This window comes from Sphingobium sp. TomTYG74 (genome assembly GCF_055393875.1).
In genome coordinates this window covers 329,439-441,479 of record NZ_AP027341.1, presented here as the reverse complement: position 1 = coordinate 441,479, position 112,041 = coordinate 329,439, and the positions used below count along the sequence as shown (strand labels likewise).

Sequence of the window (112,041 nt, the reverse complement as noted above, 5' to 3'; positions counted from 1 at the left end):
AGTGCCGCTGGGATGCGCGTTCAGCAACCAATGCGCCCGCACCGGCTCCAGCCCTTGCGCGCGCCAAATCGCCAGCCAATGTCCGAATAATTCGGCCAATCTCTCCAGAAGCGCGCCAGCTTCTGCATCGGCAGCCCCCTGCGCCGCCAGACTGGTAACAGGCCGGTCCAGCCCGACCGGATGACCCACTACATTGATGCCGATCCCGACCACGATGGCGTCACCCGCCCGCTCCAGCAGGATACCCGCGATCTTCGCGCCATCGGCCAGAACGTCATTGGGCCATTTGATCCGCGCTTGCCCCTCGCACAAAGGGGCCACCAACGCATGCACCGCATTCGCGGCGACCAGCGCGAGTAGATGGGCAGGCGGATCACCCGCCCGCAACTGGACCAGCGTGGAACAATAGAGATTACCTACAGGACTTTCCCAGGTCCGGCCCATGCGGCCTCGACCACCCACTTGCCGTCCTGCGCGCAGCCACGTGCCTTCCGCCACGCCCTGCTCCGCCAACGCCAGCATGTCGGCGTTGGTGGAGCCGGTCTCTTCGACGAAGCGAATATCGCTCAGAATAGCGACGCCGCAGCCGCCGCGCTTGCCTTGTCCAGCACGGGGTTCAACAGATATCCGACGACGATCACAGCCGCACAAGCGGTCAGGATGATATTCTCGACCGCCCCGCCCCGCGCTTCATAAGCTGCGGCAGGCTCATCGAAGTACATCGTCTTGATGATCTTCAGATAATAGAATGCGCCAATCACCGAAGCCGCGATACCGAACGCCGCCAGCGCGGTCAGCCCCGCAGCCACCGCCGCATCGAACACCAGGAACTTCGCCCAGAAACCGAACAGCGGCGGGATACCGGCCATGGAGAACATGAAGATCGCCAGCGCAGCAGCCAAGCCCTTCCGCGACTGCGACAGACCCGCAAGGCTCGCAATACTCTCCACCGGACGTCCCTCGGCGTCCCGCATCTGCAAGATACAGGCAAAGCCGCCGATCGTCATCACGACATAGATCGCCATATAGCTCATCGTCGCCGCCACGCCCGCAGGGGTAGCAGCAGCAAGACCGATCAGCGCGAAGCCGACATTGTTAATCGATGAATAGGCCATCAGACGCTTGATGTTCGTCTGGCCGATGGCCGCCACCGCGCCGAAGATGATCGAAGCCAGCGCCACGAAGATAACGATCTGCTGCCAGTCGAGCCCCGCGGGACCCAGCGCCTCAATCGCGACACGCACGGTCAAAGCCATCGCCGCAACCTTGGGCGCGCTGCCGAAGAAGGTCGTAACCGGCGTCGGCGCACCTTCATAAACGTCGGGCGTCCACATGTGGAACGGCACCGCGCTCATCTTGAAGGCAAGACCGGCCAGCAGGAACACCATGCCGAACAGTTCGCCCTTACCCACGCCATCACCCAGCGCGACGGCGATGCCATCAAAGCTCGTGCTGCCGGTAAAGCCGTAAAGCAGCGCCGTGCCATAAAGCAGGATGCCGCTCGCCAACGAACCGAGCACGAAATATTTAAGGCCCGCCTCGGAAGACCGCTCGTCCTGACGCATGAAGCTCGCCAGCACATAGGCGGCCAAGCTCTGCATCTCCAACCCGACATATAGCGTCAGCAAATCACCGGCCGACACCATCATGCCCATGCCGATGCTGCTGAACAGAATCAGGACGGGATATTCCGGCCGCAACGCGCCATCGACGAGGAAGTAGCGCGGCGCGAGCAGGATCGCAGCGCCCGCCGATGCGTAGATCAGCGCCTTGGCAAAAACCGAAAACGCATCGGCCCGCACCAGCCCGTCAAAGGCGAGTGGCCCATGCGCCAAGGAAACCGGCAGCATCAAACCCGCAACGAGCAGGGTCAGCACCGACAGCCAGTTGACGGCGCGCGCGGTCCCGTCACCGCCAAAAGCGGCGATCAGCAGGAGGACCAGCCCACCCGCCGTGAGGACAAGCTCCGGCAGAACGGCAAGAAGGGAAGCGGAATCAATCATCAGTGCGCCTCCCCCGACGCTTTTTCATGGGACATTGCGCTATGGTCTTCGCCCTGATGAGCCGCCGCCGGTGGGACAGCCGGACCCATCTTGATCCTGGAATCGCCCACGGGAGCCGCAGAGGCAATGCGGGCTTCCAGCGCACGAATGTCAGACCGCATCGGCGCCAGGAAGCTCTCCGGATAGATGCCCATCCACAGGACGGCAGCAGCGATCGGCGCCAGCAGCCACATCTCCCGCATCGACAGATCCGGCATCGCCGCAGCATCGGCATTCTTCTGCTCGCCATAGCAGATGCGGCGGTAGAGATAGAGCATATAGGCCGCGCCCAGAATGATGCCTGTCGTGCAAACCAACGCGACCCAGCTCGAAGCCTGATAGATGCCCATCAGCGCCAGGAATTCACCCACGAAGTTGCTCGTGCCCGGCAGGCCGACGGACGCCATGGTGAACAGCAGGAACAGCACCGCATATTTCGGCATATTGATGCTAAGGCCGCCATAGCGCGAAATCTCGCGGGTATGCAGTCGATCATAGATGACGCCGACGCACAAGAACAGCGCGCCAGACACCAGGCCATGGCCCAGCATCACCATCATCGCGCCTTCGATACCCGCCTGGTTGAAGGCGAACAGGCCGACCGTCACGATCGCCATATGCGCGACCGAGGAATAGGCGATCAGCTTCTTCATGTCGGTCTGCACCAGCGCGACGAGGCTGGTGTAAACCACCGCCACCATCGACAGCCCCCACACCAGCCACGCCAGCTGCGCCGAAGCTTCCGGGAACATGGGCAGCGAGAAGCGGATAAAGCCGTAGCCACCCATCTTCAGCAGCACGCCAGCCAGAATGACCGAACCGGCCGTCGGCGCTTGAACGTGCGCGTCCGGCAGCCAGGTGTGGACCGGCCACATCGGCATCTTGACGGCAAAGCTCGCGAAGAAGGCCAGGAACAGCCAGACCTGCACATGCGGATCGAAATTATAGGCCATCAGCGTCGGGATGTCGGTGGTGCCCGCGTCGTGCACCATCCACATCATCGCGATCAGCATCAGCACCGAGCCGAGCAGCGTGTAGAGGAAGAATTTATAGGACGCGTAGATGCGATCCGCGCCGCCCCAGATGCCGATGATCAGATACATCGGGATCAGGCCAGCTTCGAACATCACATAGAAGAGGTACAAATCCTGCGCCGTGAAGACGCCGATCATCAACACCTCCATGAACAGGAACGCCGCCATATATTCGCCGACGCGCTTCTCGATCGCCTGCCAGCTCGCGCCGATACAGATCGGCATCAGGAACACGGTCAGCATGATCAGGACGAGCGCGATGCCGTCGATCCCGAGCGCCCAGGCGAAACGACCGAAAATCGGCGCATATTCCTGGAACTGCCACTGCGCCGCGCCGCCCGACTGATCGAAATTCGCCCAGAGCAGGACGCCGAGCGCCAGATCGACCAAGGTCGCCAGCAACGCGATCCAGCGCGCCTGGTTCGCACCCGCATAGAGACAGGCGATGGCCCCCGCCATCGGCACTGCCATCATCAGGGAAAGGATGGGGAAGCCGTCCATTATCGTGTCATCGCCCAGGTTGCGGCCGCGGCGAGGCCGATCAGCATCACCAGCGCGTATGTGTAGAGGTAGCCGGACTGAAGCCGACGGGTGACTTTATTGCCCTGCACAACCAGCGCGGCGAGCCCATTCGGCCCGAAGCGGTCGATGAAGCCGACGTCACCGAACTTCCAGAAGAAGCGGCCGATGGCGAAGGCAGGCTTGACGAACAGGAAATGGTACAGCTCGTCAAAATACCATTTGTTGAGCAGGAACTGGTACAGAACTCCGAACTCCGCCACGAAACGGCGCGGCCAGTCGGTATTCTTGATGTAGCTGAGCCACGCAATGACGAAGCCGGTCAGCATCACCGTGAACGGCGCGAACTTGACCCAGACCGGCACTTCATGCGCGGCGTGCATCAGATGGCTGTCGAACGCCAGCGCGCCCTTCCAGAACTCGACGCCGCCTTCGGCCCCGATAAACTGGTCGTGGAAGATCAAGCCAGCGAACACCGCGCCGAGGCTGAGCACCACCAGCGGCAGCAGCATGACCCAGGGGCTTTCATGCGGATGATAGCCGCCGGTCCCGATCGCGACATGACCATGATCGTCATGCGCCTCATGCCCATCATGCTCAGCCTCTTCCTCCGGCGATTCATGATGGCCATGGATCGCATGCTGGATATGCTCCGAAGCAGCCCAGCGCGGCTTGCCGAAGAAGGTGAGGAACACGAGGCGCCAGCTGTAGAAGCTGGTGAGCAGCGCAGCGAAAACCCCGACCAGGAACGCGCCGGTGCCATAGCCGCCAGCAGCGAAAGCCGATTCAAGGATCGCGTCCTTCGAATAGAAGCCCGCAAAGCCATAGCCGATCAGCGGCAAGCCAACGCCGGTGATGGCGAGCGTGCCGAGAGTCATCGTCCAGAAGGTGATCGGAATCTCCTTCCGCAGTGCGCCATAGTAACGCATGTCCTGTTCATGGTGCATCGCATGGATCACCGATCCTGCGCCCAGGAACAGCAGCGCCTTGAAGAAGGCATGCGTGAACAGGTGGAACATCGCCGCGCCATAAGCGCCAACGCCCGCCGCGAAGAACATGTAGCCAAGCTGCGAACAGGTTGAATAGGCGATGACCCGCTTGATGTCATTCTGTACCGTGCCGACCGTCGCCGCGAACAGGCAGGTCGCCGCGCCGATGAAGGTGACGAAGCCCAACGCCGTCGGTGACACCTCAAACATCGGCGACAGGCGACAGACCATGAACACGCCTGCGGTCACCATCGTCGCCGCGTGGATCAGCGCCGACACCGGCGTCGGACCTTCCATCGCATCCGGCAGCCAGGTGTGGAGGCCAAGCTGCGCCGACTTCCCCATCGCGCCGATGAACAGCAGCAGGCAAAGCACGGTCATGGTATCAAAGCGATAACCAAGGAACCCGATGGTCGAACCGGCCATGGATGGTGCCGCTTCCAGGATTTCCGGGATCGATATGGTGTTGAACACCAGATAGGTGCCGAAAATGCCCAGCATGAAGCCAAGGTCGCCGACGCGGTTGACAACGAACGCCTTGATCGCTGCGGCATTGGCACTCGGCTTACGGAACCAGAAGCCGATCAGCAGGTAAGAGGCCAGACCGACGCCTTCCCAGCCAAAGAACATCTGCAACAGATTGTTTGCCGTCACGAGCATCAGCATCGCGAAGGTGAACAGCGACAAATAGGCAAAGAAGCGCGGCTGATCCGGCTCCTCCTCCATATAGCCCCAGCTATAGAGGTGGACGAGGCTCGACACGCTGGTGATGACCACCAGCATGACCGCCGTCATGGCATCGACGCGCAGCGCCCATTGAGCATCAAAACTGCCCGACTGAATCCAGGTGAAGGCGGGCGCCACATAGGGTTCCGCATGCCCGGTCAGGAAGGCGATGAAGATCGGCCAGCTGAGCGCACAGCTGACGAACAGCGCGCCCGTAGTGATGATCTTCGCAGGCAGCTTGCCCAGCGCCTTATTGCCAAGGCCCGCGATGACAGCCGCGATGAGCGGAAGAAGGACGATAAGCTGGATCATCGAGCTTTAGCCCTTCATCCGGTTGACATCATCGACGGCAATGGTGCCGCGACCACGGAAATAGATGACGAGGATGGCAAGGCCGATGGCCGCCTCACCCGCCGCGACAGTCAGCACGAACATGCTGAACACCTGCCCCACCAGATCGCCCAGAAAGGCGCTGAAGGCGACAAGGTTGATGTTCACGCTCAGCAGGATCAGTTCGATCGCCATCAGGATGATGATGACATTCTTGCGGTTGATGAAGATGCCCAGCACCCCCATCACGAACAGGATCGCGCTGACCACCATATAATGCTGAAGGCCGATCACAGCTCCACCCCCTGCCCCACGGGCTGATTGACGTTGCGCACGGCATCCTGCGGACGGCGGCGGTTCTGACGGGCAATATTCTGACCCTTTACGCCGCCGCGTGCACGATGGGTCAGCACGATCGCACCGATCATCGCCACCAGCAGCACGATGCCTGCCGCTTCAAACAGGAAGATATAGCGCGTGTAGAGCAGCGTCCCGATCGCCTGTATATTGGACAGCTCCGGGTTCACCGGTGCCGCGCGCTGCGCCAGCTCAATCGGCCCCGCGCTCCAGATGCCAATACCCAACACAATCTCAGCCAGCAGCACCAGCGCGACCAGCATGCCGAAGGGCAGATAATCGACGAACCCGGCCCGCAATTCCGCGAAGTCGATGTCGAGCATCATGACGACGAACAGGAACAGCACGGCGACCGCGCCCACATAGACGATGACGAGCAGCATCGCGATGAACTCGGCACCCAGCAGCACCATCAGGCCCGCCGCGTTGAAGAACGCGAGGATCAGCCACAGTACCGAATGAACCGGATTGCGCGACAGGATCGTCAGCGCGCCGCTGCACACCACCAAAGTGGCGAACAGGTAAAAGGCAAGCACGTGAATCACAGGATCATATATCCTCTTCGATCGGGTCGCGGCTTAACGATAGGGTGCGTCGGCGGCAAGGTTCGCGGCGAGCGCGCGTTCCCATTTGTCGCCATTTTCAAGAAGCTTCGCCTTGTCGTAGATGAGCTCCTCGCGAGTTTCCGTTGAAAACTCGAAGTTCGGGCCTTCTACGATGGCATCCACCGGGCAGGCTTCCTGACAGAAGCCGCAATAGATGCACTTCGTCATGTCAATGTCGTAGCGCGTCGTGCGGCGGCTGCCATCGTCACGTGGTTGCGCCTCGATCGTGATCGCCTGAGCCGGGCACACCGCCTCGCACAGCTTGCACGCGATGCAGCGTTCCTCCCCATTGGGATAGCGGCGCAACGCATGCTCGCCCCGGAACCGCGGCGAAATCGGGTTCTTCTCATAGGGGTAGTTGATCGTCGCCTTGGGCTTGAAGAAATATTTCAAGGTCAGGGCGTGCGCCTTCACAAATTCCCAGAGGGTGAAGGATTTGACATAATAGCCGATCATTTTTGCGTACCATTCGTGAAAGCGGAGAGCGTCACGTCGAGCATCACCTCGCAGAGACCCCGAAAGGTGCGGAGAGCCATGATCTTCCCGTCCTGCGAGCTTTCGGCCTTTGAATCGAAATGACTAATATCAGCGAGAACGAGTTTGCCATCGTTGGAGCGGCTAAAGATGCTCAAAAGCGCAGCTGGCGGGCCGCCCTTACTGCTTGGATCGAAGTAATTCACAGTGAATTTGTCCGGCCATTCATCTGACACCCAAAAAGTCATCCGGTTGCCTTCGGCCATACCGCCACGGACAAACAGCTTACCCGTATCTACGAATTGGGGCGTTTTGACATTGGTTCGACCCATCTGGCCATACCATAACGTAAGCTTCTCAAAGGTCGTCAATCCGGTTTGAAAGCTGCAACTGAAGCCCTGACCCGCTTTCTCCGGTATAGCCGCAGCAGCAGGCTGGGACATTAGAGCCAGCACCAAAATTGAAAGGGTGCGAAACTTCATCTTACGCCCCATACCTCGTCAGCATCAAGAAGCCCGATACCAGGAACACAAACAACAGCGACGTCGGCAGGAATACCTTCCAGCCCAACCGCATCAGCTGATCATAGCGGTAGCGGGGCACCGTCGCCTTCACCCAGGAGAAGACGAAGAAGAAGAACAGGATCTTGGCAAACAGCCAGATGATCCCGGGCACATAATAAAGCGGCGCCCAATCGATCGGGGGCAGATAACCACCCCAGAACAGGATCGCGTTCAGCGCGCACATCAGCAGCACGTTCGCATATTCGCCGAGCCAATAGAGCGCAAACGACATGGACGAATATTCGGTCTGATAGCCCGCGACCAGCTCGCTTTCGGCTTCGGTCAGGTCGAACGGGGCACGGCCCGTTTCCGCCATGGCCGATATCAGGAACATGATCGCCATCGGGAACAGCAGCGGATTGAACGCATGGCCGTTGATGAAGCCATAATAGCCGCGCTGGCTTTCCACGATCGTGGTCAGGTTGAAGCTACCCGCCCACAGCACCACGCAAACCAGGATGAAGCCGATCGACACCTCATAGCTGATCATCTGCGCGCTCGCGCGGATCGCGGAGTAGAAGGGATATTTGGAGTTGGACGCCCAACCCGCGAGCACGATGCCATAGACGCCCAGCGAACTGATCGCGAGAATATAGAGCAGGCCGACATTGATGTTGGCCAGCACCACGCCCGCCTGGAACGGGATCACCGCCCAGGCAATCAAGGCCACCGTGAAAGTAATGATCGGCGCGATCAGGAACAGCGCGCGATTGGCGGCCGAAGGAATGATGGTTTCCTGCAGGAACACCTTAGCCCCGTCCGCAAAGGACTGGAGCAGGCCGAAGGGACCCACGACGTTCGGCCCCCGGCGCAGCGCCATCGCCGCCCAAATCTTGCGATCCGCATAGATGATCATCGCCACCGCCAGCATCAGCGGCAGGGCAATCACTAATATGCCGATGACAGTGGACAGCAGCCACGCGCCGTTAAAGGGCATGCCCAGATTTTGGAAGAAAGCGGTCACTCTGCGGCCTCCGCGAAGCTCGTCCCATGGATCAGCTCGGCCGAGCATTGCTGCATCGTCGGGCTGGCGCGGCAGATGGCGTTGGTCAGGTAGAAATCCTTGATCGGCGAGCCAAACTCACCGCTGGCCCCGGTCGGCAGCGACGGTACGGACCAGCCATAATCGGCGAGGCCCTCGACGCCCAGCGCCGGAACCGCCTTGGCCATTTCCGCCCGCAGCGCATCGAAGCTGTCGAACGGCAAAGTCGCGCCCAGAACTTCCGAAAGAGCGCGCAGGATCGACCAGTCCTCACGTGCATCACCCGGCGCGAACACGGCCTTTTCACCGCGCTGCACCCGGCCTTCCAGATTGACGTAGGTCCCCGCCTTCTCGGCATAGCTCGCGCCCGGCAGGATCACGTCCGCCGCATGCGCGCCCTTGTCGCCATGGTGGCCGACATAAACCTTGAAGCTGTCGTCAAAGGCCGAATAATCGACCTCGTCCGCACCCAGCGAGAAGAGCAGCTTCGGTTTGGCCGCAGCCACAGCCTTGACCCCACCCTGCGTCGCATAGCCGAGCATCAACCCGCCCATCCGCGCCGCGGCGAAATGCAGGACATTATAGCCGTTCCAGCCGTCCTTGATCAGGCCCAGCGTCTCGACCAGCGCCAGCGTATCGCCATGCGCGCCGTCCTTCGCCAGCACGCCACCACCAACGATCATCGCCGGACGCGCAGCCTTGCCGAACGCCTCGACGACAGCTTGCGGCAGCTTGCTCAGCAGCGAGGCATCATTACCCAGCCACTCGACCTTATAGGTAAGATCGACTTGCGGGCCGAGCGCAAATACCTTCGCACCCCTCTTGATCGCCTTGCGAATGCGGGTGTTCACCAGCGGCGCTTCCCAGCGCAAATTGGTGCCGACCAGCAGAATCACGTCCGCCGTCTCGATGCCGTTCAGCGTCGTGTTAAAGTTCACCGCCGACAGGCTCGATACATCATAGGCCAGACCCGTCTGACGCCCTTCGAGCATCGAACCGCCCAGCTTCTCGACCAGCACCTTGCCCGCGAACATGGTTTCGCAATCGAGCAGGTCTCCGGCCAGCGCCGCGACGCTGCCGCCATGCTGGACAGCGGCGATCGCCTTGAACGCTTCTTCCCACGTGGCGGCAACCAGCTTGCCGTCCTTCCGCACGAAAGGCTTGTCCAGCCGCTTGCGCACCAGACCATCGACATTGTGCCGGGTCTTGTCGCTCGCCCACTCCTCGTTCACATCATCATTGATGCGCGGCACCGCGCGCAGCACCTGACGGCCACGGCTGTCCAGGCGGATATTGGTGCCGACCGCATCCATCACGTCGATCGCCGGAGTCTTGCGCAACTCCCACGGACGCGCCTCAAACGCATAGGGCTTCGACGTCAGAGCGCCCACCGGGCAGAGATCGACCACATTGCCCGACAGCTCGCTCTTCGCGGCATGCTCGAGATAGGTGGTGATCTGCATATTTTCGCCGCGATAAATGGCGCCGATTTCCGGCACCCCCGCAACTTCTTCTGCAAAGCGCACGCAGCGGGTGCACTGGATACAGCGGGTCATGACCGTCTTTACGATCGGCCCCATATATTTCTCAGTGACGGCGCGCTTATTCTCCTCAAAGCGGCTGCCGCCACGGCCATAGGCGATCGACTGATCCTGAAGGTCGCACTCACCGCCTTGGTCACAGATCGGGCAGTCGAGCGGATGGTTGATGAGGAGGAACTCCATCACCCCTTCGCGCGCCTTCTTCACCATCTCGGTCTGGGTGAAGATTTCCTGATTGTCCGCAGCAGGAAGCGCACACGACGCCTGCGGCTTGGGCGGCCCGGGCTTCACCTCGACTAGGCACATGCGACAATTGCCCGCGATGCTCAGCCGCTCATGATAGCAGAAGCGCGGGATTTCCTTCCCCGCCATCTCGCAAGCCTGCAGGACCGTCGCGCCCGCCGGGACTTCCAGTTCTACGCCGTCAACTCTGACTTTAGGCATCGATGAGGCTTCCATCGCTAGATATGATTTTGCAGTCGACGCTCAACTTGCCGTCATCTGCATCGGGAACCGAGCGGAGATCTTGCGGCAATTTTATGGCTTTACCTTCAAAAGAGACAAAATGCTGCTGAAACACTAGAAACCGCTCGCCAGCATCCTCCCGAACAACATCAATCCGAAAGAGCTCAGTTCCGCCATCTTTCGTTAAATAGTTCCGGCACATTTTGACAACCAGAGCATTCACGTCAGATGCGGAGGGCGTTGCAGTCTTCGCGCGCCTCAGAGCAGCCGCCATCTGCTTCCAATTAAAGTCCCTGTTAGGCCTTAACTCGTTTGCAGCTTCTGTTGCGCAAACCGCCACGAGACGGAGCGCTAACGCCGCGCTTGGCGCTTGCGTATCAGTGCTCCAGACAGGCGGCGGCATCGCTATCCAATTGTTTGCAGAAACAGGAGCCTTTTCCCAGGCACATGCGCTCCAGGATGGATCACCAACTTTCGCCTGAGCGGGGATCGCGAAGAAGCATGACGCACCCAATGCCAAAGCAAGAATAAATCGCGATCTCACTCCGCAGCCTCCATCACAGGTGCGCCGCGTTCGTTGATCCGCCGCTCGATCTCGGGACGGAAGTGCCGGATCAGGCCCTGGATCGGCCAAGCCGCCGCGTCGCCGAGCGCGCAGATGGTGTGGCCTTCGACCTGCTTGGTGACCTGCTGCAGCATGTCGATCTCGCCGATATCCGCCTCACCCGAGCGCAAACGCTCCATCACGCGCCACATCCAGCCAGTACCTTCACGGCAGGGCGTGCACTGGCCGCAGCTCTCATGCTTGTAGAAGTAAGAGAGACGCGAAATAGCGCGGACGATGTCGGTCGACTTGTCCATGACGATGACCGCAGCCGTGCCAAGACCGGAGCCAACTGCCTTCAACCCATCAAAATCCATCGGCGCGTCCATGATCTGCGCGGCCGGAACCAGCGGCACCGAAGAACCGCCAGGAATCACTGCCAGCAGATTGTCCCATCCGCCACGAATGCCGCCGCAATGCCGATCGATCAGCTCCTTGAAGCTGATGCCCATCGACTCTTCGACAACGCAGGGCTTGTTCACATGGCCGCTGATCTGGAACAGCTTGGTGCCCTTGTTCCCTTCGCGGCCGAAACTGGAAAACCATTCGGACCCACGGCGCAGGATCGTCGGCGAAACCGCGATCGATTCCACATTGTTCACCGTCGTCGGGCAGCCATAAAGGCCAGCTCCTGCCGGGAAAGGCGGCTTGAGGCGCGGCTGGCCTTTCTTGCCTTCCAGGCTTTCAATCTGCGCGGTTTCCTCACCGCAGATATAGGCTCCCGCGCCGCGATGGACGAAGACGTCGAAATCATAACCAGAGCCGCATGCGTTCTTGCCGAGGAAGCCCTTTTCATAGGCCTGTTCTACAGCGGCAAAGAGCACCTTCGCTTCATAGATGAACTCGCCGCGAATGTAGATATAGGCCGCGCGCGCCCGCATCGCGAAACCGGCGATCAGCGCACCTTCGATCAGCTTGTGCGGATCGTGGCGAATGATCTCGCGATCCTTGCACGAACCCGGCTCGGATTCATCCGCGTTGATGACGAGGAAGCTCGGACGGCCATCCTTGCTTTCCTTCGGCATGAAGCTCCACTTCATACCGGTCGGAAAGCCCGCGCCACCACGGCCGCGCAGGCCCGACGCCTTGATGCGCTCGATGATATCGTCCTGGCCGATTTCCATCAGCTTCTTGGTATTGTCCCAATCGCCGCGCTTCATCGCCGCCTCGATGCCCCAATCCTGGAAGCCATAGACGTTGGTGAAGATGCGGTCCTTGTCGGCAAGGGGTGCGATGACGTCGCTCATGCGCGGCCTCCAGCATTCGTCATGCCAGCGAAAACTGGCATCTCAGGCATGAGCGCGCTGAGGATGGAGACCCCAGCTTCCGCTGGGGTGACGGAATAGGGATAAGCCATTACGCCCACTTCCCCCGATAATCGTGATTTTCCGAAACCATTTCCTTGAGCGTGGTCGGCCCGCCCTCCGGACAGCTCGTCTGACGCTCAATCTGCGGCCCGATCTTGGGGCTTTTGCCAGCAGCGAGATCATCCAGGATCGCGCTCATGCTGTCATAGGTCAAATCTTCGAAATTATCGTCGTTGATCTGGACCATCGGCGCGTTGGCGCAGGCGCCGAGACACTCGACCTCGATCAGCGTGAACAGGCCGTCGGGCGTCGTCCCACCCTTGACCAGACCCTTATTCTTGCAGGCAGAAAACACATCATCCGACCCACGCAGCATGCACGGCGTCGTACCACAAACCTGCACATGATAGCGGCCGACAGGCCCCAGATTGTACATGGTGTAGAAGGTCGCGACCTCGTAAACCCGCATGTACGGCATTTCGAGCTGGTCAGCGATATATTCCATCACCGGCACCGGCAGCCAGCCATTGGTCTGCGTTTCTGCCCCAACCTGACGCTGGGCAAGGTCGAGCAGCGGCATCACCGCCGACTGCTGACGCCCGGCGGGATAGCGTGCGATGACCTTCTTCGCCTGCTCGGCATTGTCGGCCGTCCACGCGAAATTGCCCCAACGGGCGCGCGTTTCCGCTTCGTCAGGGGTATGAACTGCGTCAGCCATTAGCGGTCACATTCTCCGAACACGATGTCCATCGCGCCAAGGACGGCGGTGGTGTCGGCCAGCATGTGGCCCTTCATCATGAAATCCATCGCCTGCAGGTGCGAGAAGGCAGTCGGACGTATCTTGCAGCGATAGGGCGAGTTCGTCCCGTCGCTCACCAGATAGACGCCAAACTCACCCTTGGGGCTTTCGGTCGCCACATAGACTTCGCCCGCCGGAACGTGGAAGCCTTCGGTGTAAAGCTTGAAGTGGTGGATCAGCGCTTCCATTGATCGCTTCATCTCGCCACGACGCGGCGGCGCGACCTTGCGATCAAGCGAAAGCACAGGACCTTCCGGCATTTCGCTCAGGCACTGCTTCATGATGCGCGCGGACTGGCGCACTTCCTCGACCCGGACCATGAAGCGGTCATAGCAGTCGAAATTGGTGCCCACCGGAATGTCGAAGTCCATGCGGTCATAGACGTCATAGGGCTGCGATTTGCGGATGTCCCAGGCAATGCCCGAACCGCGCAGCATCGGGCCGGAAAAGCCCCATTTCAGCGCGTCTTCCTTGCTCACCACGGCAATATCGACGTTACGCTGCTTGAAGATGCGGTTGTCCGCGACCAGCGAAATCGCGTCCTCGAACAGGCGCGGCAGGCGCGTGTCGAGCCAGTCGGCAATATCAGTGAGCAGCTTCAGCGGCACATCCTGATGCACACCGCCCGGCCGGAAATAGGCCGCGTGCATGCGCGCGCCCGACGCCCGCTCATAGAAGTTCATGCAGTCTTCGCGCAGCTCGAACAGCCACAGATTCGGCGTCATCGCACCCACGTCCATGACGTGCGAACCGAGGTTCAGCATGTGGTTCTTGATGCGGGTCAGCTCCGCGAAGAACACGCGCAGATATTGCGCGCGCAGCGGCACTTCCAGATTCAGCAGCTTTTCGACCGCCAGCACATAGCTGTGCTCCATCCCCATTGGCGAGCAATAATCGAGCCGGTCGAAATAGGGCAGCGCCTGAAGATAGGTCTTGTACTCGATCAGCTTTTCGGTGCCGCGGTGGAGCAGCCCGACATGCGGATCGCACCGCTCCACGATTTCGCCGTCCAGTTCCATGACAAGGCGCAGCACACCGTGCGCAGCGGGGTGCTGGGGGCCGAAATTAATCGTGTAATTCTGGATCTCGGTATCGCCCAGCGTCGGATCTTCCGGGCTGGTCTTGTGCTCGAGTTCTTCGAGATAGGTGGACATCAGGCGTCATCCCCCTCATCCTTGGCGGGAGTTTTCGGCCTGCGCGTACGTTTCGGCTTCGCAGTGTCCACCTCGCCCGTTTCGGCCTTCGCGGCACGGGACCGGCGCACCGGCGTCGTCTGCGCGTCGTTGGCAAGCGGCTTCTCATCGGTCGCCTTGGCGGCTTCCGTGTTCGCAGCTTCGCCCGCGCCGGTATCTTCCTTCTTTTCCGTCACCTTGGGCGTCGCGCCAGCGGGCTCGCCCTTGGGCGCAGCAGGCGGCGGCGGTGGAGCAGCGACAGGCGACGGCGCACCCGGAGCCTGCGGCGCCTTCTCATCGCCCGGCAGCACATATTGCGCGCCTTCCCACGGGCTCATGAAGTCGAACTGACGGAAATCCTGGGCCAGCTGCACCGGCTTGTAGACGACGCGCTTGTCTTCCTCGGAATACCACATCTCGACATAGCCGGTCAGCGGGAAGTCCTTGCGCAGCGGATGCCCCTTGAACCCATAATCCGTCAGGATGCGACGCAAGTCAGCATTGCCCTCGAAGATCACGCCGTACATGTCGAACACCTCACGCTCCAGCCAGCCTGCAACAGGCCAGATGTGCGTGACGGTGGGAACCGGCTTATCCTCGTCGGTCGATACCTTGACGCGGACGCGATGGTTCCGCGTGACCGACAGCAGATGATAGCAGACCTCGAACCGCTCGGCTCGCTCCGGATAATCGACGCCCGCAATCTCCATCAACTGCTGATATTCGCCCTGAACGCGCAGCACATCCAGCGCCTCGGCCAGCCGATCGCGCACGACGGTGAAGCTCAGCTCATCAGCATGATCAACCGCTTCGATCAGCATCGGACCCAGCAGCCCGGCGATCTTCTCCGCGAGCCCTTCCGGGTTCACGATCTTCGGTGCAGAATGACCCATATCAGCGCTCAATCGTCCCGATCCGGCGGATCTTCCGTTGCAACTGCATCACGCCATAAAGCAGCGCTTCGGCAGTCGGCGGGCAGCCCGGCACATAGATATCGACCGGCACGATCCGGTCACAGCCTCGCACTACCGAATAGCTGTAGTGATAATATCCCCCGCCATTCGCGCAGCTGCCCATCGAAATCACATATTTCGGATTGGACATCTGGTCGTAAACCTTGCGCAACGCCGGAGCCATCTTGTTGCACAGCGTTCCCGCAACGATCATCACGTCCGACTGGCGCGGTGAGGCACGCGGCGCAGCCCCGAACCGCTCCATGTCATAACGCGGCATGTTGACGTGGATCATCTCCACCGCGCAGCAGGCAAGGCCAAAGGTCATCCACCACAGCGAACCCGTGCGAGCCCACTGGAACAGATCCTCCGTCGATGTGACGAGGAACCCCTTGTCACTGACTTCACTGTTCAGCGCGTTGAAGAAATTCTGGTCGGGCTGTGTCCCTGCGGGCGGCATCGTGCCGGGCGCGGGACTGGTCAGTTCTACTCCCAATCTAGGGCTCCCTTCTTCCACGCATAAACGAGGCCCAGCACCAGCTCCGCTATAAAGATCATCATCGTCGCCCATCCGGCCCATCCGATCTGGTCCAGGCTGACCGCCCAGGGATAGAGGAAGGCGGCTTCCAGATCGAAGATGATGAAGAGGATCGCGACCAGATAGAAGCGCACGTCGAACTGACTGCGCGGTTCTTCGAACGCTGGAAAACCACACTCATATTCCGACAGCTTCGCCGGGTCAGGCTGATGCGCGCCGGTCAGGCGGCCGACAAGCATCGGCAGGAACACGAATGCCCCGGAAAGCAGCAATGCGATCCCGAGAAAAATAAGGATCGGCAGATATTGGGCTAGATCGACCAACGGAATCCCCTGGGCGAAAATGACTATTGGCGCGCTTTAGGCCTGCCGCATAAGCGAAGCAAGGCCCCGAGGCGTGAGAATGATTCGCAACAGTCTGCTTCTCTTACGCAGAAACAAATGCCCGCCTCAGCGCAGCGCACCAGCCACAAGCTTGTGCAATTTGCTGTGGATGGCATCATTGCCCGCGATCACTTCGCGGCGCTCGATCGGCTGATCGCCGCCCCTGAAATCGGTGGCGAACCCACCCGCCTCACGCACCAGCAGCAATCCAGCCGCAACGTCCCAGGGCTGAAGACCGCTTTCCCAGAAGCCGTCATAACGGCCGGACGCCACATGCGCCAAATCAAGCGAAGCCGCACCGAAGCGACGGATTCCCGCGACGGAGGGCGCGACCGCGCCGAAGATGCGAGTCCACTGCGCCATGTCGCCATGGCCCATGAAGGGAATGCCGGTCGCGATCAGGCAATCGCCCAGATCGCGGCGGGCCGACACCCGCAAACGCTGGTCATGGCGCCACGCGCCCCTGCTCTTTTCCGCCCAATAGCTTTCGTCAGTCGCCGGCTGGTAGATAAGGCCGGTCGTCACTTCCCGCTTGTTGCCGCCATAAAGCGGCTCTTCTACAGCGATAGAGATCGCAAAGTGCGGGATACCGTGGAGAAAGTTGCTGGTGCCGTCGAGCGGATCGATGATCCATCGCGGCTTGTTGGGATCACCCTCGATCACCCCACCTTCTTCCAGCAGGAACCCCCAATCGGGCCGCGCCTTTTGCAGCTCTTCGACCAAAGTGCGCTCCGCCTGCTGATCGGCCTTGGACACAAAGTCCGCCGGTCCCTTGCGCGACACTTGCAGATGCTCGACTTCGCCAAAGTCACGACGCAGCTTCGCGCCAGCCTTGCGCGCGGCGCGTTCCATGACGGTGAGAAGGCCGGAATGGGATACCATAAACAATACTCCCCCTCTCCCCTTCAGGGGAGAGGGTCGGGGAGAGGGGAACAACATATGCTCAGCTGCGGCCCCTCTCCCGCCTTCGCTGCGCTCGGCACCCTCTCCCCTGAAGGAGAGAGGGAAGAATTAGCAGTTCAATCCGCCCGCTTCACATATTCCCGCTCATACACATCAACGATGATGCGCGTTCCGGTGACGATATGCGGCGGCACCATGACGCGCACGCCATTGTCCAGGATCGCGGGCTTGTAGCTTGCCGAAGCAGTCTGCCCCTTCACAACAGCGTCAGCCTCGACCACGGTCGCTTCGACCGTTTCGGGCAGCTGCACGGAAATCGGGCGTTCTTCATACATTTCCAGCATGACCATCATGCCATCCTGCAGGAAGGCCGAAGCCTCGCCGACCAGATCCTGCGGCAGGTTAATCTGCTCATAGGTCTCGGTATCCATGAAGACGAGCATGTCGCCCTCGGCATAGAGATACTGGAAATCCTTGGTGTCGAGCCGGATGCGCTCCACCGTCTCGGCCGAGCGGAAACGGACGTTATTCTTGCGTCCGTCGATCAGGTTTTTGAGTTCCACCTGCATATAGGCGCCGCCCTTGCCGGGCTGCGTGTGCTGGATCTTGACGGCACGCCACAGGCTTCCGTCATATTCGATATTGTTGCCGGGACGAATCTCGACGCCGCTGATCTTCATGGGAAGAGCCTGCCTATATGTCTGAAGGTGAAAAGAGCCGACCTGTTTAAAAGGCTGGGCGCGCCTCTACATCGTGCCGCCGCGAAGGGCAAGTAGGCTCATCGGATCGGCCGCGCCAGCAAAGGGTAAGGATTGATCGCTCGGCCCCTGTACCATGGCTCGCCCGGCGCAATCTCGTTAACGGCAAAATGCAGATGCGGCGCTGCCGGATCGGCATTGCCCGTACTCCCGACCGTGGCGATCTTCTGCCCCCGCCGCACGCTCTGACCCTCCGCCAGCCCACGCGCATAGCCATCCAGATGCGCGTAATAATAGATCCGCCGTCCGTCGCCCGACCGCTGATAAATGGTCAGCCCACCATCGACGCTCGTGAACAGCTTCTCGATGCGCCCATCCGCAGCCGCCAGCACAGCCCGCCCCCGCGCCGCCATGATGTCGATCGCATCATGCGGCCGCGCGCCACCTGCCCTCGCCTGCGTGAAAGTGTCGGTCAACGCAGTCGGCGGAACACCCTCAACCGGGATCAGCAGCGACCCAGCCTCCGCCGCAGCCGGACGTTCTGACGGGACCAGCTGTTGCGGCCCGTCCCCAGGAACGATCCGCACGCACATTTTCAGGAACAAGAGCAGCAGCAGGACGACAACTATGATGCCCAAAAATCCTCGCCGCCCCGGCCTCCTCATCCCTGGAACACCGCCTTCACCCCGCTCTTCACCATCTGCGCCAGCCTTGCTGCATCCCAGTTGGTCAGCCGGATGCAGCCATGGCTTTCGGTCCGGCCGATGGTCTGCGGTTCAGGCGTGCCATGAATACCATAATGCTGCTTGGATAGATCAATCCAAACGACGCCCACCGGACCATTAGGCCCCGGCTTCAACACCGCCTTCTCATCCTTCGCATCGGCATCCCAAAACAGGTCGGGATTATAATGAAAATCGGGATTCCGGCTGATGCCCTTGATCTCCCAGGTGCCAAGCGGCAGCGGATCATGTTCCGATCCCATGGTCGCCGGGAATTGCGCGATGAGCTTATTGGCCTTGTCAAAAACGCGCAGCACGCCGTCGGACTTGTCGACCACGATATGATCGGCCTGCGGCTGATCCTTCGCGACGGCCAGGCTAGCGAGCGTATTGCCCCAGCCGCGTTCATCGCCCTCGATCTGCGCCACCGGCTGATTGCCCACGGCTGGCACCCGCACCGTAGCCCCCGGCCCAAGCTTTGTATTGGGCGCATTCAACGCCACCAGCACTTCGGGCTTGGTATGAAATCGCTCGGCCAGCTTCTCGATCAAATTGCGATAACCCAGCGCAGGCAGCTTCGCCTGATCGGAATATTCCTTGGGAATCGCGGTGAACGGACCACGCGCAAAGCCCTCAGGGATCGTCACCAGCCAAGTAGCGGCCGACGGCTTGTCCCCCAGCAACGCCTTCGCAGTCGCCTCATCATATTTGCCGGTTTCCGGTAAGCCCTTCGCCTCCTGAAAACCCTTTAATGCGGCGGTGAAGGACATCCCCTCCTTCCCATCCAGCACGCCGGGAGAAAATCCCGCCCGGTCAAGCGCCACCTGCGCCTGCAAGATCGAATCCGCGCGAGCAGGCGCACCGCCCGGCTCGGGCACTATGGAAAAGGCATAAGGATCGCCGACCGGCTTAACCGCCGCACCCTGTACTGCCTCCTTCTGATCTCCGGGAGCCATTGCCCCGCTTTCATTGGCGTCGGTGACGGCAACCTTGCAAGCCGAGCAGAGCAGCGTGAGCGCGAGCAGATATGTCTTCAAGGCGATACTCTCCCGATGTTCGGGGAGAGAAACGCGCAAAGCTCAGGAAAGCTGCCTCCCTCGATCAATGCCCCTCGGGCGATCCCTTCAAGGCCCCGGCCAGCACAGCCGAAAATGCCGCAACACCCGCGCGCGGCCCATCCTGATGCGCCCACACCGCGCTGCTCACTGCCAGAAAGTCGGCGCCCGCCTCGACCAGCGGCGCGGCATTATCCGCCGTAATCCCACCGATCGCGACGCAAGGCAGCTCGAACAGGGTCGTCCACCAGCCAAGGATCGACGGCTCCGGCCGGTGATCCGTTTCCTTGGTCGTCGTGGGATAGAAGGCGCCGAACGCGACATAGTCCGCCCCAGCCTCGCCCGCTTCCATCGCAAGGTGACGGCTGTCATGGCAGGTGACGCCGATCTGTACCTTTGGCCCCAATATCTTGCGCGCCTCTCGCGGATCGCCGTCGCCCTGCCCCAAATGCACGCCGTCCGCGCCCAGCCGCTTGGCCAGCGCTATGCTGTCGTTGATAATGAAGGCAACCTCCCGCTCCGCGCACAGCTTCTGCAATGGCTCGGCCGCGCGGGCGATCGCGTCCTCATCCATACCCTTCAACCGCAACTGGAACGCCGCCACCTTGCCGCCGTCCAAAGCCTCGGCCAGCTGTGCCACGAAACCCTCGTCGATCGCGGGCGGTGATATGAGGTAAAGCTGGCAGGGCGGGCGGAAACCCTTGTCGAACTGGTCGGCAAAATGCGGATCGAGCGCCAGCTCTTCATCGGTAAAGTCGGTCATGCGCAGCCCTTAGCGCGTTTCGGCATCCAAGGAAAAGAATGGAACCTCGTTCGGCCGCAGCGGCTTGTCCTGTCATGATCAGAATCGGCTGCTCAGGATGGAACTACCGCCACTGGCGCGGCACCTTCTACCCGGAAAAACTGGCGATGAAGCGCTGGTTCGCCTTCTACGCCGACCATTTCGACTCGGTGGAAATCAACAACAGCTTCTACCGCCTCCCCAAGCCGGAGACCGTCGACGGCTGGCGGGACCAGGCCCCGCGCGGCTTCTGCTATGCGGTCAAGGCAAACCGCTATCTCACCCAGGCTCTGAAGCTCACCAACTGTGAAGAACCGATGGAGCGGATGATGGCGTCCTTCCGCCATTTCGGCGCAACGCTTGGTCCCATTCTCTATCAATTGCCGCCCAGCCTCACCTTCAACCTCGACCGGCTCGAAAGCTTCCTTAAGCTGCAACCCGCCGACATCGTCCCCGTCTTCGAGTTCCGCCACCGCAGCTGGTATGAAGACGCGACCTACGAATTGCTCGACCGACATGGCGCCAGCTTCTGCGTTCATGACATGGCCGGATCATCCAGCCCCCGGATGGTGACGGGCCGCGCCGCCTATGTCCGCTTCCATGGCGGCCAAGGCAAATATTGGGGCCGCTATGCCGAAGATGATCTGCGCGAATGGGCTGGATGGATGACCGATCAGGCTCGCCAGGGGCGCGTGGTCTGGGCCTATTTCAACAATGACATCAATGCCGACGCCATCCACGACGCCTTGGCGCTCAAGGACATGGTCGGATGAAGAAGAATTAGCCCGTCAGGCAAATGAGGGCCGCCGATGCATATCGCCAGCAGCCCTCATGTCACATCACGCCGCCTTCTTGGTCGAGGCGGTGTAGATTTCGTCGATCGCCTGGCCCAGCGACGCGTTGAACTCATCCTCGCTCATCTGGTGGCGCAGGTCGTTCAGCAGCGCGCGGCTGAAGCTGGCGATAATGCCCTTGTTCTTCGCCAGTTCGACGCAGGCTTCCGCGCGTGAGAAGCCGCCCGACAGCGCCACGACGCGCAGCACCTTGGGATGGTCGACCAACGCGTCGAACAGGCCAGCCTTTGCCGGGAGCGACAGCTTCAGCATCACCTTCTGGCCTTCCGGCAGCGCGTCCAGACCCTTGAGCAATTCCTCTAGCAGGATCTGGTCGGCGTCCGCGCGCTCGGGGCTTTTGATGTTGATCTCCGGCTCCAGCATCGGCATCAGCCCTGCGGCCAGCACCTGCGCGCCCACTTCGAACTGCTGCTTGACGATCGCGGCGATGCCCTCGCGGTTCGCGAGATTGATAACCGAACGCTCTTTGGTGCCGAACACGCCCAGCGACTTGGCGCGCTTAAGCAGCACGTCCAGTTCCGGCATCGGCTTCATCAGCTGAACGCCGTTCGCCTCATCTTCCAGACCCTTGTCGATCTTGATGAAGGGCACGACGCCACGCTCGATCAGCGCCTGCGGCACGGACTTGCCACCCGCCTGCCCGTCCATCGTCCGCTCGAACAGGATCGCGCCGATCACCTTTTCACCCGAAAAGGCGGGCGAGGTGATGATGCGGCTGCGCATGTCGTGGATGAGGCCGAACATCTCCTCATCGTTCGACCAAGCGCCTTCCTCGATGCCATAGCCTTTGAGCGCCTTGGGCGTCGATCCACCGCTCTGGTCGAGCGCGGCGATAAAGCCGTTGCCGCCCGCAATCTTGTTCATCATGTCCTGATCCAGCATCTGCACATACCTTCTCTGTTGGGTTTGCGCCGCCCCATCGGCGGCTTCGAAATTTGAAAAAGGTCGCCATTTTTGGGGATGGCGGCCCGAAGTTCACACCATCAATGCGCTGACGCCCGGCAGGTCCTTGCCTTCCATCCATTCGAGGAAGGCGCCCCCTGCCGTGGACACGAACGTAAAGTCGCCCGCCACGCCCGCATGGTTGAGCGCCGCCACGGTATCGCCGCCGCCCGCCACGGACGTCAGCTGCCCTTCCTTGGTCAGCGCCGCCGCCGTCTTGGCCAGTGCCACCGTCGCCTTGTCGAAAGGCGCGATCTCGAACGCGCCCAGCGGCCCGTTCCACACCAAAGTCCGGCAGTTCTTGAGTGCATCGCCCAGCGCCTCGACAGCAGCAGGCCCCACGTCCAGGATCATCTCGTCAGCCGCGACCTCATGCACATTGCACGTCCGCACCGAAGGCGGATTGGCGGCAAATTCCTTCGCCACCACCACATCATAGGGCAAGTGGATGGTGCAGCCCGCAGCCTCGGCCTTGTCGAAGATCGCCTCGGCCGTCTCCGCCAAATCCTTCTCGCACAGCGACTTGCCGACATCGACGCCGCGCGCGTGAAGGAAGGTGTTGGCCATGCCGCCGCCGATGATCAAATGATCGACCTTGGCGACAAGGTTGTTGAGCACGTTGAGCTTGGTCGAAACCTTCGCTCCGCCCACAACCGCCGCGACCGGCTTCACCGGCTCGCCGAGCGCCGCCTGCAACGCGTCCAGTTCCTTCTCCATCGAGCGGCCCGCGAAGGCAGGCAGCTTGTGCGCCAGCCCCTCGGTCGAGGCATGGGCACGGTGCGCGGCGGAGAAAGCGTCGTTCACATAGAGATCGCCGATCGCCGCCATCGCTTCGACGAGAGCCGGATCATTCTTCTCTTCGCCGGGATGGAAGCGGGTATTCTCCAGGATCGAAATGTCGCCCGGCCGCATCACCGCGATGCCGTCCACCGCCGCTTCGCCGCAGCAATCGGGAATGAACTGCACATCGCGGCCCAGCACCTGGGTCAGCGGACGCGTGATCTTCGACAGCGAATATTCCGGGTTCTTCTGCCCCTTGGGCCGTCCGAAATGCGCCAGGATCAGCACCTTCGCGCCGCGATCCGCCAGTTCCAGGATCGTCGGCATCGCCGCCCGCAAGCGCGTGTCGTCGCTCACCGATCCGTCCTGCATCGGCACGTTCAAATCTTCGCGCACCAGCACGGTCTTACCGCGGATGTCGCCCATATCGTCCAGCGTCTTGAAGGGCTTGGCCACCATGATGCTCCCAGCCGCCCTACCCGTCATCCCAGCGAAAGCTGGGATCTCATGCCTCCAGGCAGGGACTTGATAAACAAGATCCCAGCTTTCGCCGGAATCACGAAAAAGGGCGGGTTTTTAAGGCCCGCCCCGCTTCTCTTACAGCAGCCCGGCCACCACGCCGGTCGTATCGATCATGCGGTTCGAAAAACCCCATTCATTGTCGTACCAGCTAAGCACGCGAACCAGATTACCGTCGATAACGGCAGTTTCCAGGCTGTCGACGGTCGAACTACGCGCATCGCCATTATAGTCGATCGACACCAGCGGCTCGTCCGAATAGCCCAGCACACCCTTGAGCGGCCCCGCTTCCGAAGCCGCCTTCAGCAGCTGATTGACCTCATCCTTGGTGGTGCCGCGCTTGGCGATAAACTTGAGGTCAACGACCGAGACGTTCGGGGTCGGCACGCGCACCGACGAACCGTCCAGCTTGCCCTTCAGCTCAGGCAGAACCTCGCCCACGGCGCGCGCGGCGCCGGTGGTGGTCGGGATCATCGACAGCGCAGCGGCACGGGCGCGGCGCATGTCGCTGTGCAGCTGATCCAGCGTGTTCTGGTCGTTTGTGTAGCTGTGGATCGTCGTCATGAAGCCCTTTTCGATGCCGATGGCGTCGTGCAGGACCTTGGCGAGCGGGGCCAGGCAGTTGGTGGTGCAGCTGGCGTTCGAGATGACGATATCGTCAGCGCCCAGCGCGTCATGGTTCACGCCGAACACGATGGTCTTGTCGACGCCGGTCGCGGGGGCGGAAATGATGACACGCTTGGCGCCAGCGGTCAGATGAGCGCTCGCCTTTTCCTTGGACGCGAAGATGCCGGTGCATTCCAGGGCGATTTCCACACCCTGCGCCGCGTGCGGCAGCTTGGCGGGATCGCGCTCGGCGGTGACGGCAATGCGCTTGCCGTTGATGATCAGCGCATCGCCATCGACGCTGACGTCGCCAGCCCAATTGCCATGAACCGAGTCCCGCTTGAACAGCAGGGCGTTCGCCTTGGCATCGCCCAGATCGTTGATGCTGACCAGTTCCAGATCATGGTCGGTGCGCGACAGGATTGCGCGCGCCACCAGCCGACCGATACGTCCGAAACCGTTAATTGCTACCTTCGTTGCCACTGCACTAGCCTCCTGATTGGTAAATTATTCTCAATGATCGAGCGCGGCCGCAACCTGCGGCGCGATCTTGGCGGCGGTCAGGCCGAAATGGTCGTAAAGCGCTTCTGCTGGAGCCGAAGCACCGAATGTGTCGATGCCAAAACGCAAGCCTGCGATGCCGACATAGCGTTCCCAGCCAAATGTCGTGCCTGCCTCAATCGAGCAACGCAGCACATGGTGCGGAAGGAGATCATCCTTATACGCCTGCGGCTGCGCGTCGAAATGCGCCCAGCTCGGCATGGACACCACGTCCGCTCCGATGCCCTGCGCTTCGAGCAGGTCGGCGGTCGCAACGGCGATCTCAACCTCGGAACCGGTCGCGATCAGCACCACCTTGCGGCTGCCCGTCGCGGCGCGCAGGCGATAGGCGCCCTTCGCCGACAGATTTTCGCTCTTTTCCGTCCGCAGCTGCGGCAGATTCTGGCGGGTCAGCGCCAGTACCGAAGGACCATTTTGGTCCTTCAGCGCCAGTTCCCAGCATTCCGCCGTCTCGACAATGTCCGCCGGACGATAAACGTCCAGGTTCGGGATCATCCGCAACGACATGACATGTTCGATCGGCTGGTGGGTCGGACCATCCTCGCCAAGGCCGATGGAGTCATGCGTCAGCACATGGATGACACGCTGCTCCTGAAGCGCGGCCAGACGGATGCCGCCACGCATATAATCGGAAAAGACAAGGAAGGTGCCGCCATAGGGAATGACGCCGCCATGCAGCGCCATGCCGTTCATCGCGCAGGCCATGCCGAACTCGCGAATGCCGTAATAGACATAGCGCCCGGAATAATCGTCCTTGGTCAGCGGCCCGGTCGACTTGGTCTTGGTGTTGTTGGAGCCCGTAAGGTCCGCCGAACCGCCCAGCGTTTCGGGCAGCAGGTCGTTGATTGCGCCCAGAGCAAGCTCGCTCGCCCGGCGCGTCGCGACCTTCTGCGGATTGGCGATCAACGTGTCGATATAGCTATTGAGCGAGAAGTCAGCGGGCAACTCGCCAGCCATCCGGCGCTCAAATTCCGCTTTCTGACCATTGTCCGCCAGACGGCCTTCCCAGACAGAACGCGTCTCAGCGCCCTGTGAACCGATGCGGCGCCACTCGGCGGCAATATCCTCAGGAATAACGAAAGGCTCGGCCGTCCAGCCGAGGAACTCGCGCGCGGCGGCGACTTCCGCCTCGCCCAGCGCCGAACCGTGGACGCCCGACGTCCCCGCCTTGTTGGGCGCGCCGTAACCGATCTTGGTGGCGCAGGCGACCAGCGACGGGCGCGGATCGGCCAGAGCCTCATCAATGGCGCGGCGCACATCGGCGACGTCATGGCCATCGCACGAAACGACATGCCAGCCGGTCGCAGCATAGCGCGCCCGCACATCTTCGCTGCTCGACAGGTCAACCGCGCCGTCGATGGTGATTTTGTTATCGTCCCACAACACGATCAGGCGGCTCAGGTTCAGATGCCCCGCAAGGCCGATCGCCTCATGGTTGATGCCTTCCATCAGGCACCCGTCGCCCGCGATGACCCAGGTGCGGTGATCGACCAGATCGTCGCCGAACTGCGCATTAAGGTGCCGCTCGGCAATCGCCATGCCGACTGCGGTGGCAAGGCCCGAACCCAGCGGCCCGGTGGTCGCCTCGACGCCCGCCAACTCGAAATTCTCGGGATGACCGGCGCAGGGGCTGCCCAGCTGACGGAAATTACGGATATCCTCGATGGTCGGACGCGCATAGCCGGTCAGGTGCAGCAGCGAGTAGATCAGCATCGATCCATGACCGGCCGACAGCACGAAGCGGTCGCGGTCGGCCCATTTGGGCTGGGTCGGATCGAACTTGATATAGTCCTTGAACAATACCGTCGCGACGTCTGCCATGCCCATCGGCATTCCCGGATGGCCGCTGTTCGCCGCCTGCACTGCGTCCATGGAAAGCGCCCGGATGGCGCTGGCGAGCGACTTTTCGGATACGGTCATCTAGGCTGGCTTCTTTCCTGCTTGACTAAGCGGCCCCCTGCTGAGCCGACGAATCGAAATCCGGTCCCCTTTGTCGCGTTGCACCCAAAGCGTCAACCGTGGCAGGACCTTGGGAGACGCCAAGCCGTCCAATCACGGCTTTTGCAAGGCGAAAACTTTGTTTATGCGTGGGTCATGGCAAGCGATCGCATGATGCAGGCTATCGGCGCACTGGAGCGCGCGGTAAGTCGGTTGGAACAGGATGTGCAGGGTCTAGCGGTCGCGGGTCCGGCCTCTTCCGCCTCCTCCGGCATGGACCCCGTCGCCGCGCGCGCGGCGCTCCGGTCGCTCGATGAACTGATCGCCGATCTTAAAGGGGACTCGCGTGGCTGAAACGAACCTTCAGATCGCCGGGCGTCATTATGCAATCCGATGCCGCGATGGTGAGGAAGCCCATCTTGCCCATCTCGCCAGCCTGATCGAACGCAAGGCACGCCTTGCGCAGCAGAACACGCCGGGCCTTACTGAGGTACGCACCCTGCTGTTCGCCGCCCTCTTCCTGGCTGACGAACTTAACGACCTGAAGCGGGAAGCGATCGGCCGTCAGCAGAGCCTGGCCCTCAATGACGACGATGACGCGGCTGCCCGCGCGATCGAGGCGCTCGCTGCCCGGATAGAAAAGCTGAGCGACAGGCTTGCCGCACCGCCGCCGGACGCCTAGATAAGGGACGACGGGTACTGCCTCGTACGAGCTTTAGCGAACATCCCTGAGGCGATAATCACATCCAAGGGGGCTGTCCCTGGGCGGGTCCAGGCCCGATCTACATGGTCCCCACCTGACGTTGAGGCGTCAGAGGATATTCCAGCAAACGGCCAAGGCGGTCCCGTCACCCTCCTCGTTCTCTCCTCCGTTCGTTTCGAGCGCAGTCGAGAAACCGGTTTCCAGCCCCCTCCTCCAGGTCTAAACGCGGCCCCATGAGCGAAGACCTCGACAAGACCGCCCTGCGCACCCTCGCCCGGACACACCGCCGCGCGTTCGTCCAATCGCTCGATCCGCTGGCGCACAGGCTAGCCTTCAAGGCACTCCCCTCGCCGCTCGCCCGCAGGCTGGGTAATGCGCAGACGGTCGCGCTCTACATGGGCCTGGACGATGAAGCGCCCGCCCAGCGCCTCGCCCCGCAACTCGCAGGGCTGGGCAAGACCCTCGCCCTCCCCCGCGTCATCGACCGGCTCGGCAGCATGGAATTCCTCGCCTGGACGCCCGAGGATCAGCTTCACCCCGGCCTCTATGGCACGCACCATCCCGAACCCAGCGGCCCGCCCGTCGCGCCGGACGTCATCATCGCCCCGCTGCTCGGCTTCGACCGTGCGATGAACCGGCTGGGCCAGGGCGGCGGCTATTATGACCGCGCCTTCGCTCGCCACCCCGATGCGCTGCGGATCGGCCTCGCCTGGTCGGTGCAGGAACAGGACGCCTTGCCCGCCGACCCGTGGGACCTGCCGCTCCACATCATCCTCACCGAAGTCGAATTGATCGAAGGACCCGACGCGTGAACCGCCAGCCTGCACCCTACGAACCCAGCTGGCGCAAGCCGGTGGGCATACTCGCCATCGTCGGGTTGATCCTGCTCTGGGCAGTCCTGGTCGGCAGCCTGTCGGGGTTCATCGGCAGCCTGCCGATGATCGTGCAGGTGCCGGTTTATGTCTTCCTCGGAATCGTTTGGATCTGGGTGCTGCCCCTGAAGCGCTTGCTCGCCTGGATGGAAACGGGCCGCTGGCGGCGCGGCTGAGGCGCCACACGTTCGGCGCGGCCAAGACGTCCAACTTCGTTGCTAGTAGCGCCCACTTCGTCATCCCAGCGCAAGCTGGGATCTATTGAGGCCAGTCCGCACGTCAACGCCTCAGATACCAGCTTTCGCTGGCATGACGCTCATCAAATTTCTTAGAAAATCCGGCCCTTAAGGACCATCCACCCTTCAAAAAGAGTGGCGCGAGTGACGGGGCTCGAACCCGCGACCTCCGGCGTGACAGGCCGGCGCTCTAACCAACTGAGCTACACCCGCGTTCGGTGTGGGCGGGCATCTATGCGGGACCGCCGGACCTGTCAACCGGCTCTTTCGCCACTTTCTTCTTTCTCGTCATTTTCTTCGCGCAACGCCACCGTCAGCGTCCCCCGCTCGAACAGGAAACCCGCGATATCCGGGGTTCCAGCAGCCGCCACCACGGTCTGGATGATGATGAGCAAAGGCACGCCCAGCAGCGCGCCCGGCGTCCCCCACACCCATCCCCAGAAAGTCAGCGACACCAGAATCAGCAGCGGGTTCATCGTCAGCCGCCGCCCCAGCACCATCGGCGTGATCACATTCGCCTCCACCAGATGAAAGCCGATCTGCGTCACCGCAGGCGCCAGCGCGCGCCACACATCGTCGAACACCATGAGGCCGCCCAGCGCCAACAAAGCCGCAGCCAGCATCGGCCCGAAATAGGGCACGAAATTCAAGAGCGCGACGATCCCGCCCCACATCAGCGGCGAAGGCATGCCGATCAGCCACAGCGCAAACGCGACCGCCAGCCCCAGGCACAGGTTGATCGTCGCGATCGTCAGCACATAGGCGGATGTCGCATCCACCACATTCTGGATCACCCGCGCCACCGCCATCGCGCCGTCGAAGCTGCCCCGGCTGTTGATCGTCCGCCGCCGCAGCCGCGTCCAACCGGCAAGGAAAAAATAGATGATGAGCAGCGCGAACACCATCTGGATGATCGCCGAAGGCGCGGATGTCGCGGCGAACTGCAACAGCGATCGTGGCGCATCGACCGCCGCCGTCTGCGCCGCCGCCACCGGCCCGGTCGCGAGCATCTGCACCGTCTCGTCCACGAAATGCTGAAGCTGGGAATAAAAGTCGATCAGCGGCGCCAGATTGTCCTGAATCTTGGGCAAACGCTGTGGCAGCAGCCTGAACCAGTCCGTCGCCGGCACCACGATCAGCACCAGCGCCGTATTCGCCACCACCAAAAACGCGATCACCGCCGCCAGCGCCGCCACGGCGGAAGGCACCCGCCGCCGCTCCATCCATTCGAGAAACGGCACCAGCGCAATGGCGATCACCACCGCCGCCGTCAGTGGCAAGAAAAACTCCGCCCCCTCGCGCAAGGCGAACGGCAAGGCAAGAAGCAGCCCAACGCCCGTCGTCAGCGCGATGGACGCCAGCAGCCGATCCCGCCGCCGGTTGATTTCCAGCTGTTCATGAGGTGTCACTGAATGATCGATCCTGCCCGCATGTCGACAATGTGTACCGGCCCGTCACAGCCCGTCAATTTCATTCATCGGCCCGGACATGGCTAAGGCTCATTAACCAAATTTTCGCTCCCCTGTCCTAAGCAGTACCGAAACGGGGATCGGGGCTTTGAACGGATGATGCGTAAACTGGCGCTGCTGGGCATGGCGGGATGGGCAATGCTGTCCGCACCCTCGCTAGCCCGCACGAACCTGCGCATGGAAACGCAAATGTTCGTGGAGCGCGTCCATACCGATATCAACGGCAGAGCCCGCCGCACCCTCGCCAGCGCCACGCGAGCGGCCCCCGGCGACCAGCTTCTCTTTGTCGTCAACTGCCGGAATGAAGGACGCGGGCCGGTGCAGGGCATCGCCCTGACCAACGCCATCCCGCGCGGCACCCTCCTCGCGGCGCCCGATCCGTCGATGCAAGTATCGGTGGACGGCGGCCAACGCTGGGGTCGTCTGGACGAGCTTTGGCTGCCGACCGCGCTAGGCGGCGTCCGCCGGGCCGTTCCCGCCGACATCACCCATATACGCTGGACCAGCCCCACGCGCCTGTCGCCCGGCGAGACTGCGCGCCTGAGTTATAGGGCAACGATGCGGTAACCGAATCCCTCTCCCCTTCAGGGGTCGGCCAGAGTCACGTGCCTCTGGCCGAGGTGCCGAGCGTAGCGAAGGCGGGAGAGGGGCCTGAAAAGCACAACCGCTGCTCCCCTCTCCCCAGCCTCGCAGGAAGTCGCGTGCCTTCCTGCGACCCCTGAAGGGGAGAGGGCGCAGCCATTCACTCCACGAACAACAGAACCGGCGTCTCCAGCAACCGCTTCACCGCCTGCACAAAATTCGCCGCGTCCCAGCCATCCACCACACGATGGTCGCAACTGATCGACAGGTTCATGAGCTTCGCCGCCACGACCTCCCGTCCTCGAAACACCGGCCGCTCTATCACCCGATTAGGCCCGATAATCGCCACCTCCGGCCGGTTGATGACCGGCGTAGTCGCCACCCCGCCCAGCGGCCCCAGCGACGTCAGCGTCAAAGTCGACCCGGAGAGTTCCTCCACCTTCGCCTTGCCCGACCGCGCGGCCTCTGCCAGCCGCCTGATCTCGCTCGCCAACTGCCAGATATTCCGGTCCTGCGCGTCCCGGATCACCGGCACCATCAACCCCGCGTCCGTCTGCGTCGCGATCCCCATATGCACCGCGCCAAAGCGCGCCACCACGCCCGCTTCGTCATCATAGCGGGCGTTCAGCATCGGAAAGTCCGGCAGCGCCCGGCAAATCGCCACGATCAACAGCGGTAGCATAGTCAGCTTCGGCCGATCCCCACGTTCGCCATTCAACTGCGCGCGCATCCGTTCCAGTTCGGTGACGTCGATCTCTTCCACATAGGAAAAATGGGGAATATGCCGTTTCGACGCCGCCATATTCTCCGCGATGCGGCGGCGCAGGCCGATAACCTTGACCACCTCATCCCCCCGCCGCGCGCGCTGCCCGGCAGGCCGATAGCCCTGCCCCGCGCCGTAAAGCAGGAAAGCGTCGAGATCAGAATGGCGGATATGATCTCCGGTAGGCTTCACCTGGGCGAGGTTTATCCCGAGTTCCTTGGCGCGAGCACAGACGGCGGGCGAGGCGAGCACCTTCTCCCTCTCCCCTTCCGGGACTGCGGGGAGGCACGTACCGCCCTGCTCCCTCTCCCCTTCAGGGGAGAGGGCTGGGGAGAGGGGCTGTAACGCGGACGTTTCGCCTAGCTCCCCCTCTCCCAACCCTCTCCCCTGAAGGGGAGAGGGCTCTTCAGGCTTTTCCTCCGGAGAAGCCCGCTCAACCGACGAAACAATCCCGTTCACCGACGGACCCGCTACCTCACGTCCTTCCGGTGTCTCGGCTTCAATCTCCCCCTCAACCTCAATCTCCACCAACATCGCCCCAATCGCGACCTGCTCACCCGCCTCCCCGGCCAGCCGCGTCACCACCCCCGCGACGGGGCTCTCCATCTCCACCGTAGCCTTATCAGTCATCATGTCGGCAATCGGCTGGTCTTCCTCCACCCGATCCCCGACCTTCACATGCCAGCCGACAATCTCCGCCTCGGAAATACCTTCGCCGATGTCGGGCAGCCTGAACGTGAACAGGGGCATCGCTCAATCCCTCATGATCTTGTTGATCGCTTCCCTGATCCGCACCGGCCCGGGAAAATAGGCCCATTCCAGGCTGTGCGGATAAGGCGTGTCGAAACCCGTCACCCGTTCGATCGGCGCTTCCAGATGATAGAAGCACCGCTCCTGCACCAGGGCGGAAAGCTCCGCGCCAAAACCGCTGGTCCGCGTCGCCTCATGCACGATCAGGCAGCGGCCAGTCTTCTTCACCGACTGCTCGATCGCCTCGATATCCAGCGGCACCAGCGTGCGCAGATCGATGATCTCAGCATCGACGCCCATCTCCGTGACGGTGCTTTCGATCACATGCTCCATCGTCCCATAGCAAAGGATGGTCAGCGCCCCACCCTCCCGCACCGTGCGCGCCTGCCCCAACGGCACGCGATAATAGCCCTCCGGCACCATTGCGCCCGGATGCCCTGCCCAGCTCTTCGCCGGCCGGTCATAATGGCCATCGAACGGGCCGTTATAGATGCGCTTGGGTTCGAAGAAGATCACCGGATCATTATCCTCGATCGCCGCGATCAGCAGCCCCTTGGCGTCATAAGGGGTCGATGGAATCACCGTCTTGATCCCCGAAACATGGGTAAAGATGCCCTCGGGCGACTGGCTATGCGTCTGCCCCCCAAAAATACCCCCGCCAAAGGGCGACCGCACCGTCATCGGCGAGATGAACTCCCCCGCCGACCGATAACGCAGCCGCGCCGCCTCGCTCACCAACTGATCAAGCGCGGGATAGATATAGTCGGCAAACTGTATTTCCGGCACCGGCCGCAACCCATAGGCGCCCATGCCCACTGCGACGCCGATGATCCCGGTCTCGGTAATCGGCGTGTCGAACACCCGGTTCTTGCCAAATTTCTTCTGCAACCCCGCCGTCGCCCGGAAAACGCCGCCAAAATAGCCGACATCCTCCCCCATCACGACGACATCGGGATCACGCTCCATCATCACGTCCAGCGCGCTGTTGATCGCCTGGATCATGCTCATTTGGCGGGTGTCAGTCATTCCCCTCGCCCCTTCAGGGGAGAGGGTTGCGCAGACTTGGCGGCTCTGCCGCCTCGTCGAAGCTGGGAGAGGGGGAGAGCGACGCATCCCCCTCTCCAACCTCCGCTAGCTGGCAAGCCAGCAAGCTCCGTTATCCTCTCCCCTAAAGGAGAGAGGAAAAAAGACCCTTCCCCCCTCACAACCCAGCCGCCTTCGCTTCATCCAGCATCTGCCGCTGCTGCTCCCGCAGATGCCAGGGCATTTCCTCAAACACATCCTCGAACATGCTCTCCATCGGCTGATGCAGGCCATGCCCCAAAATCCCGTTCTTCTCGGCCTCCCGCGCAGCCTCACGCACCTGCTCGGCCAGTTCCTTGTCCATCGCCGCGTGCCGTTCTTCGTCCCAGATGCCGATCGCGATACAGTGCTGCTTCAACCGCGCGATCGGATCGCCCAGCGGCCAGTGACTCCCCTCGTCCGCCGACCGGTAGGCGCTCGGATCATCGGACGTGCTGTGCCCCTCGGTGCGGTAAGTGAAATGCTCGATCAGCGTCGGCCCATGATTGGCCCGCGCCCGGTCCGCTGCCCAGCGCGTCGCGGCATAGACCGCCAGCGCATCATTGCCGTCGATCCTCAGCCCGGCGATGCCATAGCCGATCGCCCGCGCCGCAAAGGTCGTCGCCTCCGCCCCCGCAAAGCCGGAAAAGCTGCTGATCGCCCACTGGTTGTTGACCACGTTGAGGATAACCGGCGCGCGGTAAACGCTGGCGAAGGTGCAAGCGGAATGAAAATCCCCTTCCGCTGTCGAACCTTCCCCGCACCATGTCGCCGCGATCCGCGTATCGCCGCGCGCCGCGCTCGCCATGGCCCAGCCCACCGCCTGCGGATATTGGGTGGCCAGGTTGCCGGAGATCGAGAAGAAGCCCGCGTCCCTCGCCGAATACATGATCGGCAGCTGCCGCCCTTTCAGCCGGTCGCCCTTGTTCGAATAAATCTGGTTCATCATGTCGACCAGCGGCCAGCCGCGCGCGATTAATATGCCCTGCTGGCGGTAGCTGGGGAAACACATGTCGTCGCTCGCCAGCGCCGCCGCCGCGCCGATCGACACCGCCTCCTCGCCCGTCGACTTCATGTAAAAACTAGTCTTGCCCTGCCGCTGCGCGCGGAACATGCGCCCGTCGAACGCGCGGGTCAGCGCCATGCCGCGCAGCATGCGAAGCAGCATCTCGGGTGGCAGCTTCGGGTCCCACGGCCCCACCGCGCGCCCTTCCTCATCCAGCACGCGGACAAGGTCATAGGCCATTTCCCGCATCGCACCCGCGTCCGCAGCCTCATCGGGCCTGCGCGAGGTTCCGGCGGGGGGAATGTCGAAATGACTGAAATCGGCTTCATCGCCTGGCCGAAATTGAGGTTCCGGCACATGCAGCCGCAATGGCGGCAGGTTCCGGCCGGCCGCCGAAAGCTGCTCTCCAGCACCCCGGCCGCCTTGAGTTCCGGCCTTTCCAGCGCCCGAACCGTTCCGGTCGCCCATCCTGCCTCCTACTCGCATTTGCAATATTATTGCTTGATGCAATTATTATATTACAACACTCCCGAAAAGCAAGAGTTCCGTCTTTTCGCTATTTCCTTCTTGAATTCAAACCGCCACCGGCGCCGCAATGTGACTCTGCGGCGCATAATCCACCACCTCGAAATCCTCGATCCGATAATCGAAAATGCTCTCCGGCCGCCTTTTCAACAGCAGTTTCGGCGCCCCTCCCGGTGTCCGGCTGATCTGCTCCTCAACCAGTGCAGCATGGTTCAGGTAAAGATGCACGTCCCCACCGTGCCAGACGATTTCCCCCGGCTCCAGATCGCATTGCTGCGCCAGCATCCGGGTAATCATCGACAGCCCGAATATGTTGAACGCAAACCCAAGGCCAAGGTCACAACTGCGCTGGAACAGCAATCCATTGAGCCGTCCATTCGCCACTTGGAACTGATAGGTCATATGGCAAGGCGGCAGCGCCATCTGCGCCACTTCCGCAACATTCCACCCCGTAAAGAGCAGGCGCCGCGATCCCGGGTTGTTCCTGATCCCCTCGACCAGTTCAGCAATCTGGTTATGCCCCTTCTCCGCCCGCCGGAAGAGCCCGTCACCAACCGCTTCATAGCGCGGCCAATTCACCCACTGCGCCCCATAGACCGGCCCCAGGTCGCCCCACCGTGCCGCAAAGGCCGCATCCTCGACGATCCGCGCCTCAAAATCGTCCCGGCTGATGTCCTCGCCCGTAGCCTTGCGATAGGCATCCAGCGGCCAGTCCGTCCAGATATGCACCCCCTGGCGCACAAGCTCGCGGATATTGGTGTCGCCCGTCAGGAACCACAGCATCTCCCGCGCGGCCACCTTCCAGTAAACGCGCTTGGTCGTCAGCAACGGCACCGCATCATCAGCCAGCGAAAAACGCATGCTGGCGCCCAGCAACGATCGCGTGCCAACCCCCGTCCGGTCTATGCGCTCGTCCCCCTCCGTCCAGACACGGCGCATCAGGTCCAGATATTGCTGTTCGTAATGCGCCTCGGTCGCGATGAGGGTACTGGTCAAAGGGGGGTTCTTTCCTGCTGAACGATTCCAAACTCGCCGCCCCCGCTTTAGCCGAGCGGATAGCCGCTAGCCAATCTTGCTTTCGCTTCGGATCATTCTACCTGCCTTCCCCTCCACAGTGGAGACAGTTGGCCGTGATCACTGATCGGCCCGGCCGCATCCAGTTGCGATGACTACTACGGCAAACATGCAGTTCCTCCTCCTCGACGATGATTGGCGCCCAATACACCGCGTGGATGGCAATGAAGATTGGCGTTGCATCGTGCAGGAACTGCTGCTGCGCGATAGCCACTGGCTGACAATCGAGCAACAGCGCCCCGACCAGCGATCCCCCTATCCATGTTGGAGCGACATTCGCCTTTCACGGACCGTTGCTCGCCGCTTCCGGCCCATGGAGGTCAAGCTCGCCGATCATATAATCCGGGGTGCCGCGAACCAGTTCAGCTTTCGCGCGGCAGGCCTATTATGACCATGTCAAAAAAAGCACCCCCAGCCGCTTGCCAGCCCGAAAAGCCCCCTCTATAGACCCCGCCTGCCCAGCGGCGTTGCAAGCAATGCCGCTATCGGTCGGGGAGTAGCTCAGCCTGGTAGAGCACTGTCTTCGGGAGGCAGGGGCCGGAGGTTCGAATCCTCTCTCCCCGACCAATTACTTTTTATGGCTTAAAATCAATATGTTACGCACACCCTGTGAGGAGCGGCGTAGCATTTAAACGTAGCACTCAACGGCAGAGCGAGCGTCGATAGAGCGATATTTATTCACGACGAACCGTTAAGTACTGGCGCAAAGCCTTTGTGGTTAAGCTCTAGATGGATCGCTACCGCGATCAGGACGAAGGCTCGGTGCCTTCGCCATCATGATATGGAACCAAGAACGTCCTGTTCTAGGTCTGCAACTTCCCTCGCCACAATGGCCCTGAACTCCGCCTCAATAGCTTCTACAGAACGAGATTGAAGCTCCTCCAAGGGGACTCCCTTCACCGTATGAATCAGGTTTAACATCTGATTCAGGTCAAATTTATCGAAGTTGGGAATGTACGGAGACTCATCGCCCCTAAACCGTATCTCATGGTACGCTTTTACAAACCTTGCCACGGCAAGTTGCCGTCCGTGCAATCCGATGCGATCAAGCTGGCTAGCGACAAACTTATCTAAATAGCTGAGTTGTGATAAGTCTTCTGTCTGAGAGAAAAACATCAACCAACCACGGCGCTTCCCGTCAACTATGCAACCGGTAATACGAATATTCAGTTTAAATAAGAACCTCTCGACATTCCGCTTATAGCGAAAGTTTGTAATCACCTTTAGTAGATTTACGAACATCCTGTGTACGGACGATTGTCTCACAGATATCTTGTGGCGAGATAAATTATATCCTAGATAATCTATCCCTTCCGATATTCTCTTTTCTTCTGTTTTTCCGGATTTGCCCATAGGATGCGGCGAAAGACCCAGTCTATCAAGGGCCTTCACGATAGAAACATACCGAGCTTTTATTTCATGAGACGGAGCAACTATCAGTACGTCGTCAACATAACGATGGTAGTTTCCTAGCTCAGATTGATCCTTGTCGAGTTCAGTCATGTACACTGAGGACAGTATATTTGAAATGCTAAGACCTTGAGGTACGCCTTTTAGAAGAGGCGAAGAGTCAGGCTTTCCCCCAGTCACGGTGGAGACTGATTTGCGGATGAAATCTACAAGGAATGGATCAACCCCCCGGCTAGCCAGCATCGCCAACAGACGCTCATGCTCAATGGACGGGAAGAAATCACGTACATCGATCCGGAGAAATGAAAGAGGTTGATCTGTCGCCCGTACAACCTCCGCTATCGCTTTGATATGACTATGAGGCGGACGACTGCGAGCGTCGGGGATTACTGCTGAAAGAGCGTTACAAGCCGCTCGCTGCGCTAAACGATCCCGAACCGTAGGAATTGATATCTGCCTTGGGCACCGTTCAGCGCCTCTAGAAATCAGCTTTTCCCGATATCGAGTAAGCCGGTATGTAGACGCCAGAACCTTTCTGGATATGATTTCTGATTCTTGTATCAAAACCTCATTGAAGGCTCCGATACGTACACCGTCCAGCCCAACGGCTTGAGATTTCGCTATACGTGACTCAAAAAGGGCGCGCAGAACGGCAGGGCGAAAAAAAGACGACTGGTCGAGCTTCAAATCTAACAGTTCAGTCACAGCAGCTTGATCGCAATCAACGGTGCCATAAACACTACGCATATTAGGAAGTACCAAACTGCTTTCCGGAAGTACCCTTGCACTATGATGCGGTTAGGTATCGGGATCACTCCCTTGGAATTTTCAAGCCTATCGCCAGCCCTCCATGCATCAAATAATACATCTTCATAATCATTCTTAGAATGATTTGGATAATGATCTAGCAAGTCCTGATAGGCATTTAACTTCTTTTGACCATCAGAACCAGATTGATAGATAGATTGTAGCCGGAGGTAACAATCTCGGAATATATTCGCGCTATCTTCGAACTTAAATCCATATATTATTAGGGAAAGGCCGAATGTAAGGATAGACGTAATAAAAGATAATTTGTTGGCGGATGATATACCTATCTTATTAGCTACATCATCTTGATAAATACTAAATCCAATTGAAAGAAAGGCGTACCAACTCAAAGCCAAATGGCTCGCTAACGCATACCGCCTGTAGCGCCTCTCAGAGTTGATGCGCGCTTTATAGGTCAGCCAAATGCGTGAAAGATCGACGCCGCGCTGTACCGGTTCCATCAAAGGTGGTGCGGGCACATTAGATTGAAGGCAACTTTTTCCTCTTGAGAAGAAAGCCAAGGCTGAGATTCCCCCGACATACAAGAACAGCTCACAATGTGAACTGACGCCCAGTTTAATAGGCGTCCTGCCCGCACCGCCTTTCGCACTATATGAACTCGTTTCGGGTAACAACCTGTCTAAGCGCGATTTCTTCCAAACCGCTCTAAAACGACCGGTTCCGATACATGTACGAAATATGTATCGAAAATTAGACTTCACATATATTAGATACGTTGCTAGTTTCGTTACACCGAATCGATACAGGAAGTGACGAAATGAGCCGCACCTTCGCCTATTGCCGCGTCAGCACCAGCGACCAGACAACTGACAACCAGATTCAGGAAATTGCATCGGCAGGCTTCACCGTCGATCCCAAGCGGGTTGTTACAGAGACAGTGTCGGGTTCCGTCGCTGCCATGGAGCGTAAGGGCTTCGCTAAGCTGGTAGATCGCCTTGAAGCTGGTGACATTCTCATTGTCACAAAGCTGGACCGTCTAGGCCGCAACGCTATGGACCTTCGCGCCACGGTTGAACGGCTGGCAGCGGAAGGCGTAAAGGTTCACTGCCTTGCCCTAGGTGGCGTGGACCTCACCAGCGCAGCGGGGAAGATGACCATGGCGGTTATAGCTGCCGTCGCTGAGTTTGAGCGCGATTTGCTCATTGAGCGTACACAGGCCGGACTTGCTAGGGCGAAGGCATCTGGCAAGGCCCTAGGCAGGCCACAGACCCTTACGGATGATCAGCAGCGTACCATTATAGAGAAGCGGAAGAACGGCGATTCTCTCGGCGCTTTGGCGAAGGAGTATGCCGTTAGCCGTGCTGCCATTCAGCGGGTTGCGAAGAGATTTGATCAAACACCCTCTTGATTAGGCTTAGCTTTTCATCCTGACTCACTGGGCGACGATAGAAGGTAATTTGGTCACTCCCCGTCCGGGGGCCAAATATCAACGGCTCACTCCTTGAGTTTGAACGTCGTGTCACCAAAATCGTTGCAGTGAGTTCACACGGCACCTGTACAGAATGAAGCCGACCCGCAGCGAGTGAATACCGATCCTGCTGAGTGAAGCACTCCACGTCATTCGCGGTCAACCGAGCAGAGAATTGGGACCGGGAAATGGTACTACTGTCTTGACCATAGGTACCAATGAACAGGTCATGGGTGGGATTTTCATCAGAAATCCGGTCAAATATAGTTTGATTCAACGATCCACAGAGAATTACACTGGTTATGTCATAAATGTGATCATGGATTATATAGTCCTCTATACTTTCGCGATTTTCGGGCCATACGTGCAATCTTACGAGTACGTCATCGCCAAATCTGTTTATATTAAATACGGTGAATCCATACGGATGCTCATAAGCATGAGATGAGACTATCAACTCATTGCATGACTTTAAACGCGCGGCGAGACGCTGGAAGCAGAAATGACCCGCCTCAATGTCATCAGCGATTTTTTCTAAATTACTTATAGGGGTCATGGGGTTCTACGACTGAGGCTAGTATCTGTTGTACCTTGTCTTCGTCTTTGTCGATATCCTGCATACCCGCAAGGCTTATTACCTCTTTGACGAACAGAGCATCCAGCACCCGCGACTTCAAAGATGGTTCGTTGAACTGAACCTCCTTTCCTTGCGTGACACCTTGGAGAATCTCCTCCTTATATGTGTCGTACAACGCACTCCCCGCTCTGCATCTAATTGCAGGCGCCTTCGGGTCTTCTCGCGTCAAGATCGCGGATTTTGATGTGATGTCAGAACGCAACAGGGAATAGTTATCGAGAAGTCCGACGCGGGCATCAATTAATGTACTGACTGAGTGAGCGTGAGCTATGCTTACAATCGCCGATGCTATTTCTTTCTGTATATCCCAACTTGTCCAGTTTGTCACCTTACCTTTAAAGTTAATAGAATTTCTGTAATCGGCGTAGTTACGCATGAGTGTAGCATTACATGGGTCTGGAAGCAAAACGCATATTGATTTTGTGCGCCCGTCCGCTCTTGCCTGCTCGGTCAGAACCGGCAGTACATTTGATCTGAACCATCGAGCAGAACGACCCCGAAACCAATATTGGTCCGTCTGACGAAGGTGCTCAGTCAATGCCCCACTGATATCGCGGGGGTCTATTATCTCGACCTGAGCAGACCTAACTTCTTCTGGAACAAGAAAGAGAAAGAAACTTGCAAGCAAAAAAGTGCTTAGCAGAGTTTGAACTAATGCATCTATGCTATAGGAAACAATATTTGCTCCGGGATCCTTAAAAGGACCTATCGGCTGCGTAACATCTGACAACAGCGGCAGCGCTAAAAACTTGAACATAACAGAGAGGCATGCCGCGCCCACAAGAACAATAAAGAGCCCGCGTACCGCGTGCTTACCCTGCAATAAACGTTCGAGCATTCGCACCCCCTAAGTACAGAAGCCTGTACGATCAGAAGGTCACTAAAGCAAATCGTACCGGCTTGGAAACGTTCACAAACCAAAGGGATTTACGCGGACCCGTCATTTTGCCATGAGGGTCGAGCAGCTTGAGTTACGCAGGCTGTGGGGCGTGGAATCCCCTTTGTCACAAGGCTCGGTCGAGTTTCTCGGCCGGGTGCCTGCGTGCTGTCCAAGGTTTCGGCCCAAAAGCGCAGGGCCTTGTCCTTGTGCAGGGATTCCAACACCCGGCTTTGGGCCGGGTTATGCCTCCAAGGTTCACAGGGGGCAAAATGATCCTAACAGCTATCGCGCTTCTGCTGGCAGCGCAGGAACCCAGAGTTCAACCCATGCTGGTTCCGACAGATGGGAAGAAGCATAAGCTACAGCACAACGGCGAGACGTTCGAGGTCCGCAACTACGGCGACAAGATCACCGTATATCATATCCCTAGCTTCTTTGGTCGCAAGCGGGGCGCGATTGTTCGGGACTGGAATAGGGAAGTTGCCCGGCTCACCAGCGGTTGCGACATCGACGATGAATATGTGGACCCGTTCAGCCTACAGCTTCAAGCCAATCTGATCTGCCATCCTGTAGCCAGCGGGGCTAAAGGATGACCGAACCCGTAAAGGATATGCCTAGGACGGAAGCGGCGATGAAATGGGGCTGTGTCGCTGCCCCCTTCATCGCCATCCTTCTTGTCGTCCTGTACGCCAATGACATGTTGAACTTTAGCAAGCCTGCTAATCCCGATCAGGAATTTGCCGAACGGGCCATGGCGAGCGCGAGGGACGCCATGAAAGACCCTACTTCCGTTAAGTTCAAAGACGTGACCGTCAGCGCAAAGGCCCGCTGCATGTACGGGCAGGTATTGGCTAAGAACGGGTTCGGAGCGTACACTGGTTATCAGCCCTTCGTATGGATCAATGGGCAAACCTTCATCGATAGCAACGATGATACTGACGCCATGATAGCCGCAATCAGGGCCAGGAATAATTGCATGAAGGCTATGGGAGAGGCCGTGCCGCTGACCATCGCGGAAGGATGACGAAATGAAGGAGGGGGCGAAGTCTTAGAAAATTTGCCCTTCCCTCTTCCCTGTCCATGCACAGTGCCGACCCCGATTAATAGGGAAGCTCACAGCCTATAGGCTATATTTAGGTATGTTTATCCCGTCCATTTATTTTCAGGTCATTCGGCTGTTTAAAGATGTTTATTCTGGTTAAGAGATAAACTGTTTTACGCCTGTAATACAGTGATTTGGCGCTATTTCATTATATAACGTGCGGTTGGTTCGGCTCCTGCCAATGTATACCAGCAAAAATACTTCAATCCTCACCAAGCCTTGATAAATCGGCGTCATCCTGATACAATGTATGAAATGACGCCGATTACCTTGGCTAGATCGTCCTAACTTCCAAGCCAAATGCCACCTGTAGGGCTTATTAGCTACAGAACTTCATACATTGATAACAACCTCTCTTGCGAAGGCTATTAGCCGATGTGCAGTAGGACTACTATGTATATTGTTATTACCCGTACCTCTTGTAGCGGGTAACAAGTTACATTCTTAGGGGAACTTAGAAGCCGAAAGGCCAACCTCCTACCCTCCTGCGAGTAGATATAGCTCAAAGGAAAAACTCAAACAGTTATGGGCTGATGCAATCGTCCTAGTGCATTCACTAGGGTATCATACACGGTGTGGCTACCGTCCTCTCCTTTCAAGGGAGAAGGCAACAAGCATTTGAGCTATTTAAGAATGTGTAAAAGCGATATTGGGTGTAAGATTCCGCGTAACGTACTATCTAATGAAACAAGTGGTTATAATTAACCCCTCCAACCATTACCTAGTATCACCCTAGCGGAGGATGAGTTGTATTCAATTTATTGAATAGGGTATACCATCATGCAGATGGTACACCCCAGTTTAAATTAGTTGATATGTTCCAACCCTCTTTGTAGACGCTTCATTGTTCTCATCATGTCGTCTCTAGCTTCCATAGGGTCGTATTCGCCCATGAGATAACTTTTGATGTTTTCGATTGCATCATCGACGAGAGAGGCAAGGTGTTCAATCTTCTGTTCACTGGTCATATCTTTTCGTCCTCAAATTCGTATAAAAATGAGGCCAGTTCCCGGGTGCACCGACCTCGGTTTCCCATTGAGCGAAAAAATTTAAGGCTGGCAATAGCACCAATAATCCCGTTTTTAATAACGCGGGATTAGAAGCCAAATCTAATAATAACCCATATTTTTCAAATTGATATGCCAGATTCAATTCTGAAATCAGGGGTAAAATTTTTTTTCACCTGCTGATGATAATGCGTTCGGAAAGCTACCCGCTTTGGGAGCAGGCTCCGCCTGCCCTTTGCGCAATGGTCAGTGTGCGCTCGCAGGTCGGAATGTTGGACCATATGCATCATATTTGTATCGGTCGAAGCGATGCCCGCCGTCATCCACGATCAAACATCCTCTATTTTGCCCTCAGAAGCCCGTACAGCGCAATTTGAAGAATTTACCTACCGAGATAGCCGAAATAATTAAAAGCGCCCTATGGCACATTGTAGAGGTGCGTGAAGTCGACACCTTCGAAGCGTACATCTGAAATTATTTCAGCTATTCTTCCGATAGTTCCTTGCCGCAACTTACCATAGCCTGAGGTAACTGTCTTTTGACTATGCCCAAGGACAACAGCTATATCTTGATCGAAGTACCCAGCAAGACGCAACTGATCTGCCAAGCCATGGCGGAACGAATGCGCCCCAAAGCCGTCCCCCGCTTCCTTAAGGCCGATGCGCTCCAAGTACACTCGCCAAAACCGGGACGCCTTGCCGCTTTGATCCCGTTCATTCTTTTGGAGTTCGGGAAATAGCCGATGGTCACCATCCTTCGCAGCCCGCTCCCTTTGGGAACGTACGTGATCGATGAAGCCGATGGCGATCAGGGTGGAGTGCAATGGAGCAATACGGTCCTTGCCTGATTTGGTCGCCTGTCCCTTCGTCGGCTCGTTCTTAATTTCGATAAAATGAACGTCGCCCTCCTGCCGTACGTCCTCAAGCCGTAGCTGGGCTATCTCCCCTAGCCGTGCACCAGTGAATAAGCAGATCAGCGGAAGCCAGAAGCGCCAATCCCTTGTATGGACATTGCCTTTCTTGAACTCCTTACCATCCCGCAGGAACCCGGTGAATAGCGGCGACCGAAGGATGATGTTCAACTGCTCGACGGTGAAGGGTGGACGCGCATTCTTCTGTTTATCGACCTGATAGAACAGACCTGTGACCGGGTTCTCCTCTACATACCCTTCGCGCTTGGCCCACGAAAATAAGGCCGACACAGCAGACAGCTTTTTGTTGACCGTGACGAGGTCGAGGGTCTTCATCCCTCTCTCCTTGGCGACGGCGGCTATTTGCCGCAGAGGCATCCCTTTGAACTCGTTTCGCTTGCCATAGGTAATGGGGAGAGAGGTTTGGAGGTTGCGCCATTCTCGAACGTCGGACGGCTGGATCGACCGCAAGCTACGATCTACCCCTACGAACAATGCGAACTCGTCAACGAGCTTGCGGTCCTGCCGCAAGGTATCGGCCCGCTTCCTGCCTTCTCCTAGGCGGTGGGCTTCGTAAATATCGTATAGCTGGGCAATCCGCTCGCCATCACGCGCCCGCTGGTCTTTCCTCTTCATCGCGGCCTGAACAGGCGCGGATGGCACGAACGAATGTTCGGTATCGTCAATGATTGCTACCGCCCTTGCAAATGTATCGGTCCCTGCCCGCGCCAACTGATGTACAAACTCATCGAATTGGAGGCTGCCGTGGGGCAAGTCCCATCCGCGCTTCTGAATCTGCCGCACAGCGTGACCGCGCCAGTAGGTGTAGTCCTCACCTTTTAACCGGCGAACGGAATCGATGTGCCGACGCTCGAACTCAGCACGTAGCGCTTGGTAACTTGCTTCACCAAGGCGGGCCTTCACCTTTATCAACTGATCCACACGTTCGCTTGCACGTTCATATCCAACGACCAGCGCCGCCTCTTCCAACTCCACTTCTGTAGGGCGGATGGGTACCAGTGAAGCTTTCTCGGCCTTTTTAGACAGCAAAGCAGCCTCCACCCTAGACTTCCAAGCCATCAGGGTAGGCAGCGCCAGTGCCTCAGCTTGGCGACGATCAGGGACGCCAAGAGACTTGGTAAATTCGCGCCTGCCGATGACGGGCCGGGCTGCAACGGGAACCATCATCCGAAGCTGCCAGTGCTGGGATTGTGGACGTTTGCGGAGGTAACTATTCAGCATTAAAATTCATTCCGTGGGTGAAACAGCGTAACATGTGCGCGTAGCACTGCCACAGTTCAAACCCGCAGAAAACCGCGACTCCGAGGACTTCTAAGGGGTTTCTTAGCGCACCTGACCGGCGACTTAGCCCTCCTCTCTCCCCGACCACATAATTTTCATATCAAAAGCCTTGAGGCGTCAGCCGCGCAACATGCGATGCCGCCGACCACCCGTAGTTTTTTGCTGCATCCTGACAGCACATAAAAAAGGGCGCGTTTCCGCGCCCTTTTATCATATGAGCTTTCAACGGCCCGTCATGCTTCTCCAAACACGCGGCGGAAGATCGTGTCCACCTGCTTGAAGTGATAGCCGAGGTCGAATTTCTCTTCGATCTGCTCAGCGGTAAGGGCTGCGGATACTTCGGGATCGGCCTTCAGCAGTTCGAGAAGCGAAAGCTGGCCATCCGATTCCCAGACCTTCATCGCGTTGCGCTGGACATAGCGATAGCTGTCCTCGCGCGAAACGCCCGCCTGGGTCAGCGCCAGCAACACCCGCTGCGAATGAACAAGACCGCCCATCTTGTCGAGGTTCTTCATCATGCGTTCGGGATAGACGAGCAGCTTGTCGATGACGCCGGTCATACGGCCCAGGGCAAAGTCGAGCGTGATGGTAGCATCAGGACCGATGTAGCGTTCGACCGACGAATGGCTGATGTCGCGTTCGTGCCACAGGGCAACATTTTCCATCGCGGGCAGCGCATAGCTGCGCACCATGCGCGCAAGACCCGTCAGATTTTCCGTCAGAACGGGATTGCGCTTGTGCGGCATTGCAGAACTGCCCTTCTGGCCGGGGGAGAAATACTCCTCCGCCTCCAGCACTTCGGTGCGTTGCAGATGCCGGACCTCGACAGCCAGCCGTTCGATCGAGCTGGCGATGACACCCAAGGTCGCGAAGAACATCGCGTGGCGATCACGAGGAATGACCTGGGTCGAAACAGGTTCGACCGCCAGGCCCAGCTTGGCCGCGACATGTTCTTCGACACGCGGGTCGATATTCGCGAATGTTCCTACCGCACCGGAGACAGCACAGGTCGCGATTTCCTCACGCGCCGCGACAAGGCGGGTTCGGCACCGGCTGAACTCGGCATAGGCCTCCGCCATCTTCAGGCCGAAAGTGACGGGTTCGGCATGGATACCATGACTGCGCCCGATCGTCGGCGTCAATTTATGCTCAAACGCACGGCGCTTGATGACGTCGAGCAGCTGATCCAGATCCTCGATCAGTATGTCAGCCGCACGGGAAAGCTGCACGGCAAGGCAGGTGTCCAGCACGTCGGAAGAGGTCATGCCCTGATGCATGAAGCGCGCTTCGTCACCAACCTGTTCGGCTACCCAGGTCAGGAAGGCGATGACGTCATGCTTGGTGACGGCTTCGATGGCGTCGATCGCTGGCACGTCGATGGCGGGGTTGGTCGCCCACCAGTCCCACAGCGCCTTGGCAGCCGATTTGGGCACCACGCCCAATTCACCGAGCGCTTCGGTGGCGTGCGCCTCGATCTCGAACCAAATGCGAAATCGAGCCTCGGGCTCCCAGAGAGCTGTCATTTTCGGGCGGGCGTAGCGCGGGACCATCGAACGAATCCTGATTGCTGATAAAAAAGTTCGCGCGCCGCCTAGCAGTCCAGCCATTCAAGGGCAAATCGCGCCCTCAATTGGGTTCGCGCGTCCGTACCGGCAACTTTTTACCCCGAATATCGCAGCGTTCAAAGACGGGATGAGCCGGTTTCGCAGCCGAACTGCCGACGCTGAATGGATATTCAGGAAACGCAGCCGTCACTTATGTATTCATGCGTCAAGCCATCGAGCAACTGACCTGCTCGACCGCTGCCGAGGGAGAAAGTGATGTTACGCGGCCTTATACTGTCTGTTGCGCTGTCTGCCGCTGTTCCGGCCATCGGACAGGTTGGCTCTGTGCCCGGTAGCCCACAGACAAGTGCGAGCACATCTCCTCAAAGCCCGGCGGCGACACCGGCCGATACCGTCGCATCCATCGTCGATAGCGAATTCCCGGCCTATGATGCCAATGGAGACGGGCAACTCGACAAGGCCGAGTTTTCGCGTTGGATGGTTGCGCTCAAGGATCAGGAGATGAAAAGCAGCGGTGAAAAACTATCCGCCGCTGACGTCACAGCTTGGGCCGATGGCGCATTCAAGACAGCTGATGCGGATAAAAGCACGTCCGTGAGCAAGCCCGAACTCATCACCTATCTGAGCCGCGGCGCCGCGTAATTGCCGCTCCGCAATTATCGAGGCTGACAAGAACCCGGTTTATGGGTCACAGCATGGGGCGGCGTGGAGCAAAGGCCATGCCGCCTCCCTTTTAGCCCAATCGATCAGCCACGTTTTTTATTTGTATACAGAAGCGCTGCAACGATGGCGGCCGATCCTATGCCGACTGCGGTGCCCATCCACACGCCTCGGCCCGCTGTCTTTCGTGCAGCAGTCGCGAGATCGGGCTTTGCTTCTGTTGCCTGTTCGGGGGCGCCTGCGTCGGGCGCGTCTTTGTCGGACTTGGTCATGGTGAATCGGCTTATGCAACAAGGTCGCGCCAGAGAAAAGATAGCTGTCAGATATCAGTTCAATAATCGGGCAGCGTCTGCCGCGCTTCTCCCCATCCCCGCATCTCTCGTGATGCCGCGCGGGCGATCAATTCATCCACGTCCGCGATAGTGAAGGCCCCCGGCCGATCAATATCCTCCAGTTCGTTCCAATTGACGGGCACCGCCACCGGAGCATTCTCACGCGCCCTGACGACATAGGGAAGCACCGCCGTAGCCCCCCGCTGATTGCGCAGCCAGTCGATGAATATCCGGCCCTTCCTCTTGGCCTTACTCATCGTTGCCGTGAAGCGATCGGGTTCGGCGGCGGCTAGCGCCCTTGCGAAGCGGTCGGCGAAATCCTTGACCTGTGGCCATTCGGATTCGGGCGTAAGCGGGACAACCACATGCACGCCCTTCCCACCGGACAACATGGGAAAGCTGGTGAGGCCGATGTCTTCGAGCGTCCGGCGAATGTCGCGGGCGGCCTTCTTCACATCGTCAAAGTCTAGGCCTTCGTCCGGATCGAGGTCAAAGATCAGCCGGTCAGGCTTTTCGACATCCTCCACCCGGGAACCCCACCCATGGAATTCAATCGTACCCATTTGAACGCAAGCTATCAGCCCATCGATATCATCCACATAAAGATAGTCCTGCTCGTCACCGTCCTTCTCACGAATAGAGACGTGCTTCACATGGTCACCAAAACTGCCGCTGTCATGCTTTTGGAAAAAGCATTTCTTCGCCCTTCCCTGTGGGCAGCGCACCAGGCTTATCGGACGGTCCGCTATCCAGGGCAGCATGATCGCCCCGGCGGCTTCATAATAGTCAGCCAACTGCCCCTTCGTCACCTTCGCTTCCGGAAAGATCAGCCGGTCACGATTTGAGACATGAACGTCGCTTTCCTGTTCAGGCACAGCCATCACCTTCTCCCGAGCTACTTCGCCCGCCTTCTTGTCCTCGCGTAGGCCAAGGAAGCTTCCGTGACGCACGACATTGTCGCTGGTGAACTCCGCGAAGGCGATTTCGGCGACCAGATCAGCGCGCACCCATTTGGCGCCGCGGGCTTCGCTGCGTGATATTTTCAAGGGCGGAGATTGGCGCGCTCGTGCCTTCAGTTGGCGAAGCAGGTGGTCACTGTTCGACGCATTGAACCCCGTTCCGACCTTTCCGGCGTAGACGAGCCCCTGATCATCATTCTGCGCTAGAAGGATGTTACGGATCGCGCGCCCGCTTGCGGAACTGGCAGTCCATCCAACAATCACAAATTCCTGCCGACGGGTGCATTTGACCTTGAGCCAGTTCTTCGTTCGGGCGCCCCGATAAGGAGCGTCCGCTCGCTTGCAGATTATCCCTTCCTGTCCTGCCTCGCACATCGTTCGGAACAGCTTTTCACCAGCGCCGATGATATGGTCGGAAAAATGCACATGCGCGCTACCCTGACCCAGCAGAGCCGCGAGCTTTTCCTTACGCGCGACGTTGGGCTGCCATGTCAGATCCTCTCCTTCCAGTGAAAGAAGATCGAAGGCGAAGAGGTGGAGGGCACCTTTACCCTCGCCCTTCAACACCTGCTGCAGTGTCGAAAAGTCCGGGTTTCCATCGACCCCGAGTGCGACGATTTCTCCATCTATCAGCATGGGTGGCAGGTTCATGCCGCCTATTTCCTTCGCCAGCGGCGCGAAGCGGTCAGTCCAGTCGAGACCGGTGCGCGTGAACAGCTGAACATGACTGCCAGAAACGCTGATCAGGCTGCGATAACCATCATATTTGATTTCATGCAGCCAACCATTGCCCGTGGGAACGGCATCGACCAGCGTCGCTAGCTGCGGCGCCTGAAATGGCGGCCCTTTTTCGTTCCGGCGGCGCTTGGCGGAAGGCGGGATCGGCGTCGGCCTCTTCGCTTGGTCCATGGCGGCATCGAAAGCCTTTCCGCGCTTACCCTTTAACGAGGTGGCTGGCGCGTTGGCGGCAATCTCGCCCATTGTTCGGCCACTCTTGATACTGGTCAGTTCGCGTCCGACCAGATCCTCGGCAGGGCCGGCATAGGCATCGTCGATCTTGCGCAGCAGCCAATTCTCCCTCTTTCCTTCGCCGGGCCGGGGTTTCAGGCGGATCAGAAGCCACTCCCCCTTCATCCGTTTGCCGTGAAGGACGAAGTGAAGATGTCCTTTCGCCAGGTCTTTTGCGCTTTTCCCGGGCACGGGTTCCCAAGTGCCCTCATCCCACAGCATCACGGTGCCGCCGCCATACTCTCCCTTCGGGATCGTGCCTTCAAAGCTCGCATAGGTTAGCGGATGATCTTCCGTGCGAACGGCAAGCCGCTTGTCGGCGGGGTCAAGGCTGGGGCCGCGTGTCACCGCCCAGCTTTTCAGGACGCCATCCACTTCCAGCCGGAAATCATAGTGCAGACGCGTGGCATCATGCTTCTGCACGATGAAGCTGTTGCCGCTCGTGCGGGTCCGTTTTCCCGCCGGTTCCTTCGTTCGGGTGAAATCGCGCTTGCGATTATATTCCTTGAGGGGATCGGCTTCGGCCATATGTCAGGCCCGCTTGCGCGTGGTAGCCTTGGTGCTGGTGGTGCGCCGCGCGGCCGGTTTCTTGGCGGGCGCGCGTTTCGCCCCGGTATCGACGGATTTCTTTAGCGCCGCCATCAAATCGATCACATTGCCGCTGCGCTTGACCGGAGCCTCATCCTCGTCCTCGATGATGCGGCGGCCCTTGGCCTTCTTCTTCTTTTCGATCAGCCGTTCAAGCGCATCGACATAACGGTCGTGGAAGCTGTCAGGTTTGAAAGGCGCAGTCTTCTTTTCGATGAGCGCCTCGGCAAGGTCGAGCAGCTCCGGATCAGGCTTCACATCCTCAATTTCGCGGAAGTAAGACTGGGCGCGATTGACCTCATCGGCATAGCGAAGCGTCTCCAGCACCATGCCGCGACCACAAGGCTTCAGCGAAACGATATATTCCCGGCCGCGCATCGCGAGTTGACCCAGCCCGACTTTCTTCGCCCGCCGCAATGCCTCGCGCAGGACAATGAACGCTTCTTCCGCAAGATCATCCGCCGGCACGACATAATAGGGCCGCTCATAATAGAGGACGTCGATCTCATCAGCGTCCACAAATTGCGTCAGTTCGAGCGTTTTCTTGCTCTCCAGCTTGACCGCATCAATCTCCTCGGGCTGAAGCAGCACATAGTCGCCCTTGCTGACTTCATAACCCTTCACGATGTCCTCTGGCTTGACCGGACCAAGGCCGGGGACGGTTTTTTCGTAGCGCACACGCTTGCCGCTGGGCTCGTGAATCTGATGGAAGGCTATCTGGGCGCCAGACTTCGTAGCCGCATAGATTTCGACGGGAATGGACACGAGGGCCAGCCTGATTTGCCCCTGCCAATATGCGCGCGCCGCCATGTCCTGAACCTCCTTGCCGCAAGGAAAATGCGCAGGCGGGCACAAGGGTTCCGGCATGCAATCGGGCGACTTTCTGGCCCCCCGACACCAGCAAATCCGACGAGGTGCTTCCGAACTACGCCGAAATGGCATAAGCTGGTTCGATTATCAGCTAGAGGACATGCCGAATGCAATTCCTGCGGACTGCCTTCTGGGTTGTCTTGGCCGTCGCGATTGCCTTGTTCTGCAAGGCGAACAACCGGCCTACCGAAATCAAGATATGGGGCGACATCGTGTGGGAGACGCGTATCTGGTTCCCCATACTCATCGCCTTTCTGGTGGGCGCCGTTCCCTTCTGGATCATGGCCCGCACCACGCGTTGGCGGATGAAGAGGAAATTGGAAAGCACGGAGCGGGCGCTGATCGCCGCAACCGCCACGGCTGCTCCCACCGTACCGCCTGCCAGCATCGCAGACGACCTTTCCATTTCTTCTCCTTCCCTACCCGCTACAGGAACAGCATGAGCAGCCCCATTTACGTCGCCATTGATACGCCCGACCTCACCAAAGCCCAGGATCTGGCCCGGCGTGTGCGCGGACATGTAGGCGGGTTGAAATTGGGGCTCGAATTCTTCTGTGCACATGGCCACCACGGCGTGCGGGAAATGATGAAATTCGATCTACCGATCTTTCTCGACCTGAAGCTGCACGACATCCCCAATACGGTCGCAAAGGCCGTTCAGGCGCTCCATGGCCTGGAACCAGCGATCCTCACCGTGCATGCGGCGGGCGGGCGCGCCATGTTGGAGGATGCAAAAGCAGCCGCGGGCGTCAATACCAAGGTCGTCGCGGTAACCGTCCTCACCAGCCTGGATAATAGCGACCTTGTGGATATAGGGGTTGGCGGCAAGGCGGAAGATCAGGTGACACGGCTTGCCGACCTGGCGCGCAGTGCCGGACTGGACGGCATCGTCTGTTCCGGGGAAGAAGTCGCGCTAGCCAAACGTGCCTGGCCCGACGGATTTTTCGTTGTGCCGGGCGTTCGGCCGCAAGGGGGCGCCATGGGTGATCAGAAGCGCGCCGTCACACCAAGAGAAGCATTGGACAGGGGTGCGTCCATCCTTGTCGTGGGACGGCCAATCAGCCTGGCGGAAAACCCGGACATGGCCGCACGGGAAATCGAAGCGACATTATAATAGCGGGAAGACGTGATAGGAGGATCAGCTGCGGCTGATCCTCCTGCCCCGTCAGAAGCGCCAGCCCACGCTGGCCACGACCTGATGACGATCCGTATCGATGTCGAATTCGCTGCTCGTCGCGCCATCCATGAAGTCAATGTGCGCGCTGTCATATTTTGAGTAGCGATATTCCAGCTTTCCGAACATATTTTCGTTGAAGGCGCGTTCAACGCCGCCACCTATGCGCCAGCCATCGAGCTTGAAGGCGGTGTCGGTGGTTTCGTCGGTATCGCCTGCAAGCACGTTCAGCTTGGTATTGGTGTAGCCACCCTTCACATAGACGAGAGTGTTCGGGCTTGCGAGGATACCCGCACGTGCGCCGATATACAGGTCACGGCCCTGGCTCACCCGGCCGAAACCAAACTGGCTGGTAAAGGGATTCCTGTTGCTCTTGGAAGTCGAATCCGTGAATTCGCCCTCAACACCCACGACAGCGCCACCCAGATTGAAATCGTAGCCCGCGCCTACGCCATAAAGCAGACCGTCGATCGACTGGTCATCTTCACCATTGTCATTGTCCACGCTGCTGCCTGCGCCGGTATGATCATAGCCCAAAATGGCTTCGACCCTTGGCCCGGTGAAAGTGGCACCGGCATCCTGTGCCAGGGCAGGAGAGGCTACGGCCGATCCAGCCAGCAGGGTTGCGACCATTATTTTCCGCATAGGATACTCCATTGTCACTCACCTCCTTGAGGAGGAAGTGGTTGAAGCCCCACAGCAGGCAATGGTTTCATGAACCTCAGATAAACAGCTGAAATTGTGGTATTTTGGCAACGGAGAAGGGCGATCCAGGTCAGTAATCTTTCGATACGCGGACGTCCGCGCTTTCCCGGCCAAGAGTGGAAATCGACGCCAGCAGAGAAAGCCAACGGGTGACCTGATATTCCATCCGCGTCGCGGAATAGCCTTGGCCATCGGTAATGAGTTCAACATAGGTCTTGCGCGTCAGATATTTTCCGGCCGCAACTGAGGTCCCCTGCCCCTGCGTAGGATCGGCTGCGATGATGCGCAGCCGGTCAAGTCCGGCAGCTTTGCGCACTGCGTTGATCGGATCAAGCCCTCCGCCACCCTGGAGCGATCCGACGGCCGAAGCGAGCTGCAACGCCTCCGGCGCGGAAAGATTGGTTATCGATGTACCGAACAATATGCGGGAAAGCAGCTCGTCCTGCGGCAGGGCGGGCACGCTGGTGAAGCTGATATCGGGCCTGAGACCTGTGCCACCCACATGGATCATCGCCGTCAGGTCGTTGACGTTGGCTTCCGCATCGATGTCGAGCGTGGGATTCGTTGGCGTGCGGCCATCAAACTGAATCTTGCCCTCACGCAGTTCGAAACGGCGCCCGGCGAAGGTGTAACCTCCACGAACGAGCTCTGCCGTGCCGGAGATTGCAGGACTGGTCACGGTGCCAGCGATATCCAGATTGGCACGCCACTCACTATCAAGGCCCAAACCTGTGACCGTCAGGCGATTGCGCGCCCGCGTCTTGATAGCGAGAGCCCACGGCCGATTTGTGCGGGGCCGTTCGATCTCTTCGCCGTTACGGTTGACCTCTGTGACGCGAAGCTCCGGAATCTGGGCGATTGCGGCTGCACGGCCCAAGGTGAAACGGCTGCGATTGAGCAGCAGGTCGCCACCAATGGTTCCGTTGACGCCGTCCGAACGCAAGGTGATCGGGCCGGTGACCGTAGCGGCTATGTCGTCGCGGTCCAGCAGCGCGGCATCGTCCGCCTGCAACCGCAAATCCATGCCGACCCCGGCAATTCCGGCGAAGGTGAAGCTGCCCGTCCCGCTGACAGTTCCGCCATTCTTGGCATTGGCGGAAAAACTCGACATGACCAATTGCGCGCCGGAAAACCGTCCACGCGCCTTCACATTATGCAGCCGCATACCGGTCACGGCGCTGTTGATTGATGCCGTGTCAGTCGCGAGCGCGCCGGAAATCACGGGATTACCAAGCGTACCGCGCGCGTCGGCGGAAACACTCACGGGGCCGGAGATGTCGATTATCTCCACCCCGGTCAGGCGCCAAAGCGTATCCGCAGTCCCTCGGAATCGCAGCTGACCAAATAGAGGCGCCCGGTTCAGCCGATCGATCAGGCTCCCTTGCGTGCCAAGCGGCGTCAGCAAGACCTGCGCCCGCCCAATAGTCTGGCCCTCGGCGGCGAACAGCATGCGCGCCGCAAGCCGGTCATTGGTCAGAACCGCGTTCACCCCGGCATCGACGGGCCGGGAACTGAGCGACAATCCCGAACGCGACAGGCCGCGCACGCGTAGTTCCGCCTTTCCGGTGGGCATGCCGCCCCGGCTATGCACATAGCTGAGCGATCCTGTGGCGGTGCCGCCCAGGCCCAGATTATCGTAAGCGATATCCAGAAAGGAAAGCGGCAGCTTCTGCACGCGCCCTTCGATGCGCGTCGTCTGGCCGCTTAGCTCTCCACCCAATTGCAGGGAGCCGCCAGCATAGCTGATGGTCGCCGGTGACAATCGCCAACCGTCAGCACTGCGGGTCAAAAGCGCAGGCCGGGTCAGCCGGATCGCTCGCTTATCCACCGTGCCTCGTGCGGCGACGCGGATGCGATCGGGTTCGACCTGTGCTTCACCTTGCAAGTCAAAAAGACGGCCGCGCTGGCCCGAAAGACTGGCCTTCACCGTTCCGCGCCCGCCGGTCAGATCAGCATTAGCGGCCATCCTGCCGATCAGGATGCCCCCTACTCGCAAGCCTCGGGCCTGCGTCACGGCATTGATCGATGTCCCGGCGGGATCGAGCAGAACCGTCGCTTCCAGCTTGCCGCGACGCACCGCGATTTCCGTGGGACCATCAAAGCTGGCGTCCGTAGCGTCGAGCTTCAGGACCAGTTGCTGAATGTCGTTCACGGGGACAAATGCGATGCTTCCATTGACGGGACCAGCGACATTCAGCTGCCCTTCAAGGCCGCCCGTCATAGGACGCAGATCACCGCTGGCGGTTATCCCGGACAGGGCGAGCTTCGCCACCCTCACAACGGCCTGAGCGCCGCGTGGCAACAGAATTTGGCCCTCACCATTGAAGGCGCCCAGCGTCGATCCGCCTAGAGCTGTGAATTGATACCCGGCGTCGTCCGGGACCAGATGCACGCGCATGTCGGCGACGCCCAATGCGTCGAGTGGCCGTTGAAGCAGCAGGTCAATCGTCGGCTGCTCAATCCTGCCGTCAAGCGTCAGGCGTACCGGCCCATATCGCTGATGCGTGCCGCTGCCTTCAAAATGGAAGCTCCGGTCGGGCCGACGATATCCATCAGCCGAAAGACTGAGCAGCGGCGCTTCAAGGCGCAGCCCCGTGAACATCAGGCGTTTGTCGGCGCCAAGCGAAAGATTGCTCTTCACCACCGGGAGGCCGCCGCCCAGGCCTTGTAGGAAACTGTTGTCCAACCGGCGCACGCGCGCCATTGCCGTCCCGCTGAGGCTGAACGCGCCGTTTCTTCCCGGCACCGCGCGCAGCTTGGACGTCAGATCCACGATGCCGAGACCACGAATGGCCAAGCCGCGTATCTGTCCATCCAGACCGAAATCATAACGACCGGTCCTGAGATCGGCGAGCATGACCAGCTTGCCGCTCAGCTTGTCCGACCGAACCGGCATGGGATTGGTAAGGAGCTGCTGTCCTTTGACCTGTAACACGCCATCCAGCACGAAATTGCGGATGATGCCCTCGACAAGTTCGCCCTGCCCATCCAGCCGCCGCGCACGCAGGTGCAAGGGGATCAGCAACGGCCCATTGCCGACCTTGCGGCCCTTACCCTCTGCGCGCACGTCGCTGATCACCGTACGGTCAAACGCAAGCTGTCTGGCTCTCAACAAATATTCGTAGCCGACGCTGGAGAAGGCACCATCCAGCCGCACCCGAGCGGTGACGTCGCGTCCCCGCATCGACTTGAGTAAGGCTTGGGGCCGCGCAAGCTTCACATCGATCAGCATATTATCAAATGCGGAGTTACGCAGATCGAGGGCGCCATCAGCACTCAGCGCGATGGCTTCTGAACGCAGGGACAGTTTGCCGTCCAGCACACGATCCTTCAGCTCTCCGTGCGCTTCCAGCGAAAGGCGCGGCGAAGCTAGACGCTGTACCAGCCCTTTTCCTGCTATGGCCGATGCTTCGATCGATCCGGTCGCGGAATAGATGCCGCTGCGGGCTGCAAGCACCATGTCGACCGCAGGATCACCGTCGAGCGTACCAGCCAGCCTGCCATCCCAGCGTGTCCAGCTGCCCTCCCCCCGAATCCGCAGGTTGCCGTCCTGCCGCAACCCCACCATGGTCGCCAGAACGCCGCCAGATGGCGCATTGACGGTTACATCCAGGTCGAACCGATCATCATCCGGGCGACTGTCGAGCGCGAGGTTGATCGCATCCTCCTGCCCCAAAACCCGCGCGGAAAGGTCGATGACTGCTCTTCGGTCACGTATGTCAGCGTCACCGGAAATAGTGGCCTGTTCAATGCGCCCGCTGATATTTTCCGCTATGACCAGTCGGCCTACCGAAAACTGCATCAACCGGATGTCAAAGCCGGGAAGGATCGGCCCCTTCTGCTTGCCGGGGTTAAGGCGTGGCAGCTTGTGCAGCGTCGCCACGGGAATGTTCAGCCGGTCGATGTCCAGACGGTTTGAAAGCCACGCCAGCGGCCACCAATCCAGTTCTATGCGCGGAGCCGTTAGAAAGGCGCCCTTGGGATCGGACAGCTTCACGCCATAAAGGATGGCGCGGCGGTAAATGCTGCCTTCGATCCGATCGACATGGATACGGAGGCCCGACGGCGGGCTGATCTTTGCAACACGCGCAACCAGGAAGCGGTGCCCGGCCGACGTATCGAGCCACACCAGCGCCGCCGCCGCTGCAACCAGGAGAAGGGCAAGCATGCCCACTATCCACCGCTGCCATCGCCCATCCCAGGCCCGATGACGCCGCTGCGGCCGCTGTACCTCATCCTCGGCCATCAGAAGGCCTGTCCGAGGGAGACATATACGGCAACCCGCGGATCACCCTTCTGCGGGTTCAATGGCGTGCCGACGTCGATCCGGATCGGGCCGAAGCTGCTATAATAGCGCAGCCCCATGCCCGCGCCGATGCGCATGTCTTTAAAACGTGGCAGGAAGCTGGTGGAGATATTGCCCGCATCCACAAATGGCACGACACCGAAGTTCCCGAAACGAACGCGCGTTTCCAATGAGAATTCAGCAAGGCTTTTGCCGCCGATCGGATCATTGTTCGCGTCGCGCGGACCGATGTCCTGATAGCCATAGCCCCTGACCGAAGCGCCGCCACCGGCATAGAAGCGCCGCGATGGCGCAATCTGATCGACCGTGGACCCCAGGATCGTGCCGAAGCGGGCGCGCGCCGCCAGCACTATCCGTTCATTCACCGGCTGATAAACGCTGCCGTCCAACTGCACGCGGGAATAGCCGAAGGTCCCATTCTGGAAGGACAATTCGGGACTGAACCGGCCGCCTAGCCGAAAGCCCCGGCTGGGGTTCAAAAGATCGTCGCTGCCATCATAGGTGAGAGTGAGCGGCACTGCGCCGATCAGAAAGGTGCGCCTGTTGCCGCCGCTGAAAGCATCTTTTTCATCCGACGCGATCAGTTCGGCCCCAACTCGCCAGACCCATTTCTTCTGAAACAAGATATTGGTTTGCCGTTCCAGCGCCCCCGACAGGGTAATCGTGCGCGCGTCATAGGCATCGCGCTTGATATTGCTGATCGACACCAGCCCGGTCAGCACATGGTCACGCTCCCGGAAGTTGTTGCGCCGGTAGGTGAAGGACGCGGTTTGTTCCTGCGTCCCAAGCACCCCGCGCAATGTGACGGCGCCTTCTGGCGGAAACAGGTTGCGGTGCTGCCAGCTTACGGCGGCGCGATAACCTTCGCCAGTGCCATAGCCCAGCTCGCCAGCAATGGTCCGCAGCGGCGCGGGCCGGACATCCACGGCCAGATCGACATGCTTCCCATCGCCAGCGTCCTTGGGCGTCAGCGTGACCGACGATACCAGACCGGTGGCAACGATCGCGCTGCGCAAATCCTCGACATCCGACGCCTTGTAAGGATCGTCACGTTCAAAGCGGGCGATGCTCTCCACATGGCGCGCGTTGAACAGCTTGTTGTCCTTAAGGATGACCGATCCAAAGGTGCGGTAGGCACCCGGCGTCACGATGATATCCAGATCGCCCTTGCGTTCTTCATGGTCGATCCGCACCTCCGGCTCGCCAACCCTTGCGAACGGGAAGCCATTTTCACTCATGGCGAGCGAAAGAGAAGCCTGCCCCGCCAGAATCGCATCGGCATCGATGGGATCGCCCGCATGGAGAGGGAAAGCTTCACGCAGCCTTGTTTGCTGCTCGCCCGCTTCGGCCAAGCCCTGGAGATCGACCGAGGAAAGCAGATAGCGCGTCCCCGGCACTATCTCGAACCGCACGGCCAGCCTGCCTTCCTTCTCAGGTGAAACGGAAATAGCGCTACGAACGCGGGCCGCATAATAGCCCTTCGCGCGCAGCAGCCGGTCGAGCAGCTCGCTATCTTCCTTGATCCGTCGGTTTATCTGCGCGAGATTTGCGGGCTTCCCTTCTCCTTCACGCAACACCGACAATTGCTTGAAGCGACTGTCGAACTGTGTGTCCGCTATCCCGTCCAAACCATTGAGCTGAACGGAATAACGCTTTTCCTCACCCGAATCCGCGAAGGCCGCTGCTTCATCAGGCAAATCGACATCGGGCTGCTGAAGCGCGGGGCTTGTGGCATCGTCAGCAAGGTCGGGCGTATCGGCCGGATCGGGAGGCAGTGACGCAACCGCATCGGGCTGCCCCAGGTCAGGCCATTCCACGCCCAGGTCAGGCATGGGGTCCAGGGGCAACTCCTGGTCCGCCACATCCGCCGGCGGTTCCACGATTTGCGCATGCACGGCGGGAGCCGCCAAAAGCAGAGGCAGGATCAAAAGCCGGGAGGCTTGCGACATGGCTGATACGCGGCGAAAAGTCCGCAAGCCCGTGTTCATATCAACGGTCTAGCCCATTTGGGAAAGGAAGCGCCAGCCCGTACGATGAGCCTCCGCAGGAAGAAGCGACGAAACGCTTTTCACAACCCGACCTCAAAAGGCGGTGTTCAGGCGATCCATCAAGGCGCGAGCGGGGCTGTTGTCCACACGGCCGTGCGGACGAGCCATATGATCCATCCTGTCTTGCAGGCGCGCGACGCGCCCGTACAGTTCCTGACTGGCCTCGATCAAGGCGCGGGCCGCGAAGGGAAAAGCTGCCGCAATATCCGGGTCAGTTTCCGTCGCGCGGCCCAGCCGGTATTTCTCGTCGATCAGGTCGGCGTCTGATAACTCGCCCCGCTGCCACGCCCGTTGGCTCAACAGCCAGGCGATGATGTGCATGAGCCGGGTCGTCACCTTGAGGGATTCGCAGGCGAACGAGACGCGGCGGAGGGGATCTTCGATCTCAGCTTCCGTCATATCACGGCGGTCGAAATAGGCGCGCGCCTCATCGGCCATAACCATGGCTTCAAGATAGAGGCCATCGACAAGACGCCGATGCAAGCCACGGTCCAGAGTGACGGCAGGAGACATAGGCCGAATCACTGACATAAAAGCGGCTGCTTGTCAGTCCCGATGCAGGGATCTGGGGGCAGATTGTATCATTCAGGGCCGTTGTTAACCAACAATCGCCACGCACGGACGGTCAGGCGATGATGTCCGGCACCAGCGCATCCTCCAAAAGCGCGATCTCGTCGCGGAGTCGGAGCTTGCGTTTCTTGAGGCGGGCGATCTGCATCTGGTCGCGCCCTCCTGCGTCGACGAGCGCCTCGATGGCGCCATCAAGATCGCGATGTTCGACTCGCAGCAGTTCCAGCCGTCGCATGATGTCTTCCCGGCTCACCCACTACCCACTTTCTCGGCCATGTTGCGGACAGCCTCCTGATAACTCCCCAGACACTATCGGACCATCGCAAATTTGCACGCGCCCCATCGCAAAGCACCGATTCCCGAAAGACAGGCGGGGCAAATCATGATCTACTCGTTCGTCCATCACCCTCATCAGGAGAATGTCATGGAAAACAGCCACGTTTCAGCTCTTTCAGCCAAACATGCCGGGCTTGAGGCACGGATCAAGGCAGAGACGAGTCGGCCGATGCCCGACGCGATCCTGGTTGCCTCGCTCAAGAAGCAAAAGTTGCGGGTGAAAGAGGAAATGTCGCGAAATTGATCCGGCATTGAGATTGAGGGCACGGGGCTGCGGCAAAAGCGGCTCCGCCCTTACTTCCCGGACAATCGGGATTGACGCGGCGCTGGGAGGCGGCGCGTTTTTTCGTGAAGGAAATGGCGAGAAAAACGCGTTTTGGTCAGCGACCTATCTGGTGGAGGCGCAGATAGGAGGGGGCGCGGTGGGTGGCGCCGGAGGCTATGGGTTTGCGGGCGAGCCCAGGGTCGATCTCATGATCGAATGCAATACCGATCTTGCCATCTTTGGCCCACACGACCCGGCCGCTGACCCGCCCGACTCCGCGCAGTTCGAGCAGGATGTCGGCTCCCGAAGGGACCGGCCGTTCGCAATCCGCCATAAGGCCGGTTGCCGACAGATTACGCACGCGGGCGCGGCCGAGCGGCGTGCCCTCGTTCGTCGTGAGGTTGGTGAGCAGGAACAGGCTGTCCCGCGGGCCTGACCGTGCAGGTCCCCGTTCCGCCATTCCCTGATCGCTATCCATGCCCAATCCCTTGCAATGACCCGTTTATTTTGGGGCACATTGCCAATGACCAGTGGATAAAGTGTTAATCGTCGCGCGATACCTTTTCCTGCCGCTCATGACGCTCCTGCGCCTCGACAGTCATGGTCGCGATTGGGCGGGCTTCGAGGCGGCCGAGCGAAATGGGTTCGCCGGTCACTTCGCAATAGCCATATTCGCCCTCATCAATGCGGCGGAGCGCCGCGTCGATCTTCGAAATGAGCTTACGCTGGCGGTCGCGGGTGCGCAGTTCGATCGACCAGTCCGTCTCGCTCGACGCGCGGTCGTTGAGATCGGGTTCGCGCAAGGGTTCATTTTGCAGCACGGCCAGCGTGCCTTCCGCCTCAGCCAGGATCTGCTTTTTCCAGTCCCAGAGCCGCTGGCGGAAATATTCAAGCTGGAGGGGATTCATGAACTCTTCGTCGGGCGAAGGACGATAATCGGGGGGAAGCGTAACAGCCGATTTCGGCGGATTATGGCCGTCTTTATCGGAATTCAGGACCGATGCCATCTGGCTCTCCGACTCGAGGGCTCCGGTTCAAAAGGGCCGGTAGCCCGTGACTTATGATTGACGGCGCCTAATAACGAGCGGGACGGGACGACACAAGCGCGCATTCAAGAGAGCGAGCCGAACGCCGGAATTTTGGAACGGTGGCAACGCCACATGGGGGCGATTTACGCGCGCTATCGACGGCATCGGTCACAAAGAAGAACTCAAGCCCGGCCATTAACTCCCTTTGTATCAAAACGAGACGTTAACCATGAAGATTGGCGCTGTTCTATATCTACCACCAACTTATAGCCTATATTCAAGGTTAATGGCGTTGAAGTTTAGCGGTTATCTTGTCTTGTTACAGGGCAGGAAACAGCTTCCGGGTCTCAGAAGGCAACTGACGCGGCCAGAAGCTTGAAGACGAACAAGAGTGGATAGCTATGTCGGTACGGATGGCACTGGCCAAATTATGCGCCTGCACATGCGGTGGCGCGATCATCGGCGGGGGTGCCGTCCATGTCGCCGAGACCGCCCGACCGGCAGGAGTCTACAGCAGCAAGAGCGTGAAGGCCGCGCCCAAGCGCTATGCCGTCCGCACGGTGAAGCGCAAGGTCGTGAAGACGGTATCCTGCGCGCCGCAGACGGTGTCGGTAACGACGCATGCCGCGCCCATCCCCCTGCCCGCGCCAGTGGCTGCCGCTGAAATGCCGATCATGTCGGGCGGCGGCGGCGTCCCGGTCGTGATGGCAGGCGGCGGCGGCTTTGGCGGCGGCGGGTTCATCGGCGGCTTCTTCGGCGGCAGCGGCGGTGGCAGCAGCGGCGGTTCGGTCGTCATCTCTTCGACCAGCAGCTCGACGGGGGGCATCAGCAGCTCGACCAGTTCCACGACGGGCGGCGTTTCAACCTCGACCGGAGGGGTATCGACCTCCACGGGCGGCGTGTCCACGTCGAGCGGGAATGTCTCTACGTCCAGTGGGAATGTTTCGACATCCAGCGGCAACGTATCGACGTCGAGCGGGAATGTATCAACGTCGAGCGGCAACGTGACGAGCAGCTCGTCATCGTCGACGTCCAGCTCAACCTCTTCTTCCACATCGTCAAGCACGTCCTCGTCCACTTCGACGTCGTCGAGCACATCCTCGTCCACGTCGTCGAGCAGCTCGGGCGGGTCCAGCAGCAGCGGGGGCCATGATGTGCCCGCGCCGCCAATGGTTCTGCTGTTCGGCGCGGGAGCGGTGGCGCTGATGGCGCGGCGGCGCTTTGCGGAGCGGAAGGCCAAGGCGACTTGACAGCTTGAGCCCCGATCGGGGGCCGATGCAGCCTTTCACGCGGGGGCGTGAGGAGGGGCGGCCCGTGGGGGAGCCGCCCCTTTTTTTGCGGTCAGCGCGTTCAGGCTTGCGCGATGATCTTCTCAATCTCCGGCACGGGATGGTTGGCAAGGTCCTTGGCGATCTCGCCCACCAGGCGGCTTTGCACCTCCTTGTGATAGCGTTTGCGCATTTCGCCGAGCGCAGTCGGCGGGGCGACGATGATCAGCTTGTCAAAATCGTTGGCGAGTGCGCGACGCTTGAGCAGATCGGCGGCCTCCACGGCAAAGCGTGCCTCTTCCTGCTCATGGAAATCGGTCTGTTGCATCGCGCTGCGATGGCTGCCCACCGAATTGAAGGCGCGGCCGGGTGCGTCGGACGCCTGATCGCGGTCGTAAGGATTTTCCTGAACCTTGACCGTCTCGGCTTCCAGATTGGGCGCCATGCGATCGCCCTTGTTCCGGAAGAACAGCATCTTGCGACCGTCGGCAACCAGCACCATCGCGTCATGATCGATCCACATTCCCGGCTCCTTTCCTGATGGCTTGCAATCCCTAACGGACAGGGGCGCACAGGGTTGCGCGGCTGGTCGCGGAACGGCATAGGGCGGACGCATGCATGATATCCGTTTCATCCGCGAAAATCCCGCAGCTTTTGACGCTGGCCTCGCCCGCAGGGGCTTTGCGCTTTCGAGCGCGGACATATTGGCGCTGGATGAGCGAAGCCGGGCGATCAAGACGGAATTGCAGCAGGGTCAGGCCCGCCGCAATGAAGCGAGCAAGGCGATTGGCGCGGCCATGGCCGCCAAGGACATGGATAAAGCCGAGACGCTGAAGGCCGAAGTCGCGGCGCTCAAGGAAAGCATGCCCGCGCGGGAGGAGGAAGACCGGGAGGTGAGCGAGAAGCTGCACGCCCTGCTGTCGGCCATTCCCAACCTGCCCGCCGCCGATGTGCCCGAGGGCGCGGATGAGGCGGACAATGTCGAGGTCAGCCGTTGGGGCCAGCCCCGCGCGTTTGAGTTCAAACCACAGGATCACGCCGATTTCGGCCCGGCGCTGGGGCTGGATTTTGAGGGCGGCGCGGCTTTGTCGGGCGCGCGCTTTACCGCGCTGCGTGGGCAGATGGCGCGGCTGCATCGGGCGCTGGCGCAGTTCATGCTGGATCGCCAGTCGGGCGAGAATGGTTATGAGGAAGTGAACCCGCCGCTGCTGGTACGGGATGAGGCGCTATTCGGGACCGGGCAATTGCCGAAGTTCGCCGAAGACCTGTTCCGGACGACGGACGGGCGCTGGCTGATCCCCACCGCTGAAGTCTCCCTCACCAATTTGGTGCGCGAGCAGATTGTCGATGTGGCGAACCTGCCGATGCGGTTGACGGCGCTGACCCCCTGTTTCCGGTCCGAAGCGGGATCGGCGGGGCGCGACACGCGCGGTTTCATCCGCCAGCATCAGTTCGAGAAGGTGGAATTGGTCGCCATCTGCAAGCCCGAAGACTCCGAAGCCGAGCATGAGCGCATGTGCGCGGCGGCAGAGGGCGTGTTGCAGGCGCTGGGCCTGCCCTATCGCAAGGTGTTGCTGTGCACGGGCGACATGGGCTTTTCGGCGGCGAAGACCTATGATCTGGAAGTCTGGCTGCCGAGCCAGCAAACCTATCGCGAGATCAGCTCCATTTCCAACTGTGGCGATTTTCAGGCGCGGCGGATGAATGCGCGGTTCAAGCCGGAGGGCGAGAAGCAAACGCGGTTCCTGCATACGCTGAACGGATCGGGGCTGGCCGTGGGGCGGACGCTGGTGGCGGTGCTGGAAAATTACCAGCAGGAAGATGGCAGCGTGATCGTGCCTGAGGCGTTGGCGAATTATATGGGTGGTGTGACGCGGTTGGAGCCTCGGTGATACCAAAGGCCCTCCCGCATTTCGTCACCCCAGCGGATGCTGGGGTCTCGGGCGGGTGTGGCGTGATCTGGCCTGAGATCCCAGCTTCCGCTGGGATGACGGGAGTTTGGAGGGACCTGCGCACCCGATGAGGATCAATCCTGCCCGCCCTCCCCTGGCGCAGACCGGATTCCTGCGGCGGCGATCGTCCATGCCGATTTGGGCCGATCTGGTCTGGCGGGTCGGACTGGTTTTCGGGCTGATCGCGCTGGTTCTGCTGATCCACTGGGTCGGGCGCGATGGGCTGAAGGACAATCTGGACGACCAGATCAGTTTCGTCGACGTGCTGTATTTCACGACCGTCACTGTGACCACGGTCGGCTATGGCGACATCGTGCCGGTGAGCCCGGAAGCGCGCCTGTTCGAGGCGTTGCTCGTGACGCCGATCCGGCTGTTCGTATGGCTGATCTTTCTGGGGACGGCCTATAATCTGTTTTTCCGCAACATCTTCTACAGGTGGCGCATGGCACGCATTCAGGCCGATCTGCATAATCATATCATCGTCACCGGCTTTGGCACCAGCGGCGGCGAGGCTGTGCGGGAACTGCTGGCGCGCGGTATCGATCCGCGCGAAATCGTAGTGGTCGATCCACAGGAAAAGCCGCTGGTGGAGGCGGAGGATCTGGGCTGCAATGTGATGTGCGGCGATTCGACGCGAGACAAGACGCTGAAGGATGTGGCGATCGACCGGGCGCGGTCCATGATCGTGTCGGCCGGGCGGGACGATACGTCGATCCTGATAACGCTGACGGCGCGGCATCTGGCCCCTCGCCTTCCCATCAGCATCGTCGTGCGGAACGAGGATAATGAACTGCCCGCGCGGCAGGCTGGCGCGACGACGGTGATCAATCCGGTGAGCTTTGCCGGGCTGCTGCTGGCCGGAAGCACGAGCGGGCGGCATATCGCGGACTATATGGCGGACCTGGCCGCTTCGGGCGGGCGGGTGAAGCTGCACGAGCGCGTGGCGCTGGCGGAGGAGATTGGCGGGCCTTTGGCGGCGATCGGAACCGGGCTTGGCGTGCGAATCTATCGGGGTGAGCGGGTCATCGGCTTCTGGGAGGAAGGCGCGCAGAGACTCGAGCCGGGCGACCTTATCATCGAGATTGTTCAGGGGGATGGCGCGGGCGAGACGCGCTAATCCGGCCGTTCTTTCGGGCGGGCGTGACATTTGGCGCAAAAATCCCTATGTGCGCGCCGATCATGGCAACCAAAATTCCTGAAGCGCCGAAGGTCGGCATGGTGTCGCTCGGCTGTCCCAAGAACCTGGTCGATAGCGAACGCATCCTGACCAAGCTGCGGTCCGACGGCTATCTGATGTCCGCCGACTATGCTGGCGCGGACGTGGTGCTGGTGAATACCTGCGGTTTTCTTGATTCGGCGAAGGAAGAATCGCTGGAGGCGATTGGCGAGGCGATTGCGGAAAATGGCCGGGTTATCGTGACTGGCTGCATGGGTGACGAGGCGGACGTGATCCGCGCCAAATTCCCGCAGGTGCTGGCCGTTACGGGCGCGCATCAATATGAGCAGGTGGTGAATGCGGTGCATGACGCTTCGCCGCCGGTGCCCAATGCGTTCGTTGATCTGGTGCCTGAGGGTGGCCTGAAACTGACGCCGCGGCATTATAGCTATTTGAAGATTTCGGAAGGCTGCAACCATCGCTGCTCCTTCTGCATCATTCCTTCGATCCGGGGCGATCTGGTGTCGCGCAGGATCGACGCGGTGCTGCGCGAGGCGGAAAAGCTGGTGCATGCGGGGACGAAGGAACTGCTGGTGATCAGCCAGGATACGTCGGCCTATGGCGTCGATACCCGGCATGATCCGCGTCAGTGGAAGGGGCGCGAGGTGCGGGCGCATATGACCGACCTGGCGCGCGAGCTGGGGCAGTTGCGGACGAGCGAGGGCGTCGCGCCGTGGGTGCGGCTGCACTATGTCTATCCCTATCCGCATGTGGATCAGGTCATTCCGCTGATGGCGGAGGGGCTGCTGACGCCCTATCTGGACATTCCGTTCCAGCATGCTTCGCCCACTGTGCTGAAGGCGATGAAGCGGCCCGCGAACGAGGCGAAGGTGCTGGACCGCATCCGCAAGTGGCGGGGCATCTGCCCGGACATCGCGATCCGTTCGAGCTTTGTGGTGGGCTTCCCCGGCGAGACGGAGGCGGACTTCCAGTATCTGCTGGATTGGCTGGACGAGGCACAGCTCGACCGCGTCGGGGCTTTCCGGTTCGAGCCGGTCGAGGGCGCGGCAGCGAATGAGTTGCCCGGCGCTGTGCCGGAAGAGGTGAAGGAAGAACGCTACCAGCGGATCATGGAGAAGACGGCCGCTATCAGCGCCGCCAAGTTGCAGGCGAAGGTCGGGCGCGTGCTGCCGGTGATCATCGATGAGGTCGGCGAGGCAGACGAGGACGGTTCGATCGGCGCGACGGCGCGGAGTCAGGCCGATGCGCCGGAAATCGACGGCAATGTTTTCCTGCGCGATGTCGGTGAAGGGCGGAAGGCCGGGGACATCCTCGACGTGGTGATCGAGGATGCCGACGAGCATGATCTTTACGGAGCGCCGGTGGCGTAATGTGAATCAGCCCAGGAAGCATTACGCCTGGAAGAGAGTGCTCTAATCTAAATCTCCTGACCCGTTCAGGCTGAGCCTGTCGAAGCCCTTCCCTTCTTAAGGAAGTAGAGCCCTTCGACAAGCTCAGGGCGAACGGAGGAGGGGTGGTGTTCTATGCAACAGCTATGGCCGGTCAGCCTCCCGCGAACGCGTCCTGATATTCGGTCTTGATCGTTTTCAGCATGGCCGGATCGACGGCTAGCGGGACTTCATAGGTCCCTTCCGAATAGGGACCGGCGCTGTAGGGGCCGACGACGACGACGATCAGGTCTATGAGCTCGCCGCCGCGCGAGGTGGGGACGAGGACTTCCTTCATCGGGTCGATGCATTGGGTGAAGGGATCGTCGCCGCGCATGATCGGCCCGCCACGCTTTTTCGCGCGGGCCTTGTCGAGACCATCGCAGAAGGCGTCGTGGATCGCGGTCGCGAAGGCTGCGGGTGAGGTCATGAGCGCCTGCACGCTGGTTTCCCGCTTGCGCGCCTTGTCCCATAGCAGCACGTCATAGCCGGTCATGCCATGCGCGCCGCCGGTGTAGGTGTAGCGGCTGGAACGAAGCGACAGGAAGCGCGGCGTGTCGGCGGCTACGGTCCAGCGCGTTTCCAGACTATGGGCGTGGAAGGGGAAGCCGGACTGCTGCGCCGATTTGCGGTCGTCCGCCGCCATCTTGAGCGCGTCGGCCTTTCCGCTTTCCATGTCCTTGCGCAACTTCTCAGCGATCTGCGGCACGGCGGAGGCTTGCGCAGGCCAGGCGTAGAGAAATTCCAGCAGGTCGGTCTTTTCAGACTGCTGGAAAGGCTGGGACGGCGGCTCTGGCTGTTCAGCGCCCGCCATCCGGTTGACGAAATTGGCCGTGGCGACATCATTGCCGGTGTCAGCGACACTATCCGTTGACTGATCACCAGCCGAGGGGGAGCAGGCACAGAGAAAGAGGGCCAGTCCTGCGACCGGCCCTGCCTTCATTCGCATCGGTAAGCGCTGCATCAGTGCGGCTTGGCCGCCAGACAACGCTCGCTGATCGCCTTGCGGGCATAGCTGCTCTGAAGGACGGCGGCGGCGTTGGGCCAGCCTTCCGCGATCAGGGCTTGTTCAACCTGATGCGCGCCGTCAAACCGCCCGCTTTCGGCGAGTTGATAGGCACGCGCACGAAGCGCCTGCTGCCGGGCATTATCGCCATGCATTACCATGTCTCTCTCCTTGCCAGTTTGCGTTGGCATCAATCTAAACCCTTTGCCGGTCAGGGGCAAATGCGGGATGGCCGCATCGAGACGCCGACATCGCGAAAATGGGGCTTTCCAACCCCCTCATCCTTGTCCAGAATCCTGCCCATGACCGATTATTCCGACCTGCTGAAGGCAGATAACAATCAGCCCGCTCATATAATCCAGATCGTCGATGCGGAAAGCTTCGAAAACTGGCTTTCGGCGCAGCCGCAGCGCGTCCGGACGATCGTTGCGGCGCAGAAGTTCGCGGGCAAAGGATATGAGCATGCGATCATTCCGGGGGATGGCCCTTCGGACTGGTCGGTGGTCGCGGGGGTCGCGAACAAAGCGAAGCTCAGCAGTTGGTGCCTCGCCAAGCTGGCCGAAACATTGCCCGAGGGTCAATATCGTCTGGCGGACGGGACGACCGGGCCAGCCATGCTGGGCTGGCTGACGGCGCAATATCGGTTTGACCGCTATCGCCGCGACGAAAATGTCGCGGGACCGCGCGTGCTGTTGACAAGCGAGGTGGCGCAGATCGATGCGGCGGTCAGGCTGGCGGAGGCGGTGGCGCTGGTGCGCGACCTCGTCAACATTCCCGCTGGCGACATGGGGCCTCAACAGTTGGAGGAGGAAGCGGCGAAGGTCGCCGAAGCCTTTGGCGCGCGCTTTACGGTGACGAAGGGGGACCCGCTGGAGCAGGGTTTCCCGATGATCCATGCGGTGGGCCGGGCAGCGGGCAAGGACTTTGCCCCGCGCCTCATCGAATTGAGCTGGGGCAATGCCAAGCATCCGCGCGTCGCCATCATCGGCAAGGGCATCTGTTTCGACAGCGGTGGGCTGGACATCAAGCCATCGTCGGCCATGCGCCTGATGAAGAAGGATATGGGCGGCGCGGCCCATGCGATCGCGCTCGCCCGATTGATCATGGGCGCGCGCCTGCCGGTACAGTTGCATGTGCTGATCCCGGCAGCGGAAAATGCGGTGGGGGGCAATGCCTTCCGCCCCGGCGACATATTGCGGAGCCGCAAGGGGCTGACGGTCGAGATTGGCAATACCGATGCGGAAGGTCGGCTGGTGCTGGCCGATGCCTTGGCGCTGGCGGGAGAGGATGAGCCCGAACTCGTCATCGACTATGCGACGTTGACCGGCGCGGCGCGGGTAGCGGTGGGTCCCGACCTCCCTGCCCTCTTCACCAATGATGACGCATTGGCCGCTGAAATGGACGCGGCGGGCAGCGACGTGGACGACCCGAGTTGGCGCCTGCCATTATGGGATGGCTATGCCGACATGCTGAAGTCGGACATCGCCGATATCAATAACGCGGGCGAAGGGGGCTTTGCGGGCGCGATCACCGCCGCGCTGTTCCTGAAGCGGTTCGTGCCGGACAAGGCGAAATGGCTGCATCTCGACACCTTCGCCTGGCGGCCGTCGCCAAAGCCGGGGCGGCCGAAGGGTGGCGAAGCATTGGGCCTGCGCGCCGTTTTCCATATGCTGGAACAACGTTATGAAAAATCAGGGCAGAAATGACCTTTGGTACGGGGCCGTTACGCAACCGGATCGTGCATCGTGCGTTACGGGGGCATGGATGCCGCTTCTGCACAGGAACAGACTACTGAGCTGAACCGCCCAGGTCTGAAACAACTTGCCCAATGGATGCGCACGCTGGTCGATTATGTGCGATCCGGCAGGCCCGACCTTACCAACCGGCAAATGGCGTTGATGATGACCGTTTACATCAGCGCGGGGCCTCATACGGTGCGGGGACTCGCAGAGGCGCTGCATGTGTCGAAGCCGGTTATTACCCGCGCGCTGAACAAGCTTTCGGCGCTCGGATATCTTCGCCGAGAGCGGGATGCGGCCGATCGGCGTAATATTTTCATCACTCGCACCCCCAAAGGGGCGGAATTCCTTGACGCGTTTCACCATTTCATCGCAGGAACCGGCCGCGATGAACGCCACGACTTCAACTCTGCGGGACGCACCGCCTGAACGCATTCGGTTCAAACTTGATGGACGCTCCGTCAAGCTGGATAGCCGCATCCACGCTGCCCGCGGCGACCTGGCCGACCTGGCGCTGGCAGGGGTGCTGTTTTCGGCCCATTATGCCCGTTCGATAGAGATGACCTGCGTGGCTGCGGGCACGCCGCTGCTGTCCTCGCCCGCCATCACGGCTACGGCCGTCAGCGAATTGCTGCGCGGCGAAAGCTTCCATGCGCTGGACATGACCACGGACTGGGCCTGGGGCTTTTGCGGGCATGACGGCTATGTCGGCTATGTGCGGCGCGAGGCGCTGGACACGCATGAAGAGACGAACCACCGGATTTTCGCTGGCACCGCGCCGCTATTCAGCGCGGCCGACATCAAGTCGCCCATTCGCGATTACTGGCCGGGCGGCGCGCTGTTCACCGGACAGGCGGCGGACGGATTCGTCGCTTGTGCCGAAGGATATGTGCATGAGCGGCATGCCGTCAGCGCCGACGCGACGGAAAGCGACTGGGTCGCCGTGGCGCTGCGCTACCTTGGCCAGCCCTATGTATGGGGCGGACGGGGCCATCGCGGTATCGACTGTTCGGGACTGGTGCAGGTCGCGCTGGGTCAGTGCGGGATCAAGGCACCGCGCGATACGGATTTGCAGCGGGAAGGCATTGGCAACCCCCTGCCCTCCGACGAGCCGTTGAAGCGTGGCGACTTCGTCTTTTTCCCCGGCCATGTTGGCATCATGACGGACGGCGACAATCTGCTGCATGCCAATGCCCATTGGATGGCGGTAGTTGTTGAACCATTGGCGGATGTGGTCGCCCGGCTGGCGGCTGACCATGCGGAACCGATAATTTCGCGGCGGAGGATCGGCGCGTGACCCACAAGATTTTCATCGACGGCGGTGTCGGCACCACGGGGCTTGAGATTGTCGAGCGGTTGGCCGGAAGGCCCGAGCTGTCCTTTATCACGCTGGACGAGGACAAGCGGAAGGATGCGGCGGCGCGGCGGGAGGCTTTGAACGCCGCCAATATCGTGATCCTGTGCCTGCCCGATGATGCAGCGCGGGAAGCGGTGGCGTTGATCGACAATGACCGCACCCGCGTGATCGATGCATCGACCGCGCATCGCGTGGCGGACGGTTGGACCTATGGCTTTGCGGAGCTGGAGCCAGGGCATCGAGAAAAGCTGGCGAACGCGCGGTTCGTGTCCAATCCCGGGTGTTGGCCCACCGGCTTCCTGGCGCTGGTGCGGCCATTGGTGCTTGGCGGACTGCTGCCTGCCGACTGGCCGGTGACGGTGTCGGGCGCGTCGGGCTATTCCGGCGGCGGCAAGGCGATGATCGCGGAGTTTGAGGGGACAAGCGGCGCACCCAGTGCGTTCCGGCCCTATGGCCTGAGCATGACGCACAAGCATATCCCGGAGATGCTGCGCTATTCGGGGCTATCGCATCCGCCGATCTTTGCGCCTGCGGTGGCCAATGCCTATCGCGGCATGATCGTCGAAGTGCCATTGCAGCTGCGCGCTATGACGGGTGCGCCCAAGGTCGTGGACGTTCATGCCGCGCTGGCCGAGGCTTATGCGGGATCGCCGATCGTGAGCGTGGTTTCGCTTGAGGAGAGCGCTGCGATGGGTCAGGTCGCGATCGAGCATGTCGGTGCGACGGATCGACTGGCGCTGTTCGTGTTCGGCAATGAGGCGGCGGGTCAGGTGCGGCTGGTGGCGGCGCTCGACAATCTGGGCAAGGGCGCGGCGGGGGCTGCGGTGCAGAACCTCAATATTCTGGCGGGACTGCCCGAGACGGCTGGACTGCGGCTTTAGGGCACGCTGATGATAGGGCGCAGTGCGTCCAATCGAAACACTCAATCCGTTCGGGCTGAGCTTGTCGAAGCCCTCTTCTTCCTAAAAAAGTAGAGCCCTTCGACAAGCTCAGGGCGAACGGTATTGAGAGGGTGCCGATATAAAGCGCGAAGCTTAGTGAACCGTGCCGAGTGGCGCGTCGTGGGTAAGCAGCACGATCAGCCGCTCGATCTGGCGCCAGTGGCAGAAATGGATATGGTTGCCGAGGTCGCGGCTGCGGTCGGCGCGCGCGGCGGCTTCATAGCCCGCATTGTCACCAAAGGCCGCCATCAGTTCCGCCGCATCCTCATAGCTCTGGCGGTCGGAAAGATATGGCAACTGCATGTGAACCCCCGAAAAAATCTCGCCGCGATGGGAAACAAGGGTTCAATTGCCGTGCCAGTTTCCCGCTTCCACGGGTAGTGGCGGCTTTCGAGGGTGAATGGCGCGTTAGGCAAGTCCCGTTGCGGTACAGTCGTCCTGCAACGGGACTGGGCTGTCTCCCGACGGGACTGGGCTGTCCCGCGACGGGGCGATCCGCAAAGGCTCTGGCCTTGGCGAGCGGGTCGTGGCAAGGGCGGTGCCGATGACCAATGGCAAGAAGAATCCGACCGGCGCGGGCGCCATCATCGCGCTGCTGATATTGGGCGGCGCGATCATCGGCGGCATGATGGGGCAGCCGAGCGCGGGCCTGCTGACCGGCGCGGCGCTGGGGGGCATTATCGCGCTGCTGCTGTGGTTGCGCGAACGGGGCTGACGGGGCGCCTTGCCGCGCGGGAATTCGCAGCATAGACAGGCGGCATGAAGAAGCATCTGATCGCCATCACCCTCATCCTCCTGCTGATCGCTGGGGGCGTCATTTTCTATCTGGCGCAAGGGGATACGGCCAAGTTGGCGGCGGGCGCGGACACAGGCAAGGAGCCGGTTTTCACCTCTCCTCGCAGCGAGCTCATCCCCACCATCAATGTGGCCGACGTGAAGGTGTGGACGGCGGGCGAGAAGCCGGTGGCGGCGAAGGGCCTTGCCGTTGCGCGCTTTGCCGAGGGGCTGGCGCATCCGCGATCGATGCTGGTGCTGCCCAATGGCGACATATTGGTGGCCGAGACGAACAGCCCGCCCCGTCCGTCTGGCGGGATCGTCGATCGGGTGATGACGTACCTGATGGACAAGGCTGGCGCGGGCGTGCCTTCGGCCAACCGCATCACCTTGCTGCGCGACGCGGATGGCGATGGGCGGGCGGAGGTGAAGACGCCGTTCCTGACCGGGCTCAATTCGCCCTATGGCATGGCGCTGGTGGAGGGCACGCTCTACGTCGCCAACACCGACGCGCTGATGGCCTTCCCCTATAAGGAGGGCGAGACGCGGATCGCCGCCCAGGGGCGCAAGATTCTGAACCTGCCCGCGAATGCACCTAACCAACATTGGACGAAGAGTCTGGTCGCAGGTCCCACCGGGCTGCTCTATGTGGGCGTGGGGTCCAACAGCAACATCGCCGAGGGCGGCATCGACGCGGAGGCGAACCGGGCGGCGGTGCTGGAGGTCAACCCCAGGACCGGCGATTATCGCATTTACGCTTCGGGGCTGCGCAATCCGGTGGGGCTGGCTTTCGAGCCCAATAGCGGGGCGCTGTGGGGCGTGGTGAATGAGCGCGACATGCTGGGCAGCGATCTGGTGCCGGACTATCTGACGCGGGTCGAATTTGGCGGCTTCTATGGCTGGCCGTGGAATTATTGGGGCGGTTATGAGGACCGCCGCGTCCAGCCGCAACGGCCGGAAGTGCGCGAATATACCAAGCGGCCCGACTATGCGCTGGGCAACCATGTCGCGCCGCTGGGGCTGGCCTTTGCCGACAAGGTGAAGATTGGCGGGGCGTTTACGAACGGCGCCTTTGTCGGGCTGCATGGCAGCTGGAACCGCAAGCCTGCGGCGGGTTACAAGGTGGTCTTCGTGCCGTTCGAGGCGAATGGCGAGGTGGGCAAGGCGAAGCCGGTCGATGTGCTGACCGGCTTTCTGGGTGCCGACGGCAATGCGCGCGGGCGGCCGGTGGATGTCGCGGGCGACGCGAAGGGCGCGCTGCTGGTCAGCGACGATGTGGGCGGTGTGATCTGGCGGGTGACTGGCGCGAAGTGATTTAGAGCGTGGTGCACGTACTCTGAATCAATCACCCGGGTGGGGGCTCTCAGAAGAAGTAGAGTCCTTCGACAAGCTCAGGACGAACGGTATTAGGAGGCGGTGCCGATTTAAGGCAAGAAGCTCTAAACGGCGCGGCCGTTGCGGCCTGCCAGCTCCACCACATATTGCCAGGCGACGCGGCCCGAACGGCTGCCGCGCTGGGTTGCCCACTGGATGGCTTCGAGCGGGTCGAAGCTGAGGCCGAGACTGTCCGCATAGCCGCTGACGATATCGACATAGGCCTGCTGGTCGATGGCGTGGAAGCCGAGGCTGAGGCCGAAGCGATCGGACAGCGCCATCTTGTCGTCGATCACGTCGCGCGGATTGACGGGGTCGTCCTGCTCCGACAGGTGACGCGGGACGATGTGGCGGCGGTTCGACGTCACATAGAGGCGGACGTTGGCGGGCCGGGCCGCCGTCCCGCCCTGAAGCAGCGAGCGCAATGCTCGCGCGTCTCCTACGCCATTTTCGTCGAAACCCAGATCGTCGAGGAAAAGGATGAAGGGGCGCTGCGTCGTGCGCAGGAGGGAAAAGAGGCGCGGCAGGCTGTTCAGTTCATCGATCGCGCATTGTAGCAAGGCGATGTCGGCACCCTCCCGCTGGAGCCGGTCGATGACGGCGGCGACGACCGCGGATTTGCCCGTGCCGCGCGCGCCCCAGAGCAGCGCGTCATGCGCAGCGTGCCCTGCGGCGTGGCGGCGGGTGTTTTCGAGCAGCGTCGCCTTTTGCGCGTCGATACCGGTCAGCAGATCATAGTTCACCGGATCAAAGGCATCCACGGCCTGGATCGCGTGGCCATCCCAGACATAGGCGGACGCGGCGGTGAGATCGGCGGAAATGGCCGGTGGCGGCGCGATCCGTTCCAGCGCTTGCGCGATGCGGCTGAGAGTTTCCTTGTCCATAGGCCGGGCTTAATCCCCCTCCCCCGCCCCGGCAAGCCGCGTGGCCCTGTCATTCTTCTGTCGTAATGGACTTTTACTCTGCGGCGCTGGAGCTTATATCGCGGGGCCGTGACCATCCCAAATCCTGTCTATTCCACCCGGATCTGCCGCTATGGCGCCGAAGCCCTGCGTGAGGCCGCATTGCTGATCCGCGCGGGCGAGCCGGTCGCGGTGCCGACAGAAACGGTCTATGGGCTGGCCGCCGACGCGACGGACGAGAGCGCGGTCGCGGCGATCTACAGCGCCAAGGGGCGGCCGAGCTTCAACCCGCTGATCGTGCATGTTTCGGACAAGGAGATGGCGGAGCGGCTGGCGATCTTATCGCCCGTGGCGGACAAGCTGGCGGCGCGGTTCTGGCCGGGCGCACTGACCATGGTGCTGCCGGTGCGGGAGGGGAGCGGCCTGTCATCGCTGGTGACGGCGGGCTTGCCCACGGTCGCGCTGCGCTTGCCCGCCCACCCCGCCATGCGCGCGTTGATCCGGGAAAGCGGGCGGCCACTCGCCGCGCCATCGGCCAATCGCAGCGGCGCGATCAGCCCGACGCGGGCCGAGCATGTGTTGGCCAGCCTGAATGGCAAGGTGCGGCTGATCCTGGACGAGGGGCCGACGAGCGAGGGGCTGGAGTCAACCATCGTCGCGCCCGAGGATGACCGTATCCGGCTGCTGCGGCCCGGCCCAGTGACGGCGGCGATGCTGGAGCAGGCAACGGGCCTTCCGGTTGTGACTGGCGCGGCGGATGCCAAGATCGAGGCGCCGGGTCAGCTGGAAAGCCATTATGCGCCTTCAAAGCCGGTGCGGCTGAACGTGCTGCGGGCGGAGAAGGATGAATATCTGATCGGCTTTGGCCTGATGCCGTGCAATATCAATTTGAGTCCGGATGCCGATGTGCAGGAGGCGGCGGCCAATCTGTTCGCGGCGCTACATGTCGCCGATGCGAGCGCGGCGACGCATATTGCGGTGGCGCCGATCCCGGACGTGGGGATTGGGGTGGCGATAAACGACCGGCTGCGGCGGGCGGCGGCTTAATTCGCGACGTTGGAATTTGGGTTTGCGCAGAGGCGCGGAGGGCGCAGAGGTTTTTTCTGGTCCATTTGGCCCGTTTTCCTGTCACTGCGGACTCTGCGCCTCTGCGCGAAATCATTATGGCTGAGTATCTAGAGCAGAGTGCCTTTAATATGAATCACTCAACCCGTTCGGGCTGAGCTTGTCGAAGCCTCTTACTTTTTAAAGAAAGAAGAGAAGCCCTTCGACAAGCTCAGGGCGAACGGAACTTAAGGGTGTTAATACAAGGGAAGCGGAGTACCGCGCATCCTCAATCACAATCCCGATAGCCAGCACGCTTGCATTCGCGGCGGCGTTGTTCTTCCGCTTTCTTGCGTTCGCGGGCTTCGCGCGCCTCCTGTTTGCGCATACGGCGGCCGTAGTTGCGATCGGATTCTTCCTGGCTGGTGGTGGCCCAATCTGCGGCCTGCGATCCGGCGCGCACTGGCAGGGTGGCTACGTCCAGCGCTGTCTTTGCGATGCATCCCGGGAGGGTCAGCATTATTCCGGCTGCGGCAATCGTCGCGAATGGGCGCATGGATATTCCCCTGTGAAATCCTCGCCTGAATGGCATGGTCGGGATTAACCTTAGCCTAAGCGGGCTGCGCGGCGATCGACTGTCTCGGAGGCGGAAAGGCTGAGGCTCGCTGGCGCTCGCTACCCACCCCTTCCCCCTCCCTTGAAAGGGAGGGGCTTATTTTTTCTTTTATTCGGCCCAGATCAGCCCTCGATCCGTTCCGCAAATCCCTTGCGCAGTTTGGCGAGCTTGGGGGGGATGACCGCCATGCAATAGGGGTTACGGTCGCCGACGCGATCCCAATATTTCTGGTGATAATCCTCGGCCGGATACCATGGCGCGTCAGGTTCGATGGTGGTGACGATCGGGTTGCCATGATCCGGTTGCGCGCGGGCGATGGCGGCCTTGGCCTCCGCTTCCTGCTCCGGCGAATGGGGGAAGATGGCGGAGCGATATTGGGTGCCGATGTCGTTGCCCTGCCGGTTCAGCGTCGTCGGGTCGTGCGTAGCGAAGAAGATGTCGAGCAGGTCGCCATAGGAGATCACCTCCGGGTCAAAGGCGATCCGGATCGCTTCGGCATGACCGGTCGCGCCGGAGCAGACCTGCTCATAGCTGGGATTGGGCAATTGGCCGCCAAGATAGCCGCTTTCGACCGACCGGACGCCTTTCAGATTTTGGTACACCGCCTCGGTGCACCAGAAGCAGCCACCTGCCAGCGTCGCGATTTCTTCGGCCATTCGCCTGTTCCTTATCCTGTGTGGGGCACAAGATAGGAAGGTTCAGCCAGCCGTTCCAGCCTGCCCTGCTGCGCCTTGCGCCTTTGCACGTTCTTCGGCGACCAGTTCTTTGCGCGATAGCTTGCCGACCAGCGTCTTGGGAAGGTTCAACCTGACCTCGACCTCGCAGACTTTTTCATGCTTTCCGAGTTGGGGATTAAGCCATGCCTTCAGCGCCTCGCCGTCCGTCTTCGCGCCTTCCTGAAGCGTGACGAACGCTTTGGGGGACTCGCCGCGATAGGGGTCGGGGATGCCGATAACGAGCGCCTCTTTCACGTCGGGGTGGTGGTAGAGCACCTCTTCCACCTGGCTGGGGAAGACCTTGAAGCCGCCGACCGCGATCATGTCCTTCAGGCGGTCGACGATCTTCACATAGCCGTCCGCGTCGATCAGGCCGACGTCTCCGGTACGCAGCCAGCCATCGACGAAGACTTCCTTATCCGCGTCGGGACGCTGCCAATAGCCCTTCATGATCTGGGGGCCGGCAAAGACAAGCTCGCCGGGCTCACCGGCGGGCGGCGGCCGTGTCGGGTCCTCCCGATCCACGAGCTTTACGTGGGTTCCCGGGACGGGTTGACCCACGGTGCCGGGCTTGTTCAGCCCTTCATAGGGGTTGGAGCAGACGACCGGGCTGCTTTCGGTAAGGCCGTAGCCTTCGCACAGCTTGGCGCCGGTGGTGGCTTCAAACCGTTTCTTGAGTTCCAGCGGCAGCGGCGCACCGCCCGAAATGCATAGGCGCAGCGATGAGAAATCGATGTTGGGCGTCGCCGGATGATCGAGCAGCGCCTGAAACATGGTGGGGACGCCGGGCATTGAGGTCGGGCTCGTCCGCTGAATGGCGGCGAGCACCTGCACGGCTTCGAACCGGGGCAGCATCACCATTTCACCGCCGTTCAGCACCGTACGGTTGAGGACGCAGGTATTGGCGAAGACATGGAAGAAGGGCAGGACCGCGAGGATGCGGTCGATGGCCTCTGGATGCGGATCGATGAGCCTGATTTGACGGGCATTGGCGGTCAGGTTCTGGTGGGTGAGCATCGCGCCCTTTGGCCGACCGGTGGTGCCGCCGGTATATTGCAGCAGAGCGACGTCGTTGACCGGATCGATCGCGACCGGCGTAGGATCCTCGCCATGGCGCAGTAGGTCGGCATAGTTGGTGATGCGCGGGTCGTTCGGGACCTGCGCGGTTTCCTTGCGCTTGAAGAGGCGGAACAGCACCGATTTCGCGGGCGGCAGCACCTCTGCGACGCAGCCGACGATCAGCCGTTCGAGGCTGCTATTGTCCAGCACTTCCTGCGCCGTGGGCAGCAATGCCTTGGCAGAGAGGGTGAAGAGGATTTTGGTGCCGCTATCCTCGACCTGATGCTCCAATTCGGCGGCGGTGTAGAGGGGGGAGAAATTGACGACGGTCGCGCCCGCCATCATCGCTCCATAATAGGCCGCGACATAATGGGGGACGTTGGGAAGATAGAGGCCGACCCGGTCGCCCTTGCGCACGCCCAGATCCTGAAGCCCCTTCGCGACCCGGCGGATGACATGGAGCATGTCGCCATAGGTCGTCTTGCGGCCGAGGAAGTCGATTATCACGGCATCGGGATTGGCCGTCGCACTGTCCACGACCATGTCCACCATCGACATGGGAGGGAAGGACTGATCCCAAGGGAAAGGATGATTATAATGGTCTTTCCAGACCGTCTCGATGCTCTCCATTAATGAAGGTGTATGTCAGGCCCCTGCTTTACGCAAGCGTAAAGCGGGGCGCGTCAGGGCAGGATCAGACCTGGCCCTGATTGTTGCTGAACGGATCGAGGATCGTGGCGGCGCCAGAGATCAGCTCCGCCTCGCTCTTCAACGCTTGCTCGGCACGGCGGGCGGCGTCGTCACGCTCGCGGCGCAGTTCCTCGATCAGCGCCTCACGGTCGCCGTCCAGGCGCGAGTCAGTCGGCGCCTCGATGCCGAGCTTCTTCGCGGCCTTCGTCACCAGCGCGTCCAGCTCCCGCTGAGAACAGAGGCCGAGGGTCACCGGATCCTTGGGCACGATGTTGGAGATGTTCCAGTGCGTGCGGTCACGAATGGCGGCGATGGTGGTGCGGGTGGTGCCGATCAGCTTGCCGATCGCGCCATCCGAGATTTCGGGGTGGTTGCGCAGGATCCAGGCGATGCCATCGGGCTTGTCCTGACGCTTGGAAACCGGCGTGTAGCGCGGGCCTTTCGTACGGCGGACGGGTTCGGGGCCTTTCAGCATCTTGAGGCGATAATCGGCATTCGCCTCACCCTTGTGGATTTCCTCCATCGTGATTTCATGCGCGCGGACGGGATCACGGCCGGTATATTTGGTGCCTGCCGTGTCATCGGCGATCGCCTGCACTTCCAGGATATGCAGCCCGCAAAATTCCGCGATCTGATCAAAGCTGAGCGCGGTATTGTCGACCAGCCAGCTGGCTGTCGCATGGGGCATGAGAGGCTGGGACACGAGGATTCTCCGGCACTAAAAACAACAAGGGCCGCCCAAGCAGGGCGGCCACGCCCGTCCTGAGATAGTGCAAGAAGCCCCGTGGAGCAAGGAAAAGCGTCAGGCCGCGCTGTCTCTGACGAGAGGATCGATGTAGTGAAGGCCGGTCAGGAATTCGTCGGCGCTGCGTTCCCAGCTGAAGCTGCGGCCATGGGCGGCGCAGGCGGCACGGTCGCAACGCAGCGCGGCGGCGATGGCATCCTCCAGCCGTTCCGACAGCGCGCCGGTTTCGGGGGTCACGATGTCCACCGGCCCGCTTACCGGATAAGCGGCGACGGGGGTGCCGCATGCCAGCGCCTCGATCATGACGAGGCCGAATGTGTCGGTGCGACTGGGAAAGACGAACACGTCGGCACCCCCATAGGCGCCGGCCAGTTCCTCGCCGAACAACGGGCCAAGGAATCGCGCGTCGGGATAGGCGCGTTCCAACTGGGTCCGCGCTGGGCCATCGCCGACGACCACCTTGCTGCCGGGGTGATCATTGGCAAGGAAGGCTTCGAGATTCTTCTCGACCGCGACCCGGCCGACATAGAGCTGGATCGGGCGCGGGAGATTGGCGAATATCGCTGGCGGCGTTGCCACGGATGTGAAAGCGGACAGATCCACTCCCCTGCCCCATGGCCGGACCTGCGCCAATCCATAGGCGCGCAGTTGCTGGCGCACCGATCGGGTGGAGACCAGCACCGCGCGGGCAGGACCATGAAACCAGCGAATGTAGGACCAGAACCAGCGGGCGGGCAGTCCGGTTCGCCGCGACACATAGTCGGGAAAATGGGTGTGATAGGCGGTGGTGAACGGCACCCCGCCCCGCAGGCACCAGCGGCGCGCTGCTAGGCAGAGCGGCCCTTCAGTCGCGAGGTGAACGGCGTCCGGCTCAAAGGCCGCGATCGCGTCGCCTACCACGCCGGATCGCACGAAGGCCAGGCGGATTTCGGGATAGGTTGGACAGGGAAAGGAGCCATAGAGATCGGGCGAAATGACCTTGACGGCATGCCCCCGCGCCTCCAGCTCCGCCTGGATGGTCTGGAGCGTTCGCACGACACCATTCACTTGAGGCGACCAGGCGTCGGTCACGATGACGACGCGCATCAGGCGGCCATCCTTACCTGATCGGCGACGGCGCGCGCCGCAACCTCATCAGCCCAATGCAGAACCTCCATACGGCCGTCGAAATGTTCGACCAGGGCCGTGCATCCCTCGACCCAGTCGCCGTCATTATAATATTGGATGCCGCCAATCTCACGCATTTCGGCATTGTGGATGTGCCCGCAAACCACGCCATCGACGCCGCGCGACCCGGCCTCATGCGATACCACTTCTTCAAAGCGGGAGATGAACTCGACGGCGTTCTTGACCTTGTGCTTGGCCATTTTGCTGAGCGACCAATAGGGCAGACCCATGCGCTGGCGCACCGCGTTCACCACGACGTTGAGGCGCATCAGCAAGCCGTAGGCGGCGTCTCCCACGAAGGCGAGCCAGCGGTGGGCCAGCATGATCGTGTCGAACTCATCGCCGTGCAGGACGAGGAGCTTGCGGCCGTCGGCGGTTTCATGGATCGCCTTGCGCCTGATCTCGACCCCACCGAAGCTGAGGCCCGTGAACTGGCGGAACATCTCGTCATGATTGCCGGGAATATAGACGACGCGAGTGCCCCGCTTGGCCCGCTTCATGATGCGCCAAACGACGTCATTATGCGCGGCGGGCCAGTAGAAGCGCCGCTTGAGCCGCCAGCCGTCAATGATGTCGCCGACCAGATACATGGTCTCGCTATCGACGCTGTCGAGAAAGTCGATCAGCAGCTTCGCATTGCAGCCGCGCGTGCCGAGGTGGATGTCCGATATCCAGATAGTGCGGTAGCGGCGACGCTTGCCGCCATGTTCCGGTGTATCGAAATGCTGGGCGCCTTCGTCCATGTCCGCCAGGAAAGGCAGGCGTGTGATGGCATTCATGATGCAACCCCTGGAGCTATTGTCCTCGGGGCCGAATCCTTAGCGGCGCAATGTTACAATCCCGCAGCGAATGTGACGGAAATACTACAGTTTATAGGGTTTTACGGCTAAGCAAAATTGGAGTGATCGGCTGTTTCATAGCCGTGGGCGGACATTCCAAATCCTCCCTGCGCGAAGCGTGGGGAGGATTAGCTGTTACCGCAATCTACCCAAACAGGTCCTCAAACCGTCAGAACGATCTTCCCGAAATGCTCCCCCGCATCCATGCGCGCATGTGCACGCGCCGCCTGCGCCAAGGGGAAGCGCTGGTCCATCGCCGGACGGAGCCTGCCTTCTTCAACGAAGCTCCAAACCTCGCGGATGATCTCATCGGCCACCAGGCTCTTGAAAGCGGATGAGCGCGGCCGCAGCGTCGATCCGGTCAGCGTCAGCCGCCGGGTCATCACCGTGGGCAAGAAGATTTCCGCCTTTGCGCCGCCCAGCACCGCGATCGACACATGGCGGCCATCTTCGGCAAGGCACTGCAAGTTTCGGGGCACATAGTCGCCGCCGACCATATCCAGTACCGCCTGAACGCCTTGGCCAGCGGTAATACGCTTCACCTCTTCGACAAAATCTTGGGCACGATAATTGATGGCATGATGCGCGCCCCAAGCCTTCGCCTGCTCGCATTTCGCGTCGCTGCCGCAGGTGACGATGATGGTAATGTCGAAGAGCCGGCAGAGCGAAATCGCCATGGTGCCGATGCCGCTGGTCCCGCCATGCACCAGTACCGTATCGCCGCCGACGACATAGGCACGCTCGAACAGGTTGGTCCAGACGGTGAAGAGCGTTTCGGGCAAGGCCGCCGCCTCGACAATATCATAGCTATCCGGCACGGGAAGGCACTGGCCCGCGGGCGCAACCGCATATTCGGCATAGCCCCCGCCGGTGAGCAAGGCGCATACGCGCCGTCCAATCAGTTTCTCTGCGCTACCGCCAGCCGCGACGATCGTGCCGGAAACCTCCAGCCCCGGAATGTCCGACGCACCTGGGGGCGGCGGATATTTGCCCTGCCGCTGCAAGACATCCGGCCGGTTCACGCCTGCTGCCGCGACCCGGATCAGCACTTCATCCGCTGCTGGAACGGGAACCGGGCGACGCTCAGGCACTAGCGCCTCCGGGCCACCGGGCACCGGGATGGCAATCGCCGTCATCTCATCAGGCAGTGCCGCCTCAAACCCCATGATGGCCGTTCCCCCCGCAATAATCTGGCACCGCAGCTGAAAATAACAAGCGGCATAAGGGCGTTATTGACAGACCGGCCCCGGCGGTCAACATTGGCATCTATGGACATGGACGACGATCTGCCTCGCAAGATTGATGATCCGCTGGCCCAACTGCTTCGACAGGATTTGGGTCCACTATCCCTTGCCGATCTGGAAGAGCGCATCAGGGCGCTGGAGGGCGAAATCGCCCGTACCCGATCAAAGATTGAAAGCGCCGTTAACCACAAATCAAGTGCTGAGGCGTTATTCAAGCGATGAACCCGCGCTCCGCCCCCTGCGGCCCTGACATGGGCTTCACCGGGTACGGGCAGTCTGGCAATTCCGGCGATCAGGGACCCCTCCTTGATCTGCCGTCGAGCAATGCCGACATATGGTTCAAGTCAGCCCCTCTTTGGGGCTCAGGAGTAGAATAGAAATGCCATCTTTCGCACCCGCCCTTGAAACCACGCTGCACAACGCGCTGACCCATGCGTCGGAACGTCGTCACGAATATGCGACGCTGGAGCATCTGCTTCTCGCGCTAATCGATGACGAACATGCGTCGAAGGTGATGCAGGCGTGCGGCGTGGAACTCGGCGAGCTGGGCGACGCCGTCACCCAATATCTCGACAGCGAACTCGACAGCCTGAAGGTGGAAGGGTCCAGCGACCCCTCCCCCACCAGCGGTTTCCAGCGCGTCGTCCAGCGCGCGATCCTGCACGTGCAATCTTCCGGAAAGGATGAAGTGACGGGAGCCAATGTGCTCGTCGCGCTTTTCTCCGAGCGGGAGAGCTATGCCGTCTATTTCCTCCAGCAGCAGGACATGAGCCGCCTCGACGCCGTCAGCTATATCAGCCACGGCGTCGGCAAGGGGACTGCAGCTCCTGAACAAAGCGCCGCCAAGGGCGCTCCGGAAGAGGAAAAGAAGGCGCAGGACAGCAAGGGCAAGAAGGACAGTGCCTTGGAGCAGTTCACGGTCAACCTCAACGAGAAGGCGATGCGGGGCAAGGTTGACCCGCTGATCGGCCGCAGCGCCGAAGTCGACCGGACGATCCAGATCCTGTGCCGCAGGTCGAAGAACAACCCGCTCTATGTGGGCGATCCGGGCGTCGGCAAGACCGCGATTGCGGAGGGCCTTGCGCGCAAGATCGTCGAGGGCGATGTTCCCGATGTCTTGAAGGAAGCGGTGATCTACTCGCTAGACATGGGCGCGCTGCTCGCGGGCACCCGCTATCGCGGCGATTTCGAGGAGCGGCTGAAGGCGGTCGTCACCGAACTCGAAAAGATGCCGCACGCGGTTCTCTTCATCGACGAGATCCACACCGTGATCGGCGCTGGCGCGACCAGCGGCGGGGCGATGGACGCGTCCAATCTGCTCAAGCCCGCTCTGTCAGGCGGCACGATCCGCTGCATCGGCTCGACCACCTACAAGGAGTTCCGCAACCATTTCGAGAAGGACCGCGCCCTGCTGCGCCGGTTCCAGAAGATCGACGTCAACGAACCGACCATCGAAGACACGATCAAGATTCTCGCTGGGCTGCGCAGCGCCTTTGAGGAACATCACAACGTCAAATACACTCCCGACGCGATCAAGGCGGCGGTGGAGCTGTCGGCGCGCTACATCAACGACCGCAAGCTGCCGGACAAGGCGATCGACGTGATCGATGAGGTCGGCGCGATGCAGATGCTGGTGGTGCCGTCGAAGCGGAAGAAAACGATCACCCCCAAGGAGATCGAGCAGGTCATCGCGACCATGGCGCGCATCCCTCCCAAGACCGTCTCGGCCGACGACAAGTCGGTGCTGGGTTCGCTGGACACAGACCTGAAGCGCGTCGTCTTCGGCCAGAACCGGGCGATCGAGATACTGTCCTCCGCGATCAAGCTGTCGCGGGCGGGACTGCGCGATCCGGAAAAGCCGATCGGCAGCTATCTCTTCTCCGGCCCTACCGGCGTCGGCAAGACGGAGGTTGCGCGCCAACTCGCCAATCTGCTCGGCATTCCGCTCCAGCGGTTCGACATGTCGGAATATATGGAACGGCACTCGGTCAGCCGCCTGATCGGTGCTCCTCCGGGCTATGTCGGCTATGACCAGGGCGGCCTGCTGACCGATGCGGTCGATCAGAACCCACACAGCGTGCTGCTGCTGGACGAAATCGAGAAGGCGCATCCTGATCTGTTCAACATTCTGTTGCAGGTCATGGACAACGGCCGCCTGACCGATCACCACGGCAAGACGGTGGATTTCCGCAATACCATCCTCATCATGACCACCAATGCCGGTGCGTCGGACATGGCGAAGGAAAGCATCGGCTTTGGCGAACTGACCCGCGACGATGTGCAGGAAGACGCGGTGAAGAAGCTCTTCACCCCCGAATTCCGCAACCGTCTCGATGCCATCGTCCCCTTCGGCTATCTGCCGCCGGAAATCGTGGCGCGCGTCATCGACAAGTTCGTGCTGCAACTCGAACTGCAACTGGCCGACCGCGACGTCCACATCACTCTGGACGACGATGCCAAGGGCTGGCTCACCAAGAAGGGCTATGACAAGCTCTACGGCGCCCGCCCGATGGGCCGCCTGATGCAGGAGAAGATCAAACAACCGCTGGCCGAGGAACTGCTGTTCGGAAAGCTGGTCCATGGCGGCGAGGTCCATGTCCGGTTGAAGGACGAGGCGCTGGCCTTCGAAATCACCCCGGCTGCTCCGAAAAAGGGCAAGAAGGGTGGCAAGGCGAAGCCTGCGGAATCGGCCAAGTAAGCAGGCTATAGCTGGAAAGATGAAAGGGCGGCTCCCACGGCCGCCCTTTCTTTTTGGGCAAAGCCTGCGAGCGTCAGGAGGATGGCATCCCCCTCCCGCAAGCGGGAGGGGGTTAGGGGGTGGGCAAGCGCAACATCAAAGGCGATCTGAAACGGCCACCCCCACAATCAAAATTCCATTGGCCGACACCACCAGCATTTGCCAATCTGGCACCCACGAATTCCAACCACGTCTTCACGAGGGAAGAATCACATGGCTGCAGACATCACCTTCTACACCAACCCCATGTCGCGCGGGCAGATCGCCCGCTGGATGCTGGAAGAAGTTGGCCAGCCTTATGACATGATCATCCTGGACTACGGCACCACCATGAAGGCGGCCGATTATCTCGCCATCAATCCGATGGGCAAGGTTCCCGCCATCGTGCACAAGGGCAAGGTCGTGACCGAAGCCGCCGCGATCTGCGCCTATCTGGCCGACGCTTTCCCCGCCGCAGCCCTCGCGCCTCCGCCGGAGCATCGGGCGGATTATTATCGCTGGCTGTTCTTCGCGGCTGGTCCGGTCGAAGCGGCTGTTTCCAACAAGGCGATGGGCCTCACCGTTCCTGAAGACCGCGAACGCTCCATGGGCTACGGCACCTATGATCAGACACTCGCAACGCTGGAACAGGCCGTGTCGGGCGATCAATGGATTTGCGGGGGGCAATTCACCGCCGCCGATGTCTATGTCGGCGCACAGATCGACTGGGGCCTAAGCTTCGGCACCATCGATAGCCGCCCGGTCTTCGAAGCCTATGCCACCCGCCTTCGCGAGCGCCCCGCCTACAAACGGCAAAAGGAACTTGACGGCGCCCTCATCGAACAGATGCAGAAGTTCGCCTGAGCCACCCCAAGTCCCCACAGCAAAAGGCCCGGCGGATCGCTCCACCGGGCCTTCATTTGTTCACCTGACGTCGGCTTATTCGCGGTTACCCATAAAGCGCAGCAGGAACAGGAACATGTTGATGAAGTCGAGATAGAGGTTCAACGCCCCCATCACCACCGACTTGCCCATCATGTCCGTGCCCGCAACATGAGCGTAGATGCTCTTGATCTTCTGCGTATCATAAGCGGTCAAGCCAGCGAACAGCAGCACGCCGATGAAGCTCACGACCATGTCCATGGCGCTCGACCGCAGGAACAGGTTGATCAGCATCGCAACCAGCAGACCGACCATGCCCATGATCAGGAACGTGCCGAAGCCCGACAGATCCTTCTTGGTCGTGTATCCCCACAGGCTAAGGCCCGCAAAGGCCGCCGCCGTCGCGAAGAATGTCTGCGCAACCGACGTACCGGTATAAACCAGCAGAATGGAGGATAGCGAGAGCCCCATCGTCACCGCATAGGCCCAGAACATGGCCTGCATTGCGACAGTCGAGAGGCGATTCATGCCAAAGCTCATGACCATCACAAAGGCCAGAGGCGCGAACATGATGACATATTTCAGAATGCCAGGGCCAGCCAGGATCTGATAGGCGAACCCGCTGGAAGCGAACAACATGGCGACGATCCCCGTCAGCAGCACGCCACTCGCCATATAATTATAAACGGACAGCATATAGCTACGCAGGCCAGCGTCGAAAGCCTCGCCGCGCGCAACCGTCGTCCCGCCGAAACCGGCAATGTTCGAGCGGGGGTCAGACCAATTGGCCATGAGATAATCTCCTTCACCGGCGCACTTCGCCGACATTGCTATTATCGCCATATCTGGCCGCTAATTCAAGGGAAGAGCGACCGGAACGCTCTAACGACATAGGATGGTTTTCTGGCTTCTCTTCCAGCGCCCCCACTCCACCCTTCCTCCGCTTCCGCTGACACAATTCCCCAAGCTCGCTATAATGGCCTCATGCACCGCCTCTTCGTCGCCATTCGCCCGCCGGAGCCAATCCGGGCGCGCTTATTGTCATTGATGAGCGGCATCGCTGGCGCGCGATGGCAGAGCGAGGATCAACTGCACCTGACGTTGCGCTTTGTCGGAAATGCCGACCGGCACCAGGCCAACGACCTCGCCCAGGCGCTGGCAGCGGTGCGCTTCGCTCCTTTCGCGATCTCCCTGTCCGGCCTCGGACAGTTCGAGCGCAAAGGGCGAACCGACACATTATGGGCAGCCGTTCAACCTCGCGATGCGCTCGACCAGCTTCATCGGAAGATCGACCGCGCCTGTGTAGCGGCGGGCTTTCCGGCTGAGCAACGCGCCTATCTGCCCCACATCACTCTCGCCCGCTTCGGCCGCGACGGAGGCAGCACCGACGGGTTCCTGACCTATCATGCCGGACTCGCCAGTCCCCCGTTCCTGGTGGATGAATTTGCCCTTTTCGAAAGCCACCTGACGCAGAATGGAGCGCACTATGAAATGGCGGCAGCATATCCTGCCGACCCCGCTCTCTAAAATACGTGTCCGCCGGGCGTCTTCAGTCGGCGGACAATATACCACAGGCAATGCGCCCGCCTGCGTTACCCGCAGGATCAGTCTTGTTGTCATCTGCCTGCGCATGGATCACGATGGCGGCGCCGTCTGCGTCCAGAACCGCATTGGTCCCGGTGCGCAAGGTCGCGCCGGGGACCACGAACTCCATTCGTCCAGTCCCATCCGGACCAGCGGTCAGGTTCGGCATGTCTCCCATATGCATGCCCGCCAGGTTATCCCGGCCATGTTGGCGCGCGGTGGGATTCCAATGCCCGCCCGCGCTGGTGAAATCGGGCGGCGTGCATGTTCCGGTCATGTGGATATGGACCGCATGGACACCAGGCGTGAGTCCGCTTGCCTGCACATCGACATGCAGGCCGTCCGTCGCTTCCGTCACCTTGGCTTCGCCCCGAGCCGATCCGTCTGCGGCCAACAGGACAGCGCGGGCATTTGGCATCCCGGCCGACCCGGAATTCACAGCCCCACCATCCCCGCTCGCGCAGGCAGTCAGGCAAAGTGCGAGGGGCGCAAAGACGATTAGGGCGTTTTTCATGATCAAATGCACTCCCGGTGAAGCAATAGCTGGCGAACGCGACAAGACGCCATTTGTTGCGCACATAGTCCACAATGCCAAGCGATCTCCCCAACGCTGACGGCCAGATGGTGGGAATGAAACCACTCGCTCGCCGTTGCGCCTGATCACCGCAAAAGAAAAGGGGCCGGTCTTTCGACCAGCCCCTCAACCTTGTTCCATCCGCGAAGATGGAAATCTTGCTTACTGACCCGAACCCGGACCGTAAGTGATTTCCACGCGACGGTTCTGCAGTTCGCGAACACCGTCGGCGGTTTCGACGCGGGGGTTCGATTCACCGAACGCCTGGGTCGTGATCACGCCGTCAGGAATACCCTTCGACGAGATGTATGCCTTGACCGCGTCAGCACGGCGCTGCGACAGGCCGACGTTGTACGATGCCGAACCCGAACGGTCCGCATAGCCTGCCAGCATGACCTGGGCGCTGCCGCAGTTGCTGTAGGCCGAAACCGCGTTGTCCAGAATGGTGGCGGCGTCAGGCGTGACGTCCGACTTGTCCCACTCAAAGAACACGATGTACGGCCCAGGGCTGCACTCAGCAACCGGCGGAGGCGGCGGCGGAGGCGGCGGGGGCGGCGGAGGCGGGGGCGGCGGAGGCGGCGGAGGAGCAGCCGGCTCACCGAAGTTATACGCCAGACCCAGCAACAGGCTGTGCGTGCGCAGCTTGGTGCTGACATCGCCACCAGCAACGCCCACCGCAGTGGTGTAGGCCGGGACGAGGTCGATGTTGTCCTGGTTGAAGAAGCGATACTTCAGCGAGACGTCGACATTGTTGGTCAGCGGATAGCGAACGCCCGCAATCGCCTGCCAGGCGAAGCCGGTGTCGCTGTCGTTGACCAGGTCATTGGCCAGCTTGGCGCGCGAAACGCCGAAACCGCCACCGACGAAGCCCTGCAGGCCGTCGTCCGAACCGAAGTCAAGCAGACCGTTCAGCATGAACGAAAGGGCCGACGCGGAACCGCCGAAACCGCTGTTGTCCAGATCGACCTTGGCACGCTTGTAAGCGGCTTCGGCTTCGAGACGGAAACCGCCGAAGTCGTAACCGATGACCGCATCAGCGTCCCAACCCTTGTGGTAGTCGACATTTTCCAGCGTGGTGCTGGCAGTGCCAAGACCAGTCGTCGGATCGATACCGGGGGTGAAAGTGATGTCCTGATCTTCTACGATGGTGATGCCGGAATCGATTCCGATATACCAGCTATCATCACGCGCCAGGGCCGGGGTGGCCAGGGCGGAGGAGGCAAGCACAGCCGCGAGGGCAAGCTTCCGCATTTGAATTCCCCTTTCAAAAGTGTCACGAAGGACTGCTGAAACCATGTATCGGCAAGAAAGTTTCATGGCAAGTCCACAATTGGTGAAACTGTTGCTCAAATACATCACACAGCTCGAGAAGCCCGGTAGCACAAGCATTTCCACCCGCCTCTATTGTAAAAGATGGACGCCCCTCAAGTCATGGTTCGATCAGTCCGTGACTGCGCATCGCATTTAAAATCGCGACCAGGGAACTTCTCGCCTCACTGTCGACGGAGCTTCCCCCCACGGGGTCGGCTATGGCCGGTTGCCGGGTGCCCGCAACCCGCTCGCCCTCAACATAGAAGCCGTCGGCCCGAACCGCTGCATCCTGCCAATCGCTGCCATCGAAATACATCATATGGCCCCGGTCCACGACCCGCAGCGCCAGGCCAGCACGCGGCGCGGCAAACCGCCATCCGCCCCCGGTCCAACAGGCGACCGACCCATCCTGCCCCAACCAGCTCCCCGAAGCGCCGTCCGCCACGATCCAGCACTGGCCTTCGTCAGGCGAAGCTGGCGGCACATTCTCGTCCGCGCTTTCCACCGCGCCATGCAGCAGCATGTCGATCCGTGCCAGCGCCTCGTTGTGAAACACTTCCTTCTGCGCCTGCCCGGCGAAAAGCTGGGGCAAGGCCCAGCGGGGCGTCGCATCACTTGTCATGATCGAACTTCCTTTTTCCAATTTTTGGTTGTCAAAGCGGCAAGACGATTCGCGCTGCCCGTCCCAGGGCGAAAGAGCCGATCTGCCGCACCTCGATCGTCAATGCGCCGCCGCCATCCGCGTCGAATGCGTCCGCGTCATATGCCCATGACGGCGATGTGGTTTCGATCCGGCGCATCAGGGCGCCGTCCGCCAGCACGCGCAGTTCGTAACGCTCGCTTTCCTCGCCCAGCGGCACATCCGCCCCACTGATCCAGCGCCAGCCATTCCGGCTCCGCCGTACCCAGTTCAGCTTCCATCCGCCCGCCCCGTCGGAAATGGCGCGAAGGTGAACGGGCGCCACCGGCGTTACCGCTTCTCCGCTGACCATCAGCTCTGCCTCGACCGGCTCCGCATCGCCAATTCCGACCGCCGAAAGCCGCAATGTGCTGCCGATCTCGCCATTGCCCAGGGCCGCAAAAGGTTCGGCCAGCCGCTCTTCCTCGATCAGCAGAAACGGCTCGCCAGCGACATGCCCATCGATCGCCCATTCCGTCCCGAACAATCCCCGCCGCAGCCCCTCCAGCCGAAAGCTCGCCGCCCCCGTCTGCACCGCGCGGGAAAATTGGATAAGCTCACGTCCAACCATGCAAAGATTGCGCCCCTGCGCCAGTGCAGCCTCATCCGCGTCGCCCAGCTCCATGTCCGCCGCGAGCAGCGTCACATGCAGGCCGTTGACCAGATCAATCAGCGCACAGCTCCCCTGCCCCAACGCCTCGTCGGCTTCCCCCGTCACCGCGCGCGGCGCGGTACGGCCGACCGGATTGGCTTCCCCCGTCTCGCTCATCACGAAGAGGGCCGCGTTTCTCCACCCTTCCGCGCCACTGGCCGCCGCAGCGATCAACGGCGCGGTGGCCGCCGCCTCCCGCAACGGCGGAAGGTCCGCCAGCATCAATGCAGTGGGTCCATGCGGCGCATCCGTCTGCCGCACGATCGCGCCGGAGGAGGCTCCCGCAGGCAAGACGCCTCCCGCCCCCGGCACCCGCCGCAGCGCCAGCCGCACCGCCATGGCTTCCCACTCCCGTTCCTCCACCCGCCAGCGGCCCGGCATGGCCTCGACCGTCACCAGATCACCGGGGTCATGGCGCAGGGCGTCCCACCCGCAACGCAGGGTCATGGCGGATCGGCCCGTCCAGTCATGGCCAAGATGACGGGCCGCCAGACCGCGCGCAGCATCGCCCGACATGGTGACCGGCAGATCGATCCCGCGCTCAACCCGCCCCGCCCCCGGCCGACTGACGCGCTGTACCCCCGCCTGATAATCTCGCGCTGCATCGTAGTGACGCAGCGAAAGGGCCAGCGGCACCGCATCAGCGCTCTCTCCCGACTGTTCGACGGCATCGATGGCACGGCCATTGATACGCTTGCACAGGGTGCCCGCGCCGATCTCACCACCCGTCTCATCGCCCCCCGTGCCGGTCAGCCGCAATCCGTCCTCACCTGCGACAAAGGCAAGGTCCCATGCCTCCACCAATGGACCAATCGCGTCGATCACATCGGCCCCGCCCGCCGCAAAGCCATCGACGGCTCCATCTACGACCGCCTCAAGGACACCCCCACTCAGGTCCACGGCAACCGTCGCGATGGTCACCACCCCCTCATCCGCCTCCACCTCGAAGGTCAGCGACGGAATGCGATTGCCAAAATCGGCAAGCTGCAAATCCTCGAACACCGTATAGGCAATGCCCCGATGCCCCGGTGTCCGGTCGACACCCTCCGCAGACGCGATGAGCGGATCGGCAGCCTGATCCTCACTCCCCAAATGCAGGCGAAACGCGCTCAACCCCGACTTGAAATCCCCGGCAGCCCCGCGCAGCAAGTTGCCGTCCGCCCATATGCGCCGCACCGTCAGCACCCTGCGCGCCGACAATGCGACGGCAAAACTGGCCGAATAGCTGTAGCTTGTGACGCTCGGCCGTCCCTTGCCGCCGCCGCTCCTGTTGCGCTTTTCCTTAAGGTCGGTCGCCCAAATGACCGATCCTGCGGCACGCATCGTGCCAAACAGCTTCGGGATCTGCGCGCCATAGCTCGACGTCTGCAACTGCAATTCGGTCAGCCGCCTGCCCTCGCGCCCCTTGGGCTTGAACAGCACCGCCTGATCCAGGCTGCTGCCGATCAATCCGCCGATCGCGCCGCCCAACGGCCCGCCGATCGCCGTGCCCAGCGCGGTCAGCACTAAAGTCGCCATGTCTGCTCCTATATTGCCCGCCAATGGCCGATGACGGGCCAGGGCGAAGCCCCCGGCGTCTCGACCACGCGCCCCAGCCCGGCATGAGCATGCACATGCCCGCCCGGAACCAAAATCATCAGATGCAATTGCAGTGGTCCCGGCCGCACCAGCGCCAGGTCGCCCGCTTGTCCCTGCTCCACCGCCCGCAAGCCCGCCCGCTCCAGCCAGTCGCGCGCCAGAGCGGCATCACCCGACCGCAAGCCATAGCCTCGCGGCGCCGCGCCCCGATGTCCCGCCTGCGCCAGCGCCAAAGCCGCAAGCCCGACGCAATCGATACCGCTCACCTTGCTGCGCCCCTGCAGCCGGAAAGGCACCCCCACCAGATCGCGCGCCGCCGCTACGACCCGGTCCGCTTGTTCGCCGCTCACGCGCCCGGATAGCGCGTCAGAAGGTCCGTCCCCGGCAAATAGGGCTCCCCCCTGAAGTTCACGACATTGGCGAAGCGCGTCCGGCAAGTGTCCAACTGCCGGTCGCACCCTTCTGTCAGCAGCGCCAGCGTCCCCGCCGCCACCGCAAAACATGGCGGATCGGCCAGCGTCACCCCACTCGCTCCATTGTCCACCACAGCCTGCACCGCGCCTGCATTAGCGCCCGTCAGCCACCGCAAAGTGCCAAAGGCATAGACACCCACAGCCAACCCCGCCGCACTCACCTCCACATCATCGACAGCGGATACCACCACAACCTTCCGCCGCCCCGCCAGATCGACCCGGCATTGCCGGTCCCCCAGCCGCGCCCGGCAATCCGGCGAAGTGGAGGGCGCAACCGGAGCCTTCAGCGCCGCCATCGCTCCCACCAGTTCCGCCGTGAAAGCCCCACCCTTACGCGCCACGCTGCCAATCTCACCCTTCGCGAGCATCAGCCACATCTCGCCCGGCGCGTCCCACTCGGTCAGCCGCAGTTCCAGCGCAGCCCCGTCCCAGCGACCCGCCATCAGGTCCGCCTCATTGATCGCATCCGCAATCAGCGCGCCAGCCAAGTCGGTATCGCCCGCCTCCGCACTGATCCCGCTGCGAATGGCCGAAGGGGTCATCCCCGGCGCGGCACGATAGCGCACATGCCCAATCTCCAGATCGCGGTCATGGCTCGTCAGCCCGATCGTCACGCCATCCCGCCGCTCCAGCCGCCAGCAGAAAGCGAGCGTCGCCAGCGGCTTGTCCAAAGCCTCCAGCCCGCTCATTCCCGTATCTCCACGAGCGGCACCGAAGGCGCCTCCCCCGCCGCAAAGGTCGCGCGGTTCACGTCCAGCCTGTCCTCGGCAAAGCGCACCGGCACGTCGAATCGAAACCCCGCCGTCAGCAACGCGCCCACCGCCGGAGCCTCATCAAAGGCGATGACGCCCAATCCCGCATGGCTCCAGCCGTCAGTCAGCTCCACGCCGTCCACCGCCACGCGAATGCTGCCCGTCACCGGCCGGGTAATCCGCCGCACCTGCGCCTCCTCACCCTCGCCATAATAGCGCTGCAACGGAAACTCCGTCCGCACGCCATCCCCCGTCCCCAGACGCTGATCCAGCGCGCCCGGCGCCATCCCCGGCGCACAGCTCCGATCATCATAGGGATCGGTAAAGCGAAACCCCCGCGACGCCCCGCGACGCGCCCGGAAAAAGGCGATCAGCTCGACAATGTCCGCCTCCGATCGCACCCCCGGCCCCGCATCGAAGGACAGCCGCGCATCCGCCCAGTCGCTGCTCCGCCGCTCATGCCCGGACGGGCTTTCCACCACCTGCGTCGAAAAAGCAGGCGACAGGCTCGCGTCCCGCCCGATGGCGATCGGAAACGCCACATCGTCAAAGGCTTGCATGTCATCATCCCCCTGAAGTCTGAAGCAGGTGAAGCCATCTCGAGCCACCTGCGGCAGCGCCCAGACGAAGGTCGCCGCCGTCCCCCGCCGCACAGCCGCCTCCGCCGCGTCAGCGATCCGCCGCCACTGCGCCGCCTGCTCAGCCAGCAGCACGAAGCCCGAAAAATAATGCTGCTCTTCCACCGGATAGCCAAGCCGCGCCGTCGCCACCTCGATCCCCCGAGACGTGCGCGTAGGACGCCCCTCCGTCACCCAGTCATAATCCTCCAACTGCAACACATCGAAGGCAGGCGCAGCCCATCCCATCGGCATGTTCGCCCGCTTCGCCTCCGGCGCGAGCGGATCAAGCACAGTCGGCAGATAGGCCAGCAAATGCGTCACCGCCCCCGGCGCCACCCCCTTCACCCAGGCGCACAGCGCCGCCGTCGAAGCCGCCAGCACCGCCCCCGCCTGATCCAGCAAAGCCTTTTGCGGCTCACTCAATGTCCCCCGCACGTCGGGGATGGACACCGGGCTCCCGCCAAAGGCCGTCCGCGCCGCCGCATCATAAATGCAGATCCGCCCATCGGCGGGAATCACCCACCACCATGGCTCCCCCACCTGAAACTTGATCGGAATCCCCGCGCCCAGCCCGATGGAAACAAAGGCCTCCGCGACAAGCCGCAAATAACTCATCGCCCCGTCATGCGCAGGCGACAGCAATGTGGAAGGCGGCGACCACCCAGTCAGCGCCGGATCGCCATTCTCCGCCCGTTGCTTCCAATCATTCCAGCAATGCGCATCCAGCAACTCATAGGAAAGCGACCAGATCACCCCCAGCCCCAGAGCCTTCGCCCGCCGCGCCAAATCCGCATGCCAAGCCGCACAGGGCGCGTTCAACACACCTCCCGCCAGGCTCACATAAAAACCGCCGCCCAGCGGTTCGAGCCGGAAATAATGGCTCATCCCCACATAATGGTTGATGTCGCCGCGATAGCCGAGCGCATGGATCGCCTCGACAATCCGCTCAGGCGTCTGGTTGAAACAATCATCATAGCCGGTCGCCATCGACAGCCCATTTTCCGGCACCATCACATCGCCAACACTCAGCACCGACCCCGCGCCATCGCAGCGCATGTTCGACAGCTCGGCCCAACCCTCGGCTCCCGCGAAGGCGGTCGCCCCCGCATCATAGCCCGGCGCAGCAAGCGATATGAACATCCGATCCACATCACCCGCCCAAACCGGATCAGCCTCGCCCGGCAGCAGGAACCCCCCATCCAGATCAGCGAAATTCAGAACGATGTCCGCATCTTCCGCCGATCCGCTCGCATAGTTCCAAAGCCGCACATACCAGGAGCGCGGACTACCTCCCGCATCCCGCCCCTCGATCGTCAGCGTCGGCCCATGCACCTCATCCAGCTGCTTGAGCCCCCCGCTCCGCCAGCGGAACCGCAACACACAATCCCGAAAATCGCGAGCCGTCTCATAAGCGAGAAGCGGATGGCCCCACTTATCCTCCGCCTCCCAGATCAGCCCAGCCAGATCGCCCGAGCCATAAAAGACCGCATCCACCCGCAAAGCATCCGGAGCAGTCGTAACAACACTCGCCATCATCGGCCGCGGGAAGTTCACCGTCCAATGCGTCGGCGCGAAGCGCTTGATAAACCGCTCTTCCTGCCCCCGCCGCGCATCCGCCAACCAATAACCCAGCCCACTCATCCGTTCAGCGCCCCCCTTACTGCCCGTGCCACCTGCCGCGCACTCCGCGCCAGCATCCGCGCATTGTCGAACCCTTCACCACGCCCCTGCACGGCTATGTTCACCCGCACATCGCGCCCACCCGCGCCACCATTCGCCATCACCTGCCCACTAGCTGTGGGCACGAACAACTCAGGCCCCCGCTCGCCAACCACGTAGGCCCGCCCCGGCGACACCGGCCCGCCAGTAGCCCGCCCCGGCAGCCCCAGCGCCGCCCCCGCCAACGTCAGCAAGGAACCCCCAACGCCCCCCACACTCCCGGCGCCAGACCGAACCGCCCCCGCCACAATCTCTTCCAGCACCGACAGCGCAACCTGCTTCAATTCCTCAAAACCAAAGCGCCCGTTCCGCACCGCGCGAAGCAACCCCTGCTCAATCCGCCGCCCCGCCCGCTCCGCACCCGAAGCCAGCGGCCCTTCCAACGCCCCCCGCATCGCTTCCACATCCCGCGAAAGCCCCTGCGTATCCGCCCGAACCCGCACCACCAGCGTCTCGATTTCTTCGTCCACACCGCCCTCCAGCACTTAAGAGAAGCCCCTCCCCTTTAGGGGAGGGGTTGGGGGTGGGGGCGCGCCCCACGCACCCGCCTCCGTTCGTTTCGAGCGAAGTCGAGAAACGGAAAGCACCCCCTCAATCCGGCATCACCCCCCGCAACCGCTCCAACTCCCCCTTATCCACCCCAACCTCCGGCTCCTCCTCACCCCTCGCAGCCCGCAACACCGCCTCCAACTCCACCGGCGTTGCGCGCCAGAACTCATCCGGCCGCCACCCCAGCAACCACCCCGCGACGCCAGCCAGCCGCGCCGCCGCTTTGAAGAAGCTCATCGTCCCCCCAAAATCTGCCTGATGATCCCACTCAGCACCGGCGACAGCTTCGCCAGCCCCGCCTCAACAATCGCCTCGCCCAGCTTGTCGCGCGTCAGCCCCACAGGCGGATCGGCCAGGCAATGCCAAAACAGCCCCGCCATGTCGGACAAGGACAACTTGCCCGCAGCCGCCCGATCGACCAGTTCGAACAGCGGCCCCAACTCCTGTTCCGCCGCCACCAATGCAGCAAAGCTCGGCCGCAACCGCAAAGCCTCGCCAGCCACTTCCAGCGCAGCCTCGCCGCGTGCCTCATTCACCGCGCTCATTCCGACACCACCGGGCCGGAGCTTTCCAGGCTAAGCGCATAATTACGCTCACCATTATAATCGCCCGCATAGTCGAGCCGCGTGACCAGAAAGCGCCCGCGCATCCGCTCGCCACTTTCAAAGCTCAGCTCAAACTGCTCGATCGTCCCGGCCAGCGCATGATTGCGAATGCGCACCTCGGCAGCTGACCCTGTAAAGATCCCCGCCGCCGACACGCTGACCGACCGCACCCCCGCGCCCGACAGCAACTCCCGCCACCCACCGGAATCCTTGGACGTCACATTGACGCCCTCGCCGTTCACCGACAGCTGCGTGGTCCGCATCCCGGCCACCGTCGCATAGGCGACAGGCGACCCGCCATCGCCTACTTTCAATAGAAACGCGCTTCCCTTTTCCACTGCCATGGAGCATTCTCCTGTAAGATAAACCGTGCCTGAATTGCGATTGGAGAGGTTCGAATGCTGTTCGTTGCTCCCCTCATGATGATGCTGGCCGCCTCGGCGCAAAGCGGCGATGCCGTCGGCGCTGGCCGCAAGGCTTTTTCCGAGTGCTTGTCGAAAGAGATCAGCCCTGCGCTCGACAAGAAACTGTCGCTCAGCGACTTCCAGTCCACGCTGAAATCCAAGTGCAGCGCCAAGGAAGCCGCCTTCCGCGCCGCCATCGTCGCTGACGACAAATCCACTGGCATGTCCGACAAGGACGCCCAGGCCGACGCCGACGACCAGATCGCCGAATATGTCGACAAGATCACCGGCGAGTTCGAGGATTATTCCAAGCCCGGCGGCTAAGGGGCCAAGAAGGCAATGCGCTTAATCAACGCACCCAGCTCAACTCACCTACCTACCCCCGTTCGGGCTGAGCTTGTCGAAGCCCTCCACTTCTTAAAAGAGAAGACCCTTCGACAAGCTCAGGGCGAACGGAGGAGAGGTGGTAGTCCCAATGGCAAGTGCTAGACACGCCATGACCTAACCCGCCTCCCGAACCACCCGCACCCGATAATCCACCACCGCCTGCCAGGCGTCCTTCTCGCGCCCCTTCACCACCCGCGACCGGATCAACCGCACCCCCACGATCCGCCACCCGTCCGCAGCCTCCAAAACCTGCATCACGCCATCAACGCGCTCCAGCAGCACCGCTAACCGCCCCGGCGTCTCCCCCGCATCATTCAGCCCAATCGTCAGCCGCAGCTCACGCCCATCCACATCCTTCGCGCCCCACTCGCTGGCGATACACTCCCCAACCACCGCATAAGGCACGCTAGCCCGCACTGGCTGACCATCGAACAAGCCATTCAACCCACCCATCAACGCCGCATCACCGCCCAGAGCCGCAATCACCGCCGCCCGCACCTTCACTTCCGCACTCATCCCCCGCCCCTCACCCTCTCGCGCAGGTCAAGGTCGCCCAGCCAGCGCCGCATGAGCCCCCGCCCCGACAACATCACAGCCTCCCCCTCGACCCGCACATCCTCTACGCCAGCCGCCAGCATCGCCTCGGCCACTTGCCCACGCCGCCGCGCCGCCCGCGCCTCAACCAGCCGCGCCAACGTCGCCAGCTTCATGCCAGCCGCATCCGCCGCCACGGCCGCCACAGCGCGCTCACCACCGCAGGCGGGGTCGCCACATCACCGCCACGCGCGGAAAAATGCTCCGCCGCCAGCCGGACGATCCCCTGCCGGATCGGCTCGGGCAGTCCATCCGCGTCCTCGGCCATCCCCGCCCGGTAATGCACCGCCAGCACCCGCTCGCCAGCCAAGGGCCGCGCCCGCACCCAACCATCCCCCGCCGCATCGATATCAACTGAATAGGCATCGACAGCCAGCGCTTGCCCCGCGCCATCAGGCCCCAGCGCATCGACCCCCAGGATCGCCACCACCGGTGTAGCGGACAGCCGCTGCCATCCCCCATCAGCCCGCACCGTCTCCCGCGCCTCGCCAATGATCAGCCATTGCCCGACAAACTGCTCGCACAACGCCGTCGCACTTCTAAGCAGCCCCTCCAGCAACCCATCCTCGCCACTCCCACTAATCCGCAGATAATCCTTCAATTCCGCCAGCGACGCCCCCGCCGCTCCAGCCTCTTCCCGCACCAACACCAACCGCCCCTCCCACAAAAAAGGAGGGCGCCCCGCACGGACGCCCCCAAACCTTCTCCCGCAGGCGGGAGAAGGATACGAAGCCTTGGCCCGGAACGGGCCTAGGCGCAGTTGGATGAGGGTTTAAGAAGCCGCGAACTTCATCAGCTTGATCGCCTCCGAGTTGGAAACCGCGCCACCAATCCGCTTCACCGCATAGAAATGCACGAACGGCTTGCTGCTGAACGGATCGCGCAGGATGCTCGTCTCGCTACGCTCGGAAATCACATAGCCCGCCTGGAAATTACCAAAGGCGATCGACAGCGAACCCGCCGCGATATCCGGCATGTCCTCGGCCTCCACCACCGGATAACCCAGCAGCGTCGCAGGCTGCCCAGCGCTCAGCGAAGGCTGCCAGATAAACGCCCCATCGCTCGTCTTCATCTTGCGAATAACGGCCAGCGTCGCCGAATTCATGACAAAGCACGCCCCCTGACGATAGGGCGCACGCAGGCTCTGCACCAGGTCGATCAGCTTCTCCTGACCCGACGCCGCAAAGGCACCCGAAGCCCCCGAAGCCACATATTGCAGCGATCCGAACGCGCGCACGCTGTCCGCCTCATTGGTCGCCGTATAGGTCAGGAACCCCTTGGGCTTGTTCGTGCCATTGCCGTTAACGAAGGCCGCCCCCTCCGCCGCCGCAAACTCACGCGCAATCTCGCCCGCCAGCCAGCCTTCGACATCGAACTGCGCATCGTCCAGCATCGCCTGGCTCGCCGCCGGATTGGCATAAAGCTCACCATAAGGCGGCACGATCTCGTTAAAGCTGGGCGTCGCCGTCTCCGCCCGAGCGCCCGTCTCACTCGCCCAGCCCGATACGATGCCGCCCGAAGTAACCAGCTTGCGATAGCCAGCACTGCCGGTACGCACCACATTCGCAATCGAACGAATGGGCGAGATGCTCTTCAACGTCGCATCGATAATCTGATCAATCTCGCGCGGCACCGCATAGCCACCCGCCGCGCCACTCGCGCCGGAAAAGCTCTTCAGCTCAACCCCCTGCCGCACATAGCGCTCCACAAAGGCGGCCCGCTTGGGATCGAACGACCCACCCTTAACCCCATCCAGCGCAGGCCGCTGCTGCTGCACCAGCGCCCCTTTCAGCGCCGCAACCTCACCCTCCAGCGCCTCGATACGCTCACCCTGCACCACCGCATCAAAGCTCGCTTCCAACTGATCCGTCATCAACCACTCCTCGCACATAAAAAAACCTTCTCCCCACGGGGGAGAAGGATACGAAGCCTTGCCAGCGTGCTGGCTAGGCGAAGTTGGATGAGGGGGCTTTCCCTACCCCTCCACCGCAATCACCCGCGCCAATGGCTGCATCGGGTGCGTCACCACGCTCACCTCCACCAGCTCCAACGCCAGCAGCTCACGAGGTCCAGCCCCCCGCGCCTCCCGCACCCGATAGCCAAAGGACAGCCCATCCACCGCGCGCTCCTTCAAAGCCCGCGCCGCTGCCCGCCCAGCGGAAGTCCGACCCGACACCCGCCCAATCACCCGCAATCCCCGAGCATCCTCCTCGACCCGCTCGACCGTCCCGATCGCCTCGCCCGGCAAATGCTGCCAGAGCAGCGGCACCCCCGCCGCCACGCCCGCAAAGGCCCCCGGCCGCACCACATCGCCGCCATGATCCACCCGATCGAACACCGCCGCATACCCCGCGAACCGAACATCCCCCTCTCCAACCTCCGTTCGCTTCGAGCGCAGTCGAGAAGCGTCAAGCACCCCCTCCCCACTCATCCGCGCACCATGCCGACCAGCCCAGCCTTCACCGCCACGCCCAACAGCACCAGCGCCATGACAATCCGCACTGCCCAGCTAACCACGGCCCCTCGAGCCGCCTTCTTCGCGTCGCGCCAGGCGGACAACAGCTCGCGCAGTTCCCGCACATCGCCCTCCGCGCTCCGATCGCTAAGCCCCAGCCGCTCCAACGCCCGCCCCGCGCCCAGCTCGCTCGCCTCCTCGATCAGCGCGCGGATCATCAGCATGTCCATCTGCCCCGGCGCAGCCTCAGCCTGCGCCACCAGCCGCGCCAGCATCTCGCCATCATATTTCATGAAAATTACCCTCCTATCCCTCTCCCCTTCAGGGGAGAGGGCAGCGAGACTTGGCGGCGATGCCGCCTAGTCGCAGCGGGAGAGGGGAACCGCCCTCTCCTCCACATCCCACCCGACCCTCTTCATCAGGCCCCGCTCGCAATTATCGCGCAGAGCATGTAAAGGCCGCAGAGCAACAAAAAGCCGCCCAAAGGCAGCCCCGCAAAATCCTCCGCGCCCTCTGCGCCTCTGCGCGAACCTCAAATCCCCAACATCGCCCTCTTCTCATCCGCCGAGAGAAAATCCGCCGAAGCCACCCGCTCCCACAAAGCCGCCCGCTCGTCCGACAGCGCAGGCACCGCATCCAGATCCGCCACTAAAGACAAACCCGGCCACCACCCCTGCAAACCCTGCGCCAGCCCGCCGCAGATCTTCGCCACCAACGGCAATATCGTCTGCCGCCACAGCGCCTTGTTCGCCTCGCGATAATTGGCGTAGCTATTATCCCCCGGCAGCCCCATCAGCATCGGCGGCACCCCGAAAGCCAAGGAAATCTCCCGCGCCGCCGCCGCCTTCAGGCCCACAAAGTCCATCTCCGCAGGTGTCAGGCTCATCGCCTTCCAATCCAGCCCACCCTCCAGCAACATCGGCCGCCCGGCATTAGCCGCCCCCGAAAAAGCGACCTCCATCTCCCGCTTCACCCGCTCGAACTGCTCAGGCGACATCACCGACCCATCGCCCGGATCGTAAACCATAGCCCCCGAAGGCCGCGCCGCATTGTCCAGCAAGGCCTTGTTCCAAACCGTCGCCGCATTATGGATCGCCACCGCCCCCGCAGCCGCCCCAACACAACCCAGCCCATAATGATCATCCAGCGGATGCAGCGCCTTCAGATGGAGGATTGAAGCCCGCCCCGCCCCATCCTCAGGCAGCAACCGCGTCACGCTATCCCCCACGCGATAGAGATAAGCCGCAGGCCACCCCCGCGCATCCGCCTCCACGCTGACCCGCTCCGGCCGCATGCCTGGGGGTCGGGCGCGGTGGCTTTGGGGGAGTGGCCGGCTTCCGCCATCACCGGCGTCGCAACCAAAGTCGCGCCAGCCGCCATCATCATGATCCTGGCCAATTTCATCAGCCTCACTCCCTAAAATATTGACTTGGGATAATACGCCGCGCCCACCAGCCCGGTTCCTCACACGGAACGAACCCGCGCATCGCCACGCCGCCCAAGCATCAGCTCCGTCAAAGCCCACACCAGCGCATCGGCCCTATCAGGCGACCGCCCCGGCCCCACATAGCCGCCCCCGGCCACCAAACCGCACATCTCATCCTCCAGAGCCCAGAACGCCCCACGATGCCGCACCCGCCCGGCTTCATACAAAGCCGCAACCGGCTCGGCCCGTGCTGCCTTCCCCCGGCTCGCATGCACCAGCCGCACCGGCAAAGCCGCCTCCGCCGCGCGCAGCACGCTTTCCACCATCGCCCCGCCATTATTCGCTTCGGCAATCACCCGATCAGCTCCATGCACCGCCGCCGCCTCAGCCACTGCCCGCGCCCAGCCTTCAGGGCTCGCCTTCTCGACACTCGCATCGGCAATCACATAGGCCCGCCCATCGCCACCAAGCCCCACAACCACGATCCCGCAAGCATCACCATGCGCCGAAGCAGGAGGATCAACGCCAATAACGACCCGCGACAGCAACGCCCCGCCGTCCCCCCCATCCGGCACATGCGCCACCCGGCACCGCTCCAGCAGCGCCCGGTTCCACAGCGCACCCTCGACCTCCTCGATCAGCTCGCCATCCAGCTCCTGCCGCCCCAGCCGCGTCGCGCCATAGCTCTGCTCCATCGCCGCCACGAAGCCCTCGGCCAGGTTCACCGCATTGTCCGCCGTCCGCCCCCGCGTCACCGCAACATCAGCGCCATCCCGCGCCACCAGCCCCCGCACCAGCGCCACCGGCCGCGGCGTCGTCGTCGCCATCACCTGAGGTGCGCGCCCAAGCCGCATCCCCATCATCATATTGTCCCACGCCGCTTCCCCCTGCGGCCATTTCGCAATCTCATCCGCCCAGCCATGGCTGAACTGCGGCCCGCGCAGCGATTCCGGGTCAGCCGCCCCAAACAGCAGCGCCATCGCCCCATTAGGCCACACCAGCCGCCGCAGCGCCGGAGAAAAGACCGGCCGGTTCCACCAAGGCGCGATCGACAGCAACCCCGAAGGCCCCTCCACCATCACGCTCCGCGCCTCGCCCAATGTCGCGCCCACCAACGCAATCCGCGCTTGACCGTCACTCTCCGCAACCCACCGCACCCATTCCGCCCCGGCCCGCGTCTTCCCAAAGCCACGCCCCGCCATCATCAACCAGATGCGCCAGTCTCCCTCAGGCGCCAACTGCTCCGGCCGGGCAAGCCATTCCCAATCATGCTCCAAAGCCTGCGCCGCCGCGCCGTTCAGCCCTGCCAGCACCCGCTCGCGCGCCGCGTCGGGCAGGGCCGCCAACCTCTCGAAATCTGACATGCCACCCATCAGCCCGCGCTCCTTTGCGTCATATTTGGACCAGCCCGACCAACCAACATGTCCCCCTCCCGCAGGCGGGAGGGGTTAGGGGTGGGCGCGAGCAAAGCGAGCTCCAACAATCAGCCGTCGCAAACCACGCTTACCTAGCGCAGGCCCGCCCCCGCCAGGCGGAGGGAAGATGAACCAAACTCACCCCTCCCCACGCCGCTCCCGCACCCTCTCCAACGCCGCCCGCAGCCGCTCGACCGCATCCGCCCCATCCGGCCTGTCCACCGCATCCGCCGCCAACCTCTCCCCGACTTCACGCCGATGCTGCACCAGCAATCGCACCCCCACCGCATTGGGATGCCCTCGCTTCACCTTGCGGCTCTTCACCATCCCCTCGCCGTCCAGCACGACCTCCTCCTCTTCCGTCCCGAACAGCGCCTGCCGCAGCAGCAACGCTTCCAGTTCGCCATAGCCAACGCCCAGCGCCTGCGCCCATTCCCGCGCAAATCCAGGATCGCGCCGCTTCTGATAATAGGCGCTCGACAGGTTCTTCCCCGCCACCCGCGCCGCCTCGCTGACGTTGCAGGTCGCGGCCAGCGTCTCCATGAAGACTTTGCGCCGCTCCGCCGTCCAGCCGTCCCGGCGAACCGCCCGCATCTGCGCACCGCTCCCCGTCGCGCCGCGCTGGCTCCGCTGCACGGTCAACTCCCTGTCCGGCGCATCGCTGGCCTTGCCGGAAAAGCGCCGAACCACCTTTGCGCCATTCTCCTGCCCCATGCCCTTGCCCCCCGCTTTCTCAAACGGAAAAGGGCCGGTTCCTTTCGGACCAGCCCTTGCCGCGTCACCGTTCCGGCGACTCACAATTCCCAATATCGACATCTCTGCCTGAACAGCGTGACGATGTCAAGATAAATGTTCCATATAGGTTCGTTCAGGATGCTCGCATGGCTTCAATGCCCTTCATTTCCGCCACCAGCGCTTCGGCAAAGCTCGGCCGCGCGCAGATTTTCTCCAACCATTGCTCTAACCGGGGCCAGCGCCCACCTTTCAAGCTCGAACTGCAATAGCCGACATTGATCAGCGGACAGGCAACAGCAATATCGGCCAGAGTAAAGCGATCCTCCACCAGAAAGCCGCTTTCCGGAAGAATCTTCTCGACATAATCGCCAATCTTCGGAAGCTGCTCCGCCTCCGCCCGGTCTGCCGCCGCCAAATCCTGCGGCATCCCCAACAACGGAGCAACCATGCGATTGAAGAAGATAGCGGCCCCGGCGGATTGCACAATGGTATCGCCAAACTCCTCATACCAGATCGTCCGCGCACGCGCTTTCGGTTCTGCCGGGATCAATGCGGGATCGGGCTTGGCGGCATCCATATAGGTTATGATCGCGCTGCTGTCGCTGATCAGGAAATCACCATCCTGGAACGCAGGCATCTTTCCGAAAGGCGACGCCCGCTCGAAAATCTCCCCGCCCTGGCCAAAGCCGCCGGGCTTCACTTCCACCGCCAGCCCCTTCTCGGCTGCAAATACGATAACCTTGCGCACAAAGGGCGATGGACGCGCGCCATAAATGATCATGAGAGTCTCCCTACTAATCGACGGGACACCTCATCTCACATCAGTATCAAAATGCAACTTAAATTCACATGCGCGCCCTGCCGCTGTCGGCAGGCGCACGGCTATAGTCGATCCTGATCCGCACCCAGCTTCCGACCATCGCCTTCCCATTGACGCGCGGAGGCCGCACAAGAAACTGCCACGCCGCCAGCCGCACCGCGCGGGCAAAGCCCGATCCCTGCGGCGATTCCCCCAGCGCCTGGCAGTTTTCCACGCGGAAATTTTCCACCGTCTTGCACGCTACCAGCCCCCATCCACCGGCAGGCGCATTGGCGGGCATATACCCGCCCAGTTCCGCAGGGGTCGGCCGCCTGTACCATTCCGCCTCGAATAGCTGAACGCCGCCCGGCCCTTCGCCCGGACCCGCCGCTGCCGGACTATTTCCCTGACCTTCCGTCCCCGATCCGGGCTCCTTCGGAGCCATCTTGCCGATATCCGCCGACGCCATCTGCGCGCTGTCGAGTTCAATGAACGGCACGGTCACGGGCGACAGGATAACCGGCAATTCCACCAGCGGCTTGAGCACAGGCTGTTGTGGTTGAATTTCCGCCTTTTTCTTCGGCACCGCCGCTTCGGCCCGTTTTTTCTGCGGCTCAACGCTTTTCTTCGCGGCAGCCTCGGGCGCGGCAGCCATTTCGAACGTCACGGGGTTACGCGGGTCCTCCTCGCGCAACTCGGGACGCGGCGCCAGAGTGAGCAGCGCCAGCAGAAGCAACCCGTTCAGCCCCAGCGCAAACAGCAGGCCACCCGCGCGTTCACGCACTTTCGACCAGGATGGAGAAGTCATCGTCACGTAATAGGGCGGCCGGGCTGTTGACACAGAAACGGGGTTGATGCCCAGACGCCACCCCCGCGTCAACGCCGCCACATTGTTTCGGCTTCGCAATGAAATCGAAAGCACTGGCCGTCCCCTGCAATCTCCGCTAGGCCCGCCTCCGATGCTCACCAAGCTTTACCAATGGACGCTGGCCAAAGCCGCCCACGCCCATGCCGAACGCTGGCTCTTCGTCATCTCCTTTATGGAGAGCAGCTTCTTCCCCATCCCCCCGCACCCGCTGCTCGGCCTCATGTGCCTTGCCCGGCCGGAACGGGCGATCCGCTTCGGCATCATCTGCACACTTGCCTCGGTGCTGGGCGGCCTGCTCGGCTATGCGATCGGCTATTTCCTCTATGAGGCAGTCGGGCAGCAGATCCTCCAAGCCCTCGGCCTCGCCACCAAATTCCCGGTCGCGGCCTGCTATCTACGCGAATACGGCGCGGAGATTATATTGGTGAAGGGCGCAACGCCCATCCCCTTCAAGCTCATCACGATCACGGCAGGCTTCATTGGCCTGTCGCTCTTCACCTTCCTCTGGGCCAGCATCCTGTCCCGCGCCTTCCAGTTCATGCTGGTCGGCTTCCTCTTCTGGAAATTCGGCCGCCCGATAAAGGCATTCATCGAGAAATATCTGGGCCTCCTCTCAGCCGCGTTCCTGGTCCTCGTGGTCGGCGGCTTCATCGCAGCGTCGATGCTGTCGGGCGGCGGAGATAAGAGCGACAAATGCAGCCAGGCCAGCATGGCGACGATCCGCTAAGCGTGCTTCACCTTCCCGCCCGCTTCCCAAAGCTCACCGCCCTGCTCGCCGGTTTCGTCGCCGCGACCGGCTTTGAGCCCCTCAAGCTATGGCCCGTCACCCTAGCCTGCTTCGCGCTACTCCTCTGGCTCATCGAAACCGCCCCCAACCGCCGCGCCGCCTTCACGCGCGGCTGGCTGTTTGGCCTCGGCCATTTCACCCTCGGCCTCAACTGGATCGCCCACGCCTTCACCTTCCAGGACGCCATGCCGCACTGGTTTGGCTACGGCGCGGTAGTCCTGCTATCCCTCTACCTCGCCGTCTATCCCGGCTTGGCAACACTCAGCACATGGTGGCTCTCCACAACCTTCCCCTCCCGCAAGCGGGAGGGGAAGCGAGACTTGGCGGCTATGCCGCCTAGTCGCAGCGGGGTGGGCACCAGCGCCCTCACCTTCACCCTCCTCTTCGCCGCCTGCTGGATAGCCTCAGAATATCTCCGCGCCACCGCCTTCACCGGCTTCGCCTGGAACCCGCTAGGCGTCACCCTACTCCCCACCGGCATCACCATAGCCGCCACGATCATCGGCACCTATGGCCTGGGCGCCCTCACCATCCTAGCCGCCGGAGCCATCCTCCTCGCAACCCGCCGCCAGCTCCTCCCCGCAGCCGCCCTCACCGCCCCCCTCTGCGCCCTCGCCCTATGGGGCCTCCTCACACCTGCCCCGCAAACCCCCGCAGGCGCGCCACTGATCCGCGTCGTCCAACCCAACATAGGCCAGGACGAAAAATACTCGCCCGAACTGGAAGAAGCCCACTTCCGCACCCTCGCCACCCTCTCCGGCCAACCGCGCCCCGCCCCGCGCCTCATCTTCTGGCCCGAAGCCGCCATCCCCGCCTATCTCGACATGGAACCGCAATGGCGCGCCCGCTTAGCCGCGCTGCTCGGTCCCGGCGACCTGCTGATGACCGGCGCGACCAAAGTCTATTTCAAGCAGGTCGAGCAAAACGGCGTCACCACCGACGCCCTCGCCGGAGCGAACAACAGCCTCTTCATCGTCTCTCCCCAGGCACAACTGCTCGGCCGCTATGACAAGGCGCATCTCGTCCCCTATGGCGAATATCTCCCCATGCGCGCCCTCCTCCAGCCGATCGGCCTCTCCCGCCTCGTCCCCGGCGACGCGGACTTCTGGCCCGGCCCCGGCCCGCAAAGCCTGACCCTGCCCCCCAAGCTCGGCCGCCCGGACCTCAAGATGGGCGTCCAGATCTGCTACGAAATCATCTTCTCCGGCCATGTGATCGACGCAAAGAGCCGCCCCGCCTTCCTCTTCAACCCCTCCAACGACGCCTGGTTTGGCAGCTGGGGGCCGGTCCAGCACCTCGCCCAGGCCCGCCTCCGCGCCATAGAAGAAGGCATCCCCATCATCCGCTCCACCCCCACTGGCGTATCGGCGGTGATCGACGCGCGCGGCCACGTCCTGCGCGCGCTCGGCCTCCACCGCGCCGGCTATCTCGAAGGCGCGCTGCCCCCCGCGCTCCCGCCGACGCTGTTCGCGCATCTGGGCAATTGGGCGCCCTTCCTGTTCATGGTGCTGCTCGCCGGACTTGCCATTGCCATCCGCAAGGCGAAGGGCTAATAGGGCACATAAACTTTTCTTTATGTCGCTTTTGAAGCCATCCTGCTAACGGGAGTCCCATGCGCAGCAACTATCTCTTCACCTCGGAATCCGTGTCCGAAGGCCATCCCGACAAGGTCGCGGACCAGATTTCCGACGCCATCGTCGATCTGTTCCTGTCCAAGGACCCCGAAGCCCGCATCGCCTGCGAAACGCTCACGACGACCCAGCTCGTGGTGCTGGCAGGCGAAATCCGCTGCAAGGGCGTCTATGAGAACGGCGAATGGGCTCCCGGCGCACAGGAAGAGATCGAACGCGCCGTCCGCGAAACCGTAAAGCGCATCGGCTATGAGCAGGACGGCTTCCACTGGGAAAGCTTCCGCTTCGAAAACAACCTCCACGCCCAATCCGCCCACATCGCGCAGGGCGTCGACGCCGCTGGCAACAAGGATGAAGGCGCTGGCGACCAGGGCATCATGTTCGGCTTCGCCTGCGATGAAACCCCCGACCTCATGCCCGCGACGCTGGACTACAGCCACAAGATCCTCGCAAAGATGGCGCATGACCGCCACTCCGGCCGCGCGCCCTTCCTGGAACCCGACGCCAAGAGCCAGGTCACGCTGCGCTTCGAAAATGGCAAGCCCGCCGCCGCGACCGCCATCGTCGTCTCGACCCAGCATGCCAAGGGCTATGACGAAGGCGCCAACGAAGCGGAACTGAAAGAATATGTGAAGGGCGTCATTGCCGAAGTCCTGCCCGGCGACCTGCTCTCCGACGAAACCGTCTATCACATCAACCCCACCGGCAGCTTCGAAATCGGCGGCCCGGACGGCGACGCAGGCCTTACCGGCCGCAAGATCATCGTCGACACCTATGGCGGCGCATCCCCCCATGGCGGCGGCGCTTTCTCCGGCAAGGACCCAACCAAGGTCGATCGCTCGGCGGCCTACATCACCCGCTATCTCGCCAAGAACATCGTCGCCGCCGGCCTCGCCCGCCGCTGCACGATCCAGCTCGCCTACGCCATCGGCGTGTCGGAACCGCTGTCGCTCTACGTCGACACCCACGGCACCGGCAGCGTCGATGATGCGAAGATCGAGGAAGCGATCAAGTCGATCAAGGAACTGGGCGGCCTCACCCCGCGCGGCATCCGCACCCATCTCGGCCTCAACAAGCCCATCTATCGCCCGACGGCAGCCTACGGCCATTTCGGCCGCAAGGCAGAAGGCGACTTCTTCCCGTGGGAGCGCACCGACCTCGTTGAAAAGCTGAAGGCCGCGCTTTAAGCTTTCCTACTGGACAAAAAGGGCGCGCGCGGCACCTGCCACGCGCGCCTTTTTTTGACTAGCCGTCCGTCCTATGGAGTGTGGTTACATTGGCGCGCTTTCCCATCACCGTTCGCCCTGAGCCTGTCGAAGGGCTTTACTTCCTTTTGGAATGGAAGCGGCTTCGACAAGCTCAGCCCGAACGGATCGGGTGATCCATGTAAGAAGGCAGGCCCAGCCAACCCCGCAAACCATCCCGCTTGCCCCCAAAGCCCCGCCCCGCTAAGCGCCCGCCCATGACCGCGCACAAATCCGGCGACCCCACCACGCTCAACCGCCTCTACGGCCGCCAGTCGGGCCACAAGCTCCGCGCCGGTCAGCAAGAGCTGGTAGACACGCTGCTCCCCGCCCTCTCCGTCCCGGAAGAAGGGGAAATCACCGCCGCCAACCTCTTTGGCTATGACCGCCCGCTCCATTTCGAAATCGGCTTTGGCGGCGGCGAACATCTCGCCTATCGCGCCGACATGCTGCCGGACCATGGCTTTATCGGCTGCGAGCCTTTCCTGAACGGCGTCGTCACCGCGCTCGGCCATGTCCGCGATCAGGCGCTCGGCAACATCCGCCTCCACATGGGCGACGCGCTCCAGGTCCTCGCCCGCATTCCCGACGGAGCCTTGAGCTTCGTCTATCTCCTCCATCCCGACCCCTGGCCCAAGGCCCGCCACGCCAAGCGCCGCATGATGAACCCCGGCCCGGTGGAAATGATCGCCCGCAAGCTGAAGCACGGCGGCGAATTCCGCTTCGGCACCGACCATCCCGTCTATCTGCGCTGGGCGATGATGGTGATGAACGGCCACCCCGATTTCGACTGGCTGGCAAGCGAACCCAAGGATTTCCTCACCCGCCCCGGCGGCTGGCCCGAAACCCGCTACGAAGCCAAGGCCCGACGCCTTGGCCA

115 protein-coding genes, 2 tRNA genes, 1 other RNA gene and 1 pseudogene (2 of these 119 running past the window's edge) are annotated in these 112,041 nt (G+C 61.5%); 35 read left to right on the top strand and 84 right to left on the bottom strand.

Annotation, left to right across the window (positions count from 1 at the left end):
* From ACZ5TB_RS02370 to thiE, 22 genes are all read right to left on the bottom strand, one after another.
* Window positions 1-522, bottom strand: partial view of a biotin--[acetyl-CoA-carboxylase] ligase gene (locus ACZ5TB_RS02370; protein ID WP_464791871.1) — the 5' portion only. It extends 138 nt beyond the left edge of the window; the window shows 522 of its 660 coding nt (coding positions 1-522); the start codon lies at window positions 520-522; its stop codon lies off the left edge, out of view.
* 44 nt (window positions 523-566) lie between these two features.
* Complete coding sequence (gene nuoN, locus ACZ5TB_RS02365) at window positions 567-2,003, bottom strand: NADH-quinone oxidoreductase subunit NuoN (protein ID WP_464791870.1); 1,437 nt, start codon at window positions 2,001-2,003, stop codon at window positions 567-569.
* The gene (locus ACZ5TB_RS02360; protein ID WP_464779202.1) at window positions 2,003-3,577 is read right to left on the bottom strand and encodes an NADH-quinone oxidoreductase subunit M; all 1,575 of its coding nucleotides are present in this window, start codon (window positions 3,575-3,577) and stop codon (window positions 2,003-2,005) included. Before ACZ5TB_RS02360 ends, nuoN begins: the two co-directional genes overlap by 1 nt.
* On the bottom strand, window positions 3,577-5,622 hold the full coding sequence (gene nuoL, locus ACZ5TB_RS02355) for an NADH-quinone oxidoreductase subunit L (RefSeq protein ID WP_464791869.1): 2,046 nt from the start codon (window positions 5,620-5,622) through the stop codon (window positions 3,577-3,579). The genes ACZ5TB_RS02360 and nuoL overlap by 1 nt, the downstream gene beginning before the upstream one ends.
* A 6-nt stretch (window positions 5,623-5,628) precedes the next feature.
* Window positions 5,629-5,913, bottom strand: coding sequence for an NADH-quinone oxidoreductase subunit NuoK (gene nuoK, locus ACZ5TB_RS02350; RefSeq protein WP_019053664.1), 285 nt, complete (start codon window positions 5,911-5,913; stop codon window positions 5,629-5,631).
* A gap of 17 nt (window positions 5,914-5,930) precedes the next feature.
* Window positions 5,931-6,542, bottom strand: coding sequence for an NADH-quinone oxidoreductase subunit J (locus ACZ5TB_RS02345; RefSeq protein WP_464791868.1), 612 nt, complete (start codon window positions 6,540-6,542; stop codon window positions 5,931-5,933).
* 33 nt (window positions 6,543-6,575) lie between these two features.
* Entirely contained in the window at window positions 6,576-7,058 is a 483-nt protein-coding gene (nuoI, locus tag ACZ5TB_RS02340; RefSeq protein ID WP_464791867.1) for an NADH-quinone oxidoreductase subunit NuoI, read from the bottom strand.
* The gene (locus tag ACZ5TB_RS02335; protein WP_464791866.1) at window positions 7,055-7,558 is read right to left on the bottom strand and encodes a hypothetical protein; all 504 of its coding nucleotides are present in this window, start codon (window positions 7,556-7,558) and stop codon (window positions 7,055-7,057) included. The genes nuoI and ACZ5TB_RS02335 overlap by 4 nt, the downstream gene beginning before the upstream one ends.
* Before the next feature lies 1 nt (window position 7,559).
* Entirely contained in the window at window positions 7,560-8,603 is a 1,044-nt protein-coding gene (gene nuoH, locus ACZ5TB_RS02330) for an NADH-quinone oxidoreductase subunit NuoH (protein WP_464791865.1), read from the bottom strand.
* Entirely contained in the window at window positions 8,600-10,606 is a 2,007-nt protein-coding gene (nuoG, locus tag ACZ5TB_RS02325; protein ID WP_464791864.1) for an NADH-quinone oxidoreductase subunit NuoG, read from the bottom strand. Before nuoG ends, nuoH begins: the two co-directional genes overlap by 4 nt.
* Entirely contained in the window at window positions 10,599-11,171 is a 573-nt protein-coding gene (locus tag ACZ5TB_RS02320; protein WP_464791863.1) for a hypothetical protein, read from the bottom strand. Before ACZ5TB_RS02320 ends, nuoG begins: the two co-directional genes overlap by 8 nt.
* Window positions 11,168-12,478 carry an NADH-quinone oxidoreductase subunit NuoF gene (nuoF, locus tag ACZ5TB_RS02315; RefSeq protein ID WP_464791862.1) on the bottom strand — a complete coding sequence of 437 codons (1,311 nt, stop codon included), beginning with the start codon at window positions 12,476-12,478 and terminating at the stop codon, window positions 11,168-11,170. The genes ACZ5TB_RS02320 and nuoF overlap by 4 nt, the downstream gene beginning before the upstream one ends.
* A gap of 109 nt (window positions 12,479-12,587) precedes the next feature.
* Window positions 12,588-13,256 carry an NADH-quinone oxidoreductase subunit NuoE gene (gene nuoE / locus ACZ5TB_RS02310; protein ID WP_464791861.1) on the bottom strand — a complete coding sequence of 223 codons (669 nt, stop codon included), beginning with the start codon at window positions 13,254-13,256 and terminating at the stop codon, window positions 12,588-12,590.
* Window positions 13,256-14,491 (bottom strand): NADH-quinone oxidoreductase subunit D, encoded by a 1,236-nt coding sequence (locus tag ACZ5TB_RS02305; RefSeq protein WP_464791860.1) that lies wholly within the window; start codon window positions 14,489-14,491, stop codon window positions 13,256-13,258. Before ACZ5TB_RS02305 ends, nuoE begins: the two co-directional genes overlap by 1 nt.
* Complete coding sequence (locus tag ACZ5TB_RS02300) at window positions 14,491-15,402, bottom strand: NADH-quinone oxidoreductase subunit C (protein WP_464791859.1); 912 nt, start codon at window positions 15,400-15,402, stop codon at window positions 14,491-14,493. The genes ACZ5TB_RS02305 and ACZ5TB_RS02300 overlap by 1 nt, the downstream gene beginning before the upstream one ends.
* 1 nt (window position 15,403) lies before the next feature.
* Entirely contained in the window at window positions 15,404-15,958 is a 555-nt protein-coding gene (locus tag ACZ5TB_RS02295) for a NuoB/complex I 20 kDa subunit family protein (protein ID WP_443020059.1), read from the bottom strand.
* On the bottom strand, window positions 15,949-16,323 hold the full coding sequence (locus ACZ5TB_RS02290; RefSeq protein WP_097091191.1) for an NADH-quinone oxidoreductase subunit A: 375 nt from the start codon (window positions 16,321-16,323) through the stop codon (window positions 15,949-15,951). Before ACZ5TB_RS02290 ends, ACZ5TB_RS02295 begins: the two co-directional genes overlap by 10 nt.
* A gap of 126 nt (window positions 16,324-16,449) precedes the next feature.
* Window positions 16,450-17,265 (bottom strand): inositol monophosphatase family protein, encoded by an 816-nt coding sequence (locus ACZ5TB_RS02285; RefSeq protein ID WP_460987694.1) that lies wholly within the window; start codon window positions 17,263-17,265, stop codon window positions 16,450-16,452.
* A gap of 137 nt (window positions 17,266-17,402) precedes the next feature.
* Window positions 17,403-17,966 (bottom strand): elongation factor P, encoded by a 564-nt coding sequence (gene efp, locus ACZ5TB_RS02280; RefSeq protein WP_196225729.1) that lies wholly within the window; start codon window positions 17,964-17,966, stop codon window positions 17,403-17,405.
* A gap of 98 nt (window positions 17,967-18,064) precedes the next feature.
* Window positions 18,065-18,649 carry a M23 family metallopeptidase gene (locus ACZ5TB_RS02275; RefSeq protein ID WP_464791858.1) on the bottom strand — a complete coding sequence of 195 codons (585 nt, stop codon included), beginning with the start codon at window positions 18,647-18,649 and terminating at the stop codon, window positions 18,065-18,067.
* Window positions 18,646-19,743, bottom strand: coding sequence for a L,D-transpeptidase family protein (locus ACZ5TB_RS02270; protein ID WP_464791857.1), 1,098 nt, complete (start codon window positions 19,741-19,743; stop codon window positions 18,646-18,648). The genes ACZ5TB_RS02275 and ACZ5TB_RS02270 overlap by 4 nt, the downstream gene beginning before the upstream one ends.
* A gap of 64 nt (window positions 19,744-19,807) precedes the next feature.
* Window positions 19,808-20,524: a thiamine phosphate synthase gene (gene thiE, locus ACZ5TB_RS02265; RefSeq protein ID WP_464791856.1), complete on the bottom strand. Its 717-nt coding sequence runs from the start codon at window positions 20,522-20,524 to the stop codon at window positions 19,808-19,810.
* A gap of 74 nt (window positions 20,525-20,598) precedes the next feature.
* Here thiE and ACZ5TB_RS02260 point away from each other — a divergent pair, with 74 nt between their 5' ends.
* Entirely contained in the window at window positions 20,599-21,315 is a 717-nt protein-coding gene (locus tag ACZ5TB_RS02260; RefSeq protein ID WP_464791855.1) for a DUF72 domain-containing protein, read from the top strand.
* 66 nt (window positions 21,316-21,381) lie between these two features.
* Here the strand turns inward: ACZ5TB_RS02260 and ACZ5TB_RS02255 are convergent, their stop codons facing one another.
* From ACZ5TB_RS02255 to tkt, 4 genes are all read right to left on the bottom strand, one after another.
* Window positions 21,382-22,278: a fructose bisphosphate aldolase gene (locus ACZ5TB_RS02255; protein ID WP_464792468.1), complete on the bottom strand. Its 897-nt coding sequence runs from the start codon at window positions 22,276-22,278 to the stop codon at window positions 21,382-21,384.
* A 93-nt stretch (window positions 22,279-22,371) separates the two neighbouring features.
* On the bottom strand, window positions 22,372-23,577 hold the full coding sequence (locus ACZ5TB_RS02250; RefSeq protein ID WP_464791854.1) for a phosphoglycerate kinase: 1,206 nt from the start codon (window positions 23,575-23,577) through the stop codon (window positions 22,372-22,374).
* A 138-nt stretch (window positions 23,578-23,715) separates the two neighbouring features.
* Complete coding sequence (gene gap, locus ACZ5TB_RS02245) at window positions 23,716-24,726, bottom strand: type I glyceraldehyde-3-phosphate dehydrogenase (protein WP_449471538.1); 1,011 nt, start codon at window positions 24,724-24,726, stop codon at window positions 23,716-23,718.
* A gap of 30 nt (window positions 24,727-24,756) precedes the next feature.
* Window positions 24,757-26,724 carry a transketolase gene (tkt, locus tag ACZ5TB_RS02240; protein WP_464791853.1) on the bottom strand — a complete coding sequence of 656 codons (1,968 nt, stop codon included), beginning with the start codon at window positions 26,722-26,724 and terminating at the stop codon, window positions 24,757-24,759.
* A gap of 174 nt (window positions 26,725-26,898) precedes the next feature.
* Between tkt and ACZ5TB_RS02235 the strand changes: the two genes are divergently transcribed.
* The 5 genes from ACZ5TB_RS02235 (at window position 26,899) to ACZ5TB_RS02215 (ending at window position 28,493) form a co-directional block, all read left to right on the top strand.
* Window positions 26,899-27,096, top strand: a complete 198-nt coding sequence (locus tag ACZ5TB_RS02235; RefSeq protein WP_460987686.1) for a hypothetical protein — start codon at window positions 26,899-26,901, stop codon at window positions 27,094-27,096.
* Complete coding sequence (locus tag ACZ5TB_RS02230; protein WP_464791852.1) at window positions 27,089-27,424, top strand: cell division protein ZapA; 336 nt, start codon at window positions 27,089-27,091, stop codon at window positions 27,422-27,424. The genes ACZ5TB_RS02235 and ACZ5TB_RS02230 overlap by 8 nt, the downstream gene beginning before the upstream one ends.
* 11 nt (window positions 27,425-27,435) lie before the next feature.
* Window positions 27,436-27,592: non-coding RNA, 6S RNA (gene ssrS / locus ACZ5TB_RS02225), on the top strand.
* Window positions 27,593-27,678: 86 nt separating this feature from the next.
* Window positions 27,679-28,257, top strand: coding sequence for a 5-formyltetrahydrofolate cyclo-ligase (locus tag ACZ5TB_RS02220; RefSeq protein ID WP_464791851.1), 579 nt, complete (start codon window positions 27,679-27,681; stop codon window positions 28,255-28,257).
* Window positions 28,254-28,493: a DUF2842 domain-containing protein gene (locus ACZ5TB_RS02215; protein WP_464791850.1), complete on the top strand. Its 240-nt coding sequence runs from the start codon at window positions 28,254-28,256 to the stop codon at window positions 28,491-28,493. The genes ACZ5TB_RS02220 and ACZ5TB_RS02215 overlap by 4 nt, the downstream gene beginning before the upstream one ends.
* A gap of 196 nt (window positions 28,494-28,689) precedes the next feature.
* On the opposite strand, the gene ACZ5TB_RS02210 is transcribed toward ACZ5TB_RS02215, so the two are convergent.
* Window positions 28,690-28,766, bottom strand: a tRNA-Asp gene (locus ACZ5TB_RS02210).
* Between the two features lie 41 nt (window positions 28,767-28,807).
* The gene (locus ACZ5TB_RS02205) at window positions 28,808-29,962 is read right to left on the bottom strand and encodes an AI-2E family transporter (protein WP_464779179.1); all 1,155 of its coding nucleotides are present in this window, start codon (window positions 29,960-29,962) and stop codon (window positions 28,808-28,810) included.
* Window positions 29,963-30,118: 156 nt separating this feature from the next.
* Between ACZ5TB_RS02205 and ACZ5TB_RS02200 the strand changes: the two genes are divergently transcribed.
* On the top strand, window positions 30,119-30,589 hold the full coding sequence (locus ACZ5TB_RS02200; protein WP_464791849.1) for a hypothetical protein: 471 nt from the start codon (window positions 30,119-30,121) through the stop codon (window positions 30,587-30,589).
* A 175-nt stretch (window positions 30,590-30,764) separates the two neighbouring features.
* On the opposite strand, the gene ACZ5TB_RS02195 is transcribed toward ACZ5TB_RS02200, so the two are convergent.
* The 4 genes from ACZ5TB_RS02195 to thyA form a co-directional block, all read right to left on the bottom strand.
* On the bottom strand, window positions 30,765-32,117 hold the full coding sequence (locus ACZ5TB_RS02195) for a dihydrolipoamide acetyltransferase family protein (RefSeq protein WP_464791848.1): 1,353 nt from the start codon (window positions 32,115-32,117) through the stop codon (window positions 30,765-30,767).
* A 3-nt stretch (window positions 32,118-32,120) separates the two neighbouring features.
* Window positions 32,121-33,125 (bottom strand): alpha-ketoacid dehydrogenase subunit beta, encoded by a 1,005-nt coding sequence (locus ACZ5TB_RS02190; RefSeq protein WP_464792467.1) that lies wholly within the window; start codon window positions 33,123-33,125, stop codon window positions 32,121-32,123.
* A gap of 193 nt (window positions 33,126-33,318) precedes the next feature.
* On the bottom strand, window positions 33,319-34,653 hold the full coding sequence (locus ACZ5TB_RS02185; RefSeq protein ID WP_464791847.1) for a thiamine pyrophosphate-dependent enzyme: 1,335 nt from the start codon (window positions 34,651-34,653) through the stop codon (window positions 33,319-33,321).
* Between the two features lie 105 nt (window positions 34,654-34,758).
* Window positions 34,759-35,649, bottom strand: a complete 891-nt coding sequence (gene thyA / locus ACZ5TB_RS02180; RefSeq protein ID WP_464792466.1) for a thymidylate synthase — start codon at window positions 35,647-35,649, stop codon at window positions 34,759-34,761.
* 226 nt (window positions 35,650-35,875) lie between these two features.
* Between thyA and ACZ5TB_RS02175 the strand changes: the two genes are divergently transcribed.
* Both ACZ5TB_RS02175 and ACZ5TB_RS02170 read left to right on the top strand, forming a co-directional pair.
* A complete protein-coding gene (locus tag ACZ5TB_RS02175; RefSeq protein ID WP_464791846.1) occupies window positions 35,876-36,175 on the top strand; it encodes a JAB domain-containing protein in 300 nt (99 codons plus the stop codon).
* A 99-nt stretch (window positions 36,176-36,274) separates the two neighbouring features.
* Window positions 36,275-36,351: transfer RNA gene (locus ACZ5TB_RS02170), tRNA-Pro, on the top strand.
* 207 nt (window positions 36,352-36,558) lie between these two features.
* Here the strand turns inward: ACZ5TB_RS02170 and ACZ5TB_RS02165 are convergent.
* Both ACZ5TB_RS02165 and ACZ5TB_RS02160 read right to left on the bottom strand, forming a co-directional pair.
* Entirely contained in the window at window positions 36,559-37,899 is a 1,341-nt protein-coding gene (locus ACZ5TB_RS02165) for a reverse transcriptase domain-containing protein (protein ID WP_464791845.1), read from the bottom strand.
* Window positions 37,896-38,639, bottom strand: a complete 744-nt coding sequence (locus tag ACZ5TB_RS02160; RefSeq protein WP_464791844.1) for an SLATT domain-containing protein — start codon at window positions 38,637-38,639, stop codon at window positions 37,896-37,898. The genes ACZ5TB_RS02165 and ACZ5TB_RS02160 overlap by 4 nt, the downstream gene beginning before the upstream one ends.
* A gap of 143 nt (window positions 38,640-38,782) precedes the next feature.
* Between ACZ5TB_RS02160 and ACZ5TB_RS02155 the strand changes: the two genes are divergently transcribed.
* Complete coding sequence (locus ACZ5TB_RS02155) at window positions 38,783-39,373, top strand: recombinase family protein (RefSeq protein ID WP_464791843.1); 591 nt, start codon at window positions 38,783-38,785, stop codon at window positions 39,371-39,373.
* 599 nt (window positions 39,374-39,972) lie between these two features.
* Here ACZ5TB_RS02155 and ACZ5TB_RS02150 read toward each other — a convergent pair.
* Window positions 39,973-40,908 (bottom strand): hypothetical protein, encoded by a 936-nt coding sequence (locus ACZ5TB_RS02150; RefSeq protein WP_464791842.1) that lies wholly within the window; start codon window positions 40,906-40,908, stop codon window positions 39,973-39,975.
* A 311-nt stretch (window positions 40,909-41,219) separates the two neighbouring features.
* On the opposite strand from ACZ5TB_RS02150, the gene ACZ5TB_RS02145 reads away from it, so the two are divergent.
* Complete coding sequence (locus ACZ5TB_RS02145) at window positions 41,220-41,543, top strand: hypothetical protein (protein WP_464791841.1); 324 nt, start codon at window positions 41,220-41,222, stop codon at window positions 41,541-41,543.
* Window positions 41,540-41,974 (top strand): hypothetical protein, encoded by a 435-nt coding sequence (locus ACZ5TB_RS02140; protein ID WP_464791840.1) that lies wholly within the window; start codon window positions 41,540-41,542, stop codon window positions 41,972-41,974. Before ACZ5TB_RS02145 ends, ACZ5TB_RS02140 begins: the two co-directional genes overlap by 4 nt.
* Before the next feature lie 884 nt (window positions 41,975-42,858).
* On the opposite strand, the gene ACZ5TB_RS02135 is transcribed toward ACZ5TB_RS02140, so the two are convergent.
* The 3 genes from ACZ5TB_RS02135 to purB form a co-directional block, all read right to left on the bottom strand.
* Window positions 42,859-43,020, bottom strand: a complete 162-nt coding sequence (locus tag ACZ5TB_RS02135) for a hypothetical protein (protein ID WP_464791839.1) — start codon at window positions 43,018-43,020, stop codon at window positions 42,859-42,861.
* A 457-nt stretch (window positions 43,021-43,477) separates the two neighbouring features.
* The gene (locus tag ACZ5TB_RS02130; protein WP_464791838.1) at window positions 43,478-45,211 is read right to left on the bottom strand and encodes a tyrosine-type recombinase/integrase; all 1,734 of its coding nucleotides are present in this window, start codon (window positions 45,209-45,211) and stop codon (window positions 43,478-43,480) included.
* 293 nt (window positions 45,212-45,504) lie between these two features.
* Window positions 45,505-46,821: an adenylosuccinate lyase gene (purB, locus tag ACZ5TB_RS02125; protein ID WP_464779174.1), complete on the bottom strand. Its 1,317-nt coding sequence runs from the start codon at window positions 46,819-46,821 to the stop codon at window positions 45,505-45,507.
* A 270-nt stretch (window positions 46,822-47,091) separates the two neighbouring features.
* Here purB and ACZ5TB_RS02120 point away from each other — a divergent pair, with 270 nt between their 5' ends.
* Window positions 47,092-47,478, top strand: a complete 387-nt coding sequence (locus ACZ5TB_RS02120) for an EF-hand domain-containing protein (RefSeq protein ID WP_464791837.1) — start codon at window positions 47,092-47,094, stop codon at window positions 47,476-47,478.
* Between the two features lie 104 nt (window positions 47,479-47,582).
* On the opposite strand, the gene ACZ5TB_RS02115 is transcribed toward ACZ5TB_RS02120, so the two are convergent.
* From ACZ5TB_RS02115 to ku, 3 genes are read right to left on the bottom strand one after another with little or no spacing between them, the layout of a single operon-like run.
* Window positions 47,583-47,768, bottom strand: a complete 186-nt coding sequence (locus ACZ5TB_RS02115) for a hypothetical protein (protein WP_449471522.1) — start codon at window positions 47,766-47,768, stop codon at window positions 47,583-47,585.
* A 59-nt stretch (window positions 47,769-47,827) separates the two neighbouring features.
* Window positions 47,828-50,323, bottom strand: a complete 2,496-nt coding sequence (gene ligD / locus ACZ5TB_RS02110) for a DNA ligase D (RefSeq protein ID WP_464791836.1) — start codon at window positions 50,321-50,323, stop codon at window positions 47,828-47,830.
* A gap of 3 nt (window positions 50,324-50,326) precedes the next feature.
* Window positions 50,327-51,193: a non-homologous end joining protein Ku gene (gene ku, locus ACZ5TB_RS02105; RefSeq protein ID WP_464791835.1), complete on the bottom strand. Its 867-nt coding sequence runs from the start codon at window positions 51,191-51,193 to the stop codon at window positions 50,327-50,329.
* Between the two features lie 167 nt (window positions 51,194-51,360).
* Between ku and ACZ5TB_RS02100 the strand changes: the two genes are divergently transcribed.
* Both ACZ5TB_RS02100 and pyrF read left to right on the top strand, forming a co-directional pair.
* Window positions 51,361-51,696: a hypothetical protein gene (locus ACZ5TB_RS02100; protein WP_464791834.1), complete on the top strand. Its 336-nt coding sequence runs from the start codon at window positions 51,361-51,363 to the stop codon at window positions 51,694-51,696.
* Window positions 51,693-52,367 carry an orotidine-5'-phosphate decarboxylase gene (gene pyrF / locus ACZ5TB_RS02095; protein ID WP_464779169.1) on the top strand — a complete coding sequence of 225 codons (675 nt, stop codon included), beginning with the start codon at window positions 51,693-51,695 and terminating at the stop codon, window positions 52,365-52,367. The genes ACZ5TB_RS02100 and pyrF overlap by 4 nt, the downstream gene beginning before the upstream one ends.
* 51 nt (window positions 52,368-52,418) lie before the next feature.
* Here the strand turns inward: pyrF and ACZ5TB_RS02090 are convergent, their stop codons facing one another.
* The 5 genes from ACZ5TB_RS02090 to ACZ5TB_RS02070 form a co-directional block, all read right to left on the bottom strand.
* Window positions 52,419-53,072, bottom strand: a complete 654-nt coding sequence (locus ACZ5TB_RS02090) for an outer membrane protein (protein ID WP_464791833.1) — start codon at window positions 53,070-53,072, stop codon at window positions 52,419-52,421.
* A 130-nt stretch (window positions 53,073-53,202) separates the two neighbouring features.
* Entirely contained in the window at window positions 53,203-57,300 is a 4,098-nt protein-coding gene (locus ACZ5TB_RS02085) for a translocation/assembly module TamB domain-containing protein (protein WP_464791832.1), read from the bottom strand.
* Between the two features lie 77 nt (window positions 57,301-57,377).
* The gene (locus ACZ5TB_RS02080) at window positions 57,378-59,426 is read right to left on the bottom strand and encodes an autotransporter assembly complex protein TamA (protein ID WP_464791831.1); all 2,049 of its coding nucleotides are present in this window, start codon (window positions 59,424-59,426) and stop codon (window positions 57,378-57,380) included.
* Between the two features lie 93 nt (window positions 59,427-59,519).
* Entirely contained in the window at window positions 59,520-59,999 is a 480-nt protein-coding gene (locus ACZ5TB_RS02075; RefSeq protein ID WP_464791830.1) for a DUF1465 family protein, read from the bottom strand.
* Window positions 60,000-60,111: 112 nt separating this feature from the next.
* On the bottom strand, window positions 60,112-60,291 hold the full coding sequence (locus ACZ5TB_RS02070) for a YdcH family protein (RefSeq protein ID WP_464779165.1): 180 nt from the start codon (window positions 60,289-60,291) through the stop codon (window positions 60,112-60,114).
* Window positions 60,292-60,480: 189 nt separating this feature from the next.
* On the opposite strand from ACZ5TB_RS02070, the gene ACZ5TB_RS02065 reads away from it, so the two are divergent.
* Entirely contained in the window at window positions 60,481-60,636 is a 156-nt protein-coding gene (locus ACZ5TB_RS02065) for a YdcH family protein (RefSeq protein ID WP_196225701.1), read from the top strand.
* Window positions 60,637-60,772: 136 nt separating this feature from the next.
* Here the strand turns inward: ACZ5TB_RS02065 and ACZ5TB_RS02060 are convergent, their stop codons facing one another.
* The 4 genes from ACZ5TB_RS02060 to ACZ5TB_RS02045 all read right to left on the bottom strand — a co-directional run bounded on the left by ACZ5TB_RS02060 (window position 60,773) and on the right by ACZ5TB_RS02045 (window position 63,476).
* Window positions 60,773-61,135: a PilZ domain-containing protein gene (locus ACZ5TB_RS02060; protein WP_464779164.1), complete on the bottom strand. Its 363-nt coding sequence runs from the start codon at window positions 61,133-61,135 to the stop codon at window positions 60,773-60,775.
* A 64-nt stretch (window positions 61,136-61,199) separates the two neighbouring features.
* Entirely contained in the window at window positions 61,200-61,664 is a 465-nt protein-coding gene (dksA, locus tag ACZ5TB_RS02055) for an RNA polymerase-binding protein DksA (protein WP_464779163.1), read from the bottom strand.
* Window positions 61,665-62,229: 565 nt separating this feature from the next.
* A complete protein-coding gene (locus ACZ5TB_RS02050; RefSeq protein ID WP_464791829.1) occupies window positions 62,230-62,925 on the bottom strand; it encodes a hypothetical protein in 696 nt (231 codons plus the stop codon).
* A 110-nt stretch (window positions 62,926-63,035) separates the two neighbouring features.
* Window positions 63,036-63,476 carry a host attachment family protein gene (locus ACZ5TB_RS02045; protein ID WP_464791828.1) on the bottom strand — a complete coding sequence of 147 codons (441 nt, stop codon included), beginning with the start codon at window positions 63,474-63,476 and terminating at the stop codon, window positions 63,036-63,038.
* Window positions 63,477-63,567: 91 nt separating this feature from the next.
* Between ACZ5TB_RS02045 and serS the strand changes: the two genes are divergently transcribed.
* The 3 genes from serS (at window position 63,568) to rimO (ending at window position 67,452) form a co-directional block, all read left to right on the top strand.
* Window positions 63,568-64,845, top strand: a complete 1,278-nt coding sequence (gene serS, locus ACZ5TB_RS02040; RefSeq protein WP_464791827.1) for a serine--tRNA ligase — start codon at window positions 63,568-63,570, stop codon at window positions 64,843-64,845.
* A gap of 127 nt (window positions 64,846-64,972) precedes the next feature.
* The gene (locus ACZ5TB_RS02035; RefSeq protein WP_464791826.1) at window positions 64,973-66,022 is read left to right on the top strand and encodes a potassium channel family protein; all 1,050 of its coding nucleotides are present in this window, start codon (window positions 64,973-64,975) and stop codon (window positions 66,020-66,022) included.
* Window positions 66,023-66,069: 47 nt separating this feature from the next.
* Complete coding sequence (gene rimO, locus ACZ5TB_RS02030) at window positions 66,070-67,452, top strand: 30S ribosomal protein S12 methylthiotransferase RimO (protein ID WP_464791825.1); 1,383 nt, start codon at window positions 66,070-66,072, stop codon at window positions 67,450-67,452.
* Window positions 67,453-67,624: 172 nt separating this feature from the next.
* Here rimO and ACZ5TB_RS02025 read toward each other — a convergent pair whose 3' ends face one another.
* Both ACZ5TB_RS02025 and ACZ5TB_RS02020 read right to left on the bottom strand, forming a co-directional pair.
* Complete coding sequence (locus ACZ5TB_RS02025) at window positions 67,625-68,473, bottom strand: DUF4163 domain-containing protein (RefSeq protein WP_464791824.1); 849 nt, start codon at window positions 68,471-68,473, stop codon at window positions 67,625-67,627.
* A complete protein-coding gene (locus tag ACZ5TB_RS02020) occupies window positions 68,473-68,676 on the bottom strand; it encodes a hypothetical protein (RefSeq protein WP_196225693.1) in 204 nt (67 codons plus the stop codon). The genes ACZ5TB_RS02025 and ACZ5TB_RS02020 overlap by 1 nt, the downstream gene beginning before the upstream one ends.
* Before the next feature lie 141 nt (window positions 68,677-68,817).
* Here ACZ5TB_RS02020 and ACZ5TB_RS02015 point away from each other — a divergent pair, with 141 nt between their 5' ends.
* From ACZ5TB_RS02015 to argC, 4 genes are read left to right on the top strand one after another with little or no spacing between them, the layout of a single operon-like run.
* Window positions 68,818-70,221: a leucyl aminopeptidase family protein gene (locus tag ACZ5TB_RS02015; protein WP_464791823.1), complete on the top strand. Its 1,404-nt coding sequence runs from the start codon at window positions 68,818-68,820 to the stop codon at window positions 70,219-70,221.
* A gap of 54 nt (window positions 70,222-70,275) precedes the next feature.
* Window positions 70,276-70,683 (top strand): MarR family transcriptional regulator, encoded by a 408-nt coding sequence (locus ACZ5TB_RS02010; RefSeq protein ID WP_464792465.1) that lies wholly within the window; start codon window positions 70,276-70,278, stop codon window positions 70,681-70,683.
* Entirely contained in the window at window positions 70,643-71,551 is a 909-nt protein-coding gene (locus tag ACZ5TB_RS02005; RefSeq protein WP_464791822.1) for a C40 family peptidase, read from the top strand. Before ACZ5TB_RS02010 ends, ACZ5TB_RS02005 begins: the two co-directional genes overlap by 41 nt.
* A complete protein-coding gene (gene argC / locus ACZ5TB_RS02000) occupies window positions 71,548-72,492 on the top strand; it encodes an N-acetyl-gamma-glutamyl-phosphate reductase (RefSeq protein WP_464779153.1) in 945 nt (314 codons plus the stop codon). The genes ACZ5TB_RS02005 and argC overlap by 4 nt, the downstream gene beginning before the upstream one ends.
* A gap of 153 nt (window positions 72,493-72,645) precedes the next feature.
* Here the strand turns inward: argC and ACZ5TB_RS01995 are convergent, their stop codons facing one another.
* Window positions 72,646-72,855: a hypothetical protein gene (locus tag ACZ5TB_RS01995; protein WP_464791821.1), complete on the bottom strand. Its 210-nt coding sequence runs from the start codon at window positions 72,853-72,855 to the stop codon at window positions 72,646-72,648.
* Window positions 72,856-73,096: 241 nt separating this feature from the next.
* Between ACZ5TB_RS01995 and ACZ5TB_RS01990 the strand changes: the two genes are divergently transcribed.
* Complete coding sequence (locus ACZ5TB_RS01990; RefSeq protein WP_449471494.1) at window positions 73,097-73,267, top strand: hypothetical protein; 171 nt, start codon at window positions 73,097-73,099, stop codon at window positions 73,265-73,267.
* A 44-nt stretch (window positions 73,268-73,311) separates the two neighbouring features.
* Entirely contained in the window at window positions 73,312-74,640 is a 1,329-nt protein-coding gene (locus tag ACZ5TB_RS01985; RefSeq protein ID WP_464791820.1) for a PQQ-dependent sugar dehydrogenase, read from the top strand.
* A gap of 125 nt (window positions 74,641-74,765) precedes the next feature.
* On the opposite strand, the gene ACZ5TB_RS01980 is transcribed toward ACZ5TB_RS01985, so the two are convergent.
* Window positions 74,766-75,584 carry an ATP-binding protein gene (locus ACZ5TB_RS01980; protein ID WP_464791819.1) on the bottom strand — a complete coding sequence of 273 codons (819 nt, stop codon included), beginning with the start codon at window positions 75,582-75,584 and terminating at the stop codon, window positions 74,766-74,768.
* Window positions 75,585-75,692: 108 nt separating this feature from the next.
* Between ACZ5TB_RS01980 and ACZ5TB_RS01975 the strand changes: the two genes are divergently transcribed.
* Window positions 75,693-76,649, top strand: coding sequence for an L-threonylcarbamoyladenylate synthase (locus ACZ5TB_RS01975; RefSeq protein WP_464791818.1), 957 nt, complete (start codon window positions 75,693-75,695; stop codon window positions 76,647-76,649).
* Window positions 76,650-76,935: 286 nt separating this feature from the next.
* On the opposite strand, the gene ACZ5TB_RS01970 is transcribed toward ACZ5TB_RS01975, so the two are convergent.
* The 7 genes from ACZ5TB_RS01970 to ACZ5TB_RS01940 form a co-directional block, all read right to left on the bottom strand.
* Entirely contained in the window at window positions 76,936-77,202 is a 267-nt protein-coding gene (locus ACZ5TB_RS01970) for a hypothetical protein (RefSeq protein WP_464791817.1), read from the bottom strand.
* Between the two features lie 182 nt (window positions 77,203-77,384).
* The gene (gene msrA, locus ACZ5TB_RS01965; RefSeq protein WP_464779146.1) at window positions 77,385-77,918 is read right to left on the bottom strand and encodes a peptide-methionine (S)-S-oxide reductase MsrA; all 534 of its coding nucleotides are present in this window, start codon (window positions 77,916-77,918) and stop codon (window positions 77,385-77,387) included.
* Window positions 77,919-77,960: 42 nt separating this feature from the next.
* Window positions 77,961-79,667, bottom strand: a complete 1,707-nt coding sequence (locus ACZ5TB_RS01960; RefSeq protein ID WP_464791816.1) for a long-chain-fatty-acid--CoA ligase — start codon at window positions 79,665-79,667, stop codon at window positions 77,961-77,963.
* Window positions 79,668-79,731: 64 nt separating this feature from the next.
* A complete protein-coding gene (locus ACZ5TB_RS01955; protein WP_464789126.1) occupies window positions 79,732-80,415 on the bottom strand; it encodes a DUF1013 domain-containing protein in 684 nt (227 codons plus the stop codon).
* Window positions 80,416-80,529: 114 nt separating this feature from the next.
* Window positions 80,530-81,558, bottom strand: coding sequence for a glycosyltransferase family 4 protein (locus ACZ5TB_RS01950; RefSeq protein ID WP_464791815.1), 1,029 nt, complete (start codon window positions 81,556-81,558; stop codon window positions 80,530-80,532).
* Window positions 81,558-82,418 (bottom strand): UDP-2,3-diacylglucosamine diphosphatase, encoded by an 861-nt coding sequence (locus tag ACZ5TB_RS01945; RefSeq protein WP_464791814.1) that lies wholly within the window; start codon window positions 82,416-82,418, stop codon window positions 81,558-81,560. Before ACZ5TB_RS01945 ends, ACZ5TB_RS01950 begins: the two co-directional genes overlap by 1 nt.
* A gap of 221 nt (window positions 82,419-82,639) precedes the next feature.
* Window positions 82,640-83,644 carry an NAD(P)H-quinone oxidoreductase gene (locus ACZ5TB_RS01940; protein ID WP_464779142.1) on the bottom strand — a complete coding sequence of 335 codons (1,005 nt, stop codon included), beginning with the start codon at window positions 83,642-83,644 and terminating at the stop codon, window positions 82,640-82,642.
* Window positions 83,645-83,746: 102 nt separating this feature from the next.
* Between ACZ5TB_RS01940 and ACZ5TB_RS01935 the strand changes: the two genes are divergently transcribed.
* From ACZ5TB_RS01935 to ACZ5TB_RS01925, 3 genes are all read left to right on the top strand, one after another.
* Window positions 83,747-83,944 (top strand): DUF1192 domain-containing protein, encoded by a 198-nt coding sequence (locus ACZ5TB_RS01935; protein ID WP_196225680.1) that lies wholly within the window; start codon window positions 83,747-83,749, stop codon window positions 83,942-83,944.
* A gap of 157 nt (window positions 83,945-84,101) precedes the next feature.
* Entirely contained in the window at window positions 84,102-86,420 is a 2,319-nt protein-coding gene (clpA, locus tag ACZ5TB_RS01930; RefSeq protein ID WP_464779141.1) for an ATP-dependent Clp protease ATP-binding subunit ClpA, read from the top strand.
* Window positions 86,421-86,672: 252 nt separating this feature from the next.
* Window positions 86,673-87,302: a glutathione S-transferase family protein gene (locus ACZ5TB_RS01925; RefSeq protein ID WP_464791813.1), complete on the top strand. Its 630-nt coding sequence runs from the start codon at window positions 86,673-86,675 to the stop codon at window positions 87,300-87,302.
* A gap of 75 nt (window positions 87,303-87,377) precedes the next feature.
* Here ACZ5TB_RS01925 and ACZ5TB_RS01920 read toward each other — a convergent pair whose 3' ends face one another.
* A complete protein-coding gene (locus ACZ5TB_RS01920; RefSeq protein ID WP_464791812.1) occupies window positions 87,378-88,112 on the bottom strand; it encodes a Bax inhibitor-1/YccA family protein in 735 nt (244 codons plus the stop codon).
* Window positions 88,113-88,304: 192 nt separating this feature from the next.
* On the opposite strand from ACZ5TB_RS01920, the gene thpR reads away from it, so the two are divergent.
* Entirely contained in the window at window positions 88,305-88,847 is a 543-nt protein-coding gene (thpR, locus tag ACZ5TB_RS01915) for an RNA 2',3'-cyclic phosphodiesterase (RefSeq protein ID WP_464791811.1), read from the top strand.
* Between the two features lie 22 nt (window positions 88,848-88,869).
* On the opposite strand, the gene ACZ5TB_RS01910 is transcribed toward thpR, so the two are convergent.
* The 11 genes from ACZ5TB_RS01910 to ACZ5TB_RS01860 form a co-directional block, all read right to left on the bottom strand.
* Window positions 88,870-89,418: a superoxide dismutase family protein gene (locus tag ACZ5TB_RS01910; protein WP_464791810.1), complete on the bottom strand. Its 549-nt coding sequence runs from the start codon at window positions 89,416-89,418 to the stop codon at window positions 88,870-88,872.
* Between the two features lie 222 nt (window positions 89,419-89,640).
* On the bottom strand, window positions 89,641-90,729 hold the full coding sequence (locus ACZ5TB_RS01905; protein ID WP_464791809.1) for an OmpA family protein: 1,089 nt from the start codon (window positions 90,727-90,729) through the stop codon (window positions 89,641-89,643).
* A 178-nt stretch (window positions 90,730-90,907) separates the two neighbouring features.
* The gene (locus tag ACZ5TB_RS01900; RefSeq protein WP_464791808.1) at window positions 90,908-91,411 is read right to left on the bottom strand and encodes a DUF2793 domain-containing protein; all 504 of its coding nucleotides are present in this window, start codon (window positions 91,409-91,411) and stop codon (window positions 90,908-90,910) included.
* Window positions 91,412-91,442: 31 nt separating this feature from the next.
* Complete coding sequence (locus tag ACZ5TB_RS01895) at window positions 91,443-93,638, bottom strand: phage tail protein (protein ID WP_464791807.1); 2,196 nt, start codon at window positions 93,636-93,638, stop codon at window positions 91,443-91,445.
* Between the two features lie 8 nt (window positions 93,639-93,646).
* Entirely contained in the window at window positions 93,647-94,048 is a 402-nt protein-coding gene (locus ACZ5TB_RS01890; RefSeq protein ID WP_464791806.1) for a peptidoglycan endopeptidase, read from the bottom strand.
* The gene (locus ACZ5TB_RS01885; RefSeq protein WP_464791805.1) at window positions 94,045-94,860 is read right to left on the bottom strand and encodes a DUF2163 domain-containing protein; all 816 of its coding nucleotides are present in this window, start codon (window positions 94,858-94,860) and stop codon (window positions 94,045-94,047) included. Before ACZ5TB_RS01885 ends, ACZ5TB_RS01890 begins: the two co-directional genes overlap by 4 nt.
* Window positions 94,857-97,184 carry a DUF2460 domain-containing protein gene (locus ACZ5TB_RS01880; RefSeq protein WP_464791804.1) on the bottom strand — a complete coding sequence of 776 codons (2,328 nt, stop codon included), beginning with the start codon at window positions 97,182-97,184 and terminating at the stop codon, window positions 94,857-94,859. Before ACZ5TB_RS01880 ends, ACZ5TB_RS01885 begins: the two co-directional genes overlap by 4 nt.
* A complete protein-coding gene (locus ACZ5TB_RS01875) occupies window positions 97,181-97,732 on the bottom strand; it encodes a tail tape measure protein (protein ID WP_464791803.1) in 552 nt (183 codons plus the stop codon). The genes ACZ5TB_RS01880 and ACZ5TB_RS01875 overlap by 4 nt, the downstream gene beginning before the upstream one ends.
* Window positions 97,733-97,853: 121 nt before the next feature.
* Window positions 97,854-98,048, bottom strand: coding sequence for a phage tail assembly chaperone (locus ACZ5TB_RS01870; protein WP_464791802.1), 195 nt, complete (start codon window positions 98,046-98,048; stop codon window positions 97,854-97,856).
* A complete protein-coding gene (locus ACZ5TB_RS01865) occupies window positions 98,045-98,356 on the bottom strand; it encodes a gene transfer agent family protein (RefSeq protein ID WP_464791801.1) in 312 nt (103 codons plus the stop codon). The genes ACZ5TB_RS01870 and ACZ5TB_RS01865 overlap by 4 nt, the downstream gene beginning before the upstream one ends.
* Window positions 98,353-98,760, bottom strand: a complete 408-nt coding sequence (locus ACZ5TB_RS01860; RefSeq protein WP_196225666.1) for a phage tail tube protein — start codon at window positions 98,758-98,760, stop codon at window positions 98,353-98,355. The genes ACZ5TB_RS01865 and ACZ5TB_RS01860 overlap by 4 nt, the downstream gene beginning before the upstream one ends.
* Window positions 98,761-98,814: 54 nt before the next feature.
* Between ACZ5TB_RS01860 and ACZ5TB_RS01855 the strand changes: the two genes are divergently transcribed.
* Window positions 98,815-99,144 carry a hypothetical protein gene (locus ACZ5TB_RS01855; RefSeq protein ID WP_464791800.1) on the top strand — a complete coding sequence of 110 codons (330 nt, stop codon included), beginning with the start codon at window positions 98,815-98,817 and terminating at the stop codon, window positions 99,142-99,144.
* A gap of 177 nt (window positions 99,145-99,321) precedes the next feature.
* Here ACZ5TB_RS01855 and gp17 read toward each other — a convergent pair whose 3' ends face one another.
* The 11 genes and pseudogenes from gp17 to ACZ5TB_RS01800 form a co-directional block, all read right to left on the bottom strand.
* Window positions 99,322-99,723, bottom strand: a complete 402-nt coding sequence (gp17, locus tag ACZ5TB_RS01850) for a tail completion protein gp17 (protein WP_464791799.1) — start codon at window positions 99,721-99,723, stop codon at window positions 99,322-99,324.
* Window positions 99,720-99,917, bottom strand: a complete 198-nt coding sequence (locus tag ACZ5TB_RS01845; RefSeq protein ID WP_464791798.1) for a hypothetical protein — start codon at window positions 99,915-99,917, stop codon at window positions 99,720-99,722. Before ACZ5TB_RS01845 ends, gp17 begins: the two co-directional genes overlap by 4 nt.
* Window positions 99,914-100,450, bottom strand: coding sequence for a head-tail connector protein (locus tag ACZ5TB_RS01840; RefSeq protein ID WP_464792464.1), 537 nt, complete (start codon window positions 100,448-100,450; stop codon window positions 99,914-99,916). The genes ACZ5TB_RS01845 and ACZ5TB_RS01840 overlap by 4 nt, the downstream gene beginning before the upstream one ends.
* Window positions 100,451-100,573: 123 nt before the next feature.
* On the bottom strand, window positions 100,574-101,674 hold the full coding sequence (locus ACZ5TB_RS01835; RefSeq protein WP_464791797.1) for a phage major capsid protein: 1,101 nt from the start codon (window positions 101,672-101,674) through the stop codon (window positions 100,574-100,576).
* A gap of 102 nt (window positions 101,675-101,776) precedes the next feature.
* Window positions 101,777-102,217 (bottom strand): HK97 family phage prohead protease, encoded by a 441-nt coding sequence (locus ACZ5TB_RS01830; protein WP_464791796.1) that lies wholly within the window; start codon window positions 102,215-102,217, stop codon window positions 101,777-101,779.
* A gap of 11 nt (window positions 102,218-102,228) precedes the next feature.
* Window positions 102,229-102,549: a DUF6127 family protein gene (locus ACZ5TB_RS01825; protein ID WP_464791795.1), complete on the bottom strand. Its 321-nt coding sequence runs from the start codon at window positions 102,547-102,549 to the stop codon at window positions 102,229-102,231.
* A 239-nt stretch (window positions 102,550-102,788) separates the two neighbouring features.
* Window positions 102,789-103,550: pseudogene (locus ACZ5TB_RS01820) on the bottom strand (phage portal protein); the annotation flags it as partial.
* A gap of 170 nt (window positions 103,551-103,720) precedes the next feature.
* Window positions 103,721-105,055: a DNA-packaging protein gene (locus tag ACZ5TB_RS01815; RefSeq protein WP_464791794.1), complete on the bottom strand. Its 1,335-nt coding sequence runs from the start codon at window positions 105,053-105,055 to the stop codon at window positions 103,721-103,723.
* A gap of 180 nt (window positions 105,056-105,235) precedes the next feature.
* Complete coding sequence (locus ACZ5TB_RS01810; RefSeq protein WP_464791793.1) at window positions 105,236-105,811, bottom strand: hypothetical protein; 576 nt, start codon at window positions 105,809-105,811, stop codon at window positions 105,236-105,238.
* Window positions 105,812-105,965: 154 nt separating this feature from the next.
* Window positions 105,966-106,613 (bottom strand): glutathione S-transferase family protein, encoded by a 648-nt coding sequence (locus ACZ5TB_RS01805; protein WP_464791792.1) that lies wholly within the window; start codon window positions 106,611-106,613, stop codon window positions 105,966-105,968.
* A 64-nt stretch (window positions 106,614-106,677) separates the two neighbouring features.
* Window positions 106,678-107,439 (bottom strand): hypothetical protein, encoded by a 762-nt coding sequence (locus ACZ5TB_RS01800; RefSeq protein WP_464791791.1) that lies wholly within the window; start codon window positions 107,437-107,439, stop codon window positions 106,678-106,680.
* 151 nt (window positions 107,440-107,590) lie between these two features.
* Here ACZ5TB_RS01800 and ACZ5TB_RS01795 point away from each other — a divergent pair, with 151 nt between their 5' ends.
* The 4 genes from ACZ5TB_RS01795 to trmB all read left to right on the top strand — a co-directional run.
* The gene (locus ACZ5TB_RS01795) at window positions 107,591-108,226 is read left to right on the top strand and encodes a YqaA family protein (protein ID WP_464791790.1); all 636 of its coding nucleotides are present in this window, start codon (window positions 107,591-107,593) and stop codon (window positions 108,224-108,226) included.
* On the top strand, window positions 108,193-109,839 hold the full coding sequence (lnt, locus tag ACZ5TB_RS01790; protein ID WP_464791789.1) for an apolipoprotein N-acyltransferase: 1,647 nt from the start codon (window positions 108,193-108,195) through the stop codon (window positions 109,837-109,839). The genes ACZ5TB_RS01795 and lnt overlap by 34 nt, the downstream gene beginning before the upstream one ends.
* 59 nt (window positions 109,840-109,898) lie before the next feature.
* Complete coding sequence (gene metK / locus ACZ5TB_RS01785) at window positions 109,899-111,104, top strand: methionine adenosyltransferase (RefSeq protein ID WP_464791788.1); 1,206 nt, start codon at window positions 109,899-109,901, stop codon at window positions 111,102-111,104.
* A 275-nt stretch (window positions 111,105-111,379) separates the two neighbouring features.
* Window positions 111,380-112,041 carry the 5' portion of a tRNA (guanine(46)-N(7))-methyltransferase TrmB gene (trmB, locus tag ACZ5TB_RS01780; RefSeq protein WP_464791787.1) on the top strand. The gene runs 34 nt beyond the window's last position, so the window shows 662 of its 696 coding nt (coding positions 1-662); its start codon is at window positions 111,380-111,382; the stop codon falls past the right edge of the window.

Coding starts and splice junctions, on each gene's coding strand:
- ACZ5TB_RS01940 (WP_464779142.1), bottom strand. CDS start 83,644: ATGGGGTTTGAGGCGGCACTGCCTGATGAGATGACGGCGATTGCCATC.
- ACZ5TB_RS01995 (WP_464791821.1), bottom strand. CDS start 72,855: ATGCAGTTGCCATATCTTTCCGACCGCCAGAGCTATGAGGATGCGGCG.
- nuoG (WP_464791864.1), bottom strand. CDS start 10,606: ATGCCTAAAGTCAGAGTTGACGGCGTAGAACTGGAAGTCCCGGCGGGC.
- nuoF (WP_464791862.1), bottom strand. CDS start 12,478: ATGAGCGACGTCATCGCACCCCTTGCCGACAAGGACCGCATCTTCACC.
- ACZ5TB_RS01905 (WP_464791809.1), bottom strand. CDS start 90,729: ATGCGGAAGCTTGCCCTCGCGGCTGTGCTTGCCTCCTCCGCCCTGGCC.
- efp (WP_196225729.1), bottom strand. CDS start 17,966: ATGAAGATCAGCGGCGTCGAGATTCGTCCCGGCAACAATATCGAATAT.
- ACZ5TB_RS01810 (WP_464791793.1), bottom strand. CDS start 105,811: ATGGGGCAGGAGAATGGCGCAAAGGTGGTTCGGCGCTTTTCCGGCAAG.
- ACZ5TB_RS02260 (WP_464791855.1), top strand. CDS start 20,599: ATGATCAGAATCGGCTGCTCAGGATGGAACTACCGCCACTGGCGCGGC.
- ACZ5TB_RS01845 (WP_464791798.1), bottom strand. CDS start 99,917: ATGAAGCTGGCGACGTTGGCGCGGCTGGTTGAGGCGCGGGCGGCGCGG.
- nuoK (WP_019053664.1), bottom strand. CDS start 5,913: ATGGTGGTCAGCGCGATCCTGTTCGTGATGGGGGTGCTGGGCATCTTC.
- ACZ5TB_RS01920 (WP_464791812.1), bottom strand. CDS start 88,112: ATGGCCAATTGGTCTGACCCCCGCTCGAACATTGCCGGTTTCGGCGGG.
- ACZ5TB_RS02155 (WP_464791843.1), top strand. CDS start 38,783: ATGAGCCGCACCTTCGCCTATTGCCGCGTCAGCACCAGCGACCAGACA.
- ACZ5TB_RS02195 (WP_464791848.1), bottom strand. CDS start 32,117: ATGCCCCTGTTCACGTTCAGGCTGCCCGACATCGGCGAAGGTATTTCC.
- ACZ5TB_RS02250 (WP_464791854.1), bottom strand. CDS start 23,577: ATGGTGGCCAAGCCCTTCAAGACGCTGGACGATATGGGCGACATCCGC.
- ACZ5TB_RS01805 (WP_464791792.1), bottom strand. CDS start 106,613: ATGATCATTTATGGCGCGCGTCCATCGCCCTTTGTGCGCAAGGTTATC.
- ACZ5TB_RS02300 (WP_464791859.1), bottom strand. CDS start 15,402: ATGGGTCATTCTGCACCGAAGATCGTGAACCCGGAAGGGCTCGCGGAG.
- ACZ5TB_RS02175 (WP_464791846.1), top strand. CDS start 35,876: ATGACTACTACGGCAAACATGCAGTTCCTCCTCCTCGACGATGATTGG.
- ACZ5TB_RS01835 (WP_464791797.1), bottom strand. CDS start 101,674: ATGACGGATCAGTTGGAAGCGAGCTTTGATGCGGTGGTGCAGGGTGAG.
- gp17 (WP_464791799.1), bottom strand. CDS start 99,723: ATGAGTGCGGAAGTGAAGGTGCGGGCGGCGGTGATTGCGGCTCTGGGC.
- ACZ5TB_RS02045 (WP_464791828.1), bottom strand. CDS start 63,476: ATGTGGATCGATCATGACGCGATGGTGCTGGTTGCCGACGGTCGCAAG.
- ACZ5TB_RS02235 (WP_460987686.1), top strand. CDS start 26,899: ATGGCAAGCGATCGCATGATGCAGGCTATCGGCGCACTGGAGCGCGCG.
- nuoL (WP_464791869.1), bottom strand. CDS start 5,622: ATGATCCAGCTTATCGTCCTTCTTCCGCTCATCGCGGCTGTCATCGCG.
- ACZ5TB_RS02015 (WP_464791823.1), top strand. CDS start 68,818: ATGACCGATTATTCCGACCTGCTGAAGGCAGATAACAATCAGCCCGCT.
- thpR (WP_464791811.1), top strand. CDS start 88,305: ATGCACCGCCTCTTCGTCGCCATTCGCCCGCCGGAGCCAATCCGGGCG.
- ACZ5TB_RS01870 (WP_464791802.1), bottom strand. CDS start 98,048: ATGAGCTTCTTCAAAGCGGCGGCGCGGCTGGCTGGCGTCGCGGGGTGG.
- ACZ5TB_RS02360 (WP_464779202.1), bottom strand. CDS start 3,577: ATGGACGGCTTCCCCATCCTTTCCCTGATGATGGCAGTGCCGATGGCG.
- ACZ5TB_RS02010 (WP_464792465.1), top strand. CDS start 70,276: ATGGATGCCGCTTCTGCACAGGAACAGACTACTGAGCTGAACCGCCCA.
- ACZ5TB_RS01960 (WP_464791816.1), bottom strand. CDS start 79,667: ATGGAGAGCATCGAGACGGTCTGGAAAGACCATTATAATCATCCTTTC.
- ACZ5TB_RS01945 (WP_464791814.1), bottom strand. CDS start 82,418: ATGAATGCCATCACACGCCTGCCTTTCCTGGCGGACATGGACGAAGGC.
- ACZ5TB_RS02080 (WP_464791831.1), bottom strand. CDS start 59,426: ATGAACACGGGCTTGCGGACTTTTCGCCGCGTATCAGCCATGTCGCAA.
- ACZ5TB_RS02200 (WP_464791849.1), top strand. CDS start 30,119: ATGATGCGTAAACTGGCGCTGCTGGGCATGGCGGGATGGGCAATGCTG.
- ACZ5TB_RS02090 (WP_464791833.1), bottom strand. CDS start 53,072: ATGCGGAAAATAATGGTCGCAACCCTGCTGGCTGGATCGGCCGTAGCC.
- nuoE (WP_464791861.1), bottom strand. CDS start 13,256: ATGGCTGACGCAGTTCATACCCCTGACGAAGCGGAAACGCGCGCCCGT.
- ACZ5TB_RS02190 (WP_464792467.1), bottom strand. CDS start 33,125: ATGAGCATGATCCAGGCGATCAACAGCGCGCTGGACGTGATGATGGAG.
- ACZ5TB_RS01950 (WP_464791815.1), bottom strand. CDS start 81,558: ATGCGCGTCGTCATCGTGACCGACGCCTGGTCGCCTCAAGTGAATGGT.
- ACZ5TB_RS01990 (WP_449471494.1), top strand. CDS start 73,097: ATGACCAATGGCAAGAAGAATCCGACCGGCGCGGGCGCCATCATCGCG.
- ACZ5TB_RS02275 (WP_464791858.1), bottom strand. CDS start 18,649: ATGAGGAGGCCGGGGCGGCGAGGATTTTTGGGCATCATAGTTGTCGTC.
- ku (WP_464791835.1), bottom strand. CDS start 51,193: ATGGCGGCGCGCGCATATTGGCAGGGGCAAATCAGGCTGGCCCTCGTG.
- ACZ5TB_RS01795 (WP_464791790.1), top strand. CDS start 107,591: ATGCTCACCAAGCTTTACCAATGGACGCTGGCCAAAGCCGCCCACGCC.
- ACZ5TB_RS01895 (WP_464791807.1), bottom strand. CDS start 93,638: ATGGCGACTTTAGTGCTGACCGCGCTGGGCACGGCGATCGGCGGGCCG.
- pyrF (WP_464779169.1), top strand. CDS start 51,693: ATGAGCAGCCCCATTTACGTCGCCATTGATACGCCCGACCTCACCAAA.
- ACZ5TB_RS01865 (WP_464791801.1), bottom strand. CDS start 98,356: ATGAGCGCGGTGAATGAGGCACGCGGCGAGGCTGCGCTGGAAGTGGCT.
- metK (WP_464791788.1), top strand. CDS start 109,899: ATGCGCAGCAACTATCTCTTCACCTCGGAATCCGTGTCCGAAGGCCAT.
- ACZ5TB_RS02185 (WP_464791847.1), bottom strand. CDS start 34,653: ATGGGCGACCGGAACGGTTCGGGCGCTGGAAAGGCCGGAACTCAAGGC.
- ACZ5TB_RS01935 (WP_196225680.1), top strand. CDS start 83,747: ATGGACATGGACGACGATCTGCCTCGCAAGATTGATGATCCGCTGGCC.
- ACZ5TB_RS02145 (WP_464791841.1), top strand. CDS start 41,220: ATGATCCTAACAGCTATCGCGCTTCTGCTGGCAGCGCAGGAACCCAGA.
- ACZ5TB_RS01925 (WP_464791813.1), top strand. CDS start 86,673: ATGGCTGCAGACATCACCTTCTACACCAACCCCATGTCGCGCGGGCAG.
- ACZ5TB_RS02305 (WP_464791860.1), bottom strand. CDS start 14,491: ATGTCCACCTATCTCGAAGAACTCGAGCACAAGACCAGCCCGGAAGAT.
- ACZ5TB_RS01985 (WP_464791820.1), top strand. CDS start 73,312: ATGAAGAAGCATCTGATCGCCATCACCCTCATCCTCCTGCTGATCGCT.
- ACZ5TB_RS01970 (WP_464791817.1), bottom strand. CDS start 77,202: ATGCGCCCATTCGCGACGATTGCCGCAGCCGGAATAATGCTGACCCTC.
- dksA (WP_464779163.1), bottom strand. CDS start 61,664: ATGGCATCGGTCCTGAATTCCGATAAAGACGGCCATAATCCGCCGAAA.
- ACZ5TB_RS02115 (WP_449471522.1), bottom strand. CDS start 47,768: ATGACCAAGTCCGACAAAGACGCGCCCGACGCAGGCGCCCCCGAACAG.
- ACZ5TB_RS02285 (WP_460987694.1), bottom strand. CDS start 17,265: ATGGTATCCCATTCCGGCCTTCTCACCGTCATGGAACGCGCCGCGCGC.
- ACZ5TB_RS01910 (WP_464791810.1), bottom strand. CDS start 89,418: ATGAAAAACGCCCTAATCGTCTTTGCGCCCCTCGCACTTTGCCTGACT.
- ACZ5TB_RS02025 (WP_464791824.1), bottom strand. CDS start 68,473: ATGCAGCGCTTACCGATGCGAATGAAGGCAGGGCCGGTCGCAGGACTG.
- tkt (WP_464791853.1), bottom strand. CDS start 26,724: ATGACCGTATCCGAAAAGTCGCTCGCCAGCGCCATCCGGGCGCTTTCC.
- msrA (WP_464779146.1), bottom strand. CDS start 77,918: ATGGCCGAAGAAATCGCGACGCTGGCAGGTGGCTGCTTCTGGTGCACC.
- ACZ5TB_RS02085 (WP_464791832.1), bottom strand. CDS start 57,300: ATGCTTGCCCTTCTCCTGGTTGCAGCGGCGGCGGCGCTGGTGTGGCTC.
- ACZ5TB_RS02020 (WP_196225693.1), bottom strand. CDS start 68,676: ATGGTAATGCATGGCGATAATGCCCGGCAGCAGGCGCTTCGTGCGCGT.
- ACZ5TB_RS02150 (WP_464791842.1), bottom strand. CDS start 40,908: ATGCTCGAACGTTTATTGCAGGGTAAGCACGCGGTACGCGGGCTCTTT.
- ACZ5TB_RS01800 (WP_464791791.1), bottom strand. CDS start 107,439: ATGACTTCTCCATCCTGGTCGAAAGTGCGTGAACGCGCGGGTGGCCTG.
- ACZ5TB_RS02140 (WP_464791840.1), top strand. CDS start 41,540: ATGACCGAACCCGTAAAGGATATGCCTAGGACGGAAGCGGCGATGAAA.
- nuoI (WP_464791867.1), bottom strand. CDS start 7,058: ATGATCGGCTATTATGTCAAATCCTTCACCCTCTGGGAATTTGTGAAG.
- ACZ5TB_RS01855 (WP_464791800.1), top strand. CDS start 98,815: ATGCTGTTCGTTGCTCCCCTCATGATGATGCTGGCCGCCTCGGCGCAA.
- lnt (WP_464791789.1), top strand. CDS start 108,193: ATGCAGCCAGGCCAGCATGGCGACGATCCGCTAAGCGTGCTTCACCTT.
- purB (WP_464779174.1), bottom strand. CDS start 46,821: ATGGTCCCGCGCTACGCCCGCCCGAAAATGACAGCTCTCTGGGAGCCC.
- ACZ5TB_RS02035 (WP_464791826.1), top strand. CDS start 64,973: ATGAGGATCAATCCTGCCCGCCCTCCCCTGGCGCAGACCGGATTCCTG.
- ACZ5TB_RS01885 (WP_464791805.1), bottom strand. CDS start 94,860: ATGAGCGGGCTGGAGGCTTTGGACAAGCCGCTGGCGACGCTCGCTTTC.
- clpA (WP_464779141.1), top strand. CDS start 84,102: ATGCCATCTTTCGCACCCGCCCTTGAAACCACGCTGCACAACGCGCTG.
- ACZ5TB_RS01955 (WP_464789126.1), bottom strand. CDS start 80,415: ATGCCCCATGCGACAGCCAGCTGGCTGGTCGACAATACCGCGCTCAGC.
- ACZ5TB_RS02060 (WP_464779164.1), bottom strand. CDS start 61,135: ATGGATAGCGATCAGGGAATGGCGGAACGGGGACCTGCACGGTCAGGC.
- thiE (WP_464791856.1), bottom strand. CDS start 20,524: ATGACCGACTTTACCGATGAAGAGCTGGCGCTCGATCCGCATTTTGCC.
- ACZ5TB_RS01860 (WP_196225666.1), bottom strand. CDS start 98,760: ATGGCAGTGGAAAAGGGAAGCGCGTTTCTATTGAAAGTAGGCGATGGC.
- ACZ5TB_RS02070 (WP_464779165.1), bottom strand. CDS start 60,291: ATGCGACGGCTGGAACTGCTGCGAGTCGAACATCGCGATCTTGATGGC.
- ACZ5TB_RS02120 (WP_464791837.1), top strand. CDS start 47,092: ATGTTACGCGGCCTTATACTGTCTGTTGCGCTGTCTGCCGCTGTTCCG.
- thyA (WP_464792466.1), bottom strand. CDS start 35,649: ATGCGCCGTGTCTGGACGGAGGGGGACGAGCGCATAGACCGGACGGGG.
- nuoN (WP_464791870.1), bottom strand. CDS start 2,003: ATGATTGATTCCGCTTCCCTTCTTGCCGTTCTGCCGGAGCTTGTCCTC.
- ACZ5TB_RS02335 (WP_464791866.1), bottom strand. CDS start 7,558: ATGAAGTTTCGCACCCTTTCAATTTTGGTGCTGGCTCTAATGTCCCAG.
- ACZ5TB_RS02075 (WP_464791830.1), bottom strand. CDS start 59,999: ATGTCTCCTGCCGTCACTCTGGACCGTGGCTTGCATCGGCGTCTTGTC.
- ligD (WP_464791836.1), bottom strand. CDS start 50,323: ATGGCCGAAGCCGATCCCCTCAAGGAATATAATCGCAAGCGCGATTTC.
- ACZ5TB_RS01980 (WP_464791819.1), bottom strand. CDS start 75,584: ATGGACAAGGAAACTCTCAGCCGCATCGCGCAAGCGCTGGAACGGATC.
- ACZ5TB_RS02130 (WP_464791838.1), bottom strand. CDS start 45,211: ATGCTGAATAGTTACCTCCGCAAACGTCCACAATCCCAGCACTGGCAG.
- ACZ5TB_RS01825 (WP_464791795.1), bottom strand. CDS start 102,549: ATGAAATATGATGGCGAGATGCTGGCGCGGCTGGTGGCGCAGGCTGAG.
- ACZ5TB_RS02100 (WP_464791834.1), top strand. CDS start 51,361: ATGCAATTCCTGCGGACTGCCTTCTGGGTTGTCTTGGCCGTCGCGATT.
- ACZ5TB_RS01880 (WP_464791804.1), bottom strand. CDS start 97,184: ATGAGTGGGCTGGGTTATTGGTTGGCGGATGCGCGGCGGGGGCAGGAA.
- ACZ5TB_RS02005 (WP_464791822.1), top strand. CDS start 70,643: ATGAACGCCACGACTTCAACTCTGCGGGACGCACCGCCTGAACGCATT.
- ACZ5TB_RS02065 (WP_196225701.1), top strand. CDS start 60,481: ATGGAAAACAGCCACGTTTCAGCTCTTTCAGCCAAACATGCCGGGCTT.
- serS (WP_464791827.1), top strand. CDS start 63,568: ATGCATGATATCCGTTTCATCCGCGAAAATCCCGCAGCTTTTGACGCT.
- ACZ5TB_RS02220 (WP_464791851.1), top strand. CDS start 27,679: ATGAGCGAAGACCTCGACAAGACCGCCCTGCGCACCCTCGCCCGGACA.
- ACZ5TB_RS01900 (WP_464791808.1), bottom strand. CDS start 91,411: ATGACAAGTGATGCGACGCCCCGCTGGGCCTTGCCCCAGCTTTTCGCC.
- ACZ5TB_RS02135 (WP_464791839.1), bottom strand. CDS start 43,020: ATGACCAGTGAACAGAAGATTGAACACCTTGCCTCTCTCGTCGATGAT.
- rimO (WP_464791825.1), top strand. CDS start 66,070: ATGTGCGCGCCGATCATGGCAACCAAAATTCCTGAAGCGCCGAAGGTC.
- ACZ5TB_RS02255 (WP_464792468.1), bottom strand. CDS start 22,278: ATGCTGGATCAGGACATGATGAACAAGATTGCGGGCGGCAACGGCTTT.
- ACZ5TB_RS01815 (WP_464791794.1), bottom strand. CDS start 105,055: ATGGGTGGCATGTCAGATTTCGAGAGGTTGGCGGCCCTGCCCGACGCG.